Source organism: Paenibacillus sp. FSL W7-1287, assembly GCF_038004245.1.
In the GTDB taxonomy this organism is placed as follows: domain Bacteria; phylum Bacillota; class Bacilli; order Paenibacillales; family Paenibacillaceae; genus Pristimantibacillus; species Pristimantibacillus camelliae.
In genome coordinates this window covers 2,424,973-2,540,315 of record NZ_JBBORD010000001.1, presented here as the reverse complement: position 1 = coordinate 2,540,315, position 115,343 = coordinate 2,424,973, and the positions used below count along the sequence as shown (strand labels likewise).

102 protein-coding genes, 2 pseudogenes and 1 riboswitch (2 of these 105 only partly in view) are annotated in these 115,343 nt (G+C 43.9%); of the genes and pseudogenes, 94 read left to right on the top strand and 10 right to left on the bottom strand.

Annotated features, from left to right (window positions below; genetic code table 11):
* The 17 genes from rseP to dut form a co-directional block, all read left to right on the top strand.
* On the top strand, nucleotides 1-2 hold a 2-nt sliver of the coding sequence (gene rseP / locus NSQ99_RS11575) for an RIP metalloprotease RseP (protein WP_340836722.1). 1,261 nt of this gene lie to the left of the window's left edge; only 2 of the gene's 1,263 nt are visible here; its start codon lies beyond the left edge, outside the window; only part of the stop codon is in view: it crosses the left edge, with 2 bases visible at nucleotides 1-2.
* Nucleotides 3-10: 8 nt separating this feature from the next.
* On the top strand, nucleotides 11-1,459 hold the full coding sequence (gene proS, locus NSQ99_RS11570; protein ID WP_340836720.1) for a proline--tRNA ligase: 1,449 nt from the start codon (nucleotides 11-13) through the stop codon (nucleotides 1,457-1,459).
* A gap of 57 nt (nucleotides 1,460-1,516) precedes the next feature.
* The gene (locus NSQ99_RS11565; protein ID WP_340836718.1) at nucleotides 1,517-5,836 is read left to right on the top strand and encodes a PolC-type DNA polymerase III; all 4,320 of its coding nucleotides are present in this window, start codon (nucleotides 1,517-1,519) and stop codon (nucleotides 5,834-5,836) included.
* Between the two features lie 167 nt (nucleotides 5,837-6,003).
* On the top strand, nucleotides 6,004-6,465 hold the full coding sequence (gene rimP / locus NSQ99_RS11560) for a ribosome maturation factor RimP (RefSeq protein WP_251665442.1): 462 nt from the start codon (nucleotides 6,004-6,006) through the stop codon (nucleotides 6,463-6,465).
* A 33-nt stretch (nucleotides 6,466-6,498) separates the two neighbouring features.
* Nucleotides 6,499-7,596: a transcription termination factor NusA gene (gene nusA / locus NSQ99_RS11555; RefSeq protein WP_340836716.1), complete on the top strand. Its 1,098-nt coding sequence runs from the start codon at nucleotides 6,499-6,501 to the stop codon at nucleotides 7,594-7,596.
* Between the two features lie 21 nt (nucleotides 7,597-7,617).
* The gene (gene rnpM, locus NSQ99_RS11550; protein WP_251665440.1) at nucleotides 7,618-7,929 is read left to right on the top strand and encodes an RNase P modulator RnpM; all 312 of its coding nucleotides are present in this window, start codon (nucleotides 7,618-7,620) and stop codon (nucleotides 7,927-7,929) included.
* The gene (locus NSQ99_RS11545) at nucleotides 7,916-8,242 is read left to right on the top strand and encodes a L7Ae/L30e/S12e/Gadd45 family ribosomal protein (RefSeq protein ID WP_251665439.1); all 327 of its coding nucleotides are present in this window, start codon (nucleotides 7,916-7,918) and stop codon (nucleotides 8,240-8,242) included. The genes rnpM and NSQ99_RS11545 overlap by 14 nt, the downstream gene beginning before the upstream one ends.
* Before the next feature lie 68 nt (nucleotides 8,243-8,310).
* A complete protein-coding gene (infB, locus tag NSQ99_RS11540; RefSeq protein WP_445670549.1) occupies nucleotides 8,311-10,851 on the top strand; it encodes a translation initiation factor IF-2 in 2,541 nt (846 codons plus the stop codon).
* A gap of 7 nt (nucleotides 10,852-10,858) precedes the next feature.
* Entirely contained in the window at nucleotides 10,859-11,215 is a 357-nt protein-coding gene (rbfA, locus tag NSQ99_RS11535) for a 30S ribosome-binding factor RbfA (protein ID WP_251665438.1), read from the top strand.
* Nucleotides 11,212-12,201, top strand: coding sequence for a DHH family phosphoesterase (locus tag NSQ99_RS11530; protein WP_251665437.1), 990 nt, complete (start codon nucleotides 11,212-11,214; stop codon nucleotides 12,199-12,201). Before rbfA ends, NSQ99_RS11530 begins: the two co-directional genes overlap by 4 nt.
* 12 nt (nucleotides 12,202-12,213) lie before the next feature.
* Nucleotides 12,214-13,110: a tRNA pseudouridine(55) synthase TruB gene (gene truB / locus NSQ99_RS11525; RefSeq protein WP_340836711.1), complete on the top strand. Its 897-nt coding sequence runs from the start codon at nucleotides 12,214-12,216 to the stop codon at nucleotides 13,108-13,110.
* A gap of 37 nt (nucleotides 13,111-13,147) precedes the next feature.
* On the top strand, nucleotides 13,148-14,095 hold the full coding sequence (locus tag NSQ99_RS11520) for a bifunctional riboflavin kinase/FAD synthetase (protein ID WP_340836710.1): 948 nt from the start codon (nucleotides 13,148-13,150) through the stop codon (nucleotides 14,093-14,095).
* A gap of 150 nt (nucleotides 14,096-14,245) precedes the next feature.
* The gene (gene rpsO, locus NSQ99_RS11515) at nucleotides 14,246-14,515 is read left to right on the top strand and encodes a 30S ribosomal protein S15 (protein WP_251665434.1); all 270 of its coding nucleotides are present in this window, start codon (nucleotides 14,246-14,248) and stop codon (nucleotides 14,513-14,515) included.
* 98 nt (nucleotides 14,516-14,613) lie between these two features.
* Nucleotides 14,614-16,716 carry a polyribonucleotide nucleotidyltransferase gene (pnp, locus tag NSQ99_RS11510; protein ID WP_340836707.1) on the top strand — a complete coding sequence of 701 codons (2,103 nt, stop codon included), beginning with the start codon at nucleotides 14,614-14,616 and terminating at the stop codon, nucleotides 16,714-16,716.
* Nucleotides 16,717-16,875: 159 nt separating this feature from the next.
* The gene (locus tag NSQ99_RS11505) at nucleotides 16,876-17,886 is read left to right on the top strand and encodes a polysaccharide deacetylase family protein (protein WP_340836705.1); all 1,011 of its coding nucleotides are present in this window, start codon (nucleotides 16,876-16,878) and stop codon (nucleotides 17,884-17,886) included.
* Nucleotides 17,887-18,042: 156 nt separating this feature from the next.
* Nucleotides 18,043-19,311: a M16 family metallopeptidase gene (locus NSQ99_RS11500; RefSeq protein ID WP_340836704.1), complete on the top strand. Its 1,269-nt coding sequence runs from the start codon at nucleotides 18,043-18,045 to the stop codon at nucleotides 19,309-19,311.
* Between the two features lie 4 nt (nucleotides 19,312-19,315).
* Nucleotides 19,316-19,735, top strand: a complete 420-nt coding sequence (gene dut, locus NSQ99_RS11495) for a dUTP diphosphatase (protein ID WP_251666334.1) — start codon at nucleotides 19,316-19,318, stop codon at nucleotides 19,733-19,735.
* 3 nt (nucleotides 19,736-19,738) lie between these two features.
* On the opposite strand, the pseudogene NSQ99_RS11490 reads toward dut, so the two are convergent.
* Nucleotides 19,739-20,111, bottom strand: a pseudogene (locus NSQ99_RS11490) (hypothetical protein).
* Between the two features lie 515 nt (nucleotides 20,112-20,626).
* Between NSQ99_RS11490 and dpsA the strand changes: the two are divergent.
* The 28 genes from dpsA to NSQ99_RS11350 all read left to right on the top strand — a co-directional run bounded on the left by dpsA (nucleotide 20,627) and on the right by NSQ99_RS11350 (nucleotide 50,464).
* A complete protein-coding gene (gene dpsA, locus NSQ99_RS11485; RefSeq protein ID WP_340836702.1) occupies nucleotides 20,627-21,520 on the top strand; it encodes a dipicolinate synthase subunit DpsA in 894 nt (297 codons plus the stop codon).
* On the top strand, nucleotides 21,520-22,107 hold the full coding sequence (locus tag NSQ99_RS11480; protein WP_340838782.1) for a dipicolinate synthase subunit B: 588 nt from the start codon (nucleotides 21,520-21,522) through the stop codon (nucleotides 22,105-22,107). The genes dpsA and NSQ99_RS11480 overlap by 1 nt, the downstream gene beginning before the upstream one ends.
* A 30-nt stretch (nucleotides 22,108-22,137) precedes the next feature.
* Nucleotides 22,138-23,172: an aspartate-semialdehyde dehydrogenase gene (locus NSQ99_RS11475; RefSeq protein ID WP_251665429.1), complete on the top strand. Its 1,035-nt coding sequence runs from the start codon at nucleotides 22,138-22,140 to the stop codon at nucleotides 23,170-23,172.
* Nucleotides 23,173-23,223: 51 nt separating this feature from the next.
* Nucleotides 23,224-24,438 carry an aspartate kinase gene (gene dapG / locus NSQ99_RS11470; protein WP_340836701.1) on the top strand — a complete coding sequence of 405 codons (1,215 nt, stop codon included), beginning with the start codon at nucleotides 23,224-23,226 and terminating at the stop codon, nucleotides 24,436-24,438.
* Nucleotides 24,439-24,497: 59 nt separating this feature from the next.
* Complete coding sequence (gene dapA, locus NSQ99_RS11465; protein ID WP_340836699.1) at nucleotides 24,498-25,391, top strand: 4-hydroxy-tetrahydrodipicolinate synthase; 894 nt, start codon at nucleotides 24,498-24,500, stop codon at nucleotides 25,389-25,391.
* A gap of 341 nt (nucleotides 25,392-25,732) precedes the next feature.
* Nucleotides 25,733-27,412 carry a ribonuclease J gene (locus NSQ99_RS11460; protein WP_251665426.1) on the top strand — a complete coding sequence of 560 codons (1,680 nt, stop codon included), beginning with the start codon at nucleotides 25,733-25,735 and terminating at the stop codon, nucleotides 27,410-27,412.
* Nucleotides 27,413-27,573: 161 nt separating this feature from the next.
* Nucleotides 27,574-28,365: a ClpP family protease gene (locus NSQ99_RS11455; protein WP_445670506.1), complete on the top strand. Its 792-nt coding sequence runs from the start codon at nucleotides 27,574-27,576 to the stop codon at nucleotides 28,363-28,365.
* The gene (locus tag NSQ99_RS11450; RefSeq protein WP_251665425.1) at nucleotides 28,365-28,577 is read left to right on the top strand and encodes a YlzJ-like family protein; all 213 of its coding nucleotides are present in this window, start codon (nucleotides 28,365-28,367) and stop codon (nucleotides 28,575-28,577) included. Before NSQ99_RS11455 ends, NSQ99_RS11450 begins: the two co-directional genes overlap by 1 nt.
* Before the next feature lie 163 nt (nucleotides 28,578-28,740).
* Complete coding sequence (locus NSQ99_RS11445; RefSeq protein WP_340836696.1) at nucleotides 28,741-31,425, top strand: DNA translocase FtsK; 2,685 nt, start codon at nucleotides 28,741-28,743, stop codon at nucleotides 31,423-31,425.
* A gap of 144 nt (nucleotides 31,426-31,569) precedes the next feature.
* On the top strand, nucleotides 31,570-32,307 hold the full coding sequence (gene sleB / locus NSQ99_RS11440) for a spore cortex-lytic enzyme (protein ID WP_445670548.1): 738 nt from the start codon (nucleotides 31,570-31,572) through the stop codon (nucleotides 32,305-32,307).
* Between the two features lie 106 nt (nucleotides 32,308-32,413).
* Nucleotides 32,414-33,688 (top strand): EF-P 5-aminopentanol modification-associated protein YfmF, encoded by a 1,275-nt coding sequence (gene yfmF, locus NSQ99_RS11435; protein WP_251665422.1) that lies wholly within the window; start codon nucleotides 32,414-32,416, stop codon nucleotides 33,686-33,688.
* Between the two features lie 3 nt (nucleotides 33,689-33,691).
* The gene (gene yfmH, locus NSQ99_RS11430) at nucleotides 33,692-34,981 is read left to right on the top strand and encodes an EF-P 5-aminopentanol modification-associated protein YfmH (protein ID WP_251665421.1); all 1,290 of its coding nucleotides are present in this window, start codon (nucleotides 33,692-33,694) and stop codon (nucleotides 34,979-34,981) included.
* A complete protein-coding gene (ymfI, locus tag NSQ99_RS11425) occupies nucleotides 34,982-35,731 on the top strand; it encodes an elongation factor P 5-aminopentanone reductase (protein ID WP_251665420.1) in 750 nt (249 codons plus the stop codon).
* 108 nt (nucleotides 35,732-35,839) lie between these two features.
* The gene (locus NSQ99_RS11420) at nucleotides 35,840-36,091 is read left to right on the top strand and encodes a DUF3243 domain-containing protein (RefSeq protein WP_251665419.1); all 252 of its coding nucleotides are present in this window, start codon (nucleotides 35,840-35,842) and stop codon (nucleotides 36,089-36,091) included.
* A gap of 158 nt (nucleotides 36,092-36,249) precedes the next feature.
* The gene (locus NSQ99_RS11415; protein ID WP_251665418.1) at nucleotides 36,250-37,014 is read left to right on the top strand and encodes a DUF3388 domain-containing protein; all 765 of its coding nucleotides are present in this window, start codon (nucleotides 36,250-36,252) and stop codon (nucleotides 37,012-37,014) included.
* A 34-nt stretch (nucleotides 37,015-37,048) separates the two neighbouring features.
* Nucleotides 37,049-37,909 (top strand): helix-turn-helix domain-containing protein, encoded by an 861-nt coding sequence (locus NSQ99_RS11410; protein WP_340836692.1) that lies wholly within the window; start codon nucleotides 37,049-37,051, stop codon nucleotides 37,907-37,909.
* Between the two features lie 27 nt (nucleotides 37,910-37,936).
* Nucleotides 37,937-38,428, top strand: a complete 492-nt coding sequence (locus NSQ99_RS11405) for a YajQ family cyclic di-GMP-binding protein (protein WP_340836690.1) — start codon at nucleotides 37,937-37,939, stop codon at nucleotides 38,426-38,428.
* A 70-nt stretch (nucleotides 38,429-38,498) separates the two neighbouring features.
* Nucleotides 38,499-39,074, top strand: a complete 576-nt coding sequence (pgsA, locus tag NSQ99_RS11400) for a CDP-diacylglycerol--glycerol-3-phosphate 3-phosphatidyltransferase (RefSeq protein WP_251665415.1) — start codon at nucleotides 38,499-38,501, stop codon at nucleotides 39,072-39,074.
* Nucleotides 39,075-39,174: 100 nt separating this feature from the next.
* Nucleotides 39,175-40,443: a competence/damage-inducible protein A gene (locus NSQ99_RS11395; RefSeq protein WP_251665414.1), complete on the top strand. Its 1,269-nt coding sequence runs from the start codon at nucleotides 39,175-39,177 to the stop codon at nucleotides 40,441-40,443.
* Nucleotides 40,444-41,031: 588 nt separating this feature from the next.
* Complete coding sequence (gene recA, locus NSQ99_RS11390; RefSeq protein ID WP_340836688.1) at nucleotides 41,032-42,081, top strand: recombinase RecA; 1,050 nt, start codon at nucleotides 41,032-41,034, stop codon at nucleotides 42,079-42,081.
* 57 nt (nucleotides 42,082-42,138) lie between these two features.
* The gene (locus tag NSQ99_RS11385; RefSeq protein WP_340836687.1) at nucleotides 42,139-42,831 is read left to right on the top strand and encodes a regulatory protein RecX; all 693 of its coding nucleotides are present in this window, start codon (nucleotides 42,139-42,141) and stop codon (nucleotides 42,829-42,831) included.
* 180 nt (nucleotides 42,832-43,011) lie between these two features.
* Nucleotides 43,012-44,556 (top strand): ribonuclease Y, encoded by a 1,545-nt coding sequence (rny, locus tag NSQ99_RS11380; protein ID WP_251665411.1) that lies wholly within the window; start codon nucleotides 43,012-43,014, stop codon nucleotides 44,554-44,556.
* A gap of 486 nt (nucleotides 44,557-45,042) precedes the next feature.
* Nucleotides 45,043-45,840, top strand: coding sequence for a TIGR00282 family metallophosphoesterase (locus tag NSQ99_RS11375; protein WP_251665410.1), 798 nt, complete (start codon nucleotides 45,043-45,045; stop codon nucleotides 45,838-45,840).
* A gap of 133 nt (nucleotides 45,841-45,973) precedes the next feature.
* On the top strand, nucleotides 45,974-46,234 hold the full coding sequence (locus NSQ99_RS11370; protein WP_025335291.1) for a stage V sporulation protein S: 261 nt from the start codon (nucleotides 45,974-45,976) through the stop codon (nucleotides 46,232-46,234).
* Nucleotides 46,235-46,348: 114 nt separating this feature from the next.
* The gene (locus tag NSQ99_RS11365; RefSeq protein ID WP_340836674.1) at nucleotides 46,349-47,296 is read left to right on the top strand and encodes a dipeptidase; all 948 of its coding nucleotides are present in this window, start codon (nucleotides 46,349-46,351) and stop codon (nucleotides 47,294-47,296) included.
* A 211-nt stretch (nucleotides 47,297-47,507) separates the two neighbouring features.
* On the top strand, nucleotides 47,508-48,080 hold the full coding sequence (locus NSQ99_RS11360) for a phosphate propanoyltransferase (RefSeq protein WP_251665408.1): 573 nt from the start codon (nucleotides 47,508-47,510) through the stop codon (nucleotides 48,078-48,080).
* Nucleotides 48,081-48,377: 297 nt separating this feature from the next.
* On the top strand, nucleotides 48,378-49,928 hold the full coding sequence (gene miaB / locus NSQ99_RS11355) for a tRNA (N6-isopentenyl adenosine(37)-C2)-methylthiotransferase MiaB (protein ID WP_251665407.1): 1,551 nt from the start codon (nucleotides 48,378-48,380) through the stop codon (nucleotides 49,926-49,928).
* Between the two features lie 23 nt (nucleotides 49,929-49,951).
* Nucleotides 49,952-50,464 carry a RicAFT regulatory complex protein RicA family protein gene (locus NSQ99_RS11350; RefSeq protein ID WP_432806899.1) on the top strand — a complete coding sequence of 171 codons (513 nt, stop codon included), beginning with the start codon at nucleotides 49,952-49,954 and terminating at the stop codon, nucleotides 50,462-50,464.
* Nucleotides 50,465-50,553: 89 nt separating this feature from the next.
* Here the strand turns inward: NSQ99_RS11350 and NSQ99_RS11345 are convergent, their stop codons facing one another.
* Complete coding sequence (locus NSQ99_RS11345; protein WP_251665405.1) at nucleotides 50,554-51,168, bottom strand: biotin transporter BioY; 615 nt, start codon at nucleotides 51,166-51,168, stop codon at nucleotides 50,554-50,556.
* Between the two features lie 115 nt (nucleotides 51,169-51,283).
* On the opposite strand from NSQ99_RS11345, the gene NSQ99_RS11340 reads away from it, so the two are divergent.
* Both NSQ99_RS11340 and NSQ99_RS11335 read left to right on the top strand, forming a co-directional pair.
* Nucleotides 51,284-52,120, top strand: a complete 837-nt coding sequence (locus NSQ99_RS11340; protein ID WP_340836670.1) for an energy-coupling factor ABC transporter ATP-binding protein — start codon at nucleotides 51,284-51,286, stop codon at nucleotides 52,118-52,120.
* Complete coding sequence (locus NSQ99_RS11335; protein ID WP_340836668.1) at nucleotides 52,101-53,756, top strand: ATP-binding cassette domain-containing protein; 1,656 nt, start codon at nucleotides 52,101-52,103, stop codon at nucleotides 53,754-53,756. The genes NSQ99_RS11340 and NSQ99_RS11335 overlap by 20 nt, the downstream gene beginning before the upstream one ends.
* On the opposite strand, the gene NSQ99_RS11330 is transcribed toward NSQ99_RS11335, so the two are convergent.
* Nucleotides 53,731-54,306, bottom strand: coding sequence for an HAD family hydrolase (locus NSQ99_RS11330; RefSeq protein ID WP_340836667.1), 576 nt, complete (start codon nucleotides 54,304-54,306; stop codon nucleotides 53,731-53,733). The two genes, NSQ99_RS11335 and NSQ99_RS11330, sit on opposite strands and share 26 nt — an antisense overlap.
* Nucleotides 54,284-55,489 carry an MFS transporter gene (locus tag NSQ99_RS11325; protein ID WP_251665401.1) on the bottom strand — a complete coding sequence of 402 codons (1,206 nt, stop codon included), beginning with the start codon at nucleotides 55,487-55,489 and terminating at the stop codon, nucleotides 54,284-54,286. The genes NSQ99_RS11330 and NSQ99_RS11325 overlap by 23 nt, the downstream gene beginning before the upstream one ends.
* 135 nt (nucleotides 55,490-55,624) lie before the next feature.
* On the opposite strand from NSQ99_RS11325, the gene NSQ99_RS11320 reads away from it, so the two are divergent.
* From NSQ99_RS11320 to NSQ99_RS11250, 15 genes are all read left to right on the top strand, one after another.
* Nucleotides 55,625-58,000, top strand: a complete 2,376-nt coding sequence (locus NSQ99_RS11320; protein ID WP_340836665.1) for a hypothetical protein — start codon at nucleotides 55,625-55,627, stop codon at nucleotides 57,998-58,000.
* Nucleotides 58,001-58,008: 8 nt separating this feature from the next.
* On the top strand, nucleotides 58,009-58,941 hold the full coding sequence (locus NSQ99_RS11315) for an ABC transporter ATP-binding protein (protein ID WP_251666331.1): 933 nt from the start codon (nucleotides 58,009-58,011) through the stop codon (nucleotides 58,939-58,941).
* Nucleotides 58,938-59,843 (top strand): ABC transporter permease, encoded by a 906-nt coding sequence (locus NSQ99_RS11310; RefSeq protein WP_340836663.1) that lies wholly within the window; start codon nucleotides 58,938-58,940, stop codon nucleotides 59,841-59,843. The genes NSQ99_RS11315 and NSQ99_RS11310 overlap by 4 nt, the downstream gene beginning before the upstream one ends.
* Nucleotides 59,844-60,086: 243 nt before the next feature.
* On the top strand, nucleotides 60,087-60,260 hold the full coding sequence (locus tag NSQ99_RS11305; RefSeq protein ID WP_251671621.1) for a hypothetical protein: 174 nt from the start codon (nucleotides 60,087-60,089) through the stop codon (nucleotides 60,258-60,260).
* Between the two features lie 163 nt (nucleotides 60,261-60,423).
* Nucleotides 60,424-61,686, top strand: coding sequence for a group II intron reverse transcriptase/maturase (ltrA, locus tag NSQ99_RS11300; protein ID WP_340836661.1), 1,263 nt, complete (start codon nucleotides 60,424-60,426; stop codon nucleotides 61,684-61,686).
* Nucleotides 61,687-61,833: 147 nt separating this feature from the next.
* Entirely contained in the window at nucleotides 61,834-63,480 is a 1,647-nt protein-coding gene (locus NSQ99_RS11295) for a hypothetical protein (protein ID WP_340836659.1), read from the top strand.
* A 47-nt stretch (nucleotides 63,481-63,527) separates the two neighbouring features.
* Nucleotides 63,528-64,496: an AAA family ATPase gene (locus NSQ99_RS11290; RefSeq protein ID WP_340838779.1), complete on the top strand. Its 969-nt coding sequence runs from the start codon at nucleotides 63,528-63,530 to the stop codon at nucleotides 64,494-64,496.
* Nucleotides 64,497-64,508: 12 nt separating this feature from the next.
* Entirely contained in the window at nucleotides 64,509-65,498 is a 990-nt protein-coding gene (locus NSQ99_RS11285; RefSeq protein ID WP_340836658.1) for a DUF58 domain-containing protein, read from the top strand.
* 42 nt (nucleotides 65,499-65,540) lie between these two features.
* The gene (locus tag NSQ99_RS11280) at nucleotides 65,541-67,451 is read left to right on the top strand and encodes a vWA domain-containing protein (RefSeq protein ID WP_340836656.1); all 1,911 of its coding nucleotides are present in this window, start codon (nucleotides 65,541-65,543) and stop codon (nucleotides 67,449-67,451) included.
* On the top strand, nucleotides 67,441-70,302 hold the full coding sequence (locus NSQ99_RS11275) for a VWA domain-containing protein (RefSeq protein ID WP_340836655.1): 2,862 nt from the start codon (nucleotides 67,441-67,443) through the stop codon (nucleotides 70,300-70,302). The genes NSQ99_RS11280 and NSQ99_RS11275 overlap by 11 nt, the downstream gene beginning before the upstream one ends.
* 100 nt (nucleotides 70,303-70,402) lie before the next feature.
* Complete coding sequence (locus tag NSQ99_RS11270; protein ID WP_251665394.1) at nucleotides 70,403-70,714, top strand: rhodanese-like domain-containing protein; 312 nt, start codon at nucleotides 70,403-70,405, stop codon at nucleotides 70,712-70,714.
* Between the two features lie 595 nt (nucleotides 70,715-71,309).
* Complete coding sequence (gene add, locus NSQ99_RS11265; RefSeq protein WP_340836653.1) at nucleotides 71,310-72,356, top strand: adenosine deaminase; 1,047 nt, start codon at nucleotides 71,310-71,312, stop codon at nucleotides 72,354-72,356.
* A gap of 31 nt (nucleotides 72,357-72,387) precedes the next feature.
* Complete coding sequence (locus NSQ99_RS11260; protein ID WP_340836651.1) at nucleotides 72,388-73,713, top strand: deoxyguanosinetriphosphate triphosphohydrolase family protein; 1,326 nt, start codon at nucleotides 72,388-72,390, stop codon at nucleotides 73,711-73,713.
* 194 nt (nucleotides 73,714-73,907) lie between these two features.
* A complete protein-coding gene (locus NSQ99_RS11255) occupies nucleotides 73,908-76,169 on the top strand; it encodes a heavy metal translocating P-type ATPase (protein WP_340836649.1) in 2,262 nt (753 codons plus the stop codon).
* A complete protein-coding gene (locus tag NSQ99_RS11250) occupies nucleotides 76,156-76,836 on the top strand; it encodes a sulfite exporter TauE/SafE family protein (RefSeq protein ID WP_340836647.1) in 681 nt (226 codons plus the stop codon). Before NSQ99_RS11255 ends, NSQ99_RS11250 begins: the two co-directional genes overlap by 14 nt.
* A gap of 32 nt (nucleotides 76,837-76,868) precedes the next feature.
* Here NSQ99_RS11250 and NSQ99_RS11245 read toward each other — a convergent pair whose 3' ends face one another.
* Nucleotides 76,869-77,705: an AraC family transcriptional regulator gene (locus NSQ99_RS11245; RefSeq protein WP_340836645.1), complete on the bottom strand. Its 837-nt coding sequence runs from the start codon at nucleotides 77,703-77,705 to the stop codon at nucleotides 76,869-76,871.
* Between the two features lie 148 nt (nucleotides 77,706-77,853).
* On the opposite strand from NSQ99_RS11245, the gene NSQ99_RS11240 reads away from it, so the two are divergent.
* Entirely contained in the window at nucleotides 77,854-79,152 is a 1,299-nt protein-coding gene (locus tag NSQ99_RS11240) for an alpha-glucosidase/alpha-galactosidase (protein WP_340836644.1), read from the top strand.
* A 206-nt stretch (nucleotides 79,153-79,358) separates the two neighbouring features.
* On the opposite strand, the gene NSQ99_RS11235 is transcribed toward NSQ99_RS11240, so the two are convergent.
* Nucleotides 79,359-79,973: a hypothetical protein gene (locus tag NSQ99_RS11235; RefSeq protein WP_251665387.1), complete on the bottom strand. Its 615-nt coding sequence runs from the start codon at nucleotides 79,971-79,973 to the stop codon at nucleotides 79,359-79,361.
* A 189-nt stretch (nucleotides 79,974-80,162) separates the two neighbouring features.
* Between NSQ99_RS11235 and NSQ99_RS11230 the strand changes: the two genes are divergently transcribed.
* The 3 genes from NSQ99_RS11230 to NSQ99_RS11220 all read left to right on the top strand — a co-directional run bounded on the left by NSQ99_RS11230 (nucleotide 80,163) and on the right by NSQ99_RS11220 (nucleotide 83,538).
* Nucleotides 80,163-80,882 carry a response regulator transcription factor gene (locus NSQ99_RS11230; RefSeq protein ID WP_340836642.1) on the top strand — a complete coding sequence of 240 codons (720 nt, stop codon included), beginning with the start codon at nucleotides 80,163-80,165 and terminating at the stop codon, nucleotides 80,880-80,882.
* Nucleotides 80,872-82,104, top strand: a complete 1,233-nt coding sequence (locus NSQ99_RS11225; protein ID WP_340836641.1) for a sensor histidine kinase — start codon at nucleotides 80,872-80,874, stop codon at nucleotides 82,102-82,104. Before NSQ99_RS11230 ends, NSQ99_RS11225 begins: the two co-directional genes overlap by 11 nt.
* A 204-nt stretch (nucleotides 82,105-82,308) precedes the next feature.
* Nucleotides 82,309-83,538: a polysaccharide deacetylase family protein gene (locus NSQ99_RS11220; RefSeq protein WP_340836639.1), complete on the top strand. Its 1,230-nt coding sequence runs from the start codon at nucleotides 82,309-82,311 to the stop codon at nucleotides 83,536-83,538.
* Between the two features lie 104 nt (nucleotides 83,539-83,642).
* Here NSQ99_RS11220 and NSQ99_RS11215 read toward each other — a convergent pair whose 3' ends face one another.
* Complete coding sequence (locus NSQ99_RS11215; RefSeq protein ID WP_251665384.1) at nucleotides 83,643-84,083, bottom strand: hypothetical protein; 441 nt, start codon at nucleotides 84,081-84,083, stop codon at nucleotides 83,643-83,645.
* A gap of 125 nt (nucleotides 84,084-84,208) precedes the next feature.
* Nucleotides 84,209-84,405, top strand: a riboswitch (cobalamin riboswitch).
* Nucleotides 84,406-84,602: 197 nt separating this feature from the next.
* Here NSQ99_RS11215 and NSQ99_RS11210 point away from each other — a divergent pair.
* The 15 genes from NSQ99_RS11210 (at nucleotide 84,603) to NSQ99_RS11140 (ending at nucleotide 100,362) form a co-directional block, all read left to right on the top strand.
* Nucleotides 84,603-85,613, top strand: a complete 1,011-nt coding sequence (locus tag NSQ99_RS11210) for an ABC transporter substrate-binding protein (RefSeq protein WP_340836637.1) — start codon at nucleotides 84,603-84,605, stop codon at nucleotides 85,611-85,613.
* A 3-nt stretch (nucleotides 85,614-85,616) separates the two neighbouring features.
* Nucleotides 85,617-86,660, top strand: a complete 1,044-nt coding sequence (locus NSQ99_RS11205) for a FecCD family ABC transporter permease (protein ID WP_340836635.1) — start codon at nucleotides 85,617-85,619, stop codon at nucleotides 86,658-86,660.
* Nucleotides 86,657-87,478 carry an ABC transporter ATP-binding protein gene (locus tag NSQ99_RS11200; protein ID WP_340836634.1) on the top strand — a complete coding sequence of 274 codons (822 nt, stop codon included), beginning with the start codon at nucleotides 86,657-86,659 and terminating at the stop codon, nucleotides 87,476-87,478. Before NSQ99_RS11205 ends, NSQ99_RS11200 begins: the two co-directional genes overlap by 4 nt.
* A 68-nt stretch (nucleotides 87,479-87,546) precedes the next feature.
* Nucleotides 87,547-88,623 (top strand): nicotinate-nucleotide--dimethylbenzimidazole phosphoribosyltransferase, encoded by a 1,077-nt coding sequence (cobT, locus tag NSQ99_RS11195; RefSeq protein WP_340836632.1) that lies wholly within the window; start codon nucleotides 87,547-87,549, stop codon nucleotides 88,621-88,623.
* A gap of 212 nt (nucleotides 88,624-88,835) precedes the next feature.
* Nucleotides 88,836-89,477: a bifunctional adenosylcobinamide kinase/adenosylcobinamide-phosphate guanylyltransferase gene (gene cobU, locus NSQ99_RS11190; RefSeq protein ID WP_340836631.1), complete on the top strand. Its 642-nt coding sequence runs from the start codon at nucleotides 88,836-88,838 to the stop codon at nucleotides 89,475-89,477.
* Nucleotides 89,474-90,469, top strand: a complete 996-nt coding sequence (gene cbiB / locus NSQ99_RS11185) for an adenosylcobinamide-phosphate synthase CbiB (RefSeq protein WP_340836629.1) — start codon at nucleotides 89,474-89,476, stop codon at nucleotides 90,467-90,469. Before cobU ends, cbiB begins: the two co-directional genes overlap by 4 nt.
* Nucleotides 90,451-91,287: an adenosylcobinamide-GDP ribazoletransferase gene (gene cobS / locus NSQ99_RS11180; RefSeq protein WP_340838778.1), complete on the top strand. Its 837-nt coding sequence runs from the start codon at nucleotides 90,451-90,453 to the stop codon at nucleotides 91,285-91,287. Before cbiB ends, cobS begins: the two co-directional genes overlap by 19 nt.
* Nucleotides 91,288-91,393: 106 nt before the next feature.
* Nucleotides 91,394-92,491: a threonine-phosphate decarboxylase CobD gene (gene cobD, locus NSQ99_RS11175; RefSeq protein ID WP_340836628.1), complete on the top strand. Its 1,098-nt coding sequence runs from the start codon at nucleotides 91,394-91,396 to the stop codon at nucleotides 92,489-92,491.
* A gap of 1 nt (nucleotide 92,492) precedes the next feature.
* Nucleotides 92,493-93,239 carry an adenosylcobinamide amidohydrolase gene (locus NSQ99_RS11170; protein WP_340836627.1) on the top strand — a complete coding sequence of 249 codons (747 nt, stop codon included), beginning with the start codon at nucleotides 92,493-92,495 and terminating at the stop codon, nucleotides 93,237-93,239.
* Nucleotides 93,240-93,256: 17 nt separating this feature from the next.
* A complete protein-coding gene (locus tag NSQ99_RS11165; protein ID WP_340836625.1) occupies nucleotides 93,257-95,035 on the top strand; it encodes a stalk domain-containing protein in 1,779 nt (592 codons plus the stop codon).
* Between the two features lie 131 nt (nucleotides 95,036-95,166).
* Nucleotides 95,167-96,495, top strand: coding sequence for an IS3 family transposase (locus NSQ99_RS11160; protein WP_340834771.1), 1,329 nt, complete (start codon nucleotides 95,167-95,169; stop codon nucleotides 96,493-96,495).
* A 144-nt stretch (nucleotides 96,496-96,639) separates the two neighbouring features.
* Entirely contained in the window at nucleotides 96,640-96,921 is a 282-nt protein-coding gene (locus NSQ99_RS11155) for a DUF1294 domain-containing protein (protein ID WP_251665375.1), read from the top strand.
* Nucleotides 96,921-98,105, top strand: a complete 1,185-nt coding sequence (locus NSQ99_RS11150; protein ID WP_340836623.1) for a DUF3900 domain-containing protein — start codon at nucleotides 96,921-96,923, stop codon at nucleotides 98,103-98,105. The genes NSQ99_RS11155 and NSQ99_RS11150 overlap by 1 nt, the downstream gene beginning before the upstream one ends.
* Nucleotides 98,106-98,194: 89 nt before the next feature.
* Nucleotides 98,195-99,514: a hemolysin family protein gene (locus NSQ99_RS11145; protein ID WP_340836622.1), complete on the top strand. Its 1,320-nt coding sequence runs from the start codon at nucleotides 98,195-98,197 to the stop codon at nucleotides 99,512-99,514.
* 65 nt (nucleotides 99,515-99,579) lie between these two features.
* Entirely contained in the window at nucleotides 99,580-100,362 is a 783-nt protein-coding gene (locus NSQ99_RS11140) for an undecaprenyl-diphosphate phosphatase (RefSeq protein ID WP_340836620.1), read from the top strand.
* Between the two features lie 78 nt (nucleotides 100,363-100,440).
* Here NSQ99_RS11140 and NSQ99_RS11135 read toward each other — a convergent pair whose 3' ends face one another.
* A complete protein-coding gene (locus NSQ99_RS11135) occupies nucleotides 100,441-101,043 on the bottom strand; it encodes a TetR/AcrR family transcriptional regulator (RefSeq protein WP_251665371.1) in 603 nt (200 codons plus the stop codon).
* A 123-nt stretch (nucleotides 101,044-101,166) separates the two neighbouring features.
* Between NSQ99_RS11135 and NSQ99_RS11130 the strand changes: the two genes are divergently transcribed.
* From NSQ99_RS11130 to NSQ99_RS11085, 10 genes and pseudogenes are all read left to right on the top strand, one after another.
* Entirely contained in the window at nucleotides 101,167-103,350 is a 2,184-nt protein-coding gene (locus NSQ99_RS11130; protein ID WP_340836617.1) for an MMPL family transporter, read from the top strand.
* Nucleotides 103,351-103,441: 91 nt separating this feature from the next.
* Nucleotides 103,442-104,152 (top strand): hypothetical protein, encoded by a 711-nt coding sequence (locus tag NSQ99_RS11125; RefSeq protein ID WP_340836615.1) that lies wholly within the window; start codon nucleotides 103,442-103,444, stop codon nucleotides 104,150-104,152.
* A 262-nt stretch (nucleotides 104,153-104,414) separates the two neighbouring features.
* The gene (locus NSQ99_RS11120; RefSeq protein WP_340836614.1) at nucleotides 104,415-105,092 is read left to right on the top strand and encodes a response regulator transcription factor; all 678 of its coding nucleotides are present in this window, start codon (nucleotides 104,415-104,417) and stop codon (nucleotides 105,090-105,092) included.
* Entirely contained in the window at nucleotides 105,089-106,102 is a 1,014-nt protein-coding gene (locus tag NSQ99_RS11115; RefSeq protein WP_340836613.1) for a HAMP domain-containing sensor histidine kinase, read from the top strand. The genes NSQ99_RS11120 and NSQ99_RS11115 overlap by 4 nt, the downstream gene beginning before the upstream one ends.
* Before the next feature lie 87 nt (nucleotides 106,103-106,189).
* Nucleotides 106,190-106,903, top strand: coding sequence for an ABC transporter ATP-binding protein (locus NSQ99_RS11110; protein WP_251665366.1), 714 nt, complete (start codon nucleotides 106,190-106,192; stop codon nucleotides 106,901-106,903).
* Nucleotides 106,900-107,643: an ABC transporter permease gene (locus NSQ99_RS11105; protein ID WP_340836611.1), complete on the top strand. Its 744-nt coding sequence runs from the start codon at nucleotides 106,900-106,902 to the stop codon at nucleotides 107,641-107,643. The genes NSQ99_RS11110 and NSQ99_RS11105 overlap by 4 nt, the downstream gene beginning before the upstream one ends.
* A complete protein-coding gene (locus NSQ99_RS11100; RefSeq protein ID WP_340836609.1) occupies nucleotides 107,640-108,401 on the top strand; it encodes an ABC transporter permease in 762 nt (253 codons plus the stop codon). The genes NSQ99_RS11105 and NSQ99_RS11100 overlap by 4 nt, the downstream gene beginning before the upstream one ends.
* A gap of 581 nt (nucleotides 108,402-108,982) precedes the next feature.
* Nucleotides 108,983-109,645 carry a hypothetical protein gene (locus tag NSQ99_RS11095; RefSeq protein ID WP_340836608.1) on the top strand — a complete coding sequence of 221 codons (663 nt, stop codon included), beginning with the start codon at nucleotides 108,983-108,985 and terminating at the stop codon, nucleotides 109,643-109,645.
* A 170-nt stretch (nucleotides 109,646-109,815) separates the two neighbouring features.
* A complete protein-coding gene (locus NSQ99_RS11090) occupies nucleotides 109,816-110,010 on the top strand; it encodes a DUF6199 family natural product biosynthesis protein (RefSeq protein WP_340836606.1) in 195 nt (64 codons plus the stop codon).
* Between the two features lie 216 nt (nucleotides 110,011-110,226).
* Nucleotides 110,227-110,545: pseudogene (locus NSQ99_RS11085) on the top strand (lipid II flippase family protein); the annotation flags it as partial.
* 99 nt (nucleotides 110,546-110,644) lie between these two features.
* On the opposite strand, the gene NSQ99_RS11080 reads toward NSQ99_RS11085, so the two are convergent.
* Nucleotides 110,645-112,054, bottom strand: a complete 1,410-nt coding sequence (locus tag NSQ99_RS11080; protein ID WP_340836605.1) for a hypothetical protein — start codon at nucleotides 112,052-112,054, stop codon at nucleotides 110,645-110,647.
* Between the two features lie 224 nt (nucleotides 112,055-112,278).
* Between NSQ99_RS11080 and NSQ99_RS11075 the strand changes: the two genes are divergently transcribed.
* Nucleotides 112,279-112,560, top strand: a complete 282-nt coding sequence (locus tag NSQ99_RS11075; RefSeq protein ID WP_340836603.1) for a hypothetical protein — start codon at nucleotides 112,279-112,281, stop codon at nucleotides 112,558-112,560.
* A 118-nt stretch (nucleotides 112,561-112,678) separates the two neighbouring features.
* On the opposite strand, the gene NSQ99_RS11070 is transcribed toward NSQ99_RS11075, so the two are convergent.
* The gene (locus NSQ99_RS11070) at nucleotides 112,679-113,314 is read right to left on the bottom strand and encodes a DedA family protein (RefSeq protein WP_251665361.1); all 636 of its coding nucleotides are present in this window, start codon (nucleotides 113,312-113,314) and stop codon (nucleotides 112,679-112,681) included.
* A gap of 94 nt (nucleotides 113,315-113,408) precedes the next feature.
* On the opposite strand from NSQ99_RS11070, the gene NSQ99_RS11065 reads away from it, so the two are divergent.
* On the top strand, nucleotides 113,409-114,836 hold the full coding sequence (locus NSQ99_RS11065) for an MDR family MFS transporter (protein ID WP_340836601.1): 1,428 nt from the start codon (nucleotides 113,409-113,411) through the stop codon (nucleotides 114,834-114,836).
* Between the two features lie 24 nt (nucleotides 114,837-114,860).
* Nucleotides 114,861-115,343: the 5' portion of a phosphoribosylformimino-5-aminoimidazole carboxamide ribotide isomerase gene (hisA, locus tag NSQ99_RS11060; RefSeq protein ID WP_340836599.1), read on the top strand. Its footprint extends 270 nt past the window's final position; 483 of the gene's 753 nt are visible here — the first part of the coding sequence; its start codon is at nucleotides 114,861-114,863; the stop codon falls past the right edge of the window.

Here is a 115,343-nt window from a genome sequence, read left to right as displayed (position 1 = left end):
AAAGCTGCTGATGGCTAAAGACAAACAATTTGTTACGGAGATTACACCTCAATCTGAGGACTTCTCCAGATGGTATATTGATGTAATTAAAAAAGCAGAATTGATGGATTACTCACCAGTTCGCGGATGTATTGTATTTCGTCCGGATGGTTATGAGATTTGGGAGCATATTCAGCGCGATTTGGACCGTCGTTTCAAGGAAACCGGACATCGTAATGCATATTTCCCTATGTTTATTCCGGAAAGCTTTTTCCAAAAGGAAAAGGATCATGTGGAGGGCTTCAATCCCGAGCTGCCTTGGGTAACAGAAGCTGCTGGCGAGGTGCTGGAGGAGCGCTTAGCGATTCGTCCTACCTCTGAAACGATGATTGGTCATATGTATTCAAAGTGGATTCAATCTTATCGCGATTTGCCTGTTCTTATTAACCAGTGGGCGAACGTCGTTCGCTGGGAGAAGCGGACGTTGCCATTCCTTCGTACAAGTGAATTTTTGTGGCAGGAAGGCCACACTGCGCATGAAACAGAAGAAGAAGCACGTCAGGAAACGCTTCAAATGCTTGATGTCTACACAGAATTTGTTGAGGAGTTTTTAGCGATTCCTGTTATTAAAGGTGAGAAAACACCTTCAGAGCGCTTTGCTGGTGCGGTTAATACGTACTCCATTGAAGCGATGATGAAGGATGGCCGTGCTGTTCAAGCAGGTACCTCTCATTTTCTTGGTAATAAATTCGCTGTAGCTTTTGATATAAAGTATTTGGATCGTAACAATGAGCTTCAATACTGCCATACGACATCATGGGGTGTAAGTACACGACTTATCGGTTCGCTAATTATGGTACACGGTGATGACCGTGGTTTGGCGCTTCCTCCTAAAGTGGCACCGACGCAAGTTATTATGATTCCGATTGGCCCTGCCAAAACTCGTGATGCTGTCGTCGCTCGCGTAGATGAGCTTTATGCAGAGCTAAAAGCTGCTGGAATTCGCGTTCGTGTTGATGATCGCTCGGATGTAAGTCCAGGCTGGAAATTCAATGAATACGAAATGCGCGGTGTACCGCTTCGTCTAGAGCTTGGACCACGCGATATGGATAATGGTCAAGTCGTGCTTGTGTCTCGAATTACAGGCGAGAAACGCATTGTAGCACAGGCGAATCTGGCAGAAGAAGTTCAAAAGATGCTAGATGAAACGCAAACGGCTATGTTCGAGCGTGCGAAAGCGTTCCGCGAGGAAAATTCATACTCCGTGGACACACTAGAGGAGATGAAGGCTGCTATGGAGAAGAAACGTGGATTCGTAGAAGCAGGCTGGTGTGGCTCCGATGAATGCGAGAAAAAGGTGAAGGAAGAGACCGGTGCTACAAGCCGAAACATTCCATTTGAACCTGAAACACATAAAACGACTTGTCTAGTATGTAATGGCGAAGCTAAGCATACGGTTATTTTTGCTAGAGCGTATTAATCACAAGTATGGTAACATGACTTAGTATAGTAAAGATGAACGTCAGGAGTGGATAACATGAACCAAACCGACGGCAAGCGTCAGCGCTTTGAAATGCTGGTAGAGCAATCAGGGCTGCCGCAGGAACTCATACAAGCTTACTTTAAGGATGGTTACATTGAGCAAGTCATCGTAAATAAGCACAACAATGATTGGACGTTTTGCATTCGCAAGACGTCCTTAGTTCCATTACAAGCCTACAATGGATTTACACATCAAATTAGAAAAAAGTTTGCACATATTGCAAACACATCCTTCGTTTTTATCTATGACGATATGGTAGAAACGGAAAATATAATCATGCAATACTGGCCGGTCTTTTTAGAATGGGCACAAAAAAATATACCTTCTGTTAATGGTTGGCTGCAAAAAGCGACAGTACAGGCAGCTGGCAATCAGCTAGTCATTGGTTTGCTCGATCCTACGGGACTAGAGCTTGCAAAAAGAAAAAGAATCGATGATGAAGTGAAGGGATATTACCAACAAACCTTTAACCGAGAAGTTCTTGTCAAGCTTCAGCTCGCTGAGAATAACCAGGATGTTCTTGATGAGTTCATGGAGAAAATTGAGCAGGAGAATAATGAGGCGATTCAGCAGCTAATGGCCGCTGCTCCTTCGGAGCCAGAGCCAGAGCCGGATGATAGCGGGGATGAGCCGGTTCGTCTAGCCATCGGCTATGATATTCGTGATGAGATCATTCCACTAATGAATGTCGTTGATGAGGAGAAAAAGATTGCCGTTCAAGGTATGGTATTTAACCTTGACGTCAAGGAACTGCGTAATGGAAGCACGCTGTTTGTTTTCAATCTAACGGATTTTACAGATTCTTTATCGATGAAGGTATTCGCCAAAACGAAGGAAGATGTAAAAATCTTAAGCAAGCTCAGCAACAAGAAATGGATCAAAGCTAGAGGTAAGGTAGAATACGATCGCTTCATGCAGGAGCCTGAGCTTGTGATGATCCCTAACGATCTACATGAGATAAGTGCACCGCCTACTCGTATGGATCATGCGAAGGAGAAGCGGGTTGAGTTTCATCTGCATACGACAATGAGCACGATGGACGCAGTCACTCATGTGGGTGATTATATTGCGATGGCTGCTAAGTGGGGCCATAAAGCAATTGCAATTACGGACCATAGCAACGTTCAATGCTACCCTGATGCGGTGAAGGCAGCGAAGAAGCATGACATGAAGGTGCTGTATGGTGTTGAAGCGAATCTAGTAAATGACTCTGTGCCGATTGTCATTAACCCTCGAGAAGAGCTTCTAGCAGAAGCAACTTATATCGTGTTTGATATTGAGACGACAGGTCTTTCTGTCATTAACAATAAAATTATTGAAATCGCTGGTGTTCGGATGCGCAATGGTGTTGAAGTGGATCGCTTTACTTCATTCATTAATCCACATGAAAAAATTCCTTACAATATTCAGCAGCTGACAAACATTACCGATGATATGGTTGCTGATGCGCCCGAGCTTGAGCCAACACTACGCCAATTTATCGAGTTTATTGGCGATGATATTTTAGTTGCCCATAACGCTCGCTTCGATATCGGCTTTATCCAAGCGAATTGCAAAACGCTCGGTATGCCAGAGGTTACGAATCCGGTGCTTGATACGTTAGAGCTGGCAAGACTACTTTATCCAACGATGAAAAATCACCGCCTGAACACATTGGCTGATAAATATAAAGTGAGCTTAGAAAATCACCATAGAGCGATTGATGATACGATTGCACTAGGTGGAATATTGAACGGGCTAGTAAAAGACGCAGTTGAGCGTAATATCGTTAAGCTAACACAGCTGAACGATTATGTCGGCCTCGATCTGTCCAATGCAAGACCGTTCCACTCAACCATTTATGCGCTTAATGCGGTCGGTAAAAAGAATCTATTCAAGCTGATCAGCCTATCACATACAGAATACTTTAAGAAGGTTGCTACGATTCCAAAAAGTAAGCTGATGGAGCTGCGTGAAGGCTTGCTTGTTGTTTCTGGCTGTGAGAAGGGCGAATTTTTTGAGACAGTGCTGAACAAGTCAGAGGAAGAGGCAGAAGAAGTTGCACAATTCTACGATGTGCTCGAGATCCAGCCAATAGACTTCTATATTCACTTGGTAGAAAAAGGACTTGTTGGCAGTCGAGCTGACTTGGAAAATGCATTAAGAAGAATTTATCAGCTAGGTATTAAGCTGAATAAGCCTGTGATCGCAACGGGTAATGTTCATTACCTTAATCCGATGGACAAGATCTATCGTGATATTACGATTCTCGGCATCACTGGCTTTAGTCCACTTAAAAATATGAGAAAGCCTGATGCTCATTTCCGTACAACCGACGAAATGCTGCAGGAATTCAAATTCCTTGGTGAAGAAGCCGCGTATGAGGTCGTTATTAAAAATACGAATGAGCTGGCAGACCGTTTTGAGCAATATCAGATGTTCCCTTCTGAGCTATTCGCTCCAAATATTGATGGAGCAGACGAAGAGATCCGCAATACTTGCTATGAGACAGCTAAATCGATGTACGGCGAGGATTTGCCGCAGGTTGTTATTGATCGATTAGAAAAAGAGCTAGTGCCGATTATTAAATACAACTTCTCGGCCAACTACCTCATATCAGAGAAGCTTGTTAAAAAGTCAAATGCTGACGGCTATCTCGTAGGTTCGCGTGGCTCGGTCGGTTCCTCTGTCGTAGCGACCTTCCTCGGCATATCAGAGGTTAATCCACTGCCTGCGCATTATTTATGTCTGAATAAGGAATGTAAATATAGCGAATGGTTTTTAGATGGTAGCGTGCCGAGTGGCTTTGACTTGCCTAATAAGGATTGTCCTAACTGTGGACAACCTCTAAAAGGGGAAGGTCAAGATATTCCGTTCGAGACGTTCCTTGGCTTCAAGGGAGACAAGGTTCCCGATATCGATCTTAACTTCTCAGGAGAGTATCAGCCAATCGCGCATAATTATACGAAGGAGCTCTTCGGAGAGAAAAGCGTATTCCGTGCGGGAACGATTGGTACTGTTGCTGAAAAAACAGCCTACGGCTTTGCTAAAAAGTATGAAGAAGAGCATGGGAAGAAGTGGAGAGGCGCGGAGCTATCACGTCTAGCTAGTGGCTGTACTGGTGTAAAACGCAGTACTGGTCAGCATCCCGGCGGTATCGTTGTTGTTCCTGACTATATTGAGGTAGAGGATGTTACACCTGTCCAGTATCCAGCGGATGATACTTCTGCAGAATGGAAAACGACGCATTTCGATTATCATGCCTTTGATGAAAACTTACTCAAGCTCGATATACTAGGGCACGATGATCCGACGATGATGAGGATGCTGCAGGATTTAACAGGCGTTGACCCTACGACCATACCGATGAATGATCCTAAGGTAATGAGCTTGTTCAACTCTACTGAGGCGCTCGGCGTAACACCACAGCAAATACGCACGGCCGTAGCAACCTATGGTGTGCCAGAGATGGGGACGAAGTTTGTTCGTCAGATGCTGCAGGAGACGCAGCCATCAAGCTTTGCCGATTTACTACAAATCTCAGGCTTATCCCATGGTACTGGTGTATGGCTCGGGAATGCACAGGAGCTCATTAAAAATCGCACCTGTACAATCAAGACCGTAATCGGCTGTCGTGACGATATTATGCTTTATTTAATCTATAAGGCGGGTATGGATGCGTCACTAGCGTTTAAGATTACGGAGAGTGTTCGTAAAGGTAGAGGACTTACACCAGAGTGGATCGAGGAAATGAAACGCTGTAATGTACCGCAGTGGTATATCGATTCCTGTCTGCGCATTGAGTACATGTTCCCGAAAGCCCATGCCGCAGCTTATGTTATCTCAGCTGTTCGTACTGCATTTTTCAAGCTATATTACCCTATTGAATTTTATGCTACCTATTTTACTGTACGAGCGGATGATTTTGAGCTTGAGCTGTTATGTCAGGGCTACGATGCTATCGCGAAACGCATCGAGGAAATAGAAAGCAAAGGCTTTAGCGCAACTCCGAAAGAGAAAAGCATGCTGTCCCAGCTAGAAATGAGTCTTGAGATGACGGCAAGAGGCTTTTCCTTTAAGCCGATTGATCTGTATCGTTCGGATGCGGTTAAATTCCAAGTGGATGGCACATCTCTTATTCCACCGTTTGCTGCTGTTGCTGGTATAGGAGCCAATGCGGCGCGTAACATCGCTGCTGCAAAGGATGGCGGGGAATACTTATCCATTGAGGATTTCCAGATGAGAACAAAGGCATCTAAAACGACGATCGAGCTGCTCACCAATATGGGTTGCTTTAGAGGATTACCTGAATCGAACCAGCTCTCATTATTTTAGCAACTAATGCAACTAGAAATCATTTCTTGTCACTAACATGCGATTATGTTATAATTTTTGTGGCAATGATGTTGATAAGACTTTCGCGATTAAAGAGTGGGGAAACCCACTCTTTATGTGTTGTATTACCCAATTTTGATGAATGAAAGCTTTTAGGAGGAACGCATTTGAGTACATCAGCAATCAAAACCGCAATCGAGGCAATGATCACACCATTTCTTGAAGAGAATGGCTTTGAATTAGTGGATATTGAATACATAAAGGAAGGCAGTAATTGGTTCCTGCGCATTTTCTGTGACAAAGAGGGCGGCATCGATATCGATGAATGTGTACGTATTAGTGAGTATGTAAGTGAACAGCTTGACATTCACGAGCCAATCTCAGGAGCTTATTTCCTTGAAGTATCCTCGCCCGGTGCGGAGCGACCGCTAAAAAAGCCAGAGGATGTACAAAAAGCGATTGGCAAGAACGTATTTATTACGACCTATGAACCAATCAACAAGATGAAGGAATTTGAAGGCCAGCTTCTTGCATTTGACGGTGAGATGATCACTGTACGTGTAGGAAATAATGAGCATATATTACCTTACGAAAAAGTTGCAAGTGCTAGGCTTGCAATTATTTTCTAGTTTTTATTAGATGAAAGGGGGAACATCGTTCCAATGAGTATGGAGTTTATTGAAGCACTGCAAGAGATTGCAAAAGAGAAAGGCATCTCACAGGATGTGCTTTTAGAGGCGATTGAAGCCGCACTTATCTCCAGCTATAAGCGTAACTTCAATACTGCACAAAATGTTAGAGTAGAAATTAATCGTCATAACGGTGTCATTAAGGTATATGCTCGTAAAACGGTTGTCGAGGATGTATTAGATTCGAGATTAGAAATATCGCTTGAGTCTGCGCGTGAGGTGAATCCGCATTATCATTTAGATGATATTGCTGAGATCGAAGTAACCCCTCGAGATTTTGGTCGTATCGCCGCTCAAACAGCGAAGCAGGTCGTAACACAGCGTATTCGCGAAGCTGAGCGTGGTCTTATCTATAACGCATTTATCGATAAAGAGGAAGATATCGTAACGGGCCTTGTACAGAGACAGGATACTCGGAATTTGTATGTAGACCTCGGTAAAGTAGAAGCAGTCTTGCCACTTACTGAGCTTATGCCTACAGATAAATTCAAGCATCTTGATCGTGTGAAGGCTTTTATTACGAAGGTGGAAAATACGACTAAGGGACCGCAAATTATATTATCTCGCACTCATCCTGGATTGTTGAAGCGTCTATTTGAGCTTGAAGTTCCAGAAATATATGACGGTGTCGTAGAAATCCGATCTGTTGCAAGAGAAGCAGGCTTCCGCTCTAAGATCGCCGTATATTCTCGTAATAGCGAGGTGGATCCAGTTGGTTCTTGTGTCGGACCAAAAGGTATTCGTGTTCAAACGATCGTTAACGAGCTAAAAGGTGAGAAAATTGATATTGTCCGTTGGTCTGACAATATTGAGGAATATGTTGCGAATGCGTTAAGCCCTTCTAAAGTGCTGGAAGTTATCGTGTTTGAGCAAGAAAAGATGGCACGCGTGATCGTTCCAGATTATCAATTATCGCTAGCGATCGGAATTAAAGGTCAAAATGCTCGTCTCGCGGCAAAGCTTACGGGCTGGAAAATTGATATAAAATCTGAAACGCAGGCAGAGCAGGAGTTTGGGCGTCCTAAAACTTCGCAAGAATTGATGCATCAGGACTCGGTATCGTTCGACTAAATTCAGAATGGAGGGTGTGCGATGAGACCAAGAAAAGTACCGCTTCGTAAATGTGTGGCATGTCAAGAGATGATGCCGAAGAAGGAACTCATTCGGGTCGTACGGACACCGGAGGAACAAGTTCTGATTGATCTAACGGGCAAAAAATCTGGCCGTGGTGCTTATTTATGTGGTAAGCAAAGCTGTTTTAAGTTGGCGAGAAAAAGCAAGGCGCTTGATCGAGCATTAAAACAGCCGGTGAGCGATGACATCTATGAACAGCTTGAAGCGGATTTTGTGAAAATCGAGGACGAATTTATTGCAAGCAAGGAGCTAATGGATGAAGACGAATAAAGCTTTGTCAGCCTTAGGTATGGCAATGCGAGCGGGGAAGCTAGCGACTGGTGATGAAATCGTACTGAAAGCAATACGAGCTGGAAAAGCAAAGCTCGTCATTGTAGCGAATGACGCTTCGGACAATACGAAAAAGAAGTTTCGTGATAAATGCGGAAGCTATGACGTTTCGTTAGTCGAGGCTTATGATAGAGAAAGCTTAGGCAGAGCAATTGGAAAAGCAGAGCGAGTTATTATCGCAGTAACTGACGTGCAATTTGCACAATTGATTGCAGGTCATTTAAGCCAAAATATGGAGGTGGATCTTACTTGAATAATAAACAAGATGGTAAGGAAAATAAAGACAAGCTGCGCGTTTACGAGTATGCAAAATCCGTAAATATGAGCAGTAAGGAAATAATCACCATTCTTAAAAGGCTCGATTTACCTGTAAACAATCATATGAGCGTGATGGAAAATGTGATGGTATCTAAGGTAGAAGGCTTCTTTCGTGAGATAAAGGAGAATGCAGCAGTGAAAAAATCTAATGCTGAAGCTCCAGCATCTAAGGCAAAAACAGCTAACACTACAGATACAACACAGGATAAAAAGCAAAACATAGACGAAAAAAGACAGGGGACAATGAATTCTATTAATATGAACGACAATCAAAAACGTGAGCAACGTCCACAAACTAATCAAACGAATCGTGATCAAAAGCCTAGAACAGGGCAAAGCAGACCTCAAGGTCAAGGTCAGGGCGGTAATCGTCCACAAGGTAACCGACCACAAAGTAGTTCGAATTCTCAAGGCGGATCTGGCTTCCAGAACCGTTCGCAAAGCAGCCAAGGCGGTAACCGCGGTCCGAGCAGCAATGCACAAGGTGGCAATCGTGGTCCAAGCAGCGGCGGTGCACAAGGCAATCGTCCACAAGGTGGCAATCGCCCTCAAGGCGGACAAAACCGTGGAACGAGCACGCAAGGCACAGCTTCCAAAGCATTCGAGTCACGCTTTGAGAACAGCAGACCGACTACTGGTGGCGAAGAGAAAAACTACAGCAGTGGTAATAGAGGCAAACACAGCAATAAGCGTTTCGAGGATGGACGATCGAATCCAAACTTTAGAAACAAAAACAATAGAGGGCGTCAAGGACGTAATCAGTCTCAGCCGCCTCGTGAGAAAATTGACAACACGCCGAAGAAAATTATTGTACGCGGTACAATGACGGTTGGAGAGCTGGCTAAGCTGCTTCATAAGGACGCATCTGAGGTTATTAAAAAGCTTCTTTTCCTAGGGGTAATGGCAACGATTAATCAGGAAGTTGATATGGATGCTATCCTTCTAATCGCTGGTGAATATGGTATTGAGGTAGAAGTGAAAATTCCGGTAGAGGAAGATAACTTCGAAACAGTTGAAGAGGTCGATGAGGAAAATGATCTTATGACTCGCCCTCCAGTTGTTACGATCATGGGTCACGTTGACCACGGTAAAACAACATTGCTTGACTCTATTCGTAAATCAAGTGTTACGACTGGTGAAGCCGGCGGTATTACGCAGCATATCGGTGCATACCAAGTAGAAATCAACAATAAAAAAATTACGTTCCTAGATACACCTGGTCACGAAGCGTTTACGCTTATGCGTGCTCGTGGTGCTCAAGTAACGGATATTACAATTATTGTAGTAGCAGCAGATGACGGCATTATGCCGCAAACGGTAGAGGCAATCAATCACGCTAAAGCAGCAAATTGTCCAATTATTGTTGCAGTTAACAAAATTGATAAACCGACTGCAAACGTTGATAAAATCAAGCAAGAGATGACAGAATATGAATTGGTACCAGAAGAGTGGGGCGGAGATACAATCTTCGTTGAAGTTTCTGCGAAACAGCGTATTGGCCTTGAAAACTTGCTTGAGATGATTCTACTCGTAGCAGAAGTGAATGAATACAAAGCGAATCCGAACAAGCGTGCTCGTGGTACCGTTATCGAAGCAGAGCTTGATAAAGGTAAAGGTCCGGTTGCTCGTATTCTTGTACAGCACGGAACGCTTAAGGTTGGAGATGCATTCGTAGCGGGTAACTGCTTCGGTCGTGTAAGAGCAATGGTGAACGATCGCGGTCGCCGTATGAAGGAAGCAGGTCCATCAACACCTGTAGAAATTACAGGTTTAACTGAAGTGCCACTTGCTGGAGATCCGTTCATGGTGTTCGAGGATGAGCGTAAAGCTCGTGCAATTGCAGATCGCCGTGCGATTAAGCATCGTCAATCTGAGATCGGTGCAAATACACGCGTAACACTAGATGATCTATACAACCACATTAAAGAAGGCGAGATGAAAGAGCTGAACGTCATTATTAAAGCTGACGTACAAGGCTCTGCTGAAGCACTTAAAGGCTCGCTTGCTAAAATCGAGGTTGAAGGTGTACGTGTGAAAATTATCCACAGTGGTGCAGGTGCGATTACAGAGTCTGATATTATTCTCGCTTCTGCATCTAATGCAATTGTAATTGGATTTAACGTTCGACCGGAGCCACAAGCAGAATATACGATCGAGCAGGAAAAAGTTGATGTTCGTATGCATAGCATCATTTATAATGCTATCGATGAAATTGAACAAGCTATGAAGGGACTTCTGGAGCCAGTATATAAAGAGGTCGTTACTGGTCATGCTGAGGTTCGTAACATTTTCAAAGTATCGAAAATTGGTGCAATTGCCGGTTGTATGGTTACCGATGGCAAAATCGGACGCAACTCAGAAGCTCGCGTAATACGTGATGGTATCGTCGTATATACTGGTAAAATTGACTCCTTGAAGCGCTATAAGGATGATGCGAAGGAAGTTTCTCAAGGCTTTGAATGCGGGATTACACTGGAACGCTTCAACGATGTTAAGGAATCAGATGTTATCGAAGCCTTTGTCATGGAGCCAGTTGAGAGGTGATTAAGCAATGGCAAAAATACGGGTTGGCCGTGTAAGTGAGCAAATCAAGAAGGAATTAAGCCTGATTATTCAAACAGAGCTAAAAGATCCGCGTATTGGCTTTATTACAGTAACAGGTGTTGAAACGACAAATGATTTGTCACAGGCCCGAGTTTATCTTAGTGTACTAGGCAGTGATGAGCAGAAGGAAGAGACGCTGCGCGCATTGTCAAAGGCTTCTGGCTATTTACGCTCAGAGCTAGGCAAGCGAGTTAAATTACGTCATACACCGGAACTGCAATTCAAATTTGATAGCAGCATTGAATATGGCAGTCGCATTGAATCCTTACTTTCTGATATTAATCAGGATATGGGTCCCAAATGAGTGCTGCAGACAAATATGTATCACAACTCGAAGAAGCAATAGCCTTTATACAAGGCTATTCTTCTTATCTAGTTGTTGCTCATGAAAACCCCGATGGTGATGCGATTAGCTCATGTGCTGCGATGAGTTGGTTGCTGGAGCAATACGGCAAACAGGTAACGATCGTGAATCAGAGTGAATTGCCTGGTCGTCTAAGCTACCTTTATCACTACGAGGACATTGTTCAATATGATGTTAATGCTGAACTTCAGTTCGATGCAGTTATTGCACTGGATTGTGCAGATGCGTCAAGACTAGGCGATGTCATGACATTAATTCAAGAGCGGAAATCACCGCTGCTGAACATTGATCATCATGCAACGAATAATGGATTTGGTACCGTTAATGTCATTCGCAGCGATGCTGCAGCGACAGTAGAGATTATTTATGACATCATTAAGAAAACCTCCTTTACACCGAATTTAGCTTGTGCTAAAGCGCTCTATTCGGGTCTTCTGACAGATACAGGCGGCTTCCGTTATTCCAATACCTCACCAGCTGTCATGTCGATGGCATCAGAATTACTTTCACTTGGTGTCTCTGCTTATGAGTTAGCTGATCATTTGCTTGAAAAGATGACAATGGGAAGATTAAAGCTGCTGCAAGCAGCGCTTGCCCGAATAACGTTTAACGAAGAGCAAACGATTGGCTGGGTTACCATTATGAAGGATGACCTTAAAAATTGTGGAGCTGTGACTGAGGATATTGAAGGGATTGTCAACTATATCTTAAACGTAGAAGGTGTAGAGGTCGGGATTCTATTCAAAGAATCAGATACAGGAATCGTGAAAGCTAGCATTCGTTCAAAGGGCAAAGTGAATGTGTCCGAAGTAGCTCAAAGCTTTGGCGGTGGTGGCCATGTTAGAGCTGCTGGCTGTCGCTTAACTGCTAATATGGATGAGAGCGTTCAAAGCTTGGTTGAAGCGTTTCGAAAGGCGTTGACATAGATGGACGGCATATTGGCTATATGGAAACCTGAGGGCTGGACGTCGCATGATGTAGTAGCTAAAACACGACGTTTATTAGGTATGAAACGAATTGGACACGCGGGTACACTTGATCCTATGGTGACAGGTGTACTTCCTCTTTGTTTAGGGAGAAGCACGCGTGTTGTTGAATATATACAAGAGCGTCCCAAATCATATGAGGCGACGATCTGTCTTGGAGTAGCAACCGATACTGAGGATATGACAGGAGAAATAATAGATTCTGTGGAATCCGTTCAAGTATCAGAGCAGGACATCAAAAAAGTACTGAAGCAATTTATCGGTAACATTGAGCAAATTCCTCCGATGTACTCAGCAGTTAAGGTGGATGGCAAACGTTTGTATGAGCTAGCACGTGAAGGGAAATCAGTTGAAAGAAAAGCTCGCCAGGTGACAATCCATCAGATTGAGCTAATTTCAATTGATTTTGAGAAAAAGCTTCCCCAGTTTACTTTCTCCGTGCTCTGTTCTAAAGGGACTTATATACGTACATTATGTGTTGATATTGGCAGGGCATTAGGAGTACCAGCTGCGATGGCCTCACTCGTTCGAACGATGTCCGGCGGTATCGTTAAGGAGCAATGTGTAACATTGGAGCAAGTAGAGGAGCATATGCAGCAAGGGACGCTTGAGGATATCCTCATCAGTCCTGATCAAGCGATTGATCACATTCCAGCCACAACAGTCAAAAGCATAAAACGCAAATACGCCATTCAAGGGCAAAAGCTCTATTGGACTGATATTGATGGACATCAGCAGCTAGAAGACGGCTCGATCGTGCGTGTATTTGATGAGGCTGGGATATTTTTAGGGATTTTCCAGCTTGATAAAAAACATCATCTAGTTTTGCCGGTTAAAGTATTTTCTTAGTTAAAAATGTTAAAGATGAAATGTAGGTGTGTCAACTTTGAAAATCATAACATTGACTTACCCTATATCCACAAATGATATAGCGCTAGACGACCGTTCCATATCGATTGCGTTAGGTCATTTTGACGGCGTGCATCGTGGGCATCAGCAAGTGATAAACAAGGCGGTAAGCACGGCAAAGGAGCAAGGACTTGCCTCGGCAGTTATGACGTTTGATCCTCATCCGAAGGTCATTCTCGGTCATGGAGAGCAATATACACATTGCTTAACACCTCTTCCAACGAAGATAGAGCTATTTGAAGAGCTTGGTGTTGATTATGTGTTTGTTGTTCGCTTTGATCTAGAATTTGCGGCGATAACGCCAAAGGCCTTCGTTGAGCAATTGCTTCGCGAGCTTAACGTTGTCCATGTTGCTGTTGGCTTTGACTTTCGCTTTGGTGCGAAAGGTGCTGGAACACCAGAAGTGCTTGCACAGCTATGCGAGCCTAACATTATGGTCGATAAGGTAGAAGCTTTTATGATCGACGATGCTAAGGTTAGCAGTACAATTATTCGTCAATACTTAGAGGAAGGTAACATTGAGCAAGCCAATCATCTGCTTGGAAGAAACTTTCAAGTGGAAGGCGTTGTCGTCCAAGGAGATCAGCGAGGACGCACCATCGGTTTTCCGACAGCGAATTTGCGTCTTGATGCCCCATATTTGACGATACGTTTAGGTGTTTATGCGATTATCGCTCATCTAGGCGATCGTATATATTACGGAGTCTTGAACCATGGAATGAAGCCAACCTTCTATGCAGAGGATATTGTACCTGTTATGGAAGCACATTTATTTGATTTTTCTGAGGATATTTATGGTGAGCATATGACCGTTGAATTTGTGAGATTTATTCGACCGGAGCAGCGCTTTACAGGCATAACTGAACTAATTGCACAAATTAATAAAGATGCTGATCAAGTAAAAGCATTGTTCTCGCAACAATAATCTCGACAAACCAATTTCGATTATGCTATACTATGAACTGTTGTCAGGCGTGTATTTAGTACAAGCTTGTTCAACTGAACCTTAGCTTGGATTTCGAGCTCACCGCCGAATGCTAGGCTAATGGCGATTATGATAAGGAGGTGAATCAGGATGGCAATCACTCAAGAACGTAAAAATGAAATTATCGAGACACATAAAACTCACGCTAGTGACACTGGGTCTCCAGAGGTACAAATCGCTATCCTAACGGAAAACATCGTTAATTTGACAGATCACTTACGTACGCATAAGAAAGATCATCATTCGCGTCGTGGTTTGTTGAAAATGGTAGGTCAACGTCGTAAACTACTTGCTTACCTTAAAAAGAAAGATGTTAGACGTTATAGCGCATTGATTGAAAAATTAGGCCTACGCCGTTAAGATCAGTGTAAAGAAAAGCAACCTGCAGTCCTTGGGGTGGTCCAATCATGGATCTAAAGGCTTCGGGTTGCTTTTTATAATAATAGAGGAGGGTTTGAATGCAACATCGAGTTGAAACGACGCTAGGTGGAAGACCACTTGTTCTTGAAACAGGTCGATTGGCTAAGCAAGCCAATGCAGCTGTTATGGTTCGTTATGGTGAAACGGCTGTACTATGTACAGTAACTGCTTCAACAGAACCAAAGGATCTGGATTTCTTCCCGCTAACCGTAAACTATGAAGAACGCCTATATGCAGTAGGTAAAATTCCAGGGGGCTTTATTAAACGCGAAGGTAGACCAAGCGAGAAAGCAATTCTTTCCAGCCGTCTAACTGACCGTCCAATTCGCCCACTATTCCCTGAGGGCTTCCGAAATGATGTTCAAATTGCGAATATCGTGATGTCCGTAGATCGAGATTGCTCACCTGAAATTGCTGCTATGATTGGTACTTCAGCTGCACTTACTATCTCAGACGTTCCGTTTAACGGACCGGTGGGTGGTGTTGTCGTTGGACGTATTAATGGAGAGTTTATCATTAATCCAACAGTAGCTCAGGAACAAGAATCCGATATTTATGTCGTCGTATCTGGTACAAAAGATGCGATTATGATGGTTGAAGCTGAAGCGAATGAAGTGCCAGAATCGGTTATGCTCGAAGCAATTATGTTCGGTCATGATGCGATTAAGGAGCTTATCGTATCGATTGAAGAGCTTCAAAAGCTTGCTGGTAAAGAAAAAATGGAAGTTGTGTTACATACAGTTGATGAAGCTGTGAATAAAGCCGTTCGTGAATTTGCTTCTGAACGCCTTGTTGCAGCTGTAAGTATTGCTGAAAAGCATGCGCGTCAGGATGCGATTGATGCGGTTAACGCAGAAACAGTCGCTCATTTCGAAGAGGTATATGCAGAAACTCCTGAGCTTATTGCTGATGTGAAGGAAGTATTGTACGACATCGTTAAGGAAGAGGTTCGACGCTTAATTACACATGACAAGGTACGTCCGGATGGCCGTGCGTTAAGTGAAATTCGTCCAATCGAATGTGATGTTGCGCTGCTGCCTCGTACACATGGTTCCGGCTTGTTCACACGTGGACAAACTCAGGCGCTAAGCATTTGTACGTTAGGTGCACTTGGTGATGTGCAGATCCTTGATGGTATTTCTGCCGAAGAAACGAAACGCTTTATGCATCATTACAACTTCCCTCCATTCTCTGTAGGTGAGGCAAGACCGCTTCGTCCTCCAGGTCGTCGTGAGATTGGACATGGTGCGCTTGGCGAGCGTGCGTTATCTAAAGTTATTCCTTCCGAGGAAGAGTTCCCATATACGATTCGTCTAGTGTCTGAGGTACTTGAATCCAATGGTTCGACTTCACAAGCAAGTATCTGTGCTAGTACTCTTGCAATGATGGATGCTGGTGTACCGATTAAAGCTCCTGTAGCGGGGATTGCAATGGGTCTTATTAAAGACGGAGACCAATTCTCGATTCTTTCTGATATCCAAGGTATGGAAGATCATCTTGGGGATATGGACTTTAAGGTTGCAGGTACAGCTGAAGGTGTAACTGCGATTCAGATGGATATTAAAATTCAAGGTATTGACCGTGCGATTTTAGAGCAAGCGCTTGATCAAGCACGTGAAGGCCGACTTCATATTCTTGGTAAAATGACTGAGGTTATGACATCATCTCGCTCTAGCTTATCGAGATACGCTCCGAAAATTGTCAGCATGAAAATTAATCCTGATAAAATTCGCGATGTTATCGGTTCTGGCGGTAAGATTATTAACAAAATTATCGAGGAAACTGGCGTTAAGATCGATATTGAGCAGGATGGCTCCGTATTCATTGCTTCATCTGATGAGGAAATGAATGAGCGTGCGAAGCAAATTATTGAAGGCATTGTTAAAGAGGTCGTTGTTGGTGAAATTTATCTAGGAACAGTGAAGCGTATTGAGAAGTTTGGCTGTTTTGTTGAGATCTTACCTAACAAAGATGGCCTTGTTCATATTTCCCAGCTATCTACTGAGCGCGTGGCGAAGTGTGAGGATGTCGTAAAAATTGGTGATCAAATTACAGTAAAAGTAACAGAAATTGATCAGCAAGGACGCGTTAATTTGTCCCGTAAAGCAGTGCTTCAAGCAGAAGAGGCGCCGAAGGCGTAACATATGTTTGAGTTATAGTTAAACATGCGAGGAAGAGTCAGAGTTCATCTGTCTCTTTTTTTGCGTTTCATTCATAAAGCAACCTTTGTCCACATAACATGTACTACAACTGAGCTTGTACGGATTAAGCTGATTAAATGATGATGTGGAGTGAGTAGGTTGAATCGTACATGGTGGAAAAGAGCTTCATTCATTGCAGCGAGCATGCTGATGCTTGCGGTACTAGTGAAAATGAATGGAAACATTTCGAGCTTTATGCAACATATTAAAGAGCAGGATGCTGTATATACATTTGTTCAAGTAAATCGTAGTGATTCTGAAAAAGCCGAGCTACTCAAGCAAATTAAGGAAGAGGCAGAAAAGCTGAGAGTTGAGCCAATCAATGCTCGAATTGACCGCGTGTATAAAGCGATCCCAGGTTACAACGGGCTAGAGGTAGACATTGATGCTACCTATGAATTAAATGTAAATACAGTACGAGGTGCACAGCTGCGATTTATTTATCGTGAGGTAGAGCCCGCAGTGCAGCTAGAGGATTTAGGAAGTTATCCGATCTATAAAGGGAATCCAGAAAAAAGATCGGTGGCGTTAATGATTAATGTGGCCTGGGGCAATGAGTATTTGGATTCAATCCTTAATACGTTAAAGACGGAGGATGTAAAGGCTACTTTCTTCTTGGATGGATCATGGCTTAGCAAAAACAAAGAGCTCGCCCTCCGAATTCAGCAGGAAGGACATGAGATATCTAACCATGCCTACAGCCATCCGGATATGGCGACTTTGTCTCGATCGGAGCAGCAACGACAGATTGTTAAAACAGAGCAACTCCTGAAGGAAATGAACGTCAATAATCAATGGTTCGCACCGCCGTCCGGCTCCTTTAATGCTACGACTGTACAAGTTGCCAGAGAACAGGGACTTCTGACGGTACTATGGACGATTGACACGATTGATTGGCGCAATCCTTCCCCAGAACAAGTAATGGCACGTATTAAGTCTAATCTTGAGCCTGGCGCAATGATTCTGATGCATCCAACGACAGCAACCGAACAGACATTGCCGATGATGATACAATATATGAAGGAGAAAGGATATATACCTGGTACGGTTGCACATACCCTTTCTTCAGAACGATTGCACGATGCAGTTGAGGGAGTAGACATATTTTGATATAGTGATATCATTCACATAAATGCTTGCGATGTAACTTTTCGTTGCAAGGGAGTATAGTAAGAAACTACGAAAAGTATTGGTAATGCTTCCGAAGCAACTTTTCGTTGCAAGGAAGTATCGCTGAACTTACGAAAAGTTTTAGGAGGGCGCTTGGTGGAAAAATACAAGCTTAGCAACGGCATGCGTGTCGTTGTCGAACAAATTCCTACCGTACGATCTGTTTCATTCGGTATATGGGTAAAGAATGGTTCCCGCAATGAAACGGTACATAATAACGGAATTTCACATTTTATTGAACACATGATGTTCAAGGGAACAGGAAAGCGCAGTGCACGCGATATTGCTGATTTATTTGATGGAATCGGCGGTAATGTGAATGCATTTACCGCTAAGGAATACACCTGTTACTTTGCTAAGGTGCTTGATTCTCATTTGCCACTAGCTGTTGATGTATTGGCAGATATGTTTTTTAATTCGCAAATGGATAAAGAAGAGCTCGCGAAGGAGCGTAACGTCATACTAGAAGAGATATCGATGTATGAGGATACACCGGATGATCGAGTTCATGATGAAGTGGCTAAGTCTGCCTATGGCGACCATCCGCTTGCTTATACGATTTTAGGTACGGAGCAGACTCTTGAATCGATGAGCTCCGAGGATTTGTTGCAATTTATGAAGGATCGTTATACCATAGATAATATCGTGTTGAGTGTTGCTGGCAATATTGAGCCGAAAAGCTTACTTGAGCTGTTGGAAACATATTTTGGACATTATCGGAATGATGCGACTGAGAATACGAGCATTACGGCTCCAAGCTTTATTGGTGATTATTCATTCTTCCAAAAGAAAACGGAGCAAAATCATATCTGCATATCATTTCCAGGCTTCGCGATGGGCACTCCGCTACAGAATGCAATGATTTTACTTAATAATGCGCTGGGCGGCGGTATGAGCTCACGTCTGTTTCAAGTGATACGTGAGGAGCGGGGATTAGCTTATTCCGTTTATTCCTATCATAGTGCAGCCGCAGATTCTGGTCTTTTTACGATTTATGCTGGAACTGCACCAAAGCAAACCGAAGAGGTTGTCAATTTAACGATGGAGCTTATGCATGAAGTTGGAAGCAAAGGCCTATCGGAAGCTGAGCTTATACGAGGCAAGGAGCAGCTCAAAGGCTCACTTATCCTTAATCTTGAAAGCACGAGCAGTCGTATGAATCGAAATGGCAAGCATGAGCTTATGCTTGGTAAGCATAATTCGATTGATGCCTTGCTAGCTCGTATTGATGCAATTACGATAGATGATGTTAAAGAAGTGACTAAGACGATGCTCGCAACACCTTTTGCTATTTCAATGGTTGGTGCAAGCGACAAAGCAATTGCTAACCTTAGGAGGGATCAGCTTGTATCAAGTGTTATTTAAGAGAATGCCTGGCAATGAGGATTTAGCTATACCCAAAAGGATGACAGAAGGCTCCGCAGGCTTTGATCTGCAGGCGGCAGTTGATGAACCCATCATTCTTGCTCCTGGTGAGCGCAAGCTGATTCCGACTGGCTTTGCCATGGCAATGCCTAATGAGCTGGAGGCGCAAATTCGTCCGCGCAGCGGGCTAGCATACAAGCACGGGATTACATGCTTGAATACACCTGGCACCATCGATGCAGATTATCGTGGAGAGGTGAAGGTATTGCTTGTTAATTTTGGTAGCGAGCCATTCACGATTGAACGTGGTGAACGAATTGCACAAATGCTGTTTGGTCTTGTACCAAAGGTTGCAATCGAAGAAGCTGATGAGCTGCCAGACACCGTTCGCGGTGCAGGCGGTTTTGGACATACAGGAGTATAGGTTTTATATCGAGCGACAAAAGAGCAGTATGCCGAATAGGCATACTGCTCTTTTTTTGCTTAGTAATTCAGTTGAAGGGGTTTCACCATAAGAGTAGTAACGAATGGTTTTTCCTTTTTCTTTGGCATATTCGATTTCTTTTTTTTACTGCTTCCAATGTAACCATTCACATCAATCACAAATATTTCATCTGAGATATCGATTTTTCTGAAATGAAGATTTCCAAGAAGTTCAGCTTGTTCTTCAGTTATTTCAAAACCTTCACTCTGCTCAAAGAAGGCGAAGCTGATTACAATAGTTCCTTGAAGTGTAAGAAAGTAGCCTGTTCAAATTGTTCCTTGAACTTTGTAGAACCACATAAAGTTATTGTTTTCATAATCATTTTCCTTTCATAAGACTCATTGTGAAGGTATTCGTTTCAATCGAATGGATATCCATCTAAATAACAATTTTTTAGAAAAAGCTATTTATTTGCCGAGCTCTGATGAGTGTACTATACGTTGGATTACTTTAGGTATTATGCTTTTTGAGTTGTGCATTTTTTTTGAATGTGCTTCTGTGTGAACCTATCCCGAAGACAACTGAAGCAGCCTTCATAAACGTTTTACATAACGCTCAACGTGAGCGGAGGAGTAAAGCGATTCTGTAAAACGAAGTGGCTCGCCTTTAAGGCCTGATTCAACCTTATTAAACTGCGAGAAGAATCAGGCTTTAAACGCGAGTGAAAGAACGCTTTGCTCCGTAGCGGCTCCCAATAGCGACCTTCGATAGCTGCTCTACAGCGACCTCGATAGCGAACAACCTATAAAAGTTTCAGCTCTAGTTATACACCTATTTTTGTGCAACCGCATAGTATAGCATATATTTTTGAGCCAGAAAGGAGTGTGCCCCATGTTAACGGGCGTAAATGTACTTCTGCTTGGCGGAGATGCAAGGCAGCTTGAAATCATTAATAAGCTTTGTGAAAACAATGCAACAGTCAGCATCTGTGGTTTTGAACAGAAGAAGGAATTGCCTGAAAAAGCAATTTCAATTGAGCTGAATAAACAGGCTTTTGCTAAGCTTGATGCACTTTTGCTGCCAGCTGTCGGTTGCGATGACGATGGATATGTGCATACCGTTTTCAGCAGCGAAACGATACAGCTAACAGATGAACTGCTTGCTGCCTTACCTAAAACTTGCGTCATTTATGCAGGCATGGCTAAACCTTATTTGAAGGAGCTCTGTGCGCGTCACCAGTTACAGCTAGTAGAGTTGTTCGAGCGTGATGATATTGCAATCTTTAATTCGATACCGACGGTGGAAGGCGCGCTTATGATGGCCATTCAGCATACCGATATCACCATTCACCGATCTCACTCGATGGTTCTGGGGTTCGGCCGAACGGGAATTTCTATGGCGAGAGGTTTGCAGGCATTAGGTTCGAACGTGTGGGTTGGTGTAAATCGAAGCCAGCACTTTGCACGTGCTTATGAAATGGGCTTTCAGCCTTTCTACACAAAGGATCTTGAGCAATATGTGGTGAATATTGACTTGCTTTTTAATACAATTCCGACTATGATTATCACAGCACAAATAATCGACAAACTACAAAAAAGCGCGGTTATTATCGATCTTGCGACAAAGCCAGGGGGAACAGATTTTTCCTATGCTGAGTCAAAAGAGATAAAAGCGTTGCTTGCGCCAGGACTGCCTGGCATTGTAGCTCCGAAGACAGCAGGTCTAATTCTCGCCGATTGCTTAAGCCAATTACTATTGGATCAAATGAAGCGGAGGGAATTATGATGGATTGGAACGGAAAAACAGTTGGTTATGCGCTGTCAGGCTCACATTGCACATTTGAAGAGGTAATGCCGCAAATCCAACGATTTGTTGATGCAGGAGCGAATGTCATTCCGATTGTGTCCAATACGTTGATTACGACGGATACTCGTTTTGGCACGGCCGAAAAATGGCGTAATGAGCTTAATAGAATTACAGGTAATGAGATTGTCTCTACTATCGTGCAAGCAGAGCCGCTTGGACCATCGAAAAAAATTGATGTCCTTACGATCGCTCCTTGTACTGGTAATACAACAAGTAGACTTGCAAATGCAATCACGGATAGCGCCGTGCTAATGGCTGCTAAATCCCAAATGCGCAATGGTAGGCCAATCGTTATTGCGATTTCGACTAATGATGGATTAGGCTTAAATCTAGCGAATATTGCCAAGCTCATTGTTGCGAAAAATATTTATTTTGTACCGTTCGGTCAAGATGATCCTATCAATAAACCGAATTCTTTAGTTGCTAGAATGGACTTGATTATGGAAGCATGTGAAGCGGCCTTGCAAGGTAAGCAGCTGCAGCCACTTTTAGTCGAGCGCCATTAATATATAAGTAATAGAGGGGAGAAGCATCATATGTCAAATCAAAAATTATACAATGTAGCAGTTGTCGGATCAACGGGAGCAGTAGGGGAACAAATTATTAAGCTGTTGGAGACGAGAAACTTCCCTATAAATGAGATCAAATTTTTATCTTCAGCACGTTCAGCTGGTAAAACTCTTACGTTTAGAGGGCAGGAGCATGTCATTGAGGAAGCAACACCAGATAGCTTTAATGGAGTAGAAATTGCACTATTTAGTGCTGGTGGTGACGTAAGTAAGGCATTAGCGCCTGAGGCAGCAAAGCGTGGTGTTGTTTGTATCGATAATACGAGTGCATTCCGTATGGATCCAAATGCTCCGCTTGTTGTTCCAGAGGTTAACGCTGATAAAATTAAAGAGCATAATGGTATTATTGCCAATCCGAACTGCTCTACGATCCAAATGGTCGTAGCACTTAAACCGCTGCATGATCGTTACCGTATTAAACGTGTTATCGTTTCGACGTATCAAGCCGTTTCTGGAGCAGGTGCTCGTGCGATTCAAGAAACACTTGACCAAACACGTGCTGTACTTGACGAAAAACCATTTACACCAGATGTATTGCCAGTTGGGGGACTACCTGTAAAGCATCAAATTGCATTTAATGCGATTCCGCAAATTGATAAGTTTACAGAAAACGGCTATACCTTTGAAGAAATGAAAATGACAAACGAAACAAAAAAAATTATGGGTGACGATTCGATTGAAGTATCTGCTACTTGTGTTCGAATCCCTGTTATTTACGGACATTCAGAATCCGTATATGTTGAATTTGATGAGCAATTCGACGTTGAAGAAGTGAAGGAATTGCTAGCAGCTGCGCCAGGCGTTACGCTTGTGGATGATCCTGCTAATCAGCAATATCCTTTAGCTACCGATTCAGCTGGCAAGCCAGATGTTTTCGTAGGCCGCATTCGTCGTGATATTACGAGTGAAAAAGGCTTGAACATGTGGATTGTGTCTGACAACCTACTAAAAGGCGCTGCATGGAATGCAGTACAAATCGCAGAATATATTGCAAAAGGCTAATGGCCTTCACTTCGTCAACTTAGGCTGTGTACCTTGGAGGCGAAGTAAGTTATGCGAATCATTGTTCAAAAATTTGGCGGTACGTCTTTATCGACTAGTCAAGCTAAGGAACATGTAATCCAACATATAAAGCGCGAACGTGACAACGGCTATGCCGTTGTCGTCGTTGTATCTGCGATCGGTAGAAGAGGTGATCCATACGCTACCGATACACTGCTTGATCAATTGCAGCCCTATGGGCACGCCATTGATCTGAAAGAGCGGGATATGCTGTTAAGCTGCGGTGAACTAATTAGCGCGACGTTAATTGGGGCACAGATACGTGCGGAAGGAATTCCTGCATTGGTGCTCTCTGGTGGAGAGGCCGGCATTGAGACTGATGAGGAGTATGGATCAGCTAAGATCATAGCTATAAAACCAGAGCGGATATTAAAGGCTTTGGAGGCTGGTCATGTTGTTGTCGTCACAGGCTTTCAAGGAATGACGAAGCACGGGGCTGTTACAACGCTTGGCAGAGGGGGAAGCGATACATCTGCGACAGCGCTTGGCGCAGCTCTTAAGGCTGAGATCGTTGATATATATACCGATGTGAATGGAATTTTAACGGCTGATCCCAAGCTAGTAAGCGATGCAAAACCGATTGCACAAGTGAGCTACGCTGAAATTTGCCATATGGCGAGAGAAGGAGCAAAGGTCGTTCACCCACGCGCGGTTGAGATCGCTCAGCAGGCACGCATACCTGTTCGTATTCGGTCAACGTTTTCGAATGAGGAAGGCACATTAGTGCAGGATGCAGCTTGGGAGCATAATGAACACGCTGTGCTGGACCGGCACGTGACCGGTATCGCGTATGCCAAAGGTATTACTCAGCTTTACGTATCGGGAACCGATGAGCGTAAACATGACCCTCAGCTAATATTTGAGACGCTAGCTAATCATCAGATTAGTGTTGATTTTATCAATGTATCAGCTTCACATTCGATATTTACTGTGCAAGCAGAACAGAATAGAATCGCTTATACACTGCTGCAGGAACGTGGCTTTCATGTTCTGCTTAATGATGAGTGTGCTAAAATCTCGATTATTGGCGGTGGGATGAATGGTCAACCCGGTGTCATGGCTCGTATTGTCGCGGCATTAACAAAAGAAAATATTCCAATTCTGCAATCTGCAGATTCCAATGCTGCGATCTGGGTTCTTGTAAAAGAGGAGTACATGTCTAAAGCATTAACAGCACTGCATTCAACGTTTGATCTTAATCGTTAAACACTATACAATGAATGAATATGATGTCTGATATATGGCAAATGGTAGGAGGAATTCGGATGGAGTTCGGAAGATTGATTACCGCAATGGTAACGCCTTTCGATAGCGAAGGTAATATTGATTGGTCGACAACGGAAAAGCTATTGGAGCGTTTAATTGTGGATCAACAAAGTGACAGTATTGTCGTAGCTGGCACGACCGGTGAATCACCAACCTTAACACATGAAGAAAAATTAGAGCTGTTCTCATTTGCTGTGAAGCAGGCTAACGGCAGAGTGAAGATTATTGCTGGTACTGGCAGTAATAATACTCGTGCTTCCATTGAATTATCACGGGAGGCAGAGCAGTGTGGCGTCGATGGTTTATTGCTCGTTGCACCGTATTACAATAAGCCATCTCAGGAAGGGTTGTACCTTCATTTTAAATCCATTGCTGAGAGCACAAAGCTACCAGTCATGCTTTACAACGTTGAAGGTAGAACGGGTGTCAATATTTCTGCTCAAACTACACTTCGTCTAGCAGAGCTGCCAAACGTCGTTGCAACGAAGGACTGCGCTAATTTGGAGCAGCTTACAGCAATTGCAGCAGGCGCACCAGAAGGCTTCCGTATTTACTCTGGCGATGATAGTGCTGCGCTGCCTGCAATGGCGGTTGGAGCATATGGCATCGTAAGTGTGGCCTCTCACATTGTTGGTAAAGAAATGAAGGATATGATTAATAGCTATGTCTCAGGAGACGTTGTAAAGGCTGCTAAGCTACATCAGGAGCTATCACCAGTATTTAAGGGGTTATTCCACTGTCCGCATCCTACACCTAATCCTGTGCCGGTTAAGCACGCGCTTTCGCTTGTAGGTTTACCGGTAGGCTCCGTTCGCTTGCCACTGGCGCCAATTACGCCGGATGAAGCAAGTTTTGTTGCTTCACTCAAGCCGATTAAAGATCAATTACAGTAGAAATAAATGCTTTTGAGAAGGCTGCATGTCAACTTGGCATGCAGCCTTTTTCCATTGCATTATGGTTGAAAAGTGGGGGAATACTACAATCAACAACAAGCTTTATGTTAGCATTTGGTGCGTAAGACTAGGATGATTACGAACTGTTCCATCATTTCACAGGCATATTTTGTATCTCGACTTGTGTAATTACTTTTTAATCATGTATAATGGAGTTAAGTGAATGGGTGCGGCAAGTAAATATTTAATTTTGTAAATTCCGTCAGAGCGGCATCTGACGTTTTTTAGTAATAGATTGTGAATAATCAACGGAAAAATGACTGTAGGAGGTTTAGATTCACTTGTCAAAAAAGAATAGCCAAGATAAATTATTGGTCTTCGCTTTGGGCGGGGTCGGTGAGATCGGTAAGAACATGTATGTTGTTCAATACAATGATGATATTGTCGTTGTAGATGCAGGCCTTAAGTTCCCAGAGGAGGACATGCTAGGGATTGATATTGTCATTCCAGATGTAGCCTATCTTATAGAGAATCATGATAAAGTACGTGGAATTATCGTTACACATGGTCATGAAGATCATATCGGTGGACTTCCATATGTACTAAAAAGCCTAAAGGTTCCTGTATATGCAACCAAGCTAACTTTGGGACTTATTGATGTTAAGCTTAAGGAAGCAGGAATTCTAGGAGATACAAAGCGGATTTTAATTAGTGCTGATAGTGAATTGCAGCTTGGATCAATTAAAGCGAGCTTTTTCAAAACAAATCACAGCATACCCGATTCTGTAGGCGTTTGCTTGGACACACCAGAAGGTACAATTGTTCATACAGGTGATTTCAAGTTCGATCATTCTCCTGTTAATGAGCAATATGCGGATTTACAACGTATTGCAGAGATTGGAAAAAAAGGAGTGTTAGCACTTCTATCTGACTCAACAAATGCAGAACGTCCAGGATATACTCCATCAGAAAAAAATGTAGGTAACCGATTAGAGGAAATCTTCCGTACAGCTACTCAGCGTGTCGTCGTTGCTACGTTTGCATCTAATGTGCATCGTATTCAGCAAGTGATTAACGCTGCGATTGCAACTCGCCGCAAAATTGCAGTCGTAGGTCGTAGCATGGTTAACGTTGTTACGATTGCGAATGAGCTAGGATACTTGAACATTCCAGAAGGTATGCTTATTGAGCCTGAGGAAGTAAATCGTTTAGCTGCTGACAGAGTCGTTATATTGTGCACAGGCAGCCAAGGCGAACCGATGAGTGCATTAACGCGCATGGCACGTTCTACGCACCGTAAAGTCGATATTTTACCTGGAGATACGGTGATCATTGCCGCGACACCTATCCCTGGTAATGAACGTTATGTAGGTAGAACGGTAGATGAGTTGTACCGTCTCGGAGCTAATGTAATTTATGGTTCTGGATCAGTATCTGGCGTCCATGTATCAGGTCACGGTAGCCAAGAAGAACTAAAGCTGATGTTAAATCTTGTTAAACCAAAATATTTTATTCCAATACACGGCGAATATCGTATGCTTCGCATCCATGCCGATTTAGCCGAAGAAGTTGGAATTGAGCCGGAAAATGTATTCGTTCTTGACAACGGAGACACTGTCGAGTTTCAAAATGGTCAAGCTGCAAGAGGACCAAAAGTACCAGCAGGTCGTGTGTTAATCGATGGCCTTGGGGTTGGAGACGTAGGAAACATTGTATTAAGAGATCGCAAGCTGCTTTCGCAGGATGGAATCTTAGTCGTAGTTGTAACTCTAAGCAAAGAAGACGGCACGATATTGTCAGGTCCAGACATTATTTCACGTGGATTCGTGTATGTTCGTGAATCAGAAGGTCTGCTTGATGAAGCAAATCGTATCGTAACTTCTACATTAAATAAATTAATGAGTGATAAAGTGAACGAATGGGCTTCACTAAAAACGAACGTAAAAGACTCTCTAGGACGTTTCCTATATGAGCAAACACGTCGTCGCCCTATGATTTTGCCAATAATTATGGAAGTATAAGATTGCTTTCCATTCACCTAAAACTAGCCATCCGCTCTTAACAGAGCTGGATGGCTAGTTTTTTGTTTCATTAATTGGATTTCAGGTGATGTAGGATAAAAACAGAATAAGTACCCATACTAACGACATAAATTGATATTAGTAAGGGAGAGTAGTGCTACATGTCACCTCAATTAAAGCAAGAGCAGGATATTCAGGAAAATAATAGCCCAAGTGAAAATCCACAGCCTAATCCTATGCCTAATAACCCTAATCAAAATCCTAATCAAAACCAGAATCAAGACCAAGCAATAGCAATGAATGCGATCCAGCAGTTAGGAACTGCTGCACTGCCACAACCGCAGGAAAGTAATATTCATTGTATAACCATCATTGGACAAATTGAAGGTCATATGATACTTCCTCCACAAAACAAAACAACGAAGTATGAGCATATTATTCCACAGCTTGTTGCCGCAGAGCAAAATAGTAAGGTTGAGGGCATGCTCATTATTCTTAACACAGTAGGAGGGGATGTGGAGGCAGGCCTTGCTATTGCTGAGATGATTTCATCGATGTCAAAGCCATCGGTAACGCTAGTTTTAGGTGGCGGACACTCAATTGGTGTGCCGATCGCCGTGTCTGGCAACGTGTCTTTCATTGCCGAAACAGCTACAATGACGATTCATCCGATTCGAATGAATGGGCTAGTTATAGGCGTCCCGCAATCTTTTGAATACTTGGAAAAAATGCAAGAAAGAGTAACAAGATTTGTCGTTGCTCACTCTAATATCTCCGAAGAAACCTTTAGAACGTTAATGCTTAAAACTGGAGAGTTGACGAGAGATATCGGTACAACAATTATCGGAAGTGAAGCTGTTCAGCATGGCTTAATTGATCGAGTTGGAGGAATTGGTGAAGCAATGCTGGAATTAAAGCAGCTAATCGCGATGTCGAAAGGAGAAGTACATTAATGCTGCACACCATTGTGCCCGTTGAATTTATATACGGGGAGCAGGCAACAGAGAATGAGGTTGTCAATTATGTGTACGAAGGAATGCTAATGGAGGTTAAGCCGCTAAAAACAGGTAAAGCATTAGTAGTTAGGCTAATTAATCCTCCACTGGATTGTTACTTAGATACTCGTTATGCCCCTGGTTCTCTTATCCCGTTCCATCAAGAGTAAATTATTAATGGTGTTAACTAAAAGCTAACTTACACATCATCATGTGTAGTTAGCTTTTTATTATTTCAGGCGTGGTACTAGCATCGTATAAGTAATATTAGAGTATTTGTGATGATAGCCCCTCCCCAATCCATGTGATATAATGGAAAAAGGGGGGAGCATATTGGCAAAGAGACGAAAAAAGAAGCGTTCTATAGGAGCGCAATTAAAATATGAAGTTTACGGCATTCTAATTATTACGATTTCCATGATCGCCCTCGCTGGTGAAGCTGCTGTTGGAAGAGCGCTCTCCAGATTGTTTGGTGTAATTTTAGGGAAATTCTATTTTGTTTTAGCTATCGTCGGGATTATTGTCGGACTAGCTGTCATGATAAAGCGAGCTTGGCCGAAAGGCTGGTCATCGCGTAAAACAGGGCTTGTGCTTGCAGTGCTTGCGTTAACGTTAAGCAGCTCAATCTCGCACATTAATGCGAGATATATGGGATTAGATGAAACGGGGATTACGGGGAAATTAATTTTCCAAACATTAGATTTGGAGCTGCGCACCCAGTTATTTTCATCAGAACCTCAAACCGAGCAATCTATCCGCAGCTTATCCATTAGTGGAGGCTATGTCGGAGCAGTTCAGTATTCACTATTGTTTATGCTGTTTGGCTATTATGGAGCATTAATACTCAATATTGTTCAATACCTTATCGCTTTCATGCTTATTTCTGGGAAATCTTATGTCGAGATGCTGCGGTTCGTTCGCACGAAATCTGTACGACTCTATAAGCTTCTCTCGGCTAAGCTGAGCCTGCTTCGTTCAAGGAAGAAAGCATTAGCCAAATATAAGGAACAAGTCATTGATAATGACGATGAGGATGATGAAACCTTTGTAGTGGAGCTGCCTAAACCGAAACGGAAATCTTGGTTCTTTCATATGAATACGGAGCAAAGCGAGCCGCAGGATGATTGGGAGTTGCATCATAATGATCAGCATAATGGAGCAACAGAAGAGGCGAATGATGCTCATGCTCAGATTCTAGAGGGCTATGCTCCTTCATCTAAGGAAGAGTATGATGCAGACCAGCAAAGAGCTCAAACGTCATATACTAATATTCCTGTGAATCAAGATAACGATAATGATTACATAAGCAACGAACTTCAGGATGAACCATACAGTCATGAAGAAGACAATAACACTATTCCAACAGAATTTGTAGAAGATAAACATGCTACGACGGTACCAAGTGATGCTGCGGCCGTGGCGCAATTCGCAGATACATTAATTGAGGAGCAGCAAGCAGAAGCGACCCAGGTAGCTGAGATTAACGATGAAGAAGCCTATCAATACCCAGAGGGACAAGCTGTAACATCCGATGCACTCATTACGGAGGCGGATGTCTCTGATTCGTCTAAGGTGTTTCATGCACCTCTTCATCCGACACCAATTCCATATGAGATGCCACCTTTCTCATTGTTAAGTATGCCCAAGTCAGCGGGCAAGACGACAGATGGCCATGAGATGTATGACGCGAGAAGAAAGCTCGAAGCAACACTTGAAAGCTTTGGTGTTCGTGCCAAGGTGTTAGATGTTGCTAGAGGCCCTGCTGTAACGCGTTATGAGGTGCAGCCTGCAACGGGGGTAAAAGTTAGCCGAATTGTCGGACTTACCGACGATATCGCATTAGCACTAGCTGCGAAGGATGTACGGATGGAAGCGCCAATACCTGGTAAATCTGCGATTGGTATAGAAGTACCGAATGGCGAGATTTCAGTCGTTACGATGCGCGAAGTAATGGAGACTCCAGTCTTTGTGAACGCTCAATCAAAGCTATCCATTGCATTTGGCCGAGATATATCTGGACAAACGATTGTAGGTAATCTTGCTAAAATGCCGCATTTACTAGTTGCAGGAGCAACTGGTTCGGGTAAGTCCGTTTGTATTAACGGTATTATTGCGAGTATTTTGTACAAGGCAAAGCCGGATGAAGTGAAGTTTTTAATGATTGACCCTAAAATGGTAGAGCTGAATGTATATAATGGTATACCGCACTTACTCGCGCCGGTTGTCACCAATCCGAAGCGAGCATCGTTGGCACTTAAAAAGATTGTTGTTGAGATGGAAAAGCGGTATGAGCTATTTTCTAAATCTGGTACTCGTAACATTGAAGGCTACAATCAATTAATGAAGGATAATCCTAACGCAGTGCTGCCTTATATCGTAGTTATTGTGGATGAGCTTGCCGATCTAATGATGGTCGCATCCAATGAGGTAGAGGATTCTATCGCTAGACTAGCACAGATGGCACGTGCGGCGGGCATTCATCTAATTATTGCGACGCAGCGTCCTTCAGTGGATGTAATCACAGGTGTCATTAAAGCCAATATTCCGTCCCGAATAGCCTTCGGTGTATCCTCTCAGGTCGATTCTCGTACGATTCTCGATTCTGCAGGAGCAGAGAAGCTGTTAGGACGCGGAGATATGTTGTTCTTGCCAATGGGAATGAATAAGCCTATTCGTGTTCAAGGGGCATTCCTATCTGATGAAGAGGTTGAGGCGCTCGTTAGCTTCGTACGTGGACAAGGTGAAGTGAAGTATAACGAGGAGCTCGTTCCGGAATTAGATGAAGAGTCAGATGACTCGGTAGACGATGATATGGATGAGCTGTTTGACGATGCAGCTCGGATAGTTATCGAAGGAAATCAAGCATCGGTTTCCCTATTGCAGCGTCGAATGAGAATTGGCTATACTCGCGCCGCAAGACTTATTGATCAGCTAGAAGCTAAAGGGATAGTCGGCCCATATGAAGGTAGTAAACCTAGGACGGTTCTAGTGACTCAGGAACAATGGGAAGCCAAATAAAACATAAATTACAAGAATGAAGTATATTATTAATGCCCTTTTCTCATACTATGTGCATGTCAGCTACTGACTATGAAAATGCATCAAGAGAAAGGCGTATTGAATATGAAATTTCGCAAGATTATGGTGTTCGGCATCGTTGCAATGCTATTAACGAGTCTCATGATATACTCTCGAGTATCCGATCAGCCCAAGACACTTCCAACCTTTAGCTCTGCCATTCTTAAGGTTGGATCGTATGGTGAGGATGTATCTGAGCTGCAGGGCAGATTAAAATACTTAGGGTATTACAATGGAGAAATTGATTCTCAATTCGGCTCCAAGACGAAAAATGCTGTAACATGGTTTCAGTGGGAATTCGGCTTAACCTCTGATGGAGTAGTTGGTCAAGCTACGAAAAATAAGCTCGTTAATGCAACTAAAAATTGGTATCCTGCATTAACAGCTGAATCTAGTCCTGGCACCAATAAACCAAGCGGTAATGCTAACAATAAAAGCTCGGCAGCACAGTCGAATTTGCTTGGTTTTACAGAAAATGATATTCAGCTCATGGCTAATGCAGTTTATGGCGAGGCACGCGGAGAGCCGTATGAAGGACAGGTTGCTGTAGCTGCTGTCATATTAAATCGAGTGAAGCATCCAGATTTCCCAAACACCGTATACGGAGTTATATTCCAGCCACGAGCGTTCACTGCAGTTGATGATGGACAAATTTACTTAACACCTAATGAAACAGCAAAGCGTGCGGTTCGTGATGCGATTAATGGGATGGATCCAACGTATGGCTGTATTTATTACTTTAATCCTGATACAGCAACTAGCGCATGGATCTGGACTAGACAGCAAGTATTAACGATAGGTAAACATATATTTTGTAAGTAAATCAATAAATAGGGGAAGCAATCATTGGGAGGTTGTCTAATGGTTGCTTCTTCCATTTATAATGCGTTAGAATAAATAAACAGGTAAGAGGAAAGGGGCTAGATCAATGGAATTCCAAGTTGGAAAGGTAAAAAATATTACGATTCATGTGCTTCCAACCAATCGCTTTAAAACCTATGCGATTACGTTATTTGCTGGAACCCCTCTCGAGGAGCAAACAGTTACCTCGACCGCACTAATCCCATATGTATTACGCCGCGGTACGGCTCGCTTTCCTGAGACGATTCAGCTACGAGAGCAGCTCGACAATATGTATGGAGCGGGCTTTGGCTTTAACATTGTGAAGCGAGGAAATACACAATTCATTCAGCTTAGAATGGATGTAATTAATGATCGTTTTGTTAACAGCGAGCATTCTTTGTTAAACGGTGCGTTGCAGTATTTGGGCGATGTGTTGACCAATCCATTGATTGAACAAGGCGGCTTTCGTGAAGCCTATGTTGATGCTGAGAAAGGCACGTTAAAAAAGCAGCTTGACTCTATTATTAACGATAAAATTCATTATGCGGCTGAGCGCTGTATACAGGAAATGTGCGAGCATGAACCGTATCGGTTGAATGCATCAGGTAAGCTTGAAGACCTGCCTCATATTGATGCAAATTCGCTATTTCAACGTTACAGCGATTGGCTGAGTGAGGCGCAATTTGATCTATATGTCGTTGGTGATACAACGCTAGAGGAAGTCACGAAGCTTGTCGAGCAAAACTTTCAGATGCCTGCCAGTGCAAAGCCAATTCAATATAAGCCTGCTGAAGCGAGTCATTCAGTGAGCTCCGTCAAGACAGTTGTCGATCGAATGGAGGTTAGCCAAGGAAAGCTTAATCTTGGTTTACGTATGAATGTTGGCTATGCGGATCCAGACTACGTATGTGCGCTCGTATATAATGGCATATTGGGTACCTATCCTCATTCGAAGCTCTTTGTAAATGTGCGTGAAAAAGAAAGCTTAGCTTACTATTGCTCTTCTCGCTATGATGCTCATAAAGGAATAGTTACGATTCAATCAGGCATTGAGTTTGAGAATTACGAAAAAGCACTAGGCATCATTGAGAAGCAGCTTGATGATATGAAGGCTGGACATATTTCTGATGTGGAGCTGGAGCAAACGAAGGCCATGCTCACAAACGCTATGCGTGAAATTCTAGACAACGCTAATGATATTGCAGGTTTTGACTTTAATAAGCAATATGCGAATGTAGATCGTTCAGTAGAATCGGTTATTGAGCAAATTAGTAAGGTGAGCAAGGACGATGTGCAAAGAATTGCTAACCAAGTTGCTCTAGATACTATATATTTCTTACGTGACCGTCAGGAGGTGTAACGAATGGAGACACTTAGTTATCCGCATGTAGAGGAAACGCTGTATCGTGAAGTTCTTGAGAATGGACTTGAGATTATTGTGCTTCCTAAGCAAGGATTTCAGAAAACATATGCAACCTTTGCCACGAAATATGGATCCATTGACAACCACTTTGCGGTTGGTGACGAGACACCGATCAAGGTTCCAGATGGCATTGCTCACTTTTTGGAGCACAAAATGTTTGAAGAGCCGGATGGTCAAGATGTTTTTGCTAAATTCTCCAAGCAGGGTGCTGCCGCCAATGCATACACTTCATTTGACCGTACTGTGTATTTGTTCTCTGCTACAGAAAACATCGACGATAATTTAACGACGTTAATTGATTTCGTACAGCGTCCTCATTTTACAGAGCAGAATGTCGACAAGGAAAAAGGAATTATCGCACAGGAAATTAATATGTACAATGATAATGCCGATTGGCGTGTATACTACGGGTTATTCGAGGCGATGTATCAGAAGCATCCGATATCAATTGATATTGCAGGTACGGTAGAGTCGATTTATAAAATTGATAAAGATTTGCTGTATCGCTGCTACAATACGTTTTATCACCCTTCTAACATGCTGCTTTTTGTTGTTGGAGGTGTCGATGCGGAACATATTATCGAGCTCGTTAAGCGTAATCAAGCAGCCAAATCCTATGTGCCGCTAGGTAACATTGAGCGATTCTTTGAAGAGGAGCCTGGCGCTATTCGGCAATCTCGCGTTGAGAAAAAGCTGCATGTATCGTTGCCGAAATGTATGCTTGGCTTTAAGGAACAAGCCGTGCATAAGCAAGGTGAAGAGCTTCTACGTCAAGAGGTAATCTCCAAGCTAATGCTGGACATTATGTTTGGCAGCAGCTCTCCGTTTTATCAATCTTTATACGACCAGCAGCTTATTTTTGATTCGTTCGGCTTTGAGTATAACTGCTCTGAGCAATACGCATTTTCTGTGCTCGGCGGAGATACACCTGATCCGGATAAGCTAGTTGAAACGATTCGAGCCTACATTACGGAAACGCTGCAAACAGGCATTGACGCAGAACGATTTGAACGTGTAAAACGTAAAAAAATTGGTAACTATTTACGAATGCTTAATTCCCCTGAGGCGATTGCAACTGAATTTACACGTTATCGTTTTAGAAACTGTGATATGTTTAATGTGCTTAAATATTATGAAGAAAGTACACTGGACGATGTGAATGCACGATTGAAGGAGCATTTTGACTTTAATCAGCTCGCAGTGTCCATTGTAGAGTCTCCATCTACTTAAATGGTAAAGCCGTTACGTGAAATGACGGTGTTGATAACCGGGGGAAGCCGAGGCATAGGTGCTGCAATAGCAAAGCGTTTTGCTAAGGAAGGGTATCGCATCGTTATTCACTACTTGCAAGGACATGAGCAAGCGAATGAGACTGCCAGAGAATGCATTGCTGCTGGAGCCGAGGTGCTTACGATATCGGCAGACTTAGGCTCTAGAGAGCAACTGCTAAGAATGAAGGAAAAGCTTGATGCGCTTGGTATCGCTCCAGACATCCTCGTTAATAATGGCGGAATTTCCCATTATGGAATGTTAGTTGATGTAACAGAAGAACAATGGGATACCGTCATGAACATCAACTTGAAGGGGATGTTCATGTGTACGCAGCTGTTTATGCCACATATGATTACACAAAAATACGGAAGAATTATTAACGTCTCTTCTGTTTGGGGGATGACAGGTGCTGCTTGTGAGGTGCTTTATTCGACAACGAAGGGCGGCATGAACGCCTTTACAAAGGCACTGGCGAAGGAGCTAGCCCCTTCAGGTGTAACGGTTAATGCGGTTGCTCCTGGGGTCGTTGATACCGAGATGATGAATACGTTCGATCCATTAGAAAAGGAAGCCCTTGCACAGGAAATTCCAGTCGGTCGCTTTGGTTCGACAGAAGAGATCGCGTCGCTTATATATTTTTTATCATTACCTGAATCATCGTACATTACCGGTCAGGTCATTAGTCCAAATGGTGGTTGGCTAACGTAGTACATTTTCCTTAAGTAGCAATTAATTACTAGCATAGCCTTATGTCTGCTTGCGCACAATAACTTCTGTTGAGTCATTCAACAATTGAGTTAATGGAGGCGAGAGGCAATGTCTACTGTATTAGATCAATTTGAAACATGGAAAAAGTTTTTGAAGGAACGTGTAGCACAAGGTAAAAACATGGGCTTATCTGAAGAGACGATTTCCAACCTAGCATACGAAATCGGTTCCTTCCTTGATGAACGTGTTGATCCAAAAAACGATGAGCAAGCAGTATTAAAGCAGCTATGGGATGCTGGTGACGAAACTGATCGTCATACCATCGCAAAGCTGATGGTAAAGCTAGCTGAAAAGGCATAATTATACGGGTGTTTTACATTTAGATTTATCATTTTTTTGCGAAAGCCTCCAATTGGGGGCTTTTCGCTGATGAATTTACTGATATTGCAGGAAAGTGTTGAATTTTGTAGAATACATAACGTTAGAAAGTTTTACATACATATAGGATGGTGACTGGAGTGGAACGGAAGCAATGGTACATGGAGTACACAATACATAAAAATAGACCGGGTCTACTAGGGGATATTGCTTCTCTGTTAGGTATGCTGGAGGTTAATATTCTTACAATTAATGGTGTAGACAATCATACAAGGGGCTTACTGCTGCAAACGGATGATGATGAAAAAATCGAGTTATTGGGTAAGCTACTTACGAAGGTCGATGATATTACAGTCAATAAATTAAGAACTCCTACCATTGTTGATATATTGGCAGTTCGTCATGGACGATACATAGAGCGAGATTCGGATGACCGTAAAACCTTCCGATTTACTCGCAACGAGCTAGGATTGCTTGTAGATTTTCTAGGTGAAGTTTTTAAGCGTGAAGGTAATTATGTGATAGGGCTTAGAGGGATGCCACGAGTCGGCAAGACAGAATCTATTATTGCGGGCAGTGTATGCTCTAATAAGCGTTGGACCTTCGTTTCCTCCACTCTTCTAAGGCAGACGGTGCGTTCACAGCTATCCGATCAGGAAATGGATGCTAACAATATTTTTATTATCGACGGCATTGTAAGTACAATTCGTTCCAACGAGCGTCATTATGCACTTATTCAAGAAATTATGGAGATGCCTTCCACGAAAGTGATTGAGCATCCGGATATTTTTATACGTGAGTCCAACTATGATTACAGCCATTTCGATATTATTGTAGAGCTACGCAACTCTCCAGATGAAGAAATTACGTATGAGACATTTACCAGCTATTCCGAAGATTTTTAAGACACAGCGATATTAGAACGAAGGAGGTTGTATTGTGTCAGAACTAGGTGCTTTGCTGAAGACAGCACGTCAAGAAAAAGGGCTATCGTTAGATGATGTACAAGAACAAACTAAAATTAGAAAACGTTATTTAGAAGCGCTGGAAGAAGGGGACTTTAAAGTCTTACCAGGCAAATTTTATATAAGAGCATTTATAAAAAATTACGCAGAGTGTGTAGGGCTTGATGCGGAGGAAGTACTGAAGCATTATCAGAATGAAGTGCCTGAGCCTGAAGTACATGTGGCAGAAACACTGCCTGCGAGGAAGCCCAAACGTATGCGTTCTTCAAGGTCAGAGCGCTTTGGAAAAATAGGCTTTTCCTTGTTGATGTGGTTATTTTTATTGCTCGTTATTATCGTTATATGGTATTACAACGTTTATAGCAAGGAAGGGAAACCAGCTAACGAGCCGGACAGCACACCAATTACGGATAATAGTGATATTACCACTACACCAACACCTACGAAGACGGGGGCGTCTCCAACGCCTACGCCAACACCTACACCAACTCCACCGCCAGTAGCCATTACCTTTCAGGAGACAAAAGGGCGTGACGATATTTTTGTCGTATCTCCTGCAAAGGATAGCTATGAACTTCTTGTTACCAATAGCGGCGATGCGAGCTGGTTGGAAGTTTATGAAAATGGGAAGAATGGAACAAAGCTGTATTATGCCAACATTAAGGATGGAGAGCAGGCAGCCTTTACCGTCAAGGGTGATGTCTACCTTGTTCTAGGACGTCCGGGAAATTTAGAAGTAAAGCTTGATAATGTTATTGTAGAAGACGGGGATAACAACAAGGGCAGTAAGCGTATTTTATTACAATTACAAGCGGCAGATACGACAGCACAGTAGCTGTCGTTTTGCTTGAAAGGAGATTCATTGATGAGCGAATATTCGTTTGATATTGTTTCTAACGTAGATCTACAAGAGCTAAGCAATGCGGTTACTCAAGCGGAGCGTGAAATATCAACTCGCTTTGACTTCAAGGGCAGTAAAACGAATCTAACATTGGATAAGGACGAGCTGACAATCGTTAGTGATGATGACTATAAGCTGAATGCGGTTATCGATATTTTGCTAGCTAAAATGGTAAAGCGTAATGTTCCAACGAAAAACCTTGATTATGGAAAAATTGAAGGAGCATCAGGTGGTACCGTTCGTCAAAAAATAAAAATACGTCAAGGCATTGAGCAGGATATTTCGAAAAAGATCAATACATTAATTAAAGATTCTAAGTTAAAGGTAAAAAGCCAAATTCAAGGTGATCAGCTGCGTGTTACGGGTAAGAGCAAGGATGATTTACAAGCAGTTATGCACATGCTGCGCAATGCTAAGCTCGATTTGGATTTGCAATTTGTGAATTTTAGATAGATAATATTGACATACTGAGTGTTCAAAGCAGGTATGTTGGATGCGGATGAACGGTAATGGAGGGAAAGCTTTGAATTTAGCTAACAAAATTACGATAGCTAGAATTTTTTTGGTGCCTGTTATTTTATTTTTTCTGCTCGTTAAGCTTGATCTAGGCTCGGTAACGGTATCTGATATTGATATCTCATACACGCAGATTATTGCTGTTTTAATTTTTATTATTGCTGCGAGCACGGACGGATTAGATGGTTACATAGCAAGAAAAAACAAACTCGTTACTAATTTAGGGAAGCTGCTTGATCCATTAGCAGACAAGCTGCTTGTTGCTTCAGTGCTTATAGCTTTAGTTGAGATGGACAAGCTAAGTGCTCTTGTAGCCATCGTCATTATATGTCGAGAGTTTGCCGTAACAGGCCTGCGTCAAATCGCATTGCTAGAAGGAAAGGTCGTTGCTGCAAGTGCATGGGGTAAATGGAAAACAGCGATTCAAATTACGATGATTATTGTAATTTTGCTCAACAATTTCCCATTCGGTCTTATTGATTTTCCTTTTGATCTCATCTGTTCTTGGGCAGCTGCGCTGATTACACTATATTCGGGCATTGATTATTTTGTAAAAAATAAATCGTTAATTCCAGTGGAATAAAATAATGCACGCTCTCGTATTCTCGAGAGCGTGCATTATTTGACTTATGACTTATAGGTGAATATAAACAAACTTAATTGGAAAATGAAGGGGTGTAGGCATGAAGGCAGAAATTATCGCTGTCGGCACGGAGCTGCTGCTAGGACAAATTGTTAATTCGAATGCACGGGATCTGTCGCTAAAGCTAGCAGAGCTAGGCATTGATGTATACTTTCAAACGGTCGTAGGTGATAACGCAGACCGCATCGAGCAGGCGATTAAGGTCGCACGTACGCGAGCGGATTTACTCATCTTTACGGGTGGTATTGGGCCAACGCAGGATGATCTTACGAAGGATATATTAGCCCGTTATCTGGGGAGATCCCTTACCATTGATGAGCCAGCCATGCGTAAGATCAAAGCTTTATTCGAAGGTCGCGGAGCAGAAATGGTGCAGAGTAATATTCGTCAAGCGCACATGATCGAAGGTGCGACACCGCTTGTGAATGAAGCGGGGCTAGCGGTCGGTAATGCGCTTGTTGAGGACGGCACCTACTATATACTACTGCCTGGGCCACCTAAGGAAATGAACACGATGCTAAACGGCCCTGTCGTTGCATGGCTGCGAGAGGTGCTTGGTCAAGAAAAACCTCTATATTCGAAGCTGCTTAAATTCGCTGGTATAGGTGAATCCAATCTGGAAGCGAAGCTTCTACCGTTAATCGATCAACAAAGTGACCCTACAATCGCTCCTTATGCGAAGGAGGGAGAGGTGACCGTCCGTGTATCAACGAAGGCATTAAGCAGCGAGGAAGCGGATGTGAAGCTTAATGAGACGATTGCTCATATCAAGTCAATTGTTGGTGAGCATCTCTATGCTCTGGAGGATGTACCGATCGAGCGACAGATTGTGCGTATGCTGCAAAGCAAGCACTTTACGCTTGCATCCGCTGAAAGCTGCAGTGGAGGCTTATTCGCTGAATTGATGACGAAGGTGCCTACGGGCTCGTCCTGCTTTGTAGGTGGTGTTGTTACGTACACGAATGAGATGAAGCATAAATTGCTTGGCATCCCAATGGAGCAGCTATCTGGTGAGGGGGCTCCAGGAGCCATTAGCAGCTCTACTGCGCAGCTAATGGCCGAGAACGTTCGTCAGCTGCTTGATTCGACGTTCGGCGTATCGATTACGGGCGTAGCGGGTCCTGGTACAAGTGAAGGAAAGCCTGTTGGACTCGTCTATGTTGGAATAGCTGAAAAGAATAAGCCTACAGAAGTTTTTGAGCTGAAGCTTACCGGAGATCGAGCAACGATTCAGCTGCGTGCTGTCAAGCATCTGCAGTATCGGTTGTGGCTGGCGATAAAGGCACATGGTGTTTCAATCGACATGTAGATGGGAAGTTCAAAAAGTCCAACTTTGATCACGATGTAACTCGTAGTAGCATAGTCGGCATCGAATATGAAACGCTACCGAAATCTCCGGTGCTCACGTACCCAAAACGTACGCTGCGCTCCTCGTCTTCTAGTATCGTTGCAGCTTCTCGGTGCTGAAAGCTGAACTTTTTGAACCCGTATTGGAAGGGAAGTTCAAAATGGTTCAGCTTTGATCACGAAGGAACTCGCTGTAGCATAGACGGCATCGAATCTTGAATTCAGCCGGGTCTTCCAGTGCTCACGTACCAATTGCGTACGCTGCGCTCTTCAGCCCCTAAGCTTCATCCAAGCTTCTCGGTGCTGAAAGCTGAACTTTCGTTGGAGCTGCTAGTAATTAATTATTGTAAAAGAAATGGAAGTTTGCTATAGTAACCATATACATGGAAGAACCGTGGCTAAGCGTTAATCGCATAGCTGCGGTTTTTGCTTTTAAATGATGAATGGAGGTGCGGACACAAAAAATACGAATGTGTGTTCGAAAAAAGTATTGGCAAGAGCTCAGAAGTAGGTTATCATACTAATATAAATATTGAAGGATGTGAATCTCGTGAGTGATCGTCGTGCAGCATTGGACAATGCATTGCGTCAAATTGAGAAGCAATTTGGTAAAGGCTCTATTATGAAATTAGGTGAATCTACACATATGCAGGTTGAAACCATTTCTAGTGGTTCGCTTGCTCTAGATATTGCGTTAGGTATTGGAGGATATCCACGAGGCCGTATCATCGAAGTATACGGTCCCGAATCATCTGGTAAAACGACTGTTGCGCTTCATGCTATTGCAGAAGTGCAAAAAGCTGGTGGACAAGCTGCATTTATTGATGCAGAGCACGCGCTTGATCCGTTGTATGCCAGCAAGCTCGGTGTTAACATTGACGAGCTACTCCTTTCACAACCAGATACAGGTGAACAGGCATTGGAAATTGCAGAAGCGCTTGTTCGCAGCGGTGCAATAGATATTGTCGTCATTGACTCGGTTGCAGCACTTGTACCAAAAGCAGAGATCGAAGGCGATATGGGTGATGCTCATGTCGGCTTGCAGGCGCGCTTAATGTCTCAAGCATTGCGTAAGCTTTCTGGTGCAATCTCGAAATCAAAAACAATTGCCATTTTCATTAACCAGCTTCGTGAAAAGGTTGGCGTTATGTTCGGTAACCCGGAAACGACACCTGGTGGTCGTGCACTTAAGTTCTACTCCAGCGTCCGTCTTGACGTGCGTCGTGTAGAAACATTAAAGCAAGGTAATGACATGGTAGGTAACCGTACTCGCGTTAAGGTTGTCAAAAATAAAGTTGCTCCTCCATTTAAGCAAGCGGAGCTTGATATTATGTATGGTGAAGGTATTTCAAGAGAAGGCAGCATTATTGATATCGGTGTTGATATGGACATTGTACAAAAAAGCGGTGCTTGGTTCTCTTATAGCGGTGAACGCTTAGGACAAGGTCGTGAAAACTCTAAGCAGTTCTTAAAGGAGAATCCGGCAATTGCTGAGACGATTGAAAGTCAAATTCGTGCTGCATTCGATCTAACTGCTGCACAACAAGCTAACTTCTCATCGGATGATGAGGACGAGGAAGATTTGGAAGAGCTGTTCTAATAACTAATAATCGCCGTTCTATATAGAACGGCGTTTTTTGTATGAGGTGAGACGAAAGTGACTAGCGAAAGCAATGAGCTGCTTATCACATCGGTAAAGGTTGATCGAAAGCAAGGAAAGCAGTATAGCATTACCATTGAATCAATACCCGAGCCGATCGTTGTGCATGAGGATTTGTTTATTTCGTACCGATTAATGAAAGGGAGAGGTTTAACTTCTTCACTAGTTGACGAAATTAAAGAAGAGAATGCTAAATATATGGCTTATATTAAAGGGATACGATATTTGGCGCCCAAAGCACGCAGCAGTCAGCAGGTTGCGCAATATTTAAGAAGACAAGAGTTCGAAGAACAGCATATCGCCGTTGCGATTGCTCGACTAATTAATGAAGGTTATATTGATGACCTGGCTTTTGCTGAGCTCTATGTGCAGTCTAAACGCAATCGCCAAGGGAAAGGACAGCTGAGAATTGCACAAGAACTGAAAGCGCTTGGAATATCTAGAGAGCATATTTCCCGTGTGCTGCAGACTATCGATGATGAGCAGGAGTTGGAGGCAGCCTATGAAGCTGCCGTGAAGAAACTAAGAAGTATTCGAGGAGATAAGCTCGAACGCAGTCGAAAACTGATGCAATTCCTTCTTAGACGTGGTTATTCTGGTGATATTTGCCGAAAAACTATGCAAAGAATAGAAAAAGAGAGAATATTCAGTGTAGATGTGGATATAAATGGAGAATTGCTTGACAACTGATTTTATGAACAGATACAATGAAGAAGTATTCCTAAAAATTTTGTTTCAATTTTACTTCCAAGAATTGAACCAAAATCATCATTTTTCGTCAAATGGCGTAATTGAGACGGTTTGAAAGCCGGTTAAACCAAATAACATCCCAAGCAATGCCTTGGTGTATGCAACAAGGAGGTGAACTAGATGCCACCAGAAGTTATCTGGATCCTCATTTGTATCCTTGTTGGCGCAATTTTCTTTGGGATTGGTTACATGATACGAAAGTCGATTGCCGAGGCGAAGATTTCTAGTGCAGAGCAGGCTGCGATTCAAATCGTAGAAAATGCGAAGAAAGAAGCAGATGCTTTGAAAAAAGAGACCGTACTTGAGGCGAAAGACGAAGTCCACAGACTACGTACGGAAGCTGAAAAGGACATTCGTGAACGTCGTAACGAAACACAACGTTTAGAAAGACGATTAGTCCAAAAGGAAGAATCGCTTGATAAAAAGTTAGAAACACTAGAACGCAAAGAAGAGTCTGTAGCCAGCAAGGAGAAACGAATTGAGGAAACACAGCAACAAATCGATTCGCTCTATAAGCAACAGCTCAATGAGTTAGAACGTATTTCCAACCTGACGATGGAGGATGCAAGGTCGATCATTCTATCTAATGTTGAACAAGAAGTACGTCATGAAACTGCACAAATGATTAAGGATATTGAACAACAGGCCAAGGAAGAAGCTGATAAGAAGGCTCGTAACATTATATCACTTGCGATTCAGCGCTGTGCTGCTGATCATGTAGCGGAAACAACAGTTTCTGTAGTCACGCTGCCAAATGAAGAAATGAAGGGTCGTATTATTGGACGGGAAGGTCGAAATATCCGTGCACTAGAAACATTGACTGGTATCGATCTCATTATAGACGATACACCGGAAGCGGTCATATTGTCGGGCTTTGATCCAATTAGACGTGAGATCGCACGTACTTCCTTAGAAAAACTCGTAGCAGATGGACGTATTCATCCAGCGAGAATCGAGGAAATGGTTGAAAAATCACGTAAGGAAATTGATGATCGAGTGCGTGAATACGGGGAACAGGCTACTTTCGAGGTTGGAGTGCATGGATTACATCCAGACTTGATTAAAATTCTTGGTCGATTGAAGTATCGTACAAGCTATGGTCAAAATGTTCTTAAACATTCGATGGAAGTTGCTTATTTAGCAGGTCTAATGGCAGCTGAGCTAGGCGAGGATGTTGTGCTTGCTAGACGCTCAGGATTACTTCATGATATTGGTAAAGCGCTGGATCATGAAGTGGAAGGTTCACACGTAGAAATTGGTGTTGAGCTTGCCAAAAAATATAAAGAGCATCCAGTTGTTATTAATAGTATCGCATCTCATCATGGTGATACAGAAGCGACATCAGTTATTGCAATGCTCGTAGGTGCAGCAGATGCCCTATCGGCTGCAAGACCAGGTGCTCGTCGTGAAACTCTCGAAACCTATATTAAGCGTTTAGAGAAATTGGAAGGAATAACGGAATCATTTGATGGCGTTGAAAAATCATATGCGATTCAAGCAGGTCGTGAAGTTCGCGTAATGGTTCAACCAGATAAAATCGATGATACTGAAGCATTCCGTCTTGCTCGCGATATTACGAAGAAAATCGAAAGCGAGCTGGATTACCCAGGTCACATTAAAGTAACGGTTATTCGTGAAACAAGAGCCGTTGAATATGCGAAGTGATTTGAGAGAGAAGTGGCGAAAGCCACTTCTCTCTTTTGTAGAGGAAGAGGAAGTCAAAACGTCCGACTTTGATGACGATGTGATGCGTTGTAGCTAAGTCGACTTCGAATATGCCACTCATCGGAAGCCTCCGGTGCTCATGTACCCGAAACGTACATTCCGCTCCTCGTTTCCTAGCTTCGTGGCATCTTCTTGGTCCTGAAAGCCGAACATTTTGAACACTTATTGAAAGAGGAAGTCAAAACGTCCGACTTTAATGACGATGTGTTGCGTTGTAACTAAGTCGACTTCGAATATGGAACGCTACCGAAATTGCTTACGAAGTATGTTTTCTACGAAAACATTGTAGCTCACGTACCAATACCGTACGCTGCGCTCCTCGTTTCACTTCTTAGTATGATTACATAGTAATGCTTTGTAGCATATAATGCGTACAATATGGTATGATACGAAGCATGCACTTTACATAAAGGATGAGATTAACGAATGAAAGTATTATTTATTGGCGATATTGTAGGCAGTGTAGGGCGAGAAGCGGTAAAGCAAGTACTTCCAGCTCTAAAGTCAAAGTATAACCCGCACATTATTATCGCTAATGGTGAGAATGCAGCTGCTGGTAGAGGCATAACCCGGCAGATTGCAACAGAGTTTTTTGAATGGGGTATTCATGGGATTACGATGGGTAATCATACGTGGGACAATAAGAACATCTTTGAATGGATCGATGATGAGCCTCGCATAGTACGTCCAGCCAATTTCCATCATTCTGCACCGGGTAAAGGAATGGCGATTATTAACGTTAACGGTAAAAAGCTAGCCATTATCAATATTCAAGGTAGAACCTATCTTCCAGCGAATGATGATCCGTTTACGACTGCAGAACGATTGATTGCAGATGCACAAAAGACAACCTCACATATCCTTGTAGATTTTCATGCTGAGGTAACCTCTGAAAAAATCGCAATGGGCTGGTATTTGGATGGAAAGGCTTCGATGGTTGTCGGTACACACACCCATGTTCAGACGAATGATGATACCATTCTGCCACAGGGTACGGCGTACATTACAGATGTTGGCATGGTTGGATCGAAGGAAGGTGTGCTTGGCATGCAACGCGATGCGGTGCTGCATCGATTCCTGACTGGTATGCCGGCAAGATTCGTCGTTGATGAAGGCAAATGGCATTTGCATGGAGTGGTTGTTGATATCGACGATAAAACAGGACACGCTGTTTCTATTCAAAAAATAAGGCTTACGGAAGAATCATGGCTGCTTATGAAATAAGCAGCTTTTTTACTTGTCATTAAATTCAGAATAATTGAAATTATAAAAATTCAGTGTGCAGGAATCTTTCCCGTTTTCACGAATAGTAATATTAAAGTAAAGTCCATCAAACATTCCAGGGGAGGTTCTTAACATGGATGTATTAAAAGTTTCAGCCAAATCGAATCCAAACTCAGTAGCAGGAGCACTAGCAGGAGTGCTTAGAGAGCGTGGAGCAGCTGAATTGCAAGCAATCGGTGCTGGCGCTTTGAACCAAGCGATCAAAGCAGTAGCCATTGCGCGTGGCTTTGTCGCACCTAGTGGAGTTGATTTGATTTGTATTCCTGCATTTACTGATATTGTTATTGATGGAGAAGATCGGACGGCAATAAAGCTCATCGTGGAGCCTAGATAATGATGGCCAATATGGTCCATGCGGATATAGAGCGGATGAGAATATTAGGCCTGTTTACTTCCACAGTAAACAGGTTATTTGCTTTCATAGTACGGAGCAGAGGAGGCGTACGAAATGCGCAAAATTGACTTTCACTGTGATGTCATAAGTAAGCTGCTCAAGGATAATAGCTTAGATTTTCATAAGGAGCAATTTGCTTCTAGACTGGACGTAACGCTGCAATCGTTATTAGATGCTAATTACATGATCCAAGTATTTGCTGTTTATATTCCTTCAGATCACTCGAAGGATCTAGTAACGATTATGAAGAGCATCGAGATCTTCTATGAGCGTGTAGCTAATCATCCCAATATGATCGTGGTTGACTCTGCGATTGATGTGGAGCGCTGCAAGGCTACAAATAAAGTAGGTGCGATTCTATCGCTGGAGGGAGTAGATGGATTACAGGGCCATTTATTTCTTACTTCGCTGATGCACCGCTTAGGTGTTCGGTTCGCTGGACTTACCTGGAATGGAGCGAATTGGGCCGCAGATGGAATATTAGAGGATAACGGTGCTGGGCTATCAAGTTTGGGCAAGGATTTTGTTCATCGCTGTAATGAGCAAGGAATTACAATCGATGTATCGCATTTGTCAGAAAAAAGCTTTTGGGACGTATACAAAGCAAGCCAAAAGCCAGTTATTGCATCACATTCGAATGCAAAGGCTGTGTGCGATCATCCGCGCAACTTAACGGATGAACAGATCAGAGCGATCGTACGTTGTGAGGGTCTTATTGGACTAACCTATGTGCCATGGTTTGTTACAGATGGTCGAATGGCTACAATGCATGATTTACTAAAGCATATTAATCATATGCTTGCGCTCGGTGCCGAAGACCAGCTAATGTTAGGATCTGATTTTGATGGTATTGACAGTTATATCGAAGGCTTAAAATCACCTCGTGACGTAAATCAGCTGGAAAGCCTACTTCTGCAATACTATGATCGAGAATTTGTAGAGAAGCTGATGTGGCGTAACGCTTATCAATTCCTCATTCGTAATTTAAATTCAAAACGATAGTTCGGCAAAGTCATACTTACATATTAATTAGAAAAAAGACGCCTATAGGCGTCTTTTCTCTTGTTTTCTTGTTTTGAGCTTCGTATTAAGCTTACGACTGCTTGTTCTTATCATGGAAAAAGTGATATGATAAAGGTATATGAACAAGTGTCATATGCCTTACGTGTGTCATACACGAAAGAGATAAAAAATTATTGGAGTGTACAGAGAAATGGAAAAATTAATACCTGTAGGCGTATCAGCAAGACATATTCATCTATCCCAAGAGCATGTTGAAGTGCTATTCGGGAAAGGTTATCAATTAACTGAATTTAAACCATTATCTCAGCCAGGACAATATGCAGCCAATGAAACCGTAGAGGTTGTTGGACCAAAAAGCGGATTTCCTAAAGTTCGTATTCTAGGACCTGCTCGTAAAGCTACTCAATTGGAGGTTTCCCGTACGGATTCATTTGCGCTTGGCGTAAAGGCTCCAGTTCGTGAGTCTGGCGATATCGCTGGTTCTGCTGGCATCACTATTAAAGGACCTGCTGGTGAGGTTACGATCGAAGAGGGCGTAATCGTAGCAGCACGCCATATTCATTTCCATACATCAGATGCTGAAAAATGGGGCATCTCGGATAAGCAAAAGCTTCGTGTTCGCGTAGGTGGCGAGCGTGGTGTTGTATTTGAAAACGTCGTTGCACGTGTATCAGCTGATTTTGCATTGGATATGCATATTGATACCGATGAAGCCAATGCAGCTGGCGTTAACAATGGTGACACAGCCGAAATTATTGACTAATATATCAAAGAATAGCCTCTGATCTAGCTTATGTGATTAACCCATAGGCCAGATCAGAGGCTTTTTTTGTTAATGAACAGAAGTTTCGTGGTAGAAAACAGTGGAACACGTTTACAAGACTATGTAAGAGCTTTTTGATAAGCGTAAAGGGGCGTATGCGCCTTCCAATAGCCCGCATAAAGCTCGTCTAAAAGTAAAATAGTTGTATACTGTATCGGAGTAGTATTATATGATATAATTTGATATTGGTATGATTAGTAGAAGATGAAACGATAATTAAGGGAAGTGGATAGATAGATGTCAACTGGTAAAAAGGATTACTCTAAATACTTTGACTTCTCGAATGTAAAGGTTATAAGTGAAGTTGACGGTAAAAAAACAATACGCGTCAATGGTCGAAATATTCAGCTAAACGCAGCGCCAAACTACCGTGAAGAAAAGCGACGCGGTAAGGAAGAGATTCAAGTCCATTATGACTTTTCTATTCCTGAGGAAATGAAGCAATTTGGTAAAGGCAGATATTACTTAATCTATACGTACGGCTGCCAAATGAACGAGCATGATACGGAAGTCATGAAGGGCATGTTCGAGGAGATGGGCTATCAGCCTACAGAGGATCGCAAGCAAGCAGATGTTATCTTGCTGAATACTTGTGCGATACGGGAAAATGCAGAGGATAAAGTATTCGGAGAGCTAGGGCATCTGAAGGGCTTGAAGGTTGAAAATCCTGAATTGATTATTGGGGTTTGCGGCTGTATGTCTCAGGAGGAAGCTGTCGTTAATCGTCTGCTCCAAAGCCATGCATTTGTGGATATGATTTTCGGAACACATAATATTCACCGTCTTCCTCAGCTGCTACAGGAAGCTTACTTCAGCAAGGAGCTCGTTGTTGAGGTATGGTCCAAGGAAGGCGACATTATTGAAAATATGCCTAAGAAGCGTGACGGAATGCGCGCTTGGGTCAACATTATGTACGGCTGTGACAAGTTCTGTACGTATTGTATCGTGCCATACACAAGAGGCAAGGAGCGTAGTCGCCGTCCAGAGGATGTCATTGCAGAAGTGCGTCAGCTGGCACGTGAGGGCTATCAAGAGGTAACGCTGCTTGGACAGAACGTCAATGCGTATGGTAAAGACTTCGAGGATATAGACTATCGCTTCGGTCATCTAATGGACGATATTTCCAAAATCGATATTCCTCGTATTCGTTTTACTACGAGTCATCCGCGTGACTTTGACGATCACTTAATTGAGGTGCTCGCTAAAGGCGGCAATCTTGTTGAGCATATCCATCTACCTGTACAATCAGGCAGCTCGACGATCTTGAAGAGAATGAGTCGTAAGTACAATCGCGAGCAGTACTTAGAGCTTGTAGCTAAAATTAAAAAAGCGATTCCGAATGCCGTGCTGACAACAGATATTATTGTCGGCTTCCCAGGTGAAACGGAAGAGCAATTTGAAGAAACATACTCACTCGTAAAAGAGGTAGAATTTGATTTTGCCTTCTCCTTTATCTACTCAGCGAGAGCAGGCACGCCTGCTGCGGAGATGGAAGACGATGTGCCAGTTGAAGTAAAGAAGCAGCGTTTATATCGTTTGAATGAGCTGCTTGCATCGATTTCACGTAAAAAGAATGAAGCGATGGTCGGTCAAGAGGTTGAGGTTCTTTTTGAAAGTGTAAGTAAGAACAATGAGAAGGTGCTTTCAGGACGTACGAGATCGAATAAGCTTGTGCACGTTGAAGGTCCACAGGATTGGATTGGTAAACGCATGATCGTTAAAGTTACAGACGCTCAAAGCTTTTACATTAAAGCAGAACCAATAGATAGCTCAATTATGACAAACTAATCGAATAGGAGCGAGATCAATTGATGAAAAGGCTTCAGGATTCAATAGAGGGTAAGCTATTCCAACACGGCGGCGAAAGCGGCGGTGCTTGTTCGCATAACGGGATTCATGCGCAGGTAGAATCCTATGATATTGTAGATTTGCGTGTGAAGGAAGATGTGCAAGAGAAAGCAAGAGAGCTTGCAAGTATGCTTGCTCAATCAGAAGAGGTTTTGCACTATCGTCGCGCAGAGGATAAAATCAACAGTCATCCACGTGTTCAGCAGCTTATTACAGCGATTAAGAAAAAGCAAAAAGAAGTTGTTGCCTTTGAGAACACATTCAAAAATCCAGAGATGGTAAAGAAGATTGAAGCAGAGATGGAAGAGCTTCAGGATGAGCTAGATAGTATTCCAGTAGTAACAGAGTTCCAGCAAAGTCAAGCAGACATTAACTACTTGCTACAGCTTGTCATCTCGATTGTTCGCGATACGCTAACAGAGAAAATTAATCTTGATGATATGCCGAAGGAAGAATCGGATGATTGCCTAGATTAATTGAAATATAAAAAGCATCTGCTCACCGATGCAAGCCTGCTAATACATCGTTATGCAGGGCTTGCTGTGGTGGACAGATGCTTATTTAGTTAGGACATATCTGCGGAATGATTGTTCTGGGATATGTAGCTAAGCTGCTGATTGCGCAGCTTCATAATCGGCTTATACAGCGCGATGAACAGTGCAAGTGCGACTGCAGCCTTAAGTGTATCGCCAATGAGATAAGGGTAGCAGGCAAGTGCAAGTGATTTGGCAAGAGACATATCTAACACCGCCATAAACCAAGGAACGCCAGCAGCATAAGCTAGCCAAGAGCTACATAATAGGAAAAGAATAAGCAGACTAATCAACTTTTTAGCTGTCAGCGTAGCTCCTTTGCCTACAATCGCGTTTATCCCTAAGCTGATCAACAACGCACCAAACGGAAAATAGATCAGAAATCCACCTGTTGGACCTAGCAAATGTGAGAGTCCACTTTTTCCTCCAAAAACGGGTAGTCCGAGTACTCCTAATATAACGACAATAACAACGCTAATAAATGCGTCACGAGGTTTTAGCAGCATGCCTGCAATAATGACAGCCAACGTTTGCAGTGTAATCGGCACTGGAGAAAACGATAGCTTGAGCTGGATGGCTGAAAACACAATAAATACTGCGCTGCACAGTGCAATATACACGAGTGAGCGAATGGGTACTGCCTTCATTCTATTCCTTCCTCTCATCTTGCAATATTATTGTTAACCAAATATAATTTATTTTAGGTTAACAATACGGAGTGTATCATAACTTTTTTTTGTTGTGAAGAGGGAGATTGATATTTTGTCAAAAAATAAAGCTATTATATATGACGCGAAGCAATGTCAGCCGATCAGGCAATCTGACGGTTATATATTGTTTGAGCCTATCTCTGTATCAATACGAGAAGGTGAGTGGATTACGCTAATTGGTCATAACGGATCGGGTAAAAGCACTCTTGCCCGCTTTATTGCAGGTCATCAACGTGCTGAGCTGGCGATCAAAGGAAGGGAAAATAGATTCAATCAAGAGCCGTTTCCTATCATCACTCAGCTGACGTCGCAATATTTGCTTGGCTCCACGCCTTTCGAGGATCTGATCATTTGCTATGAGCAGTATGGTAAAGCTAGTAAGGATAAATCTATCGAGGTGGAGATCGATGAGCTGCTAGCAACATTAAGGCTTCAACACTTAAAGCACGTCCCAATGAATCATCTGTCGGGAGGTGAGAAGCAGCTTGTTGCCATTGCAGGTGCTATGCTGATGGATACCAAGCTTATTGTACTCGATGAGGTAACCTCTATGCTGTCTGAGGACAACAAATGGCATGTATGCAGCCTTATTCGCTCACTTGCCCAGTCGCATGGCATCGCTGTGCTATGGATTACTCAGCAGCTGGATGAGCTTCAGGCTAACGATACAGTATGGGTCATGGACAAGCTGGAGCTTGTATATGATGGTTTAGCTGGACAGTTATTTACTAGCGTGGAAGGGGAAGCTTCCGAAGCAAGGAAAAGGTCTCTAGAGGTGCCTTGGAGCGTCCGCAAAAGCTTGGAGCTCGGCTTGCAGGCTGAACAGCTTCAGTTTAATCCCTATGCTTTAGCAGAGGTGGTGAAGCGTAATGCACGTACAGCAACATAATCAAAAGCCTCAGCATATATCACTAATTCAGGCCAAGCTATTATCTGAGCATTCACAGCCTTTAACCTATACCTTTCATGCAGGTGCTTCTTATTTGATAACTGGAAGTAATGGTGCCGGCAAGTCAACGCTGCTTGATCGTCTCGCAGGTGTTGAAGATATCGCTGCAGGTACGATTACACTCGGCAGCGAGCAGCTTAGCAGCAAAAGCTGGCGTGGCAAATCGAAATGGAATAAAACAGCGCTTCTTCAGATTCAGCATGTATCTCAGCATGTGGAGGACAAATGGTTTGGCGGGACTGTTCAGCAGGAGCTGAAAATAATTAAGCAGCAATATCGAAAGCATCCCGAATTTGTAGAAGCTCAGCTGGATCATCAAGTGCTAGCCTTCGGAATTACAGAGGAGATCCAAGCGCAAGAGCTGATTAGCTTAAGTGTTGGTCAGCAGAGACGTCTCGCGCTAGCAATCGCATTTTCATTGCCAGCAGCTTGGCTGCTGCTAGATGAGCCGTTTGCAGGACTCGATCATGCTGGCAAGCAGCAGCTGCTTAAGAGTATTGTGGAAAGCCAGCAGCAAGGAAAAGGTCTTATCATCGTCAGTCATCAGCTGCAGGAGCTCGCAGCGATAGTTGATAAGAAGCTAGTTTTGGATGAGTATGGAATACGTGAGGCTAACGAAGCGCTACTTGAGTCAGATCAAGCACTTTATAATAAGCTGATGGGCTATGGTATTGAATGTGAGAAAGAAAGTAAAAGGGTAGAATGTGTCCAGAAGAATGAGAACATAAAGGTTGAGTTCGAAAGAGAAAAAGCAGTAGGTGAGGTAGGGAGCAAGCTTAAAGAAGGAGAAGAAGTAGGTGAAGGAGCTTCCGTACTTACAAGTAAGGATCGACATGCACGCGAGCGTTTCATTATGAAGCAAACGACATGGTTTGATCCGCGTGCATTGATGCTGGGGATGCTCATCTGCTCCGTAAGCCTTGTATTATGGGATACCTGGTGGTCTATCGTAATCTATGGGCTGCTATCGATCACAACAAGTATGCTGCTTAGACAGAGCCTGAAGCCTTGGCTCGGCTTAATTATGGCATATAGCATCATGTCGATCATCTTCACTGTAGTAGGTGGACTTTCTTTCAATCCACTCGGGTTTGATATAGAATCGGCATTACCTATTGCACGGCGTATGGCGGCTCTGCTTATTATTATTGTGCTGGGGCTGCCACTGCTATCACTGATGACACCGTTTCGACTTCAGCGAGCGCTGCAGCAAAGCCTGCGCCCACTTCGTCGACTGCGTGTGCCAATTGATAGCTATGCCATTCTCGTATCACTAATTTTCCGACTGATTCCAATATTAACCTTGCGTTGGCGCGTGCTGTTCTCGCTATGTCGAACGCGCTTCAAGCAGGTTGGACTGTTTAAATGGAGTATGATGAACGCCTTAATGTTAGCCTACATGCGAAGTCTGCTGCTCGTTGCAGATCAAGTGGCGACAAGCTTAGAGTTCAGAGGCTTTGAACGGATTAGTGGTCAGTCCAAGCTCCATGCTAAGGTTGAGTGGCGTAAGCAGGATCATCTGCTTATGCTCATCTTAATCGCCATCGCGATTATGAACGCAGCCATTCATCAATAGCTGCTGTCCATTTTCCATGCTTATCGGCAAGCGTTGTTTGCCAGCCTAATTGTTTGGCTGCACTAATATTTTTTTCACTATCATCTACGAAATGGACTGGCGTAGAGATGTGCTGGTCAACTAGTCTGAACCAATCAAGACTAGGCTTGTACATCCCTGCTTGATCAGATATGAAACAATTCTTGATATAAGCACGAGAATGGCTGAGCAATGGGCTCAGCCATTCTGTTCGATGATTACTCATAATAACGATATCGCATCGCTGCGACCATGCAGGGAGCAGCTCAAGGGCTGGCAAAGGCTTCAGATGATTGGTTATGAGGTTGCTTCTTTGCTCCTCAGCCACGATAACTCCACGAGCAGAGAGCCACTCCCACCATTGCTCCTCTGATATTTGGCCGCACCATAACTTTTCACTAACCTCGTCTTTATAATCAGCGTAAAGATGCTTCTGGTCACATGACCCGATGCTTGCAAGCTGCTCCCATAGCCCTGGCGTCAAATTACTCGCTAATACACCCCCGACATCAAGCACCAACGTTTTGTTCATCGCGTGACATTCCCTTCGATGTAGATCGTTTTTTATCGGCATACAGCCAGTAAAGCACAAAAATTGCAGCGATTACGGCTAGAACACCACCGAGCAAAAAGCCATATTCGATTCCATAGGATTTGTTAAGATATCCCGCAATGAACGGCCCCGAGAACATACCGATTGCGTAGATTGCTTGATACAGTCCCATCGCCGTCGCTTTCATCTGAGGCTTAATATCCATAATGGCCAAGCTTAGGAATAGTGGTAGGTGCAATCCTTGAGCAAACCCATTAAACGCTTGCGTCGCATACATCCAAGGTAAACTTGGCGCCCAGATTAAACCGAAGGTACATAAGCCGCTAATGATAAAAGCGATCAAAATCGTACGTTCAGAACCGATGGTAGGGATGAACCATTTCGTTGCAGCTATGGCAGCCAGTGCGTGAGGCAGCATAAAGCAAAACACAAGCAATGTAAGCTGAGTACCGCTTGCACCTAGCTCTGTTGCCTTAAGCGGAGTAAAGCCGAACATCGTAATAAACAATACGCCATGTGCGAGAATTGACAGCCAGCTGGCGCGCAGCAGCGGTTTAGTGCGGATCACTTCCTTAATTAAACTAGAAGACATGCCGTGCTCCCGACTTGTTCCTGTCGGTGGCTCATAAAGCTTCAGAGCAAGGAGCAAGCCTATAAAGCCAACGATAGCTCCTCCGATAAAGGGTGCCGATGTGCCAAGCAGATCAGTTAACCAGCCTGAAAGCAGCATACCGATCATTTGTCCGACGACGACAAGCAAGCTGATATGGCCCATCGCTTTTGGAATTTCTTCATTCGAGAACTGACCTGCATACATTACGGTAAATGCAACCCAAGTTGAGGCGCAGATACCTGCTACAGCACGACCAAGCAGAGGCCACACCCATAGGTCTGGAATTAGAAATAATAAGCAGCTTAACGTCGTAGTAATCATCCCCGCTATGATGAAGGGCTTGCGTTTACCTATCGTATCCGACCAAATTCCGATCGGAAAGCGGAATAACAGCTGGATAAGACCGTAGCTTCCTAGTACAATTCCTATAAATTGCAGGGAATATTCCATTTTGGATAAATATGGTGATAGAATAGGAACATAAATATACATAGATATCCAGTACAAAAGGGTTACAATAGTAAAAAGCATCGATTGTCTTGATTTCATATGATCATCTCCCAACGTTTAATGTACTCGATGTTTATACAATTGTCACGTACTTCCTGATGTATTGGAGCAATGCAACATTTATGTACAGCTCTACGTTTAGAATAAGAAAAGCTAGATCGGAGTCATAGTGAAATGGATGGTGGAAGGGGTCATAATGTGTTTAATCGAATGAAATATATGCTGCTGATGATAGCGCTAGTTAGCTTACTATGGATGACGCAAGCCATACCGGCAATAGCGACTGAGGCAGAGGGCAGCAATACAGCAGGAGACAAGCTTCATATTGATGTAAAGGTTGGCTACAACGGTCAGTATGTTTTCGGTAAAAGTGCACCTGTACAATTTACGGTGACCAATCATGATGATCGAGATCTGAAGGGCGAGCTTGTCTTAAACTTAGAGAATCATCGAGGGCTGTCGGTTGCTCACATCTTACCGCTAGAGGTAACGAAGGGCAGCACCGTCGAGGCGTATATGACAGTAGCTGGAAACCTTACACAGAACGAAACATTAATAGAGTTCTACGAGGGCGGTGTTGATCGAGGGCAACTACTTGATACGACAGGCGTGAAGCATGCAATTGGGCAAAGTGTAGCGACAGCAACAACGATTGGTATTGCAGCGAATGATCCAGATACATTGAATTTTGTGGCATTTTTGAACAATCAAGGCTTTTCAATCACACCAATCGTGCTCGATGCCGATTTTTATGCTGAATCGATGAATGATTTATCGATGTTCACTTTTCTTGTGTTGAATGATATATCGACAGCAGAGTGGTCCGAGCAAAAGGTTAAGGCCATTAAGGATTGGGTTGCTAATGGAGGCACCTTGCTCTTTGGTGGTGGAGCAGGCTATGAACAGACCGCTGCAGCATTTGCAGACATCGTTCCCGTTGAAGGCAGAGATACTAAGCAGTGGGAGCAAGCGACCAAATTATCCGATTATGTTGGTATAACTGAGCCGCTGCAGCCGCTTCCGGTGATCAATGGAAGGCTTATTAAAGGCGACACCATTGTTCAGGATGGTGGCATCCCAATTACGGCAGTAGCACGGTTCGGACATGGGAGCGTATATTATACGGCATTTGATCTTGGGCTTAAGCCATTCTCGACATGGGACGGAAGAACGGCGTTTATTCAATCGCTGCTAAGCGAGCAATTAATGCTTGCTGGAACAGTCAATCAACCGGATATGTACGCAATGGAGAACAGCTCGAATTATTTTCCACGCTTGCATCCACCTGAAGTAGCTGCACTGCTTATTATATTTTTTATCTATATATTAATTGTTGCACCGATTCTGTATGTCGTGTTGAAGCGTGTCGATCGCAGAGAATGGTCTTGGTGGATGATACCACTGACGGCCGTTCTGTCAACGATCATTATTGTCGTAATCGGTTCAAGAGACAAATCTAGTCTGTACGTGAATGGAATACGGGTAGCGATGATAGATGAAGGCGCGGTACGTGAAACTGGAGTGAACAATATTTTCATTCCTAACAGTAAGGATGTAGTAATGAAGCTCCCCGAGCATGTAAATCCGATCATAATGACAGGTAATACGAACGCAGGCTCAGAGGTAAGCACGAATAAGCAGCAAAGAGTTTATCATCATAATCCAAGCAAAGAGGTCATGTTTACAAATAATAAGTATTGGACAATGAAATCTACGCTGCTGGAGGAACAAATCTATAACGCAGAGCAATACGGCTCCATTACAGTAGACATTGAAGCTGTAGACGACCAGGATAATATGATGACTGTCTATAATGAAACAGGCGTAGATCTTAAGCATGTTTCTCTCGTTGCCTATTCTAGATTATATTATATCGATCATTTGCCAGCGGGCGAGTCGCTCGAGTATAGACTGCCGCGAGCAATCTCAAGCAATGGGTTTGCAAATATGAATGCATACCATAACAATTATGGGTCGAGTTTAAGTCAAGGAAGCGGGAAGGGTTGGGATGAGCTATCTAGAGAAACCTATCTTCTCGATAATACACCATTCTCTTACGCAGCGATGATTATCGCATTCAGCTACAAGGAGGATGAGGCAGGCTACGTAGTAAACAACAAGTCAGTGAAAAACGATGAGCTGAAAATGTGGGTCGTCAATATAGAGCAGCAGCTTAGTGAAGGGATATGGGCTCTGCAAATGATTGAACCAAATGGTGCAGTTGTTGAAAGAGGCGAATACTCGATCCTGAATGATAAAAAGCAGTTTTTCTCATTGACCGATGGAGCAGTAGAGTTAAAATATACGCTGCCATCTGATTACAATGGAACAGCCGAATTCATTCCGCAGCCTTCGCAGTTCAGTGCTCAGCTAACGATGCAGATATACAATGTACAGAGCGGGGAATGGGAGGAAGCTACAACGAAAAGCTACGAACTAGATCCCTATGTAGATGAATGGAATAGTATAAAAATTAAGCTCGATAGCGGAAACGAATACTACGAGGGCATCCTGCCTATGCTGCTATTAGATCGCGAGGTGCAGCCATGACGGACAATATGATTGAGATCAGTGGACTAACGAAAACATTTGGCACCTTTCAAGCGCTGAAGGGGATCGACATGATTATTCCAAAAGGAAGCGTGTTTGGCTTTGTCGGACCCAATGGAGCAGGTAAATCAACAACGATGTCGATTATCGCAACCTTGATGCTTCCAACAGAAGGAACGGTCAAGGTGGATGGACTGGATGTAACGGAGCATCCGCATGAGGTTCGCAAGAAGATCGGGTATATGCCTGACTTCTTCGGTGTTTATGACCAGCTGAAAACAGAGGAATATTTACACTTTTATGGCGGCAGCTATGGCATACCTCGTAAGGAACGTGAGCAGCTTATTCCTCAGCTGCTGGAGCTCGTTAATTTATCAGACAAAAAGGATGCTTATGTAGATTCCCTCTCACGGGGGATGAAGCAGCGACTATGCTTGGCACGCTGCCTCGTGCATGATCCGGAGCTATTAATTCTTGACGAGCCGGCTTCAGGTCTTGACCCTCGTGCACGCATTGAGATGCGCGAAATATTAAAGGAATTGAAAAGCATGGGCAAGACGATCATTATATCATCGCATATTTTGCCTGAGCTGGCGGAAATGGTTGATGAAATAGGGGTTATCGAGCATGGCAGCATGATTGCTGTCGGCAACATTAATCGCATACAGCAGCAATTGATGGCGAAGCGGCAGCTAACGATAAAAACAAGCGGTCGACAGGAGGAACTGAAGCAATTTTTGCTCGATCAGCCTCTTGTACAGGGTGTCTTTATTGATGGTGCGAAGCTTGAGGTGCAATTCTCTGGACAGGATGCAGAACAGGCTGCATTGTTAAAGCACATACTGCTGGCCGATTATGAGGTTATCTCCTACCAGGAGCAGCAGACGGATCTGGAAGATATCTTCCTAGCGATTACGAAGGGAGGAGGAGCAGAGCAATGAGTAAACTTCAACCTTTGCAGTCCGTGAAGCAGTTTTTTATGAATCCTGTTATTGACAAGGAATATCGATTACGGATGCGCACCTCCAGATCGATGTGGACATTGCTGGCATATTTGATTGCAATGGGCTTGTTTTCTGGCGTAATCTTCTCAATCGTGGGCATAGATATGAGAAATTCCATATATTCCAGTGGGTTTACGGGCATTACGTTTATCGTATTGTCATTTGCTCAGCTAGGTCTTATTGCCTTTATGTCGCCTGGATTGACGGCAGGTGTAATAAGCAGCGAGCGTGAAAAACAAACCCTTAATCTATTGCTAACTACGCAGCAAACGTCCTTTACGATCATTGTTAGCAAGCTGATTGCTAGCATTAGCTTTATGCTGCTTATTGTGTTTAGCACGCTTCCTTTATACGGAATTGTATTTTTATATGGTGGGATTTCACCTGGTCAGCTGTTAAGTGTATTTGCGTTCTTTATTTTTAATATGCTTGTGTTTGGAGCATTCGGTGTACTGTTTTCCACGATATTCAAGCGGACGATGATCGCGGTAATTGTAACGTACGGTGTTGTGCTGTTTATGTTCGTAGGTACGGGTATTATCTACCTGCTGTTCTCGTTTGGCTATAATAGCTATGGCTTTAGTGGAAATAATCCGGCTAATGATTCGTGGATACTTCATTTCCTAGCGATTAATCCAGGCTTCGCATTGTACAGTGTGCTCGACGGTGGAGATTGGTATATGTCACTAGCTCGATCATCTCGAGCATCGAAGACGTTCTTCGATCATGTGCCGTTTTGGTTGGAGTACGTCATCTTTTATACAGCGATACTTGTGCTTGCTATATATGGAGCGATTCGCAATCTTAGACCAGTAAGCAGGAAGAAAAAAGGAGTCTAGCCATAGACTCCTTTTCCTGCAGTGTGCCCAGCATGGGCGCTATCTCTAGGGTTCAAGTCCCGAATGGTGAAGGCAGTAGTAGCCATAGCTTAAGGCAAGGGTGTCCATCGCGAGGTGGAATCTGAAGGAAGCCAGCGGCAAATCTCCGGTCTGAGGGACACGAACTTCATACAAGGCTAGCGTACGTTGGATGAGGTTGCTGCACAAACTGAAGTCCATACTGCCGAAGGCGTACGAGAGTAAATGAAGCAGATAGATGGAGAGGAAGATAGCGTTCTTACCTGGGGAGATCTGTGCGGAATGCGAAGTGAACTTCGTAACCTTGCCCACGAGGGCGAGCTGAACGTACAGAAGTCAGCAGAGGTCATAGTACGCAGGCTGTTGCAACAGCTAGCGGAAGGACCGAACATGGAATAGGAATGAAGAATCTTGGCGTTCGAGGATGGGCGATGAAAGCAGACAATCCGAAAGGACTTATCTGAGGAAAGTAGCGGTGAATACGCGAGGGTACTCGGAAGGGCAGAGCTCATCAGCGGCACAAAGAGAAAGAATCATTCACGCAAGGGAGTTGTATCTAAGGATGATCGAAGAAATACTGTCACGAGAAAATATGCTATCGGCGCTAGCGAGGGTCGAAGCGAATAAAGGAAGCCACGGCGTAGATGGCATGTCGGTAAAAGATTTACGCAGACACCTCGTACAACATTGGCAAACCATTCGTGAAAGCATAAAGAAAGGAGCGTATGAACCGAGTCCAGTCCGTCGGGTCGAAATCCCGAAACCGAACGGTGGAACTCGGCTCTTAGGCATACCTACGGTGACAGATCGCCTCATTCAGCAAGCAATCATCCAAGTATTAACGCCTGTATTTGACCCAACGTTTTCCGAGCAAAGTTATGGATTTCGCCCACAACGGCGAGGGCATGATGCGGTAAGGAAAGCACGAAGCTACATGGAAGAGGGATACCGCATTGTGGTAGACATTGACATGGAGAAATTCTTCGACCGAATCCATCACGACCGCTTAATGGCAAAACTAGCGGAACGAGTGACAGACAAAATGGTGCTGAAACTTATTCGCGGCTATCTGCAAGCGGGAGTAATGGAAGGAGGTCTCGTTCAAGCGACAACGGAAGGGGCTCCGCAAGGAGGTCCACTTAGTCCGCTATTATCGAACATCGTCCTAGACGAGTTAGATAAGGAACTGGAAAAGAGGAACCTTCGTTTCGTGAGATATGCCGACGACTGCAACATCTATGTGAAAACGTGGAAGGCAGGACAACGAGTGATGAGCTCCATTACTGCATTCATCGAAGGAAAACTGAAGTTGAAAGTTAACCGAGAGAAAAGCGCGGTTGACCGTCCATGGAGGCGTAAATTTCTAGGTTTCACGTTCAGCTGGGAGAAGAAAAATCCGCGAATAAAGATCGCAAAGCTATCACTAGATCGAGTGAAAACAAAGATTAAAGCGATCACCTCTCGGAGTAAGCCAATCCCGATCGAACTACGAATAAAGGAACTTAATCAATATCTCACAGGCTGGTGCGGTTATTATGCATTAGCCGATACGAAAAGTGTGTTCCAAGCGTTGGACGAATGGATAAGAAGAAGGCTTCGAATGTGTATATGGAAAGAATGGAAGCAGCCGAAGACAAAGGTCAGAAAACTGCTGTCGTTAGGCGTTTCGAAACAAAAGGCACATGAATGGGGAAATTCGAGGAAGAAACACTGGCGAATTGCATGTAGTCCGATTCTTCATCGGTCAATGAACAACCAATATTGGTCATCTCTTGGACTGAGAAGTTTAACGGACAGATACAGTCTTTTGCGGAATATGACATGAACCGCCGTGTACCGAACGGTATGCACGGTGGTGTGAGAGGACGGGGGCTAGCCGCCCCCTCCTACTCGATTTCCACATCCGATAAGGCTGAGGAACATAAAGATTATGGACGACCTGAGTGTAACGTAGAAGGTAAGGAGGGCTGATATGACTGCGATATACAACCATTTAAAAATTATTGCTCGGCGATGGAATAGAACATCGTTGCTGTCTGCATTCATTAAGGGTGTTGTGTGCGGCGCACTGCCCGCTGCTTTTCTACTAATCGTTGCGAGATTCGTTCCGATTTTATATAGCAAATGGATCGCTGCGGCGATCTGGCTTCTATGTATCGTGATGTTTTTGATCATCAGATTAAGAAATAGAATGACTGCTAGCAGTGCAGCAAAGCTGGTTGACGTAGAGCTTGGCGATGATGCAGTCAGAACGGCATTAACCCTTCCTGAAGAGCAGCAGCTTTCAATGATGGGAAAGCATGTGGTGGAGCATGCAGCGATTGCAGCTGAACGCTACCGAGCTGAGCTGAAGCAACGCATACCTTGGCAGCGAGGCTGGAATGCGCGGCTATGGATGTCTTTAATGGGGTTAACTATTGTAATCATAGGATCGTTGTTCATTATGCCAAATGAGCAGGATGCAGTTGCTAAGCAGATGAAGGAGCAAGAAAGCTTGATTGCAGAGCTAGAAGAGGAATTACAGCATACGAAGGATGCTGTAGAGCAAGCGGAGCTGGAGGAGCAGGACAAGGAGCAGCTGTTGGCGAGCTTAGATGAATTGCTAGAGCAGTTAGATAACAAAGAGCGCTTATCACTATCACATGCCCAGCAGCTAGAGGAAGCACTTAAAGAACTAAAGCAGCTCGAACAGGAAAAGGATCAAGCGGTTCAGCGCTTAGAGCAATTGAATGATGCTATGGAACGGGAGCAGTCACTTCAACAGCTGCAGCAATCGCTAGAAGCAGCGAAGGATATGGCCAAGGAGAGTCAGCAGCAAGCGGTTCGTGAGGCGTTAAAGCAGTTAACGTCAGAACAGGCCGATGCATTAGCGCAATTAGCGAGGGAGCTGGAAACAGCTCAGGCAGAGCTAGCTAATGAGCTTGGTAAAGCTGCAGAGCAGCTAGAATCAGATGGAGCGCTTACAGACGAAGATGCTGAACAGCTCGCTCGGCAGCTAAGTGACCTGCTGTCCTCTCGTCTAAGCAGCAGCGAATTAAGTGAAGCTGGTAACTCATTAGCGCAGCAACTGTCTGATCTGAGCGAGGCGCTTGCTGGTATAGACGCTAATCTTAGTGATCAGCTAGCAAGAGCGGCAGATGAATATAAAGCGAATGAGCAAGAAGCGAGCCAAGGCTCCGGAACAGACGCTAATAATGATACTTCAAGCAACGGCTCAAGCGATGGAGAAGGAGACGGTGCAGATCAGGAACCTGATCAAGGAGCAGGCCAAGGAGCAGGCCAAGGTCCAGGCCAAGGAGCGGGTCAAGGAGCAGGCCAAGGAGCGGGCCAAGGAGCGGGTGGCACAGGTGCAGGCTCGACACCAGGGCAGCATGCTACAGTCACTACACCTCGAATCTATGAGGGAGAAAGTGAGCCGTCTGTTGATGGCGGTCCAAGCACAGGAGGACAGATTAGCTCAGGAGGCGTTTCACCAACGGTTACAGGTCAGAAAGGAAATTATTCTGAGGTGTATCGTGAATATGAATCGGCAGCCAAGGATGCACTTCAGCGTTCTAATTTGCCTGCTCATATGCAAAATAAAGTTCAGCAATATTTTGATTCAATACAGCCGGATTAACGACTCGGCATGAAATGGAGGAAACGAACTTGGAACATACGCTGCAGATGGAAGATGCTAAACATATGATCGCAGAATTAAAGCAAGAAGTAGCGAAGGTCATTGTCGGTCAAGAGCAGGTGGTTGAACAGCTGCTCTGGTGCATGATCGCAGGAGGCCATGCATTACTTGAAGGGATACCTGGTCTCGGAAAAACGATGCTTGTTCGAACAGTTTCCGATGCAATGGAGCTAGAGTTTTCAAGAATACAGTTTACTCCTGATCTGATGCCGGCGGATATTACGGGTACGATGCTGCTTGATCTAAGCAGTCATACGCAAAGATTTAGCAAAGGACCGATATTTGGCAATATTGTGCTTTCGGATGAGATCAATCGCGCTACACCTAAGACGCAAAGTGCGTTGCTTGAGGCGATGCAGGAAGGAACGGTGACAGCAGGAGGAGAAAGCTATACGCTGCCTAGGCCATTCTTTGTTCTAGCAACTCAGAACCCAATCGAGCAGGAAGGTACGTACCCACTGCCTGAAGCTCAGCTTGATCGCTTTCTCATTAAGATCGGCATTCAGTTTCCGACGCGCGATGAGCTTAAGGAAATTGTAAAACGAACGACAGGTGTAAAGCATGAGTCTGCAAAACCAGTTATTGACGGCAAGAAGCTGGAAGCACTGCAGCGGCTCGCTAAGCAGGTGCTATGCTCTGACGACATGCTTGAGCTTGCTGTCAGCTTTGTGATGCGTACGCATCCGCATGAGCAGGATGCACCTGAGCAGATAAAGCAATATGTACGTTATGGAGCTGGACCACGAGCGCTTCAAGCACTTATAGCGATTAGTAGAGTAAGAGCTCTAACCTTGGGAAGAGCTCATGTCTCCTGGGGGGATATCACCTATGCAGCAAAGCCTGTGCTGCGGCATCGGCTTGGGCTTAGCTATGAAGCGCTTGCCCAAGGCATCGCCGCAGATACACTGATCGAGCAGATTGAGCGCACGCTTGAGCAGCAGCGCGCGAAGGTGTAAGGGAGGATAGCCATGACAGAGCTAGGTTCTAATAATATGCTTGCTGCGCTGCAGCAACTATTCCCCTATGAGGGCTGGCTAGCGAAGCTTGATGCGATGGCCTTGCACGGCGGAGCTCGTACGAGGGGGATGCTGGCAGGTAAACGAAGCTCAAGCAGTCTTGGCAGCTCCTTGGAATTTGCAGATTATCGTCCTTATATCGCCGGTGACGATATTCGAAGAATCGATTGGAACCTGTATGGACGTACGAACAAGGCATATATTCGGCAGTATTGGGATGAGCAAGAGCGCAGCTTTCATCTGTATGTCGATAGCTCTCGCTCGATGACCGCAATTGGTGAAGGTGAGCATAATAAATGGCTTACAGCGCTTCGCATGGCAGCGAGTGTTGGTTATGTTGCGCTGCAAGGCGATGACCGAGTGAGTATTTCGTTGTTTAATGAGAGAGAGGTATACAGGCAGCTCCCGATGCTGCATGGCAAGCATGCAAAATTCACGATGATAAGCAGGCTGTCTGAATCGATCACAGAAGCCTCTATAGCTTCGGAGGCGATCGACGAGGCGTTTGTCGAAGATGCGGGTTCAGCAATTAGCGATGCAGCAGCACCGTTTGCAGGCGGCAGCAAGCTGCCGCGAAGAGCTGGTGTGACGTGGATCTTCTCTGACGGACTGTATGAGCAAGGGTTAGACTCACTGTTATCTAGCCTGCAAGCAAGGCAGCAGCAGGTCGTGTTTGTTCATATTCTGCATGGTGATGAGCTAGCTCCACAGCTTGAGGGTGAGTGGCGATTCATTGATATTGAGACGAGTCGTGCCAAGGAGGTCGCGATGTCGCCTGCAGTAATAGAGAAATATAAGCGCGGAGTCAGCGAATTTCGCGAGCGGCTTCGTAAGCTCTGTGAGAGTCGTGGTATCGGATTTTTTAGCATAAATTGCAGTGAAGCATTGCCTGATAGCTTCATGAAGCTGCTTTCGTCCGGCAGCTACATTCAATATCGGTAGCTGACGAACAGATCTGTCAATAAATTAAACGGAGGTGAGAGCATGCACTGGCTTTCATTGACATCAGCATGGTTTGGGCTAGCTGCTTTGCTCATCATCGCCATGTACATATTGAAAAAACGCTATGAGCCAAAGCGAATTTCGAGTCATCTGCTCTGGCGACAGGTACTTCAGGAGCAGGAAGCTAACCGCCCATGGCAGCGATTAAAGCAGCAGCTGCTATTATGGCTGCAGCTCATGATATTACTGCTTATCGTTATAGCGTTAATGGAACCAGCAGTGGAAAGGAAGCTTGCAGAGGATACACATGCTGTTATTTTGCTTGATCGCTCTGCTAGCATGGCGACAAGTATAGACACAGATGGCAAGACCTACCTTGATACCGCTAAGCATGAATTGATTAGCTGGCTCGACAAGGAATGGGGTGGGGGCGAAGTTACGCTCATCGTTAACGGCGAATACCCACAAATTTTAGCTAACCAAAGTAATCAGAAGCAAGAACTCGTACGAATCATCGAGGATATCGATCCGTACTATGGCACTACCGATGATGAGACAGCATTAAGCCTAGCACGAGCACTCGCAAGCAGCAGTGAGCAATCGATGATTCACTACTTTGTCGATGAGCGCTACAACATCAATCAAGAGGTAATACAAGCTGAAGAGAATAGCTTAGAGATATGGCATATGTACGCATCGCCTGCGGCAGCTGAGGATGAACGGATTCGCAGCTTTACATTGTCTCAGGAGGAACGCGCCGTTCATGGCTTTGCGACCGTAATGCATGCTCCTCAAGAGCAGCGTGAGCTGGAGCTTACCGTAATCGCCTATAATGAGCAAGGGAGAAAGCTGTCAGATAAGAGCTACAAGCAATCGGCAGCAGCAAGTGGTGTTACAACCTTTCAGATGTACGACTTGCCACAAGGCCATTACTATATGGCACGGTTGACACCACACAATCAGGATCCTAATCCGTACAATAACAAGCAGTATGGGTTAATTGCTGAAGAACGAGTTTATGAGGCACTGCTCATCAGCGACGGCAATCTCTTTCTGGAAAAAGCACTTCAGCTTATGAATGTAGGAGTAACGAAGCTGGCACCAACCTCAGCTGTTCCAAATCAGGAGCTGTTGTCGACGGTTCATTTTATCATTACAGATGGTAGCTATGAAAAGCTTACGAAGGATAACGCATGGAAGGATGTGCTGGATCGCTTTCCACTTTGGATCGTTGATCACCCTGCAGCTGATCAGCAAGCTAAGCTAGTTCATGCGGAGCCTGTAGTAAATGAGCATGAGGTAACACAATATTTCACGATGGACGATATATTTATTTCTTCAATTCGGGAGCTAAGTGCTGAGGAGCTAGCGCCGCATGACGTGCTCGTACAATACGGTGGAGCCGCTGCCATCCTTGCCGGAACACATAATCAGAAGCCATTGCTGCGCTATACATTTGCTCTACAGGATAGTGATCTGCCGCTGCGAGCTGTGTTTCCGCTATTAGTGATGAATAGCGTTGATTATTTAGTATCTGGCTCTTCTAATCAGCTTGGCTCTATGCTCGCCAATGCGATCCCTACGCTATCAATGTCAGCGGATACGAGCACGAGCTATTGGCACCGTTTAGATGAAGAACCTAGTGATGAAAGGATAAGCGAGACCGCAGTTGAAGATGGATACGTCACAGCTCCATCCGCACCCGGCGTATATTCACTTATCGAGCTAAATGAGCAAGGCGATACTGTTCAGCAGCGTACAGCTGTCATTACGGCTGATGCAACGGAGTTTGCTACTGCCAGCATTGCCGAGCTAATTAGCGGCAGCTCAAACGCTGAGGAGCCGAATGACCAAAGCGAAGGCACAGGGATGAGTAAGCTGACGGCATGGCTTGCTGCCTGTCTAATGCTATTGTTGCTGCTAGAGTGGGAGGTGTATCGTCGTGGGATTTAATATTGCGTCACCTTGGTTGCTTCCGATCCTGCTGCTATTGCCGCTCTATGTATGGCTTCAATATCGCTATACTACGAGAATTACAGGAAGCAAGAAGCATATCGCCATCAGCCTTCGCACACTCATTTTGCTGCTCATCTTCATCATGGTAATTGGTTTAACACCATATACAATGGTTGAACAGCGAAATGTGCTTGTCCTTGTCGATCGCTCTGATTCTGTTGGTCATACTGATGAAGTTATCAACTATCTACAACCGTTGGATAGTAAGGATGACAAAGATCATATGGCAGTTATGTCCTTTGCTAACAATATTATGATGGATCGAGCGCTGCAGCCAATAAAGCAACAGGAGTCGCTGCATTCGTTCCGGACCATTGTCGATCCCTCGCAAACGAATATTGCGGCTGCCCTGCGACAGGCTGGCGGTATACTGAATCAAGCAGGCGGAGGGAAAATTGTATTATTTTCTGATGGGTTAGAGACAATCGGAAGCTTGACGAAGGAAGCCCAGCTCATGGATGCAATGAATATTGTAGTAGATGTCGTTCCGTTATCGAGTAAAGTCGGTGAGGATGCTGCGATCTCGACACTACATGTGCCAAGTCAATTAAAGCAAGGTGAAAAGTATCAGCTTAATGTAAAGATTGATAGCACGAATGAAGCACCAGCTGAGCTGCTCATCTATGAGAATGACGAACTCATTGCTGAGCAAATGATCCAGCTTATTAAAGGAACAAATACGTATCTAATTGATGCTTTAGCAACCTCTTCTGGAATAAGATCCTACCGTGCCGTGCTACGTATGGCGGAAGATACACAAGCGAAAAACAATACGGCCTATGCCTTAAGTCGGGTGAGTGGACCAGCAGGGGTGCTGATCGTCGAAGGAGAGCAAGGCAGCTCGCGTAATATCGAGGCTGCCTTATCGGCTTCATATATCGCCTATGAAACGATTCAGCCGGAGCAGCTAAGCTATGAGCTGGCACAGTATGTTCAGTATGATTCAATTATTTTTAATAATGTAAGTGCGGTCCAGCTGCCTCAACTAAAGATGGAGCATATTGAATCAGCGGTGCGCAATTATAGTGTAGGCTTCGTCATGATCGGCGGCGATAATAGCTTCGGAATCGGTGGGTATTTTGATACTCCTATAGAATCCATCTTGCCAGTAAATATGCAGCTATCAGGCAAAAAGAAAATTCCAGATCTGTCGCTCATGCTCGTCATTGACCATTCAGGCAGTATGTCGGGCTCGAAGATGGAGCTTGCTAAGGAAGCTGCTGCCCGCACGGTGGAGCTTATGCGAGAGGTTGATACAGTAGGCGTTATTGCATTTGATTCAAGACCGACCTGGATTGTACAGCCGACTAAGCTGCAAAATGGTGACGATGTTATTAGCAGCATCATGTCGATTCAACCAGCTGGAGGAACGGATATTTATCCAGCACTAAACGATGCGTTCGATGGGTTTGACCTGGACGCGGCGGGACGCAGGCATATCATACTACTAACCGATGGTATCTCACCCTATACACCAGAATATGAGACGCTATTAGCAGATATAAAAAAGAATGGGATTACATTGTCAACGGTTGCAGTTGGTCAAGATTCTGATGTTAACTTTCTTGCTAGACTTGCTGAGCTCGGCTCTGGCCGCTCCTATTATACAGAGGACGAAACGACGCTACCAGCTATCTTTTCAAGAGAAGCAACGATGATGTCACGCGCCTATATTGTCGATGAGCGCGTCTTACCTATCGAAGGCTATGCAGGCACCTGGACTAATCTATGGAGCGGCGGACTGCCGCATATTGATGCCTATGTAGCAACTAGTCCGAAAACTACGGCAGAGATCGCACTGTGGACACCACAGGAGGATCCATTGCTGGCTCGCTGGAATATCGGTTCAGGGAAAAGCGTTGCCTTTACATCAGATCTGAATGGCAGGTGGAGCTCAGATTGGGTGACATGGAATGAATTCCCTAATATTTTCGTTGAGTGGGTGAAATGGACATATCCACAGTTCAGTCAATCTCCATACGAGCTGAAGCTAAGTGAACAAGGCAGCGTGATCGTAACTAGCAACGATGAAGCATCGTATTCGAAACTAGGAATGAGTATCCAGCAGGAAGACAGCACATCGATACTACCGCTGGTTCCGTTAGGTAACGGACGCTATGAAGCTGATGTCTCGAAGCTGACTAGCGGTATCTATCTATCGCAGATCGGAGAAACTAAGCCCACGAATTCAGGTGAGCAAGCCGAGCTAGAGAATGCTGTAACGACTGGCTTTGTTGTTCCATATTCAGCGGAATATCGTCTTGATGCCAATAAGGCTGAAGCACGTGAAAAGCTTGAAGCGTTGGCGCAGCTGACTGGCGGTCAGGTACGCACGTTAGAAGAAGCAGAATCGTTATTTCAGTTCGATCCCGTAACGTTGAAGCAAAGCTATGATTGGTCAAGAGAGCTGTTGCTTCTTCTAATTATTTTATGGCTAGCTGATATTGCGAATCGACGCTTGGCATTACCTTGGGGAAGATGGCTAGCGAAGCTGAGAACGGCTACTAGCATGAGTAATGGACACAAGCAGCAGCGAACGTCCGTTGAACAGTCAACCTTCCAGCGCCTGAATGAGCGCAAGCAGCAGCTGGCAGAGCGAGGTAATACATTATTGACGAAGGAAGAGCAATGGGGAGAGGCAGCTCAGCAGCCTGTCGATCGACAGAATGATCAGAAGCTGCAAGTTTCTCAAGGCTTAGAAAACCATCAGAAAGAAGAACCACATTCTACTGAGAAAAATGAAACGATGAATCGACTGCTTGCCGCAAAAAATCGGAGAAAGCAGTAGATAGAACATAAAAAATTCACTCAGATTCCTTAGTGAAGGATGGACTTTACTTTTGAGTTTCGGTAAAATTTGAGTATATCAATGAGAGGATGTTACTTCCATGTACAATGAAATTACTGCAGATGAACTTCAACAGCGATTACAATCTGGTGAAGCGATTAATTTAATTGATGTAAGAGAGCCTGATGAGTGGGAAGCTGGTCATATCGCTGAAGCTCGCTTAATACCGCTTTCTGAATTCGATGCACGTCAGAATGAGGTGCATGATAGAGAAGGAGAAGTTATTGTTATTTGCCGCAGCGGTGCACGCAGCGGTCGAGTTTGCGAGTTTTTGGCTAGACAAGGCTTCGAAGTGACAAATGTGAGCGATGGAAACTTAGGATGGCATGGTCCTGTTGTGTACGGCAAGTAAGTCAACTGCTGTTCGGAATCACCTTATCTAAATTATAGTTTTGCTTCAAAGAGCGAGCCTACTGTGCTCGCTCTTTGTGCTTTAAGCTCACATTGTGCTCAATACGTGAATCCCTTGAAACATTATGTTCATATGGGATGAAGAGCGTACATTAGCTTGCAGAGTAGTCGCTGACCAGCATTAGACTATTTCTTGCAAGAAAACAGTTTTACAGTCGACTGTTCTAATGAAATAAACAAGCGTAAGAAAAACGTATACTCCATTGGATATACTTGTACTGTTACATATAGCAACGATACAAAATTTATAGAAAAAAATGGGGATGCTTTAGCTGTTGATAGCTTTTTACCAGAATCAGAAGTAAGGCTATTCTCTCGAAACCTATTGATTTGAAAAAGGACTACGGCATACCACTATGTGCAAAGGAGATCATCCTCGTTAAGAGTAATTATAGAGGAAATAACGAGAATTTAGATTAATACAGCAATCCTTTGCATAATGTGCTATAGCAACTGGCACTGATGCTTTTTTCATGTTATATTATCTAACAAATCATATACAAAAGCTGGAACTTTCTGAAAGAGAGTGAGATACATTGACATTAACGAATGAACAACTGAAATCAATGCCGAAAATTGAGCTACACCTTCATCTTGACGGTAGTGTGCTGCCACAGACCTTAATGGAATTGGCGGCTGAACAAGGAAAAGAGCTGCCAACGACAGCGATTGAGGAGCTGTCTAGTCTAATGCGGGCGCCAGAGACTTGCTTGGATCTGAATGATTACTTACGCACCTTCGATGTCGTATTGCCCTACCTGCAAACGGCAGAAGCGCTCGAGCGTGTTGCCTATGAGGTTGTTGACCAATGCGCTAGCGATCATGTTCGCTACGTCGAGGTACGGTTTGCCCCGCAGCTGCATCGTCTTGGAGGTCTATTGATCGATGACGTATATGAAGCGGTCATTCGAGGCATGAATCGAGGAGAGAAGCAGTTTGGCGTTATCGTGCGCTGCATCGGTATCTGTCTTCGTGGGCACTCAGAGGAGCAAAACATGGAAGTCGTAGAAGCGGCTCAAGCATATTTACATAAAGGGCTTGTTGCTGTTGATCTCGCAGGCGCTGAAGCATTGTATCCTCCTGAGCTGTATGCTCCAGTCTTCGTTCGTGCACAGCAGCTTGGTATTCCGATAACGATCCATGCAGGTGAAGCAGGAGGTGCGCAGAATATCGAAACCTCCGTCCTCAAGCTTGGAGCAACACGTATTGGGCATGGTGTACGGCTACAGGAGGACTCGCATCTTTTACAGCAGATGGTTGAGCGCGGCATTCCATTAGAGTTCTGTCCAATTAGTAATTTGCAGACAAAGGCGGTGACAGCTTGGGAGCTGTACCCGATTGTTGACTATATGAACAAAGGAATTAAAGTAACCGTTAATACCGATAATTTAACGGTTTCTCATACATCCTTAACGAAGGAGCTGCTTACGCTTCAGCAGCAATGCGGACTGACGACGGAGGATATTGTTCAGCTTCAACGGAACGCAGTTGAATCGATATTTCTCGAGCAGCCTGCGCGTGAGGAATTCATACAAACGTATGATGCTGCGCTGGAGCAATGGATTAAGAAGCTGGATATGTAATGACATGACAGCCTAGAGAGGAGAGCGCATCATGAAGAGTATTCGAAAGTATCGGCTTAATGATCGCGAGCATATAAAATCAAGTGAAGATCGAGAAGAATACGAAAAGGACTATGCTCGGCTTATACAATCCCCTGCCTTTCGCAGAATGCAGGGCAAATCACAAGTGTTTGGTGCAGGCTCAGGTGATTACTATCGCACGCGCTTAACGCATTCAATAGAAGTGTCCCAAATCGCACGCGAGTTATCGCGCAAGCTGGGCAAGCAGTATGCATTCTTGAATCAAGAAATACATCCCGGATTAAAGCTTGTACCAGAGGTCGTCGAAATTGCTGCACTTGCTCATGACCTAGGTCACCCTCCGTTTGGTCATCGCGGAGAGGAAGTTCTGAACGATATTTTACGGACACGGTATGATGATTACTATGAAGGAAATGCACAAAATTTTCGTATACTAATGTTTTTGGAAAAGCGCGCGGGCAGTGATCGAGGACTAGATCTAACCGCAGCTTCCTTGCTGGCGGTGAACAAGTATCCGACACAGCTCGGTAAGGATGGGCAGATTAAGGGTGTTTATGCAAGCGAGTGGGAAGGCATTAGCTATTTGCGCGATTTATGGCAGATGCCAAAAGGCTGCCGCACGCTTGAGGCACAGCTAATGGATTTGTGTGATGATATCGCCTACTCAACACATGATATTGAGGATGGAATTCGCGCCGGTAAAATCCAGCTGACCGAGGATTTTTTACTTGATTCCAGACGTATTGACAGTGTTGTAAAAGAAATTGTAGAGGATCCTGCAAGCATGTGCTCATTGCACTGGTCTAACATCGACGTGCGAGAGATGGTCAGCAATGTGCTAGGAGATTACTATAAGCAGTGGAAAAGCATCTATGAGCAGTTTGGACGAGAAACCTCTCGTTCACGTCGAGAAATGAAGGCTCAGTGGGTGAATTACTTCGCCTCGCTTGTTGGCATTATCGATGATCCGCATCATAGCGGCTGGAAGAAGATTACCTTCGTAAAGGATGGCGCAGAGGACGTCAATACGCTTCGAACGATGGAAATCTTGAAGAAGCTTGCTTGGGTGACGATGATTAAAGATTTTCGTGTGCAGCGTCTGCAGAAGCGTAGTGAGAATATGCTGCGAAAGCTGTGGGAAAGCCTAGAGGATGAAGCGACAGGGAGATTAATCCTGCCGCCCGACTGGATTGAAACCTATGATCTGCATAAGCAAAAGTACCCGTGGCATCGATTAATCGCAGATTACATGGCGGGGATGACCGATCATTACGCGGAGAAGGTTTACACGGAATTGTTCGCAAGCAGAAGCGGCTCCATCTACGAACGAGATTAGTGGCGTAAAGACCTATCCAACAGATGGCAATCAACTGGTCGTGATCAAAAGTAAAAAGCAGAAGCTCTTTTCTTAGAGCTCCTGCTTTTTTTATTGCAATTATGTCCGCTACCTAAGTAAATGTGGACTAGCAAGCCGTCCTAGCGCATATAAGTAAATGATCCTTGTTCGTTCGGAAGTAAAGGAGGGTTAATATGCAGCAGCAAAATGAATGGAATGAAAACGAGCTGGTGCTCTCCGTTAGTGGGATGAGCTGTTCGGCATGCGCGACTAGAATCGAACGTAGCTTATCGAAGCTGCAGGATGTAGAGCAGGTAGCAGTAAGCTATCCGCTGCGTACTGCATGGATAAAGGGCGATCCAGCTAAGCTAGAGCTAAGTCAAATTATAGCAAAAATTATATCGCTTGGATTTCAAGCAAAGCCATATACAGCAGCAATTGATGAGATGAAGCAGGAGAAAAAGATGCTTCAAAAGCGTCTGATCCTTGCGATCATCTTTACCTTGCCGCTATTGTGTTCGATGGCCGAGCATATACCGATGCTGAGTCCTTTATTGACGTTATTTCCTGATTGGCTATTTGCCCCTTGGCTGCAGCTGCTACTAGCGACCTGTGTTCAATTTTTTATCGGCTTACCCTTCTATATTAGTGCCTATCATGCCATTCGAGAGAAGCTAGCTAATATGGATGTGCTCGTTGTGATTGGTACTTCGGCAGCTTATATCTATAGTCATTACGAGGTGTTTGCCAATGGATTGGATGGTTTGCTGCATTATGCGAGGTTCGATCAGCCTTCACTGTATTTTGAGACGTCAGCCGTTGTTATAACCGTTGTATTGCTTGGTAAATATATTGAGCTTTCAGCTACGCTAAGGCTGCAGGAGCAGCATGAGCCCTTTGCACAGCTTCAGATACATGAGGTAATGGTGGAGCGTGATGGACATATATTCCCGCTGCGTCCGGCTTATATTGTCGCTGGTGATCGTGTTCGACAATCAGAGGGAGATATTGTTGGAGTCGACGGAATGATTCTTGCAGGTGAGGCTTATATAGATGAATCGCTGCTCACAGGTGAGCAGCAGCTAATAAGCAAATCAGCTGGTGATAAGGTTTGGGCAGGTACGACAATTAGTCAAGGTGCTTTAGTGATTCAAGCAATAACAGCGGGTAATGACACCTTGCTGCAGCGGATTCGTGAGCTGGTTAAGCAAGGTCGACGCTCGAAAACTAATATACAGCGTCAGGTGGATCAAGTCGTGCGGTGGTTTGTTCCCATCATTGTCGTACTAGCTGTTAGCACTGCGGCGATGTGGATACTGCTTGGCGCAAGCGAAGCGACTGCTGTATTAAGTGCCCTTGCTGTTCTACTCGTTGCGTGTCCTTGCGCACTCGGCTTAGCCGCTCCGATCTCACTTGCGATCGCAAGCGGTCGTCTAGTGAAGCATGGCGTCATTGTGAAGGACGCTAGCATTATTGAGCGGCTGCATCATGTAGCAGAGGTCATGTTCGATAAGACAGGTACGTTGACGGAGGGCAGATTAAGTGTTGGATTCGTGCATAGCTTCTATTATTCAAAGCAAAAAATGATCGCGATCGCAGCTGCATTAGAGCAATATGCAGAGCATCCTATTGCGCAAGCGATAAGGAGCTACGGAGAAGAGCTAAACGTTAAATTGTACGAGGTGAGCGACGCTGAGCATAAGCTCGGACATGGCGTTGTAGGGATAATCGGAGAGCATCGATATATGGTAGGGAATGAGCGCTTGTTAAAGCTTGAAGGGAAGGTGCTAGCGCCCTATGTATCGATCATCGCTAAGGAACGCTTTAAGCTCGGAGAGACACTATGCTATATCTATGAGGATGACCGGTGCATTGGACTGATTGGCTTGTCCGATCAGATTAAAAGTACAACGATCCCGGCAATCAATGCTCTGAAAAGAATGAAGATTGATGTGAGCATGGCGACTGGCGATCATGAGGGCTCTGCTTACCGTATTGGTCAAGAAACGGGCATCGCACATATGCATGCTAACTTGCTCCCCGATCAAAAGCTCGAGTTAATAAAGCAGAAGCAGGAACGCAATCGTGTTGTAGCCATGGTAGGGGATGGCTGGAACGATGCACCAGCACTAGCAGGAGCACATATCGGTATTGCGATGAGTAACGGCACGGAGGCTGCGCTGCATGCTGGACATATGACCTTGCTGCATTCAAAGCTGACGAGCATTCCTGTATCGATTCAAATGAGTCGCCTTACTGTTAAAAATATAAAGCAGAATCTGCTCTTTGCTTTGATGTATAACTGCCTCATGCTGCCCGTTGCTGCATTAGGTTATCTTAAGCCATGGATGGCTGGCGTTGCGATGTCTCTCAGCTCCCTATGCGTTGTGTTTAATGCATTGCTGCTGCATCCTCGCTTGAATAAGTTGGAGGGATCTGAGCATGACATTAAGTAGTCTCATTCTCGTGTTCGTTACTGGTTTAATGAGTGCTGCGCATTGTATCGGCATGTGCGGCGGTATTATAACAGCGGTAACGCTGCAATCGAAGCTATCAGCCCTGAAAACGAATCTGCTATATCACATAGGACGCGGCTTCTCGTATACGCTGTTTGGCATCGTGCTAGGCATCATTGGCAGCTTTATTGAGGTGGCAGGAGACTGGAGCGGGATCAAGGGGGTAGCTTCAATCGTTGGTGGCTGTATGCTTCTGCTGTGGGTATGGCGAAAGATTCAGATCCCTCAGCTTGAGACGGTCTCAGCTCATGTACATGCAAGATTAATTAAGGTCGTTCAATACCTTCGCGGCGGCGAGCGAGTATACATATTAATGACAGGTATCGCATTTGGATTTTTGCCTTGTGGCTTAACGTATGCTATGGGAATGCAGGCAGCTTCAACTGGCACATGGTATGCAGGTGGACTGACGATGCTCGTTTTTTCACTAGGCACATTGCCAGCACTTGCGCTGACCGCATCGATCTCCGCAATCGCAACGAAGCAGTGGCGCAGAGTGATGTTTAAGATCGGTAATGGGGCAGCCATTATCATTGGCATATTAGCGATTATGAAAGGCTTGGCTGCCAACCACGTGATTCCATCGATCCATCATTGGCTTTGGTAATCGGAATTAATCTTATTAGTATGCTAACGCACTTATCGATGGGCAGCCTGATATTGTGATGGGGTCATACCGACCTGGCGCTTAAATAATTTGGAAAAGTATAGTGCATCATGAAAGCCAACAGCCTGTGCAGCCTGGTGGACGGGAATTTGCTGAGCAAGCAGCAGCTGGGCTTGCTCTAGCCTTACTTTGATGAGATACGCTAGCGGTGACATACCGTGTATTTGTCTAAAAAGCTTCGATAAATGACTGCGATGATAACCTGCTCGTTCAGCTAGCTCCGTAATTGTTAGTGGAAGCGGATAATTAAAATCTATGTAAGCAACGACCTCATCGATAGCGAGCTGAGCTGGTGATTTGCGTGAACGCATCGGGAGCTGCTGCTCTCTTTCCTCGCTGTAACGAGCTAGCAACAGCTGCAGATGAGCTGAAGCTTGCAGTGCAGCAGGCAGGCTGCTCACTGCAAGCTGTTGACGAATTTGCTCGAAATACTCGCTCACCTCCGTAAAGGGGATGCTTCGTATAATGGGCTGCTCAGCTGTAATGCGACATGCCTGCAGCATAGGCTTGAAGCGGCTTCCTCTAAAGCCAACCCAGCAGTAGCGCCAAGGCTCGTCTTGATCGGCTTGATAACGTACGGATTCATCTGGAAAGATAAAAAAGCTATCCCCCTCTGAGAGCTGATAGGTAACGCCTCGCATCGTTGCGCTGCCTTTACCTGAGATAACGTAGTGGACAATATAATGAGAATGAATGAGCGGTCCCATATAGTGCAGTGGATCCGTTTGTGATTGTCCTGCGAACAAGATCTCATCGACCTGAGGATCGAACGAGGTATGAATCGCAATATACTCTAGTTTTTCCGACATCGTTGCTCTCCTTTCAATATAATGCAACATTTGTCCATGAATTTGCTTGTAATTATCTATAGGCTTATTGCTTGCGAGCAAGTATATTATAAGTGTTCGATCTTAATAAATTCAAGTAAATCAAGAGCTTGAGAAGGAGAGATGATACGTGTCCAAAATTACATTCCTCGGTGCAGGTAGTACAATATTTGCAAAAAATGTACTAGGTGATTGTATGCTTGTGCCGTCCTTGCAGCAGTTTGAATTGGCAATTTTTGATATTGATCCTGTTCGACTTAAGGAATCAGAGCTTATCCTGAACAACGTGAAGGAAACGGTCGGCAGCAGCTGCCGAATTGTTGCCTATGCTGATCGTAAAGAGGCGCTGCGTGGTGCCAAATATGTCGTCAATGCGATTCAGGTAGGTGGCTATGATCCTTGTACGATTACAGATTTTGAGATTCCTAAAAAATACGGCTTACGTCAAACGATTGCCGATACGGTAGGGATCGGCGGAATATTTCGCAACCTGCGAACGATTCCTGTTATGCTTGATTTTGCTAGGGATATTCAAGAGGTGTGTCCAGATGCGTTGTTCATTAACTACACGAATCCTATGGCGGTGTTAACGAATGTGATGAACACGTATGGCGGGGTCAATACAGTTGGCTTATGTCATAGTGTACAAGTATGCGTGAAGGATCTGTTATCTCATCTCGGCATTGAAAATAAAGGCGTGAAGTCAAAAATCGCTGGAATTAATCATATGGCATGGCTGCTGGAAATTACGAAGGATGGGCAGGATCTATACCCTACAATTAAAGCGCTTGCCAAAGAAAAGCAAAAGGAAAAGCATTATGATATGGTACGCTTCGAGCTTATGGACAAGTTCGGCTATTATGTAACCGAATCAAGCGAGCATAACGCGGAGTACCACCCATACTTTATTAAATCAAAGTATCCAGAGCTCATTGATCGTTTTAATATCCCGCTCGATGAGTACCCTCGCCGCTGCATTGCGCAAATCGAGGATTGGCAGCGTAAGCGGGATGAAATTATGGCATCAGCAAGTCTAGGGCACGAGCGTACGCATGAGTATGCTTCCTACATTTTTGATGCGATCGAGAATGATAGGCCATTTAAAATTGGTGGTAATGTGATGAACACAGGTCTTATTACGAACCTGCCGAAGGAAGCATGTGTAGAGGTTCCATGTTTAGTTGACGCCAATGGCGTACATCCAACCTATGTTGGGGATTTGCCTCCACAGCTAGCTGCATTGAATCGTACGAACATTAATACGCAGCTGCTTACGATTGAAGCAGCGATGACACTGAAAAAAGAGCATATCTATCATGCTGCTCTGCTAGATCCACATACGTCTGCTGAGCTGTCAATGGACGATATTGTGGCGTTATGTGATGAATTAATTGAAGCGCATGGAAGCTGGCTGCCTAAGTATCAATAAGCAGGCTGGATTCATGTTTATCAACAAAAAAAGCGCAAGCTCAAAGCACGGGATAGTGATGAACTCCCTAATTGCTTACAGCTAGCGCTTTTTTATTGCAATGACATTTTGTTAGTTGCTCGTTTGAGCTTAATAAAGCATATGCAAGAACTAAAGCGTACAAGCTGTGACTGACAGCATGTACAACGGATGAGTCGCGAAAGTGATTAATCTAACCCATGCTGCTCACGTATAAGATATAGTCCGTTAACGAGCGGCTCTGCCGGATCACGATTCAACAAATACAGTGTCAACAAATATTGAATCGGCATTGCGCACACGTTGTTGCCATCCTTGATCGAAGGAAAGCCCGCTTCAAGCACAGGTCCAACCTTTTCATGCACGCTAATATTAATATATAGCTTTTCCGTATTGAATTCTTCACGGACGGATGAGGCGCAATGAGGCATAATCTGCTGATCAAACAGCTTTTTACTTTCCTCTTGGCTTTGTGGCGGTGTAGGCAGCGGTTTGCTGACCTGCTCATCGATCATATCGATAAAAAAGGAAGCAAGCCATTGCTGTGCGCGAGCGGCATCCTTATGCTTTTCCAGCATTTCATTCATTAAGAATCCACAAGCGTACTGCTTATCCGAATCATTATCCTTTAGCTGATAGGCAAACAATGGGCCAAAGCCCGGATGATTCATAATTCTTCCCTCAACTTGGAAGCTTTCAAATTCCAATTGCAGCATTTTAAGTGATCGAGAGTAGATCGTTGAGATCAGCTTTTTAGCTTCTTCGATTTTCTTGTCTTGGTTTTCATTCACGTCTGTTGTCATTAGATAGGTTTGCCTCCTTCCCTAAACACATTCTACCATGTTCGCTCGTATGGGTGAAATGATTATTATGAAACTGATTCGTTACTTACGAATAATTATACATAAATTTGCCAGTTCTCGACAAAATCTATAAACTATTATTGATAGTCTGCTAGAAATAATTATGATGAGATGAAGTGAGGTTTAACGATGGCCGTTGCTACAATACTGATGGTTGACGATGAATACGAGATTATTAAGCTAATGGAAATATACTTTAAGAATGAAAACTATAAGCTGCTTAAGGCGAGCAACGGGCTTGAGGCATTGGAGCAGCTCGAGAGAAATGTAGTAGATCTCATTGTGCTGGATGTGATGATGCCAAAGATGGACGGGATCGAGGCATGTATGCGAATTCGCGAGAAGAACCATATACCAATCATTATGCTGTCGGCAAAAAGTCAAGATATTGATAAAATTTCAGGACTTAGTGTTGGTGCAGATGATTATGTAACGAAGCCATTCAGTCCTCTGGAGCTTGTCGCGAGAATTAAGGCGCAATTGCGACGCGTTAATCACTTCCAGACACCGAGAAAAAATAATGAGGATGAGATACGTATCGATCAATTAGTCATTAATCGCGCTTCCCACGTTGTAACGATTGATGATGAGGTCGTCAAGCTTACGCCGCGTGAATTTGCCATATTGTTATTGCTTGCTCAGCATGCTGGAAAGGTGCTTAGTATGGATCAAATCTATGAGCATGTCTGGCAGGATCCCTTTATGGAATCGAAAAATACAGTGATGGTACATATCCGCAAGCTTAGAGAAAAGCTGGAGGCTGATCCGCAAAAGCCGCGCTACATACAGACCGTATGGGGCATAGGATATAAGCTTAAAGGTGATATGCAGGTGAGCGATGATGACTAAGCGCTGGATATTCTCGGTACGTTGGAAGCTGCTGCTAGCGATGCTGCTAAGTGCCCTCATAACGGGTATTGTGTTGTTTGTAACGGCTACGCTTGCTTCAAGCTTAATTGATAGAGAGCCGTTCAGCGGACCTATTAAATGGGGGATCAATACACTTGGCTCCACCGTTATATTATGCATAATTGGCGGATCACTCTTTATCACCTGCTATATTTTATTTACCCGTTCGGTCATTACACAATTGCTACAGGTGCAGGCTGATCTTAAGCAAATGAGCAAAGGCGACTTTCAGCTTAGCGCTCAGCATGGTTCCTATGATGAAATCGCCGTTATCTCTCAACACGTTCACGAAGCAGCAGATGGGCTGAATCGATACATTAATGAAATCGTTGATGGTCTGCGATTCATTGCTGAAGGAAAGCTGGAGCATACGATACCTGTAAATGAGAATCATAAGCTCGGTGAAGTAGCTCTAAATATTAATCTTATGGCACAGCAGCTTAAACAGCTCATGGAAGAGGAGCGCAGAACCGAGCAAAGTAAAAATGACTTGATCACCGGCGTTTCTCATGACTTACGGACGCCTTTGACCTCCATTTTAGGTTTTTTGGAGGTCATTAAGGATGAGCATTACCGTGACGAGGTAGAGATGATGCATTATGTCGACATAGCGTACAGTAAGGCTGAGCATTTGAAGCATCTTATTGATGATTTGTTTGAATATACACGAATGAATAACGGGATGCCGCTAGCACGGGAGCCGTTGGCACTTGACGATTTCCTCCACCAGCTAATGGAGGAATATGAACCTTCCTTGCAGAAGGCTGGGCTTATGGGTCGTTTAATGATTGAGAAGCAGCGGGTAACCATTACTGCGGATGGTGCATTGCTTGTACGAGCCTTTGCTAATATTATTCATAACGCAATGCAATACGGGAAGGATGGGAAGTACGTCGATGTAACGCTCCGAGCTGATGAGGCGCACGCTGTCGTAACGATTGCTAATTATGGAAACCCGATACCTGCAACGGATTTGCCATTTATCTTCGATCGATTCTATCGATTGGATAAGTCTAGATCGCTAGAAACAGGTGGCACAGGGCTAGGGCTAGCGATTGCGAGAAGCATTGTCGAGCTACACGAGGGCACGATACGAGCGGAAAGTGATACGCATCGTACCGCCTTCCTGTTGAGCTTTCCGCTTTACGTAGAGAAGCATTAAGGAACAGAAAATTAAATGAATACGAATACGATAAGCCTACAAGATGACTCTGATTCTGTTAGAGTCATCTTTTTGTTTGTGTAGTCGCACATTGTTTAGAAAATATGTGGATTTCTTAAGGAAATGTTAAGCATTTCTAGCCTTCGATATTAAGTTTTGCTCGCTATACTGAGCAAGAACTAAAACAATATGGAGGCGTTATCGTTGAAGACATTATCTCATTCATTGAAAGCAATAATACTTTTTACAATGCTTACATTCGCAGCTGCATGTTCAAGCAGCACAGCAACAACTGCAGCAGTTGAACCAACCTTATTATTAAATGGGGTAGAAATTGAAAACTCCGGCTTAGTAGAAAAAAAGAATACGATGTATGTACCCGCTTCATTTATAACAGAAACACTTGGAGCGAGCATAGAGAAGCCGAAAGTGACTACTGAGAACGATGAGAGTGGGCTTCAGCCTGATGCGGAACAGTTAGAGGAGTTAGATATGGGCGTTTATTATCGTAATCAGGTGGCAGTGTTGATGTACCATGCCATTATGGAGGAGCCGACCGATGCCAGCATCATCTCAGCAAAACAATTCCGCGAGCATATGCAGTGGCTGAAGGAGGAAGGCTTCACACCTATATCGATTGAACAGTATGATGCATTTATTCATGAAGCTGCGGAGGTGCCTGACAATGCTGTATTAATTACATTCGATGATGGCTATGAGAACTTCTATACGTACGCGTTTCCTATACTGAAGGAATTCGGATACGCTGCGGTTAATTTTGTAATCGTGTCTGGCGTTGATGATCCGAGCCTTCCAGGAATAAAAAAGCTAAGCTGGGAGCAGATGCGAGAGATGAAGGAGCAAGACATCGCTTTCCACAATCATACGTACGACATGCATGCCTTTGGGGCAGTGAATGGAGAAGGCATTGAGCTTCCTGTAACGATAAGCAATCTCTATAGAGCTGAAGATGATCGAATGGAAACTGACGAAGAGTATATCGCAAGAGTTACGGATGATCTAAGCAAGGCTGAGCAGCGACTGCAGGAGGAGCTAGGTAATACGCTATCGGTCATCGCCTTCCCGTACGGTGCATACAATGAACGTCTGCTGAATATCATTGATAGCCTCGATATTCGTACAGCCTTTACGATACAGGCTGGTATGAATACGGCAGACGATAAGCTAGGCTATCGTATCAATGCAGGGCGCTCCGATCAAACGGCAGAAGAGCTGCTATCAGTACTTAAACCGAAGCCAGTTGAAATTACCGACCACACGATGCTTCTTAACGGTAAGCTTGTAACGTTTACTAGCATCATTAAGCCTGACGGAAATTACCCGGCCCTATATCCATTGCGTGAGGTGAGCAACGCGCTAGGTCTATTCATTGGCTTTGATAAGGAAACGAGAACGGTGATGTTGACAAAGTAGCAAGGTACCATCATATAGAAGCAAGCCATGATTGGTCAATCAATCATGGCTTGCTTCTTATTTTATCGATGAACAAGCGTTGTAAGCACGACTGATGAAGAGGATTAAAGCACCTCGAACGGATAGTAAAGCTGCAGTATCTCATCTGGTTGACCCTCAAGCTGAAAGCTGGCAGTAGCTACCCACTTGCCAGGCATTAAAGGAGCTGCTGCTACACGATAACTGGTATCAGAGTCAGCAGACAAACTCGATGATACGATGCCACAATCCATGTGCAGCATTTCGAGCTTTATGACAGGATCAATGAGCTCTACCTGAGTTGCTGAAGTGATTTGCAGCATAAACTCACTTTCTTGAAGCGCATAGTGCGTCGAGGTAGTTGAAACAAGGTCAATATCAATATCCCCTATCGTAATATGATCTGAAGCTTCAGCGAATACTGCGGTGTCATTCGAACGGGCGGACCATGAGTAGAGGACACCGATAGCTAAGATGAGCGCAAGCAGGATAAGCAGAGGAGATGTCTTGCGACGGGTGTTTTCCATATATAGATCCCCCTTTTGTCGAACAATTGTCAACATTAGCTATATGCGCATGAACTTGTTCAGTATTCCTCCATAGACAGCAACAAATGGAATGTGTATAGTTATATAGTACAATTTCATATTAGACTTAGGTTCTATGCTATAGTGTTTCACTTGTTTTCAGGTAGACACAGTATAGATGAAAAGGGAAGCCGGTGTAATTCCGGCACGGACCCGCCACTGTAAAGATGGATACGAACGTATCAGGCGAAGCAAGAAGCCACTGGCGAAAGCTGGGAAGGCTGCTGAGCTGAACATCGAAGTCAGGAGACCTGCCTAAGTTGGTACAAGCATATCCTACGAGGATTTAGGAGGTGTTGGGCAGCTAGTTGCAATCATTTCGAGCGAAATGGTTGGTTCGCAGTGTCTCCAACATGGAGGCGCTTTTTTTGTTTAAATGCACCAGTAGTAGTGCATAAACAAAGGGGAAGATTGTTGTGTTGAAATACGTAGAGTAAGAGAAGCAGAGGAGAAGAGAAGATGCTACAAAAGAAGACATTGCTACAATGGGTTACGTTATTATTATGTATGGTGCTGTTGCTTTCAGCATGTGGCAACGATAATAATGCTACAGAGAATAATTCATCAAACGTCAATACTCAAACGGAAGACACTGCAAGCTCGAACGAGCAAGCAGCGGAAGAAGATGCAGCTGAAGATGCTGATCAAGCAACGGCTTACCCACTAACGGTTACAGATATTACGGGTCAAGAGGTTGTCATTGAGGAGCAGCCGGAAGCCATTGTATCGCTAGTTCCAAGTGAGACAGAAATTGCATTTGCAGTAGGTGCTGGGGACATCGTTGTCGGCGTTGATGAATTTAGCAACTACCCAGAGGAAACGGCAAATATCGCAAAAGTTGGCGATATGAGTACGAACATTGAGGCGGTCGTTGCCCTCAATCCTGACCTTGTGTTAGCGAACGATGGCATGAATACAGAAGCGATTGGAAAGCTTAGAGAGCTTGGAATTACGGTCTATTCCTCCAATCCTGTTACTTATGATGAAACAGTTGCTCATATCGAACAGGTAGGGGTATTATTAAATAAGCAAGCAGAAGCACAGGCTGTAGCCGACCATATGAAGCAGGTTAAGGCTGATATTCAAGCAAAGGTTGCAGAGGCTGATAAACGCAACGTATATTTAGAGTTTTCACCGGGCTGGACTGTAGGCAACGCGACTTTTCTTGACGATCTTGTAACGATTGCTGGTGGTATCAATATTGCTGCTGAACAGCCAGGCTGGTACGAAATTGACGGAGAAGCCATTATTGCAAAAAATCCTGATGTTATTATATTCCCTGATTTTGGAGAGGAGCAAAGCTCAATTCTAGCAGGTATTATGAGTCGACCTGGCTGGGATGTGGTTGATGCAGTGAAGAATGATCGCTTAGTAATGGTTAATAACGATCCACTTGTTCGAGTAGGTCCGCGCTTAGTCGACGGCTTACAGGATATTGCTGCTGCTATTCATCCAGAGCTGTTTAACTAAACTATGAAAAGAAAATTGATGATATACGGAGGAGCAGCAATGCTCCTTCTTTTCGTAACAATCTTCGTCGCGCTTTCCTTAGGCTCATCTGGCATGTCGATGGTTGATGTATGGCATATTCTATGGCTGAGCTTGCCGTTTAATGATGAAGTAAGCACGATATACAGTGCTGGAGAGATTGCTATTGTTACACAAATACGATTATCTCGCGTGCTTTTAGGTGCTCTAGTCGGCGCATCACTTGCACTAGCTGGAGTTGGCTTTCAAGGTGTGCTTCGCAATCCGCTCGCTGACCCCTACACACTTGGTGTTGCATCGGGTAGCTCGGTTGGTGCAGCATTTATTATATTAATGGGCTATCAGATGCTTCTTGGCTTATGGACGATTCCGCTTGTAGCCTTTGTTACTGGCATGATAACGATTATTGGCGTCATTATGCTCGCACGTCATAAGGGCTCAATGCAGATACAGACATTAGTGCTTGCTGGTGTCATTATACAATCCTTCTTAGGTTCATTCGTTTCGTTAATGGTGTCTTTGTCTGATGGTGTCGTCAACGAAATTCTGTTCTGGATTATGGGATCGATAGCGATGAAGAGCTGGGAGCATGTCTATTTGCTTATTCCATTCGTCGTTGTATCGCTGCCGATTATGATGATGTACAGTCGGATATTGAATTTGTTAGCGCTTGGAGAACGAGAAGCAGCGTATCTCGGAGTGCAGGTTGAACGAAGCAAATTTGTGATGCTGATGATCTGTACGCTGTTAACGGCTGCTGCTGTATCCGTTTCAGGGGTTATTGGCTTCGTTGGCCTCGTCGTTCCTCATTTGCTGCGATTAATGGTAGGACCAGACTACCGACTGCTTGTCCCATTGTCGGCGATTGGCGGTGCGATCTATATGATCATGGCTGACACCGTTGCAAGACTTGTTCTAAGTCCGAAGGATTTGCCGCTTGGTGTTGTAACGGCATTAATTGGTGCTCCGATCTTTACCTATTTACTCGTAAAGCGTAATAAAAAGGAGGGCGGTGTTCAATCACTATGATAAAGGTAGAACAGCTCTCGTATCACTATGGTGACCGTAGCGTGCTTGATAAGTTTAGCTACCGCTTCAGCAGCTCGAATTTCTATGGAATTATTGGTCCGAATGGAGCGGGCAAATCAACGCTTTTGCAGCTGCTTGCAGGTGTACGAGCTCCATTGAGCGGAAACGTGCTATTGGATGATGTACCGCTAAGACAAATACCACGCAAACAGCTTGCTAGACGTATAGCCGTGCTGCAGCAGGGAGGCCTTCCCGCACTTGGCTTCACAGTACGAGAGGTCGTAGAGATGGGGAGATTCCCATATCAAGGCTGGCTAGGCGGTGACTTGGATAATCGGAAGGGAATCGTCGAGGAAGCATTATATTTAACTGGGTTAACTAAACTGGCTGATCGATCACTGGAGCAGCTAAGTGGCGGAGAGAGACAGCGTGTCGCTTTGGCGAAGGTTTTTGTACAGCAGCCAGACATTCTATTGCTCGATGAGCCAACGACGTATTTGGATATTGGCTATCAGCAAATGATTATGGAATTCGTGCAGCAATGGCAGCAGAACCAGCAGCTGCTCGTTATTGCGGTGCTGCATGATCTGAATGCTGCGGCACTATATTGTGACGAATTGCTTGCACTAAGCAACGGCCGTTTACTGGCTGCTGGATCAGCTGTGGAGGTATTAACTAGTCCTAATGTAGCAGAGCTATATGATGCCAATACGTTAATTATTACGCATCCAGAGCAAGCTGTACCTCAGCTGCTGCTACAGCCGAATAAGGATAATACTAACAGGTACTTTGCAGGTGACCATAAGCAGAATACCTAGAATATAGAACCAGCTATACTTATTAAAGTTATGATCAACTCAACATGAAATATATAGGAGAGAATGTAATGAACACGACATGGACCGAACAACAATTATTGCAATACGTATCAACGATTAAACCGCCCAACAAGGACGCTTTTAAGGCTGCACAGCAGCATAGCGATCAGCTGACAAAGCCCCCAGGCAGCTTAGGCAAGCTGGAGTATACCGCGGCACAGCTCGCTGCTATGACAGGGGAGCTGTGGCCAGATCTATCTAAGCGCACCGTCATTATTATGGCAGGAGATCATGGCGTATGTGACGAAGGAATAAGTGCATTCCCCCAATCAGTTACACCACAAATGGTACATAATTTTTTGCAGGGTGGCGCAGCAGTCAATGTACTGGCTAGAGGAGCGGGTGCAGACGTTGTTTGTGTCGATATCGGAGTAGCAGCAGAGCTGAAGCATGAACAACTTGTGTCTCGAAAAGTAATGTATGGCACGCACAATATGGCGAAGGGTGCGGCGATGACGAGAGCAGAGGCCATACAAGGCATTGCAGTTGGCATCGAGCTCGTTGAGGAGCTGTATAATAAAGGCTCGCGAATGTTTGCTACGGGAGAAATGGGCATCGGCAATACGACGCCAAGTGCAGCGATTGTTGCTGTTATGACAGGACTTTCCGCAGAGCAAGCCGCAGGTAGAGGGACAGGCATATCTGACCACATGCTGGCTCATAAAATCAAAGTAATCGAGCAGGCCATTCAAGTAAACGAGCCAAAGCGCAACGATCCGCTTGATGTACTTAGCAAGATTGGCGGCATTGAGATTGCAGGCTTAGTTGGTGTAATACTTGGTGCGGCAAAGCTGCGTTGTCCGGTTGTGCTTGATGGGTATATTTCAACAGCAGCAGCACTTATCGCTGCAGCAATTGTGGAAAATAGTACAGCGTATATGCTTGCTTCTCATCAATCACAGGAGCAAGGACATCGTCATGCGTTATCCTCGCTTGGCTTAACACCTTGCATTCAGCTTGATCTTCGTGTCGGAGAGGGAACGGGAGCTGTTTTGAGCTTTCATTTTATTGATGCGGCACTTAAGCTTATGCAAGAAATGGCTACATTCTCCAGCGCTGGCATTGATGGTCGCAACGACCAATAATGTGAAGGGTCTTAATTGGAAATTTATTGTCATTTATAGATGATTAACGGTGGATAATATTGATAGTTAATGTCGTTAATTGTCGCTGGTCAATACGATAGATGTATTATATTTAATGACATAAACAATTTTAGGAATCAATCCATATGTACTAAACTGTTGCGGGCTATTGCAGGATTTTTTGAAAAGTAATGAGAAGTAATTGAAAAGTATTGAGAAGTATTGATGATCAATGTAACAGCATAAAGTATGATGGGCAGGAAGGGACGAGTACGGTGGCGATATTTGTAACTGGAGGCGCACGCAGCGGCAAAAGTCATTTTGCCGAGCAGCTAGCGTCAAAAAAGCATGACAGTGGTATCTATATTGCAACCTCTGAAGCGCTAGACGATGAGATGGCTGAGCGCATACGAAAGCATCAAGCGGATCGAATCAGTAGTGGCTTCGATTGGGATACAGTCGAAGTTCCGCTTCAGCTATCGGATAAGCTGCGCGAGCTGGGGTCAAGAACGAGCGATGAGATGAGTAGGCGCGTTGTGCTTGTTGATTGCTTGACGCTATGGCTTAGCAATTGGTTTTTTGCGCTTGAAGCAAAAGCTAATCGCGAGACAATGCTGCAGCATGAGATTGAAAGACTGGCGGGAGAGGTTAGCGAATATCGATATCCACTTATTATCGTAAGTAATGAGGTAGGGGACGGCATCGTGCCGATGGATGCGCTAAGCCGCCAATATCGTGATGCCGCAGGACGACTGAATCAAGCGGTAGCCCGTCATTGTGAGCAAGCGTTTCTTGTTACAGCAGGCATCCCTATTGATTTGAAGCGCTTCGCGTTTCAGTGGGATGAGCTATGATATTTTATAGCTTAGAGGAAATATGTCTCATGATTGCTGCTGCGATCATTATTGATTGGCTCGTTGGTGACCCAAAGTGGCTTACACATCCAGTGATCCTAATTGGACGATGGATTAAGAGAGTGGAACGCTTGCTTTATAAAGAGGAGAAGAGCGTCAATCAATCGAATCGAACGCTAATATATCGAGGCAGCTTGCTTGCGGCGAGTACCTTGCTCGTTAGTACTGGTTTAATAATGCTTTTGAGCTTCGTCAGCTGGTGGATTCATCCTTGGCTTGGCTATGTAGTGAATACTTGGTTTATATCCACTACCATTGCAGTTAAAGGCTTAAAGGATGCTGCTATGCTTGTCTATCATCCTTTAGTTGAGGGGAATCTAGCGGATGCAAGAAAATATATTGGCTATATCGTCAGCAGAGATCAAGAGGTTATGGAAGAGCCAGAGATTACAAGAGCAGCTGTGGAAACTGTCTCAGAAAATATCGTAGACGCTTTTATTTCTCCGATTTTTTGGGCATTGGTTGGCGCGGCGCCGCTAGCGATGTGCTATCGTGCGGCGAATACACTCGACTCTATGGTTGGCTATCGTAATGAAAAATATGAGTATTTTGGAAAGTGCTCTGCAATTATAGATGATATACTTAATTATATACCAGCACGTTTGACAGGCATATGTATAGCAATCGTTTGCTGCATTATACCTGGCTGCAACGCAAGAGGCTCTGTTAAGTCGATGCTTGCATTCGCTCGTCGACATCCAAGCCCGAATAGCGGGATTCCTGAATCAGCAGTTGCAGGTGCGCTCGGTATACAGCTGGGCGGCCGCAATCGATATTTCGGTGTTTGGCAGGAGCGTGCAATTATGGGCTGGGGAACCGAAGCTTTGCGTGCAGCACATATTAAGAAGTCCGTAGTGATATTATATAGTGTTTCTATTCTAGTGTGGGCAGGGGTGATGATAGCGTGGCTCATATGGAACGCGATCAAGTGAAGGAATATGTGTATGCTTGTATTGCAGCATTTCAATTTCTAACCCGAATACCTATACCTGTGGAAGTTCCCTTCGACAAAAAAACACTCCAACGCAGTGTGATCTTTTTTCCAGTTGTAGGCGTTGTGCTCGGCGTAATAATAAGTGGAGTAGCTGCCTTGCTAGCTTTTGCGGCACCGCCGATGATTGCGGCAGTGCTAACCTTATTGCTATGGGTTTTTCTTACTGGAGGGCTACATCTTGATGGATTAATGGATACGGCAGACGGCGTGCTAAGCGGGAGAGGCCGCGAACAAATTTTGGATATTATGAAGGACAGCCGAGTTGGCTCATACGGTGTTCTTGCTGCTTGCTTCATATTACTGATAAAGTTTGCAGGGCTATATTATTTGTTCGAGCAGCATGCAGAGCAGCAGCTAGGGATTGCATGGCTGCTGCTTGCGATAGGCGCTGCTAGTATGTGGAGCCGCTGGTGGATGGTCATTAGCATCTCAAGCTGGAAGCCAGCCCGTGAAGGAGGACTCGGTCAACTATTTAACGGCATTAAACTTCAATATGTCAGTGTGGCGACAGCGATCTCGTTGTTTATATATTTAATGGCATTAATGGTCTATGTTGTCGTGATTAGTGGTAATCTGTATTATGTATGGCTGTCACTGCTTATCCCAATATGTAGTGCGATAGTTGGCTGGCTGATTGCCAAATGGCTAAAGCGGAAGCTTGGTGGCTTAACAGGCGACACGTACGGGGCAATGAATGAGATTGTTGAAGCACTGAATGTCATTCTTGTCGTTATATTTATCTACAGTATTCTGTGACAATTAAATCAAGTTAGGATACTGTAACGTATTACGATGCTATACAAATTTTCGAATGTGCAGGTAAGCTGATCCTGCACTTTTTTATTTACTAGGAGGTATATCTATGCTTGAAAAATACGGTCATGGCGGAGATTTAAGATCTGCTTCGGAGCTTTTTGGGAAGAATGTAGATGAGCTGCTTGACTATAGCTCCAATATGAATCCACTTGGCCCCCCTAAGTCCTTTAAGAAATCGATTGAGGATTACTGGCAGCATATCGTTCATTATCCAGATCCTGTGCAGCGCGAGCTCGTTGCAGCAATTGCTGATAAGCATAAGCTTAAGCAGGAGAGCATTGTTGTAGGAAACGGTGCTGCAGAGCTGATTGATCTTATCGTTCGACAGCTTCAGCCTGCGAAGGCTGCACTGCTGATTCCTTCTTTCGTGGAATATGAACAAGCGATTGTAAAGGCTGGCTGTGAACCCATCTATATCGAGACAAGTGAACAGCTTGGCTTCATACCTACACTAGAGCAGTTACAGCAAGTTCATGCTTCTAAGCGTCCTGATCTATACATGCTAGGTTATCCGAACAATCCAACGGGAACACTTATTCCTATGGAACACATTCTTTATTTGCTTGATGAAGGTGCGACGGTTGTCATCGATGAAGCCTTTATTGACTTTCATCTTGAGGAAGAGCAAATTACGATGATGCAGTGGCTAGAAAGGTATGATCGTCTGTTTGTCATTCGCTCGATGACGAAGTTCTATTCAATCCCCGGTATTCGGCTTGGTTATATGGCGGGTGATGAGCGAACCATTCGTGCACTAAAGCAGCTTCAAGTTCCATGGAGTGTAAATTCATTAGCTCAAAGGCTAGGCTGCATCGCCTTCTCTGAGTCAGAATTTGCTGATCAGACGAAAGCTTGGCTAGCGGAGGAAATCCCGTGGATGAAAGACGCCATTGAACAGCTACACTTAAAGCCGTATGCGACAGTTACCAACTACATGCTAGTCGGTATAGGTGAGCATTACGCTATTAATAGTAAGCAGCTGCAGCAATTAATGGGCGCGCGTGGCATTCTAATTCGTGATGCTGCAACATTTCGTGGCCTTTCAGATCGCTATATTAGACTAGCTATTAAATCACGCGAGAGTAATCACATGATGCTGCGTGCGCTTGCCGATGTGTTGAAGGATTATCGGAAGGATGAGTGAAATGTCACAAAGTCATGATAAGGATCTCGTACAAGCTGTTCAGCCGTTCCGAAGCGGTGTGGCACATTTTCGTGCAAGCAGCATCGAGCATGTGGATGTATATTATGAGGAGCCTACCATTCTAATGACAAGTGATCAGCATTGGGATGTAGTCAGCAATGCAGTGTATGGTGGAGGCTTCAGCAGCGCAAGCGCTGCAGTTAATGTGCGAGTACCGTTGGATTATGCGAGCGACACTCCTGCCTTTGATTATGTACAATGGCTGCAGCAAGGGAAGCTTAGCGAGCAGCATACTGCCGGCTTCATGACAGCTGCGAAGCTAACACATGCAGCATTCTGCGAATGGACTGATGATGATTTTGCACTACTAGTTATGGCGACAGCTGGCACCTCCAACGCCGCAAGAGCAGGCATGAACCGTGTTACCTATGCTGGCTATCATGCGGGGACCATTAATGTATTCATTTGGATTGATGGAAGAATGAGTCAGGCTGCAATGGTCAATGCTATGATGACGGCCACCGAAACGAAGTGTTCTGCGCTAGCTGATCTTCAAATCATCGATAAAGAGACGAACCGCATCGCAACGGGTACAACAACTGACGCTATGTTTTTAGCAGCAAGTCAGGCAACCACATACCGCCATGAGCATCAATATGCGGGCACAGCGACAACGTTAGGCTGTCAGCTGGCAAGGCTAGTCTATCAATCGATCTACACAGCCGTAGCTACCCAGCAACAAGATTAAGCATCAAGGAGAATATAATGAAAAAAGCAATACTTGCACAAGCAGCTCTTATGAGCTGCGTCGCAGCGATTATCCTGATCATACTTGCACCAGGAGCTGCACATGCTGCAGCAACGAAGACAACGCAGCTCATCCTATACTTAGACGAGCAAGATGCCTACCGCAATGGAGAGCTTGTAAAGCTAGATTCTCCTGCTACCGTCATTCAAGGGAGATCGTATGTACCAGCCAAATTTTTAGCAGATTCATTCGGGTTAAAGGTTACTTATAGCAATGAAACCAAGCAGGTTACTTTAATATCAGAGCGTGACCATATTATTTTCGATACGGCTCATGACACGATTATAGTGAATGGCGAATCTAGGCCGAACCAGCATATTGCGCGCATCATCAACGGTCGAATTATGGTGCAGCTTTCATGGCTATGCGACTATATGGGAGCCAACTATACTTATTCAGCGGAACAGCGGAAGGTGCTGGTAACCTATGTACCACAGGCTATAGAGAATGTAGATGAAAGACTAGGCTCGCCGCCAATCGCCAAGTTTGCAGTAGATAAGTCATCCTATGCAATCGGTGAAACCATTACGTACACGAATCTAAGCTATGATCCGGACTCGGAGAGCGTGTCGCTGTCTTGGACAGGCAAGCAAGATGCATTTTTCACAGCAGGTGAGCATGAGGTAACCCTTGTTGCGATGGATCGTAATGGTCATCGTAGTGAACCGTATACAAGAACGATCACGGTTACCGATCGCGTGCTGTTTGATGAGTTTGAGTATAGCGTATATACGAGCAAGCCTGGGAGCTATGTTAAAGCTACCGACAGCTTGTTCAATGCAGCGGCATTAACGATTCCCGAGGCAAAGAAAACTGTTCATTACTCGAGTGACCGCAAGCTGCTTGTAAGCGACAGTCCTGAGAACATTAAGCAGCCAGGTATTTTATACGAGGACAGCATCAATGGCAAAGCAAGATTGTATGCCAATCACGTCAACGCTTCAGGTCAAGCGATGGAGTTTGCCATCCTAGCAACGAATAATACTACGAAAGCTATTTCACTGAACACAACGAACCAAGGGGAAGTATATCCTTCAAAATATGCGATGCTGCTCGGTAGTGAATCGGTCATCGACTTTCTAATGTATAACGAGTCACAGGAGTCGTTTACGATCGCACCGGGAGAAACGATCGTTTATCGCCAGTTTCCTACGTTTCAAGATGGGTACGGTATAAATACGATGTATGATGTAGTGTCGACAGGAGAGCTGCTTATTTCCTTCGTAGCCGCAAGCAATATTGATCGCTCCTCACTGTCTTTACCGAAGCTTGCGTACGAGCGTCATGTTCGCGGCAGCTTCCATCAATCAGATATTACATGGACGATAGAGCCTAGTAAAACTAGTAAGGCTAAGAAACCTAAAATCCAGCGTGTAGTGATTGGTGATGGACAAAGTGATCCTTTCCTACAGGGGTATGATCCGCAGCGCGGAGAAGCAACAGCTTTAAACGGAAATTATGGAGTCGTCTATCATATGACGATTAAAGAGCCGGGCGATATGGCCATTATGGTGATGGCACGCGGCGGACGGTTCAAGGGTGCATTCAAGGTCAATGGTCAATTTGTGCGTGTCCCTGCATCTGGTGCATTAACTCCCTTCGATGGGCTAGTAACGATTGCCAAAACGAAAGCTGGAGACGAGCAGGTTACGATAGAGTTCAGTCCACCGGCTGGTTCATCATTTCCGCTCAACCTTATCCTATACCCACTCGATTCAAGAGTGAACAAGCTATAATGCTGCAAAAGAAAAGAGAGTCGCACGATAGAATGGTACCTGTAGTTAAGACACTTGAAAAAGAGTGTGCGAACTACAGGTTTTTTTATATACTAGAAATTAAGATTAGAGGACGAGGACTAGAGGCTACTATGAGTAAACTATTATTTTCACCCAAAGATGTACAGCTACTTCAAAAGAATCCAAATGTACAACAAGTTAGTGAACGTACCATTACGTATACAGATGCATTCAAAAGTAAGTTTATCGATGAATACTTAACCGGGAAAACACCAAGACAAATCTTCAAGGAATACGGATTTGATGAAAAAATGATTGGTATCAAACGAATTGAACAATCTTCATCACGTTGGCGAAAAGCGTATGAAAAGAATGGTTTAATCGGGTTAACGGATACACGAAAGTCTGGATCAGGTAGACCATTAAAGCGTGAATTAACAATGGCTGAAATAATGGAAAGACAGGCTGCACGTATTCAGCTATTGGAAGGGCAGATAGAGCTGCTAAAAAAGCTCGAAGCGACAGAAAGGAGGCTACTAAACGAAGGCCAAAAAATAAGCACAAATAAGATTTTTCAATTACTTTCAGACACACTCACTACGTTTCCATTTGAACGCATGGTAACCTATTTTTGCGAACTATTAAATGTTTCTCGTTCAGGCTATTACAGCTTCTTAAAAGCGCGAGATACGCGAGTAATTAAGGAACAGAAGGATTTAGAAGCACGAGATTTGATTTTAAGAGCCTTTAATCGGCGTGGTTATAAAAAGGGCTCACGTTCAATCAAGATGACGCTTGAACAGGATTACAAGTGTGTTATGAGCCGTAAAAAGATCCAACGCATCATGCAGAAGTACGGGATTGTCTGTCCTCACCGCAGACCAAATCCTTATAAACAAATAGCAAGAGCAACGAAAGAACATCGTGTTGTGTCAAATAAATTAAACCGAGAGTTTAAACAAGGTGTCCCTGGGAAAGTACTTTTAACGGATATCACCTATTTGCCGTATAACGGAAAGTGTATGGCTTATTTGTCGACCATAAAAGATGGCTCTACCAACGAAATATTAGCTTATCATGTCTCGGACCGAATCACATTAGACATTGCAACAAAAACGATTGAAAGGTTAGTACGCAATAAGAAAGTCAAACTCCACCCAAAGGCTTTTATTCATTCAGATCAAGGATTTCATTATACAAGCCCGAAATATCAAAAACTACTAAAGAAACACAATTTAGATCAATCGATGTCACGCCGAGGAAACTGTTGGGACAATGCGCCTCAGGAATCATTTTTCGGTCATTTTAAAGATGAAGTGAACTTTGAATCTGTCCAAACTCTGGATGAACTTAAAGCGAAAATCGATCATTACATCGTCTATTACAACAATTATCGTTACCAATGGAATTTAAAAAGGATGGCTCCTGTACAATACAGAAACCATCTCTTAGTTGCGTAATCTCTTTTTTTTACTGTGTCCTTGACATAGGTACCACTTTACGAGAAGCGACTCTCTTTTCTTTTGCAGGCTAGTCTACTAATTGCTCTATGCTTATAGTAAAATAAATGTATTGTGTTCAGTAATTGAAAAGGGGGATATAGGATGGACAATACGTTAATGTGGCTACTTGGGTATATTCTTTTCTTGAACATATATTTATATTGGATGATGGGAAAAGACAAGGATGCTGCCAAAAAAAATCTGCCTCGTATACCAGAGCGGCATTTCATGTTATTCAGTATATTAGGGGGCGCAGTTGGCGCATATCTAGGAATGCAAGCACATCGCCATAAAACACAGCATCGTAAATTTAAGATTGGCTTGCCTATCATTATTGCTGTGCATATATTGATCGTAATTTTAATCGCAGGAGTGTTAATTTAATGGATTTGCGTATGCATTTTTTATCTTTTTTCGTTATTCAATCGGAGACGGAGAAGGGGGCAGGTAGCTTCAAATCGTTCAAGCATTTCCAGACGATGGACGGTGATGAATACGAGGACAGCGCATTACAGCAGTTTCTAGATGAAGAATTTATTAAAATTGTGAAGCGCAAGGCAGAGCGTCACCCGAATACACCTAACCCGCCGACAAAGGTAGGGATGTTTCTTGTCGAGCCTGGCTATGAGCTTGATAGCAACCCAAACTATAATTTGTTTCAACGAATTCGAGAGGCAGACACGAAGGAGAGATTCCATAGCCTTAGTGACGAGCTGATTCGGATTTATGTTGATACTTCAGCGGTGCGAGGCGGGGCATTTATCGTAGCGCTTTCCACGTTAAACACATTTTTTGATGAACCCTTCCTTTTTATATTGAAATGTGACTTTGAGCCGAAGATTGCGCGTATCGCAGATGAGCAAAGCTTAATCTCACAAGTCGAGATGGCAATCAGTGCTCGCAGCATCAAAAGCATTCAATACCCGCATATGGAGCAGGACGGAATGCTAGAACGGTGGGAGCTGAAAATTCACCAAGCGTCGCATGCTCGTTACTTTGAGGACTTTCTCAAATATGTGAGCTATGAAAAGCCAATTCCTGAGGTGATGAGCGAGCAGGTCGTTGAGATGGTTCATCAGTTTATGGAAACAAAATGGCAGGACACAGAGAGCACTGAGCGTGCAGAGCAGGAAAATGCGATTGAGGTATGGGCAGCAAGCGAAAAGCGCGAGCTGCAGGAATGGTGGAATCAAGAGCAAGTTGAAGAGGCGAATTACAATCTAATTCAGCAGAAGGAAGATCTGCAGATGAGCTTTAAGCTAGGCAGCGTGACGGTAAAGGGGCTCTTGTCTGACTTTGGCTTGTCTGTTCATCTAGCTAAGCATAATGGTCGGTACGTCGCTGTCATTGAAGGGGATGCGATTCAGTTTGAAAAGGGAATGTCACCGATTGAGCTGTTATCACCGCCGGAGCTAGAGGAGCTACTGCCTGTAATCGGCACGAAGAGTCTAAAGCAAGTGCCTGATGCAATGCTGGAGCCAGGTGCAGACAGTCAGCGCTATGAAGACTCTGCTTATGCTATGGAAGGGTCTAATGTCGCTCGTGAGGATGACACGCCACCTTGGTAGTACTCATGAGTAGTAGCAAGCGAATGAATATTTCATAGGGGAAGAGGTAACGCTAAGTCGGTATATTGGACTTGAGAGGGGCTCTTCAAATGTACGTGAACCTTATTCTTTTCGTCTTGCTATTAGTACTTACTGCATTTTTTGTTGCTACCGAATTCTCAATTATTCGTGTTAGACCAAGTCGTGTTCACCAGCTAATGGATGAAGAGGTTAAAAATGCGAAGGCCTTAAACGAAGTAACAACAAATTTGGACGGGTACTTGTCGGCCTGCCAGCTAGGCATAACGATAACAGCACTCGGTCTTGGTTGGCTAGGAGAGCCAACGATAGCAAAATTGCTGCATCCGTTATTCAATTATGTACCGATGAGAAAGGACGTTACTGATGTCATTTCTTTTTTAATCGCGTTTTTATTAGTTACGTATCTGCATGTTGTACTTGGTGAGCTCGCTCCTAAAACGGTAGCGATTGTTAAATCAGAGCAGGTTGCACTCAAGCTTTCTCCCTACATTATTTGGTTTCATAAAATTGCCTATCCGTTTATTTGGTTATTGAACGGTTCAGCCAACGCACTTGCAGGCATGATGGGCTATAAATACGTAGGTGAAACTGAAGCTCATAGTGAAGAAGAAATTAAGCTAATACTGAATGATTCATATGAGAGCGGAAAAATCAATTTCAGCGAATATGGCTTTATGAATCGAATATTTGAGTTTGATACGCGATTGGCTCGCGACATTATGATTCCACGTACAGATATGGTCTGTATATTTGTTGAAAACTCACGTCAAGAAAAGATCGATATCATTATGCAGGAGCGATATACTCGCTTCCCAGTCGCACACGGAGACAAAGATAATATTATCGGGATATTGAATACAAAGGCTTTTCTGTTTCATGTGATGAGTCACGACGATGAAGAGCCGGATGTTCGAGTGCTGATGCAGCCAGTGATGTCTGTCCCAGATACGATACCCATTCGTAAGCTGTTAACGCGGATGCAAGGTGAACAGACGCATATGGCAATACTGCTGGACGAATATGGTGGTACAGCAGGCCTTATTACGATCGAGGATATTATCGAAGAAATCGTAGGAGAAATTCGAGATGAATTCGATACAGATGAAAAAATGGAAATTGACCGAATTGATGAAAGACGCTTTCTCGTTGAAGGTCGCGCATTAATTTCCGATGTAAACGAGATGACAGGCTTGGAATTAGAAGGTGGCGAAATTCATACCATTGGCGGCTTGCTTTATCAGCTGCAGCCGAATCTGAAGCAGGATGTGGCATGGGATTATGATTCAGCAACCTTTATCGTTCGTGAGCGTGATGAAAATCGAATACGTAGTGTCGAAATTATTGTTGATGCACAAGATGAGGAAATTTCAGGGCTCGGTCATGCATAGGATAGAGAAAGGACAAGTGCGGCTTGTTTCTTTCTCATTCTAAATTAGAGTAGGAGCGTGTGATCGTGTTTGATGTAATATCTGCAATTATTATGGGTATTGTAGAAGGCTTAACGGAGTTTTTACCTGTGTCATCAACGGGACACTTAATTTTAACAGCGCATTTACTTGGCTTTGAAGGGGAGCGGGCGAAGACCTTCGAGGTTGTTATTCAGTTTGGCGCTGTGTTAGCTGTCTTTGTCCTATACTTCAAAACCTTCATGAAGATCCTGACGTTCCGTCTAGGCAGTGGTATAAATATCCTTCACTTGCTGCTCGCGATGCTGCCTGCAGGAGTTATCGGTGTATTGGCTCATTCCTTCATTAAGCAATATTTGTTTGGACCTGAGACTGTTTTGATCGGTCTTGTGCTAGGTGGAATATTAATGATTGTTGCAGAACGAAGCAAGAAAGCGGTCACCTCTGAGGAGCTTAACGATATTACATATAAACAGGCCTTCATGATCGGCTGCTTTCAAATTTTAGCACTATGGCCCGGCTTCTCACGTTCTGGCTCAACGATATCGGGCGGAATACTTGCTGGAACAAGTCAAAAGGCTGCTGCTGAATTTACATTTATCGTATCCGTTCCGATTATGGGCGGAGCTAGTCTGCTAGATCTAATCGATAACCGAGCAGGGCTAACCGGCGAGGATTTGCCACTTTTTCTGATCGGACTTTGTGCGTCGTTCGTTGTCGGAATGCTTGCAGTCGTAACGTTCGTAAATATGATGAAAAAGCTCCGTCTATCCTGGTTTGCCTACTACCGTTTTGCAGTTGCCATCGTCTTTTTCTTTATCCTTTTATAATTCTCCCTCAGTATTAACCATATGTGTATAAACAAAAGGCAACAGCGAGCGCTGTTGCCTTTTTTGCAGATATTCAGGTTATAGTGCCGCACCCTCCCAGAATATATCTATCGTTTGAGAGACCATATCCTCAAGTGGAATTGGCTTTAGATTTAAGTGATTTTTCATCGTTAGTATTGCAGTAAACAAATGCGCCAATACTATAGGCTGGTGACTTGAACGAATCTCTCCACGAGCAATCGCTTCCTTGAAGGCCCCGATGAGTGCTTGCTCGAGCTTGCCTTCAGCAGCTCGGATGCGTGCTGTCTGCTCTTCATCTAAATCCTTGGCTGCATCTCGCATCATCGTTTCAAAGTCTAAATGCGCATTGCTCATTTGCTTTAAGGCGATTTGCTTAAGTTGCTCCTTAAGAGGGAGTGGAGAACCCAATATCGTTTCAGTTGCTTTGAAGGCGATCCCCATTACATAAGTTAAGCATTCGGTGAATAAAGTAGATTTGTTGCTGAAATAGTAATATACGCTTGCCTTCGTAATGCTGCTCTTTTTCGCAACGAGCTCTAATGAAACTTTGTCATAGCCAATCTCCATAAAGAGCATAGAGGCGGTTCGTAATATGTTAATCTTCGTTTCCGAGTTCTCTAGTCTAGGCCTTCCTGGTCTTCGTTTCTGTGGTTGCTTCATGATTCAATATCCTTTCATAAAATTTTCATAATTATAGGATTGATCTTTCTGTCACATTGAATTTATAATTATTATACCGAACGGTATATATAAATATTTAATTATCGAATTGGAGGAGTTTACATGCTTCAAAACATTGCTGCTTTCTTTACTGGAAAGGTCAGCAGATGGATGACGCTGCTTGCATGGATTATTCTGGCTGTCGTATTAACCTTAACATTGCCAGGTGTTAACGACAAGGTGCAAAATAACGTTCAAAATCTGCCTGATTCGTCTCCATCAATTGTTGCTGATCAATTACTGCAGCAATATTTTCCGAATACATCAGGTGTACCAGCTTTATTAACAGTCCAGCGGAACGGAGGACTAACGGAGGAAGACATTCAGCATCTCATACAGCTAACGGAGCAGCTTACGAATGAGCCTCTACCAGCGCAGGAAGGTGTTATACCGCTGCAGCTGATTCCGCCTCCAGCATTGCAAAGCATTCTTTCCGATGATGGAAGTACAATCATCGTTCCGATTATGTTTACAGCGGAAACGGCAACGGAAACATTAAAGGATAATTTGCTAACCGTTAAGGAGCAATTAAACAGCTACGTAGGCTCAGATATTTTTACTGCAGAGCTTGGCGATGGCCTGACAGCTCGCTTTACGGGACCTGTCGGCATCTCTGTTGATGCGACAGATTTATTCCTTGATGCAGATATCGTGTTGCTTATCGCAACGGTGCTGCTCGTACTCATTTTACTATTGCTTATTTACCGCTCACCATTACTTGCCATTATACCACTGATCGGTGTTGGGTTTGCTTATCTTGTAACAAGTCCGATACTAGGCTGGATGGCAGGTCAGGGCTGGATTGATGTTGATTCACAATCGATAAGTATTATGACGGTGCTCTTGTTTGGTGCAGGTACTGACTATTGCTTGTTCTTAATTACACGCTATCGTGATGAATTACAGCTAGAGCGCAGCACTAGAAGTGCAATGCTTGCTGCATTTAAAGGCTCTTCCGGTGCGATTGCGATGAGTGGCTTCACGGTTGTTATTGCGTTGCTTGCCTTATTGCTCGCTCAATACGGCTCAAGTCATCGCTTCGCTATCCCATTTTCATTGTCGATCTTCATTATGGGGCTAGCAAGCTTAACGCTAATTCCAGCAATACTGTCTATTCTTGGCCGAAGCTCCTTCTATCCGTTCATCCCACGTACGAAGGAAATGGAAGAAGAGCGCGCAGCTAAGCGCAATAAGCCAGTAAAACCAGCGAAGGAAGCTCATCGTACATGGAAGAGAATTGGTAAATTTGTTACGGAGAAGCCTTGGACCGTTATCGTAACAAGCATGAGTGTGTTGCTAATCCTTTCGATTTTTGCGACGCAAACGCATTATAAATACGATCTGCTTTCCTCTTTCCCAGAAAGCATGGAGTCCCGTGAAGGCTTTAAGATGATCGGTGAGGCGTTCAGTCCAGGTGAGCTGGCACCAATTACAGTCATTACAAAGGATACTGATACTGCAGTCATCCGAGAAACGATAGAGAACAATCAGCTTGTGAATCATATAACGACTCCATCAGTAAGTGAAGTGGATGCAAGCTATGAAAGCTTTGATATTGTGCTTGATATTGATCCATACTCTCTAGAAGCGATGGATTATATCGCTGATCTTCATCAAGAGCTTGATGGCTTAGCAGGGGATGGCAGCTACTGGATCGCAGGCCAAACGGCTGGACAATACGACACCCAGCAGCTAACGATTCGAGATAACACGGTTGTAATGCCTGTCGTTATTGGATTAATTATTGTGCTGCTGCTCGTATATTTACGATCAATTATTGCAACGCTTTATCTTGTCGTTACCGTATTGATATCGTTTGTTGCATCATTAGGTTTAGGCTGGATCATTCTGCATTATGGTCTAGGCTATGACGCAATTCAAGCAGCGATCCCACTCTATGCGTTCGTGTTCTTAATCGCACTTGGTGAGGATTACAACATCTTTATGATCTCAGGGATATGGAAGAAAGCGAAGCATATGCCGCTGAAGCAAGCGATTAAAGAAGGAGTCGGTGAAACGGGGGCTGTCATTAGCAGCGCAGGTTTAATTTTAGCAGGGACATTTTTTGTTCTATGCCAAATGCCGATTACGATCTTAGTTCAGTTTGGTGTGATTACAGGAATTGGCGTATTGATTGATACGTTTATCGTCCGTCCGTTCCTCGTTCCAGCTATAACAGTAGTATGCGGACGCTGGGCTTTCTGGCCGAGCAAGCTGCAGAAGCAAGTGATGAAGCAGGAAAAGTAAACGGGTCACGTACCCTAATGGCACGCAAGCGTGAAACCTTTCACCCCTTTTACTCGTTTAATGGATATTAACGAGTAAAAGGGGTTTTTATATGCCTATACCCAAGTACAACCTGAAGAAGTTAACGACGATGGTTTTGCTTAGCTGTGTATTATTATCGCTGTTAGGCTGGATCGGTGCGGAAAAAGCTTACGCCTGCTCCTGTGTCGTTCCAGGCAGCTATACTGAGGAGCTGGAGAAAAACAGTCATGTGCTAGATGCAACAGTTATGAATAAAACCGAGATTGAGCAAGGAAACCTAGATATAGAGCTGTCTGTATCGGCGGTATGGAAGGGAGAAGCAGAGCGTGAAACGCACGTTATTACTGCTGACAACTCAGCAGCCTGCGGCTATGAATTCCATATCGGCACGCGCTATGCGGTGTTTGCTCAACAATTTGATGGTGAGCTGCACGTATCCTTATGCGGCGTTACTACACCGATCATCGATGATTCAGCAATATTTACCGAGCTAGGTCAGCCTACAAAGCTACCTGAGGATCCCACAGTAGAGCCGACAAGCAAAGGGGATAGCGGTGAAAAAGATAACCGAGCCTCAGAGGATACAGCTGTCCCTACATCAGCTTCTGCGGAAGGCAGTAGTGCTTTGAGTCCAGAGCAAATTAAGTCAACTGTAACGGAGACTGAGCTCGAAGAAAAAATCGACAATCAGCATTCACGAGTGTTGATGTTGTTCGTTAGTATCGGGTTCGTGCTTCTTATTGGTGCTGCTTTATTGCTAATAAACCGCAAAAAGCGCTAAACACTGATTTATAACGTGTTATAAAACTCAATTACAATAGTCTGACCGATTAAGGAGCATCATGCTTATGGCATCTGCTCCTTTTCATGTTGTCGTTCAGGTTGACCCAAATTATGATATTATATGAAAAGTGTGGCATTAATGATGGATTGGTTGAAGATGAAGCAACCAATAGCCGATAGGTATTGCAAAGGGTTCAATGCGGTTCGTGGTTCGCTTTGATTGTGCCCATATACATACGATGTAGAGTGAGGGATGCTACTTGAAGAGAAACGTTTTATATATTGAAGATAACGAGAAAATAGGCAGCTGGGTAAAGGAAGAATTGGAACAGCGAGGGTTTTCAGTACAGTGGCTGCTTTCAGGTGAAGGAGCCGATGAGGCAGTTAAACAGCATGAGATCGTCATATTGGATATCATGTTACCCGGTTTAGATGGATTTACAGTCGGAAAACGATTAAAAAAGGCAGCTCCTGCGGTACCCATATTGCTATTATCTGCACGAACATCGATCGATGATAAGGTAGAGGGTTTACAATTTGCTGATGACTATTTAACAAAGCCATTCCATACCGATGAACTCGTTGCAAGATTAGAGGTATTAATTCGTCGAAGTAGCGGGACCCGTCCAGAACGTATTGTATTAGCAGATCATATTGAAGTAGATCCGGAAGCTCAAATGGTGTATGACAAGCGCACAGGAGAAGAAATTATATTGACAGGGAAGCAACATCAAATTTTAATGTATTTCTTACGCCATCCAAATCAAGTTTTACCAAAGGAACAAATCTATGAAGCGATTTGGAATGAAGCTTACATCACTGGTGATAAAACATTAATGGTGCATATCCGTCGACTGCGTCAAAAGCTGGAACGTTATCCAAATTCCCCAGAGATTATTGAAACGTTAAAGGGAATAGGCTATCGGGTGAAATTATGATTCAGACTAGATCATTATTTCATCGTTTTCTAAGAGGACATGCTCTATTTATCTTTTTACCTCCGCTTGTGTTGCTTCTCTCTTTTGCGTTTATTGGTTTTTCAGGTATTGATGAAGAACATCATAATCAATTAAATTTGTTTTACATCATATTACTATTGTTTAGCTTTATTATTGTCGCGTTTGTCGTATTATCCTGGCTATTCTTCTTACGTCTTCGTAAACGTCTTATCGGCTTGCAGGAAGTCATGTCTTATTCAGCGAAGCATCATACATTTCCTAAACCAATTTCTGTACAGACGGATCGTATGGATGAGATAGACCAATTAGCAACTTCTTTCAACTGGATGATTCAGCAGCTTGAAGAAAGCAGCAAACGAGAGCATGAAGAGGAATTGTTACGACATCGACTCATCGCGAATATATCTCACGACTTACGAACACCTCTTACCATTTTGAGAGCACATGTTACCAGATTAAATAAAGAAGCTATTAGCTCAGAAGGACTAGAATCGTTAACAGAGATGAACCATACGATTACAAGAGTCGGTGATTTAATGGATGATTTGTTCTCTTATACATTGCTTACATCGGGTAAGCATCCTTTCCAGCCGACTTCAACAGATATTGGACGTTTAGTTAGAGCATCCGTTGCTGCGTGGTATCCGGTATTTGAGCAAAAAGACATTCAGCTCAATGTTGATTTGCCGACAGAGAAGACGTTTTATTGGGAAGTAGACCCTACATGGATGACGAGAATTCTCGATAACTTATTTCAGAACATTCATCGCCATGCAGCAAAGGGGAAGTATGCAAGCGCTGTTGTTGATGTAGACAAAGAACAGATTATCATAGCAGACAGAGGGCCAGGTATGGATCAGTCATCTGATGAACGAGGAGCAGGAATAGGTCTATCCGCTTCAGCTTACATGTTGAATAAAATGAAGCTAAAAGCTGTTTTCGTATCAGATGAACAAGGTACAAGCGTAGCTATTGGTAAATTAAACTAAAGTTAACCGAAAAGTAAACGACAGGATAACCGTGAAGTAACCTTGCTTCTATATAATGAGAGCCATAACAGAAAGGAAGTGTTATGGTTGCTTACAATAAATAACTTAGTCAAACATCGTGGTAATCAGGAGATCTTATCCGGTATTAGTTTTACAGCTAAACCAGGCAGAGTAACAGGTTTTCTAGGTCCGAATGGTGCGGGTAAAAGTTCTACACTTCGCATCCTGCTAGGATTAGATCGTGCCACCTCGGGTAGTGCACTAATTGATGGAAAGCCGTTCGCAGACTTACAACATCCTCTAGCTACGGTAGGTGCACTACTTGATGGATCTGGAGCTCATCGGATGCGAACAGGACGAGCACACCTGCGCTGGATTGCTCGTGCTGCAGGCTTGTCTCGTGCACGCGTCGAGGAAGTTTTGGACATCGTAGGTTTAACTCATGCAGCCGGTAAAAGGGTCGGTAGTTATTCTCTTGGTATGGGAAGAAGACTTGGAATGGCAGCTGCTTTACTTGGTGATCCGGCAATATTGGTGTTGGATGAGCCTGTGAACGGTCTTGATCCACAAGGCATTCGATGGATTCGAACATTGATACGCGAACGTGCTCAGTCTGGACACACGGTGCTGCTATCGAGTCATCTCATGGGAGAGCTTGCTGAGACTGTCGATGATGTGGTGATTATGAATCGTGGGAAAATCGTTGCAGATGGAACATTGGAAGAAGTAATCGGACACTATTCCACGCTTGAGGAAGCATTTTTTGCTATGACCTCTGAACATACAGGTGATGTTGTATGAGGGCATTCAACGCGGAACTATCTAAATTACTCTCCCTACCGGGTATTTGGCTTGCCTTAGTTATTGGAGCACTTGCCCCAGCGGTCGTTGCTGCCCTTGACAGCATCGTTGAAAAAGCGGACATTGTTGCTGGAATTAGCACGCGGCTATCGGACATTGGCTACATTGGATTAGGCTTTGGTGTACAAGGTGTCATCATTATTGGTGTGCTCGCTGTCAGCAGTGAGTATGTAACAGAGAGCAGTGAAGCAGGTGGAGGCCAACAGATTACGACAAGCTTAACGGTTGTTGCTTCACGATTACAGTTTCTACTGGCTAAAGCGTGTGCGGTGATTGTGATTAGCGTATTGCTTTGTATTGTAGCGATTATGACAACTGTGTTAGCAACGCAGCTCATTCTTGGTGAGCATGCTCCTGAATTTGAATGGACGAGACTTATCGGCGCAGTTTGTTACTGGACATTCACTGCTCTTCTAGCCTTTGGGATTACATTGCTAACGAAGAATGGTATGATTCCGCTCACTGTACTTATCATAAATTCATCCGTGGTATCATTCAGCTTCTTGCTTACGAAGGCTACAAAGCTGGCATTCTACTTACCAGATCGAGCTGGTATGGATATGTTTATGAGCGAACGTTATCTCACCCCAGTGACAGGCGGGTTAGTTATGTTAGCATGGGTCGTCGTTATTCTCATTGTTGCAGCTATTAAGTTCCATAGGAGGGACGTTACAGCATGAGCGTCTTATCTAGTAAAACATTCACTCGAATCCTTGGTGCTGAACTAGATAAATTAATGACATTACCGTTGATCTGGCACACGCTTATTAGTACATTTATGGTTAATATCGTTTTAGCCGCAGCTTATACTACTTCTAGTCTACATGCGGCAGCAGGAACACAAAATATACTGAATATCGGACTTGCTTCTATGGGCTATGTTCAAGCAGGCTTCATTATTATTGGGATAGTAGCTGTATGCTCAGAGTACACTAGTGGGCAGATTCGTACGACTCTTACTACGATCCCTTGGCGAGGGTGGCAATTGTCCGCGAAGTATGTGGCAGTAGCAATAGTAACTATTCCTGCGGCGCTGATTATTGCTGCAACAGGTGTACTATATCCTTATATTATGATGAGGGACACAGCTTCTGTAGCGATTGAAATAAACACATTAATAGCCACATTAATAGGTGCAACAGGCTATCTAACCTTAACGACACTTCTTAGTGCAGCTCTAAGTGGTTTATTTAGACGAACTACGCCTGCATTAGTCGTACTCCTTAGTTATTATTTCATTGTTGGTCCTTTGATGAGAGATGCTTTACCCAACATTAAAAATTATTTTCCGGATACGGCAGGATACTATATGTATATGACTCCTTACGCTAACGAAATCAATGCTCTTACGTCAGTGCAAGGGACAGGTATTGTCAAGGTATGGACACTGATCCTTATAATTATAGCTATTGTGTTTTACCGTAAGCAAGATGCATAGCGTTGTTTCATTCAATATATGTCAACGAAAGAGGGATTCCTTACGCGGAATACCCTCTTTTTTTCAAGTGAATGCTAGCACATTGCAGACAGCGTACTTCATCCGTCATATATACTCGTCGTCTGCCTACTTGTATTTAGAAAGAAATAATTAGAATAGCAACAATGGTAGTTACGGCTAATCCTAGCAGTACTGGTTTAATATTACGACGAGCAAGCTCAAACGGGCTAACACCGCATATCGCTGCAGCTGGGATAAGTGCCCAAGGAAAGGCACTTCGTAAAATACAACATATAAAAAAGCTGCACTATACCCCTAAAAGAATAGAATAAATGTCTCTAGGATAACATACAAACAAGATATAAAGGGATGATAAGGTTATACCTAGACGATTGACATTAGAGGAACAAAGAGAGCGTGTGAGAGTCTTAAGTAACGGTGCGTTTAAGTTAGAAAGCAAGACGCACCTTAAGCATGGAGACAAATGCGTTATGGTGTGCTCAAAAGGCCACAAGATCGAAACTCTGTGGAAAGACTTGGGCAAGAAGCTAAGCAGTGAAACCTTCTGTAACGATTGTTACATGTTAGCCAAAATGGACAAGAGGGCAAAAGAAAAAGGGTACAAACTACTTAGCAAAAAGTGGGAAGGTTATCTTGCCACTTACACCTTTGAGTGTCCGAACAATCACAAGCAGGAATACAATTGGAAATACTTTAATGACCAAGAAGGAAACCATTGCGCTGAGTGCTACAACTTGAGAGTCCAGAACGGTGAACATAATCAGATGGGTGAGGACTTCAAAAAGCAGCAAGAAAAGTTGTTGCTTGAGAGAGTAGAGGAATTAGGCTACAAGCTAAAGAGTAAATATCAATATAGCAATAACAAGGACAGAGTTAATATGATCTGCAATAGAGGTCACGACTACTCAATTCTATACTCACACTTCATGCAAGGCAAGAAGTGCAGAAAATGTTCATATGAAGATGCTATGCTAACTGAGGAACAACTTACAAAAGAACTTGCTGAAATGGGCTATGAATACTTAGGGGAATACAAGGGTGTAAATGAACCACTTAAATATAAATGTACTTGTGGCCAAATTACTTACAAAAGGATAGAAGATTTACGGAGAGGTCAAAAATGTATGCGGTGTGCCAAGAAACATTCAGTTGAGAAAAGAAGACTTGAGAGGGTAAAATACCTTGAGGAAAATTTCAAAACAACAGAAGAGAGGGATAAATGACTCTACTTTTACCTGTTAATTACAGAAATAGATCATTCTATGTGAAAATTACGTAGTGATAAATCTGGAAAATAGTTAAATTGTATAAATTGTAAGGTATACTATATTATATATCATGTTAAGGGAGGAGGAACGCATATACTTAATTCTTGAAAAAGGAGGTTTGCTGTATGTTGTTTTTAGCTATATTACTTACACTTCTCGGTATTATATTTACAATTAGTCCGAAAATATCATGGTGGTTGTCTAATTGGTGGCGTTTTGAGGGTGAAACCGAACCTAGTAGCATTTCATTAATTTTTTATCGAATTGGTGGGGTCATCTTCGTTATTGTAGGAATTGTGTTATTTACAGAAGTATTCTAAATATATAAAAGCAGGAAGCATGGGACTTGCCCATTGCTTCCTGCTTGAATTTCTGTATTACCAAAGATTCCCTAACAGCCCTAAACACCAATCTGTGCAGTATCAACCTGTGTTGTATCATAAACCGTGTAGCCCACATGAACTCTTTTGATTGCAACACTAACAAAAAGTCTCTGTTACAAACAACCTCTTTGTCGCATCAATTTCCCATTTTAACTTTTCTGTATAAATATGATAATTACTTCTATTTACACCATTGGAGTATGATCTGCTTTGTATTCTGCCTTGTTAGCTCCAGAAAGAGCATCGACTGCTATTATTGCATCAGGATTGATTAATGGAATAGCAACTATACTGTTGGTTATTTTTTTTTGATCCGAAAATCTCTATCATTGCAGATGATGTTGTTATGGGAAGAGGAAGTTATACTTTGCTAAAAAGTATGTCATTAATGATGATAACTTCTAAGTTATTAGGTACAATTTTTTTATGGGGAGCAAAATATATAGCTTGGTTCACAAGACTAATCGTATAACTGACCTGCTTTAGCTTAGTGTTTATTAGAAAGGGAACTCCATTAATGTAATTCCCTTTCTCAAATTCCAAAAACCTCAATATATGTTACAGTAGCGTTCTAGAACGATATGATGAGAATAGCAACAACGGTGGTAACGGCTAATCCTAGCAATACTGGCTTAATGTTGCGTCGAGCAAGCTCAAACGGGCTAACACCGCATATCGCTGCAGCTGGGATAAGTGCCCAAGGAATAATCGTGCCGCCACCGACCCATATGCCTGCGATCTGTCCAAGCGCAGTTAGCGTTGCTATGCCGCTTCCTAATGCATTGCTGAATAGCAGGGCAATGGATCCAACTAATGAGATGCCAGAGAACCCTGAGCCGTCTAGGCCGGTTATCGCCCCTACTACAGCTAATGTTATACCTGAAACGGTCTCATTGACTGGAACATAATGTGCAAGCGCAAGGCCGAGATCATTGACAATTCCAGTTGAGATCTCCGGAAGCTTCTCACCAAACATTGCAAAAAATCCACTATCGCCCAAATAGAAGAAGGCTGCAATCGGAATAACAGGACCGAATACCTTAAAACCGAATAAAAAGCCGTCTATTAAATATTGCGTTGCTTTTTCTAGTCCAGCTCCGTGATGAGATAGCATCGTAATCATAACCATAAGCAGTATAGCGGTGCCTCCGACGAGTGCTGTTGCATCTCCGCCCTGTAAATTCAGTAAGAACATAGCAACGACATCCAGTGCAAAACAGATCGGAACAATAACGGCTAACACACGCTTTGCATTTTTACTCAGATGGTCCTTATCATTTTTGTCCTCAGCTTTGCTCGACTTAGAATCAGCTTCAACTAATCCATCCCGCCATGTTCCATTACGCATATCACGTCTCATCATCCAATACGCACTAATGGTCGTTACAAGCCCCATCGTAATAACGAGTGGAATGCTAGCCTGCATGACTGCACTTACCGGTATGCCAGCAGCGTCAGCTGTAAGCTTGGGAGCCCCTTGAATAATAAAGTCACTGGATAAAGCAATACCATGTCCGAACAGATTCATCGCGACAGCAGCACCAAGTGCGGGTAACCCGACTCGGGTAGCCACGGGAAGCAATACAGCGCCAATTAATGCGACAGCAGGAGAGGGCCAGAAAAACCAGGAAACGACCATCATCACGATGCCAATTCCCCAAAATGCCAATGCAGGCGTTTTCATAAATGCAGTAAAGGGAGCTACCATCAATTCGTTAATGCCGGTTCGAATCAGAATTCGGCTAAGTGCAACGATAATGGAAATGATCAGTATCGTTCCTAGCAGCTCCTTAATCGCGTAAATAAAGCTGTTAAAGATGCCACTAATTGAGCCTTCAATCGTCAAGGTTGCTAAGGCGCCTAATGTAGCAATTGCAGCGATACAAATGAGTGTCGTATCTTTACGAAATATCATAAATCCAATAATGACGAGGACGAAGAATAAATAAATAAAATGAATCGCGGTTAATTCGAAGACCATAGTTATCGACCTTCTTTCGCTTGGTATACACCATTTCTAGGTGTATGCATAGTGTATGCAAGCAAAGCACGGGACGTTAATCCATAGCAAGTGAGAAATTTATCGTTTTTTACAGTCTACTTTAATCAATCAGTCAACGTGTGGATCGTTGATCAACGCTTGCATTCAAGGGGGAGACATGCTATGTTACTTTAAGAAATATGGATAGAAACGGGAGGAAAACCATGGACGTTAAGATCATAAATGCACGCATGACTCAATCAAAAGAAGACGGCTTCGTTGGTGCCGTTCAATTTGAAGTTGAAGGACATCAACAGGCGTATGAGATGGCATTACAAAGTAAACGAGGCAAAGACTGGGGCTATGGATTATTCTTCTTAGATGGCTCTGGCAATGAAGAGCAATTGCTGCTCGTGGAGGAAGAAATTGAAGAGAATGATGAGCTGTTTGAGCGTTTAATTGAAGCGGGAATAGCCGCTTTGCAGGAGCAAACAGAGGAGACATAAAGTCGCAATCTGCGGTTAAAGCCGTCGTTGTACATAAAGCGAAAGAGCAAATTAATAATTGAACATATAAAAAGGCCGTATCACGAATGATACGGCTTAGTTATCTGTGGTAGTTTGGTTAGATATGGTACTGTTGTTGATCCTGATGCTCGGCTATACGCTTTAACCGTTGCTTACGAACATACCATAAGGCAAGCAGAACGATAGCACAAGCTGCTACGATATAAAAGGCAACTTCGTATCGATTGATGACTTTAATCAACTCAGGTATTTTATCTCCAACGAAATGGCCAATCGTAAAGTAAATCGCTGTCCATATCGCCGCAGTAGGGAATCCAATAAGTGCAAAACGAGAGAAGCGGAGTCGGTTAATTCCCATAATATACGGCGTTGCATGTCTTAAAAATGGAAAGAAAACACTGATAGGAATCGCATAGATGCCGTATTTCTCAATAAGCTGCTGTGATTTCTCTGCAAAAGCGCCAAGCTTTTGTTTGCTGGTAAACCATTTGCCTAGCTTGCTGCTAGTAAATCTACCGAGACTGTAATTGAAGGTCATCGCTGAGCATATACCGAGCGATAACATAAGATAGGCAAGTCCTCCTTGAAGTATGCCGCTTTCCGCTAACGCTCCGCCAGTTAAAGCTACCGCTTCATTAGGAATCGGCAAGCCGATTAGCCCAAGGCACAGCACTAAGAACAACGCTAGAGGCCCGACATATTCAATAATATCTAATAAAAGATCATAACCCACAATCATTCTCCTATTCAGGGAAATAACAAGCAATATACAATAATACGAACGAAAGTAATGAAAGGTTTCACAAACCTGAGAAGGGAAGACGTTCATGCTGAAAGATTCAAGATTCAAAGTCGTCATTGCACTATATGTCGCAACGTTTCTTGCGGCCATTGAAGGCACGATTGTTTCAACCGCGATGCCGATCATAACCTCGGAGCTAAAAGGGGCTCATCTCTATAGCTGGGTGAACACGATTTATTTGCTCGCTATGGTTATTGCAACACCATTGTTTGGAAAGCTATCTGATCTATACGGAAGAAAGCGTATGATCATATTAGGAGCTGTTATTTTTCTAGTTGGCTCTGCATTATCCGGTATTGCCTGGAGCATGCCGTCACTTATCGTGTTCCGAGCGATACAAGGGTTAGGCGGTGCCGCATTGTTAACGCTGCCGATGATTATAATTACCGATTTGTACGAGCTGGAGCTTCGTTCAAAAATCCAGGGCTGGGTATCCAGCATATGGGGAGTTGCTGGAATATTAGGGCCGCTCGCAGGTGGAATGCTAGTTGACTATGTGTCATGGCGCTCTATATTTTACTTAAATGTACCTTTCGCTTTTATCGCACTTATCCTGCTTAATAAGTATATGCCAAAGGTGACAGAGCGAAAGCAAATCCGAATCGACACTGCAGGGATTGCGACCTTCTCTATAGGTATCATACTATTGCTCTTTGGTTTGAATCAATATGTAGAAGCAGATCCGCAGTCCTCAGCACGGATTCTCTATCTTGTTTTGATTGCTGTGGGCGTGTTGCTGCTAATCTTTTTCCGCAATGTGGAAAAACGGGCAAAGGAACCATTTATGCCGCTTGAAATATTCAGCAACCGACAATTTTTATTTATTCTTATTACTGGATTTATGATTAGTGTTATAAATGTAGCAATTATTTTCTATATTCCCTTATGGATGCAGCACGTTAATGGCGTGTCAGCAACAAGGTCAGGAAGCATTATGATTCCGCTGTCTATCCTATGGCCGCTTGGCTCGATTGTAGCGGGTAATCTGACAGTCAAATACGGAATTAAACGAATGATCTTATTAGGCAGTCTGTTTTTGTGTGCAGGCAGTATTGGGCTCGCGACAATAACTACGGGCACTTCTAATTTTATTATTATGCTTTATATCGCATGCTCAGGATTTTCATTTGGAATTTTATTAACGTCATTAATGATCCTCTCGACGACAGTTGCTTCAGAGCGGATTCGAGGTGCTGGAATGTCAGCCGTACAGCTGTTTCGTACATTAGGACAAGCGGTAGGTCTTGTCATCTTTGGACTGTTCTTATATAGTGATGTAGAGAACCCGAGCTATGCGGCTTACTTGAGTGAAAGTCTACATACGATATTTATTATGATTGCGATGCTAGCTGTTCTATTAAGCGTGTATATGATATGGGTAGCATCGATTCAAAAAGGCGAATATCGTTCCTTTTATGAAGGAAAGGCAAGAATTGCCTCGAAGCAAAAATGATGAAATAGAATAGGAGAAAGCACGGTGGAATTTAGACCATGTATCGACCTTCATGATGGAAAGGTTAAGCAAATTGTTGGAGAAACCTTAAATACTAACCTCATTGAAAATTTTGTATCTTCGCACTCTTCAAGCTATTATGCAGAACTATTTAAGCGTGATGGCCTACGAGGTGGTCATGTCATTATGCTAGGTCCTAATAATGAAGCTGCAGCGAAGGAAGCACTCTCAGCATACCCAGGCGGATTGCAGGTGGGTGGTGGGATTACTGCCGACAATGCACAGCAATATATTGATGCAGGCGCCTCTCATGTCATTGTTACCTCCTATATTTTTAAGGACGGACAGTTGAATTGGGACAACCTGCATGCCATCGTCGATAAGGTTGGGAAGGAACGTCTCGTCATCGATCTAAGCTGTAAGTCACGCGATGGTCGCTGGTACGTTGTAACGAATCAGTGGAAGCAATTCAGTGATTTTGAAGTTAATCAACAAAATATCGCAAAG

What these genes read in the sequence shown, in the direction of transcription:
- proS (WP_340836720.1), top strand. Translation starts at nt 11, where the DNA reads ATGGCTAAAGACAAACAATTTGTTACGGAGATTACACCTCAATCTGAG.
- NSQ99_RS11565 (WP_340836718.1), top strand. Translation starts at nt 1,517, where the DNA reads ATGAACCAAACCGACGGCAAGCGTCAGCGCTTTGAAATGCTGGTAGAG.
- nusA (WP_340836716.1), top strand. Translation starts at nt 6,499, where the DNA reads ATGAGTATGGAGTTTATTGAAGCACTGCAAGAGATTGCAAAAGAGAAA.
- rnpM (WP_251665440.1), top strand. Translation starts at nt 7,618, where the DNA reads ATGAGACCAAGAAAAGTACCGCTTCGTAAATGTGTGGCATGTCAAGAG.
- NSQ99_RS11545 (WP_251665439.1), top strand. Translation starts at nt 7,916, where the DNA reads ATGAAGACGAATAAAGCTTTGTCAGCCTTAGGTATGGCAATGCGAGCG.
- infB (WP_445670549.1), top strand. Translation starts at nt 8,311, where the DNA reads ATGAGCAGTAAGGAAATAATCACCATTCTTAAAAGGCTCGATTTACCT.
- rbfA (WP_251665438.1), top strand. Translation starts at nt 10,859, where the DNA reads ATGGCAAAAATACGGGTTGGCCGTGTAAGTGAGCAAATCAAGAAGGAA.
- NSQ99_RS11530 (WP_251665437.1), top strand. Translation starts at nt 11,212, where the DNA reads ATGAGTGCTGCAGACAAATATGTATCACAACTCGAAGAAGCAATAGCC.
- rpsO (WP_251665434.1), top strand. Translation starts at nt 14,246, where the DNA reads ATGGCAATCACTCAAGAACGTAAAAATGAAATTATCGAGACACATAAA.
- pnp (WP_340836707.1), top strand. Translation starts at nt 14,614, where the DNA reads ATGCAACATCGAGTTGAAACGACGCTAGGTGGAAGACCACTTGTTCTT.
- dut (WP_251666334.1), top strand. Translation starts at nt 19,316, where the DNA reads ATGCCTGGCAATGAGGATTTAGCTATACCCAAAAGGATGACAGAAGGC.
- dpsA (WP_340836702.1), top strand. Translation starts at nt 20,627, where the DNA reads ATGTTAACGGGCGTAAATGTACTTCTGCTTGGCGGAGATGCAAGGCAG.
- NSQ99_RS11480 (WP_340838782.1), top strand. Translation starts at nt 21,520, where the DNA reads ATGGATTGGAACGGAAAAACAGTTGGTTATGCGCTGTCAGGCTCACAT.
- NSQ99_RS11475 (WP_251665429.1), top strand. Translation starts at nt 22,138, where the DNA reads ATGTCAAATCAAAAATTATACAATGTAGCAGTTGTCGGATCAACGGGA.
- dapG (WP_340836701.1), top strand. Translation starts at nt 23,224, where the DNA reads ATGCGAATCATTGTTCAAAAATTTGGCGGTACGTCTTTATCGACTAGT.
- dapA (WP_340836699.1), top strand. Translation starts at nt 24,498, where the DNA reads ATGGAGTTCGGAAGATTGATTACCGCAATGGTAACGCCTTTCGATAGC.
- NSQ99_RS11455 (WP_445670506.1), top strand. Translation starts at nt 27,574, where the DNA reads ATGTCACCTCAATTAAAGCAAGAGCAGGATATTCAGGAAAATAATAGC.
- NSQ99_RS11450 (WP_251665425.1), top strand. Translation starts at nt 28,365, where the DNA reads ATGCTGCACACCATTGTGCCCGTTGAATTTATATACGGGGAGCAGGCA.
- sleB (WP_445670548.1), top strand. Translation starts at nt 31,570, where the DNA reads ATGCTATTAACGAGTCTCATGATATACTCTCGAGTATCCGATCAGCCC.
- yfmF (WP_251665422.1), top strand. Translation starts at nt 32,414, where the DNA reads ATGGAATTCCAAGTTGGAAAGGTAAAAAATATTACGATTCATGTGCTT.
- yfmH (WP_251665421.1), top strand. Translation starts at nt 33,692, where the DNA reads ATGGAGACACTTAGTTATCCGCATGTAGAGGAAACGCTGTATCGTGAA.
- ymfI (WP_251665420.1), top strand. Translation starts at nt 34,982, where the DNA reads ATGGTAAAGCCGTTACGTGAAATGACGGTGTTGATAACCGGGGGAAGC.
- NSQ99_RS11420 (WP_251665419.1), top strand. Translation starts at nt 35,840, where the DNA reads ATGTCTACTGTATTAGATCAATTTGAAACATGGAAAAAGTTTTTGAAG.
- NSQ99_RS11395 (WP_251665414.1), top strand. Translation starts at nt 39,175, where the DNA reads ATGAAGGCAGAAATTATCGCTGTCGGCACGGAGCTGCTGCTAGGACAA.
- rny (WP_251665411.1), top strand. Translation starts at nt 43,012, where the DNA reads ATGCCACCAGAAGTTATCTGGATCCTCATTTGTATCCTTGTTGGCGCA.
- NSQ99_RS11375 (WP_251665410.1), top strand. Translation starts at nt 45,043, where the DNA reads ATGAAAGTATTATTTATTGGCGATATTGTAGGCAGTGTAGGGCGAGAA.
- NSQ99_RS11370 (WP_025335291.1), top strand. Translation starts at nt 45,974, where the DNA reads ATGGATGTATTAAAAGTTTCAGCCAAATCGAATCCAAACTCAGTAGCA.
- NSQ99_RS11365 (WP_340836674.1), top strand. Translation starts at nt 46,349, where the DNA reads ATGCGCAAAATTGACTTTCACTGTGATGTCATAAGTAAGCTGCTCAAG.
- NSQ99_RS11360 (WP_251665408.1), top strand. Translation starts at nt 47,508, where the DNA reads ATGGAAAAATTAATACCTGTAGGCGTATCAGCAAGACATATTCATCTA.
- miaB (WP_251665407.1), top strand. Translation starts at nt 48,378, where the DNA reads ATGTCAACTGGTAAAAAGGATTACTCTAAATACTTTGACTTCTCGAAT.
- NSQ99_RS11350 (WP_432806899.1), top strand. Translation starts at nt 49,952, where the DNA reads ATGAAAAGGCTTCAGGATTCAATAGAGGGTAAGCTATTCCAACACGGC.
- NSQ99_RS11345 (WP_251665405.1), bottom strand. Translation starts at nt 51,168, where the DNA reads ATGAAGGCAGTACCCATTCGCTCACTCGTGTATATTGCACTGTGCAGC.
- NSQ99_RS11335 (WP_340836668.1), top strand. Translation starts at nt 52,101, where the DNA reads ATGCACGTACAGCAACATAATCAAAAGCCTCAGCATATATCACTAATT.
- NSQ99_RS11330 (WP_340836667.1), bottom strand. Translation starts at nt 54,306, where the DNA reads ATGAACAAAACGTTGGTGCTTGATGTCGGGGGTGTATTAGCGAGTAAT.
- NSQ99_RS11325 (WP_251665401.1), bottom strand. Translation starts at nt 55,489, where the DNA reads ATGAAATCAAGACAATCGATGCTTTTTACTATTGTAACCCTTTTGTAC.
- NSQ99_RS11320 (WP_340836665.1), top strand. Translation starts at nt 55,625, where the DNA reads ATGGATGGTGGAAGGGGTCATAATGTGTTTAATCGAATGAAATATATG.
- NSQ99_RS11315 (WP_251666331.1), top strand. Translation starts at nt 58,009, where the DNA reads ATGATTGAGATCAGTGGACTAACGAAAACATTTGGCACCTTTCAAGCG.
- NSQ99_RS11310 (WP_340836663.1), top strand. Translation starts at nt 58,938, where the DNA reads ATGAGTAAACTTCAACCTTTGCAGTCCGTGAAGCAGTTTTTTATGAAT.
- NSQ99_RS11305 (WP_251671621.1), top strand. Translation starts at nt 60,087, where the DNA reads ATGAAGCAGATAGATGGAGAGGAAGATAGCGTTCTTACCTGGGGAGAT.
- ltrA (WP_340836661.1), top strand. Translation starts at nt 60,424, where the DNA reads ATGATCGAAGAAATACTGTCACGAGAAAATATGCTATCGGCGCTAGCG.
- NSQ99_RS11295 (WP_340836659.1), top strand. Translation starts at nt 61,834, where the DNA reads ATGACTGCGATATACAACCATTTAAAAATTATTGCTCGGCGATGGAAT.
- NSQ99_RS11290 (WP_340838779.1), top strand. Translation starts at nt 63,528, where the DNA reads ATGGAAGATGCTAAACATATGATCGCAGAATTAAAGCAAGAAGTAGCG.
- NSQ99_RS11285 (WP_340836658.1), top strand. Translation starts at nt 64,509, where the DNA reads ATGACAGAGCTAGGTTCTAATAATATGCTTGCTGCGCTGCAGCAACTA.
- NSQ99_RS11280 (WP_340836656.1), top strand. Translation starts at nt 65,541, where the DNA reads ATGCACTGGCTTTCATTGACATCAGCATGGTTTGGGCTAGCTGCTTTG.
- NSQ99_RS11270 (WP_251665394.1), top strand. Translation starts at nt 70,403, where the DNA reads ATGTACAATGAAATTACTGCAGATGAACTTCAACAGCGATTACAATCT.
- NSQ99_RS11260 (WP_340836651.1), top strand. Translation starts at nt 72,388, where the DNA reads ATGAAGAGTATTCGAAAGTATCGGCTTAATGATCGCGAGCATATAAAA.
- NSQ99_RS11255 (WP_340836649.1), top strand. Translation starts at nt 73,908, where the DNA reads ATGCAGCAGCAAAATGAATGGAATGAAAACGAGCTGGTGCTCTCCGTT.
- NSQ99_RS11250 (WP_340836647.1), top strand. Translation starts at nt 76,156, where the DNA reads ATGACATTAAGTAGTCTCATTCTCGTGTTCGTTACTGGTTTAATGAGT.
- NSQ99_RS11245 (WP_340836645.1), bottom strand. Translation starts at nt 77,705, where the DNA reads ATGTCGGAAAAACTAGAGTATATTGCGATTCATACCTCGTTCGATCCT.
- NSQ99_RS11235 (WP_251665387.1), bottom strand. Translation starts at nt 79,973, where the DNA reads ATGACAACAGACGTGAATGAAAACCAAGACAAGAAAATCGAAGAAGCT.
- NSQ99_RS11230 (WP_340836642.1), top strand. Translation starts at nt 80,163, where the DNA reads ATGGCCGTTGCTACAATACTGATGGTTGACGATGAATACGAGATTATT.
- NSQ99_RS11225 (WP_340836641.1), top strand. Translation starts at nt 80,872, where the DNA reads ATGATGACTAAGCGCTGGATATTCTCGGTACGTTGGAAGCTGCTGCTA.
- NSQ99_RS11215 (WP_251665384.1), bottom strand. Translation starts at nt 84,083, where the DNA reads ATGGAAAACACCCGTCGCAAGACATCTCCTCTGCTTATCCTGCTTGCG.
- NSQ99_RS11210 (WP_340836637.1), top strand. Translation starts at nt 84,603, where the DNA reads ATGCTACAAAAGAAGACATTGCTACAATGGGTTACGTTATTATTATGT.
- NSQ99_RS11205 (WP_340836635.1), top strand. Translation starts at nt 85,617, where the DNA reads ATGAAAAGAAAATTGATGATATACGGAGGAGCAGCAATGCTCCTTCTT.
- NSQ99_RS11200 (WP_340836634.1), top strand. Translation starts at nt 86,657, where the DNA reads ATGATAAAGGTAGAACAGCTCTCGTATCACTATGGTGACCGTAGCGTG.
- cobT (WP_340836632.1), top strand. Translation starts at nt 87,547, where the DNA reads ATGAACACGACATGGACCGAACAACAATTATTGCAATACGTATCAACG.
- cbiB (WP_340836629.1), top strand. Translation starts at nt 89,474, where the DNA reads ATGATATTTTATAGCTTAGAGGAAATATGTCTCATGATTGCTGCTGCG.
- cobS (WP_340838778.1), top strand. Translation starts at nt 90,451, where the DNA reads ATGGAACGCGATCAAGTGAAGGAATATGTGTATGCTTGTATTGCAGCA.
- cobD (WP_340836628.1), top strand. Translation starts at nt 91,394, where the DNA reads ATGCTTGAAAAATACGGTCATGGCGGAGATTTAAGATCTGCTTCGGAG.
- NSQ99_RS11170 (WP_340836627.1), top strand. Translation starts at nt 92,493, where the DNA reads ATGTCACAAAGTCATGATAAGGATCTCGTACAAGCTGTTCAGCCGTTC.
- NSQ99_RS11165 (WP_340836625.1), top strand. Translation starts at nt 93,257, where the DNA reads ATGAAAAAAGCAATACTTGCACAAGCAGCTCTTATGAGCTGCGTCGCA.
- NSQ99_RS11160 (WP_340834771.1), top strand. Translation starts at nt 95,167, where the DNA reads ATGAGTAAACTATTATTTTCACCCAAAGATGTACAGCTACTTCAAAAG.
- NSQ99_RS11155 (WP_251665375.1), top strand. Translation starts at nt 96,640, where the DNA reads ATGGACAATACGTTAATGTGGCTACTTGGGTATATTCTTTTCTTGAAC.
- NSQ99_RS11150 (WP_340836623.1), top strand. Translation starts at nt 96,921, where the DNA reads ATGGATTTGCGTATGCATTTTTTATCTTTTTTCGTTATTCAATCGGAG.
- NSQ99_RS11145 (WP_340836622.1), top strand. Translation starts at nt 98,195, where the DNA reads ATGTACGTGAACCTTATTCTTTTCGTCTTGCTATTAGTACTTACTGCA.
- NSQ99_RS11135 (WP_251665371.1), bottom strand. Translation starts at nt 101,043, where the DNA reads ATGAAGCAACCACAGAAACGAAGACCAGGAAGGCCTAGACTAGAGAAC.
- NSQ99_RS11130 (WP_340836617.1), top strand. Translation starts at nt 101,167, where the DNA reads ATGCTTCAAAACATTGCTGCTTTCTTTACTGGAAAGGTCAGCAGATGG.
- NSQ99_RS11125 (WP_340836615.1), top strand. Translation starts at nt 103,442, where the DNA reads ATGCCTATACCCAAGTACAACCTGAAGAAGTTAACGACGATGGTTTTG.
- NSQ99_RS11115 (WP_340836613.1), top strand. Translation starts at nt 105,089, where the DNA reads ATGATTCAGACTAGATCATTATTTCATCGTTTTCTAAGAGGACATGCT.
- NSQ99_RS11105 (WP_340836611.1), top strand. Translation starts at nt 106,900, where the DNA reads ATGAGGGCATTCAACGCGGAACTATCTAAATTACTCTCCCTACCGGGT.
- NSQ99_RS11100 (WP_340836609.1), top strand. Translation starts at nt 107,640, where the DNA reads ATGAGCGTCTTATCTAGTAAAACATTCACTCGAATCCTTGGTGCTGAA.
- NSQ99_RS11095 (WP_340836608.1), top strand. Translation starts at nt 108,983, where the DNA reads ATGTTAGCCAAAATGGACAAGAGGGCAAAAGAAAAAGGGTACAAACTA.
- NSQ99_RS11090 (WP_340836606.1), top strand. Translation starts at nt 109,816, where the DNA reads ATGTTGTTTTTAGCTATATTACTTACACTTCTCGGTATTATATTTACA.
- NSQ99_RS11080 (WP_340836605.1), bottom strand. Translation starts at nt 112,054, where the DNA reads ATGGTCTTCGAATTAACCGCGATTCATTTTATTTATTTATTCTTCGTC.
- NSQ99_RS11075 (WP_340836603.1), top strand. Translation starts at nt 112,279, where the DNA reads ATGGACGTTAAGATCATAAATGCACGCATGACTCAATCAAAAGAAGAC.
- NSQ99_RS11065 (WP_340836601.1), top strand. Translation starts at nt 113,409, where the DNA reads ATGCTGAAAGATTCAAGATTCAAAGTCGTCATTGCACTATATGTCGCA.